The organism is Lacrimispora sphenoides JCM 1415 (assembly GCF_900105615.1).
GTDB classification, from domain to species: Bacteria; Bacillota; Clostridia; order Lachnospirales; family Lachnospiraceae; genus Lacrimispora; species Lacrimispora sphenoides.
Map to the genome: position 1 here is coordinate 2,018,271 of NZ_LT630003.1, position 115,343 is coordinate 2,133,613.

Here is a 115,343-nt window from a genome sequence, read left to right on the forward strand (position 1 = left end):
ACAACACATTGCTGTGCCTCATAAAGAGGTTTCAGCGTATAGTAAAGGCGGTCCTCATCCACTGCGGACATGTTAAGGCTCCCTATCGCCTCTACCCTGCATATTCCATGGGTTCCGAATACTACTAGATCATTTACCTGAAACATAATTATTCCTCCTGCCTGAATGCCAACACTTTGATACATAAGTTACGATTTCTATATCTTAAGTCTAACACTTTAAAAATTTTTTGTCAGTGTTTTTTATTTATTTAAATATTTTCGTGAAATTTAGCCAGAGAACACCTTGCTATTACTTGTGGAAATTGTATAAAAATAATTAGAAAACGCCCCAAAATTCAGACATTTGTAAGTGTGCTGCTTTTGGAGCGTTGAAAGAATATTTTATTATCCTGAAATAACTTACTGTTTCTGCGCTGCCAGCTTAACAGCTGCACTGGCACCCACACGGCTGCATCCAGCTTCAATGAAAGCCCTTAAATCCTCAAGGGTTCTGACCCCGCCGGCCGCTTTTATCTTTACATCGGGACCGATGTGCTTTTTAAATAACTCTATATCTTCAAGAGTCGCACCCCCGGTACCGAATCCGGTGGAAGTCTTAATATAGTCAGCTCCGGCTTCCGTAACTGCCTTGCACATAGCGATCTTCTCTTCCTCTGTAAGATAACAGGCCTCGATGATGACCTTTAAGATGTTTTCGCCGGTTGCTCTTTTCAGTTCTGCGATTTCCTTTTCTACCTTGTCGTAGTCTCCATTTTTCACATCGCTGATATTTACTACCATATCCACCTCAGAAGCTCCGTCTTCAATGGCTTTTTTTGTCTCAAGGACCTTTGATTCTGTCACACTGTAGCCCAGAGGAAATCCGACCACGGTACAGATATTAAGGCCTGGAAATTGTTCATGTACCCGGCTGATATAGCATGGTGGGATGCACACGGAAGCGGTTTTATATTCCACAGCTTCCTTACAAAGCTCCTCAATGTCCTCCCAAGTAGCAAACGCCTTTAACTGTGTGTGGTCTACGTAGCTTAACATTTCTAAATCTGTCATTATTTTTTCCTACCTTTCTATTCTTTCAGGCGTTTTACGCCTTCTTTGGTAACGCTGGCATAAATTAAGGGTTCTGCCTCCGGCTTTTGACTGCTTATGGAGACTGCCTTTAAAAATTCCTCTTCTGAAGCCGCAAACAGATCATCCTTTGAGGCATAAAGCACGGCAATGGTCTCTCCCTCTTCCACCTTCTGGCCTACCTTTTTCTTAAGGGCGATTCCAGCCGTATAATCAATCACGCTTTCCTTCGTAACTCTGCCGGCTCCTAAAAGCGAAGATGCAATCCCGCACTGCTCTGTATTCATATGGGTGATATAGCCGTTCTCTAAGGCTTTCACTTCCCTTTCAAAGGCTGCTCTGGCAAAAAGTGAAGTGTCTCTGATCACCGAAGAGTCTCCTCCCTGAGCTTCCACCATGGCAATAAGCCGTGCCAAAGCACTTCCGTCGGCAATGGCTCCTTCTGCCATAGCCCGGCATTCTTCCATTCTCCCTTTTCCTGCCAGATAGAGCATACCGGCAGCCAGGCTTAAGCAAACTGTCCTTAAATCCTCAGGCCCTCTTCCATGAAGAGTTTCCACTGCTTCAATGACTTCCAGGCTGTTGCCGATCAGACTTCCTAAAGGAATGTCCATATTCGTTATGAGAGCCATGGTTCTCTTTCCTGCGTGCTCCCCGATCGCTACCATCTTCTCCGCCAGTGTGATGGAGTCTTCCAGGGTCTTCATAAATGCTCCGCTGCCTGTCTTCACATCCAGAAGAATACAGTCATTCCCTGCTGCCAGTTTTTTGCTCATAATGGAAGCGGCAATTAAGGGAATGCTGTCCACGGTTGCAGTCACATCCCGAAGAGCATAGAGTTTTTTATCCGCTGGAGCCAGATTTCCGGACTGCCCAATAACGGAAAGACCGGCGGTATTGACCACTTGAAAAAACTCTTCCTCCGTCAGGACAGTACGCATTCCCGGTATGGATTCCATTTTATCAACGGTTCCTCCGGTATGGCCCAGACCGCGGCCTGACATCTTCGCAACCTTGACCCCGCAGGCGGCCACAATTGGCGCTACCACCAGAGTCGTCTTATCCCCCACTCCTCCGGTGGAGTGCTTATCTACTTTCACTCCCTGGATGGGCGATAAGTCCACCATATCACCGGAATGAGCCACCGCATCCGTGAGAATGGCTGTTTCTTCATCGCTCATTCCCTTAAAATAAATGGCCATCAGCATGGCAGACATCTGATAATCCGGGATATCCCCTTTTACGTAGTCGTTGATCATAAAGCGGATCTCTTCCTCCGTCAAAGGTTCCCCGTTCCGCTTTTTTGCAATTACATCATACATTCTCATGACACTCAAAAACCTCCCTTATACTTATCCGTCCCGCTTTTTACCTTCCTTTTTCGGGCATTCAGGATTTCAAATTCTTTTTTGTAAACCCTAAAGGGAGCAGTTCTTTTAAGGTATAGACGGAAAACTCCTCTCCCGCGCCCAGAATAATCTTAAATTCATCAGGATCACAGAATTCGGCCATTACCTGCCTGCAAACCCCGCAGGGAGCACATAGTTCTCCCTTTTCACCCCTTTTATTCCCCACAATGGCTATTGCATCAAATTCCGCGACTCCCTCTGAGACTGCTTTAAAAAACGCAGTACGCTCTGCACAGTTCGTGGGCGTAAAGGATGCATTTTCAATGTTGCAGCCACGGTAGACCGTACCGTTCTTTGCCAGCAGGGCCGCTCCAACGCAAAAATCAGAATAAGGTACATAAGCCATTTTCTGAGCTTCGTAAGCCTCTGCCACCAGCATGTTTTTTGTCCTCTCATCCAGTTTCAAAGACACACCTCCTATTATTCTCCGGCTTATTCATTCCAGCAGTTACGAAAAGGGATTGCTCTGCAATCCCTTTGCCGGTTCATCAAATCTTTTCAAATCGTTCTACGTCAGTTACAAATATGGTAGCTCCGCCAAGTTCCACTGTCATCGGCATCATCATATATCCGGCTGATACAGACGCGATATTTGGCGCCGGAACATTGCAGGTAATTTTTTGGCGTTTTCCGCAGGTATCTTTAATCAGAGTGATGACTTCCTCTACCTGTCCGTCATCCGTACCGATCATTAATGTAGAGTTTCCTTTCTTTAAGAAACCACCTGTTGTGGCAAGTTTTGTCACGCTGAACTGGTGTTCATTCAGCACATCAGTCACCCTGTTTCCATCATCTGAGCTGACGATTGCGTAAATAATCTTCATATCTACCACCTCGCTGTCTTATTTGGCAAAACTTTATTCATTTGATTCCTCTATTATAAATCATAATCAGGAAAAATAAAACAGTAAAATGGAAAATAATTATCATTTCTTTGTTAAAAATTGATATCTCTCATTTTATCAAGCAGCTTTCGGTATATTCGCTCCCTCATCCATGGCTCATTTACTGCCTTTAAGCATTCTTCCACACCGAACCAGCCCACTGCGCTGTTTTCATCCTCTTTCTTATGAAGGACCTCCCTGTCATCCGCTTCCAGAAGATAGGTCACATTTAAGTGAAGGTGAGAGGAAACATAAACTCCCCTCTTCTCATGACCGTCCACCGTCAGCACCTCAAGGGAAAAGATGTCCTCTGTGACCGGTCTTACCATCCTAATCCCGGTTTCCTCCATGGCTTCCCGGACCGCTACTTGCAGCAGATCCATTTCCCCATCTACATGGCCTCCGGTCCATGCCCAGGAATCATAGATGTTATGATAGGCCATAAGAACCTTATCACAGGACTGATTCACCACCCAAGCTGACGCCGACATATGGGCGCCTAAACTTTCACGGGAAAATATGGCTTCTCCTGACGCGAGATATTGAAGCAGCAACTGCTTATCCCTTTCTTCCTGCTCGTTATATGGTAAAAAGTCTTCTACTGTTTTCCTGAATTTCTCTTTGCAGTCCATGTCCTTCGTTCCTCCATCTTCCTGTGTTTTTAAGTCATACTCTACCATCTGGCGGATATATTTTTAATAGAATAAATTGAAATGAGGGTATTATATGGATTTATCAGCTCTTGTTTTTGCCGACAAAGATCCCTGGCCTCCCATAGAGATCATATCTCAAAATAAAGCGTATGCCGCCGCTATGCTTTCCAACATAGGCGATTGCAATTCCGAAATGTCTGCAATCAGCCTTTATATTTACAACAGCATGATTACGAGAAACTTCTTCTTTGATATAGCAGAATGTTTCCATAAAATCAGCATTGTTGAAATGCATCATCTTAATACCTTTGGCGAACTGTCCATCATGTTGGGCGCTGACCCCAGGCTTTGGAGCTATCAAAGCGGACGATTAAGGTATTGGACCCCCGCCTGCAACCGCTATCCCACCCGGATCGGCCCCTTGGTTGCCAACGCTTTGGAAAGTGAACTGGAAGCTATCCGGAAATACCAGTTCCAGGCCCAATGGATCGACGATTGCCGAATCAAGTCAATTTTAAACAGGATCATTGCAGATGAGCTTTGTCACGTAAAGATCTTCCGGCTCATCCTGGCTGAACTTGACGACGACTTTGCCATCCCCCATCCATTCCAGGCATAGGCAGCATTTCACCTGATTACTTACGCCGCTTTACGATTTCATATAAGAATAACCCGGTACAGCCTGCCAAATAGCAGGCAATGTCCTTAAGATCAAAGGTTGAACCAATCATGATCCTTGCAATCTTATAATCGCTAAGGCCAAGAAGCTTTGCTAAATGAAAATACTGCCCTACCTCCGTCAATGCGGCGAAAACAAATATGTACAATGGGAGCAGTTTTACTTCTTTTGCCACAAATGACCTGATAAAGCAGTAAATCAGAACCACAACCAACATGTCACCTACATATGGTCTGATGAATTTATCATTTACGAAAACAGCTATTAGTACTTCAATAATGAAGACTACGATAAAGGCGCATAGGTACTTCATGTTTAATCTGAATCTCACGATACACTCCTTTTTTATCAGAATTAAGGCAGCATAGCCCAAAGCTTTTCTGCCAGATAACCTCCGGCATTCAACTGTATTGCTGCGATTTATCTCTCCGTGGAGCAATATTGAAATAAATATAAAATAAGGCAAGGGCTATACCTGCCGCTGCAGCAGCCGCAGTGCCGGGAATTACGTATGTTACTAAAATGATGTTCAAAAACAGCAATAGCAGAAAATAACATATAATCCGTTTTATGATGATTATGTTTAATCCCCCCAATAAACTTAAGCTATATTACATTATTTTACCATGCGTATGCAATGTCGTCAAATTAACACAAGATTCTATTTATCCCGCTTAATCCTGTCATTGTACTTCAGGTTGGAGGCAGAATAAATATGTCAAAAAGAGCCGGACGTTTTTAGCGTCCGGCTCATCCTGGCCTGGCTTGACGGCGGCCTTTTAAGGCCTCAGGATCACTCCGTTCTGATCTCAAGTCCCTCCTGATATCCCTTTTCCATCTTATGCCTTGCCTTTCTGTTTTCCACGGTATCAAAGATTATGGAAAAATCATAATCCTCCGGGTAAAGCTCTTCTGCAGCTACCAGAAGCTTTACCCTTTTCTGGTTGACCCAGATTTTCTTATCCGGCATCTGAACCTGCAGTACCCCTTTATCATTTACGGGTCTGCATACAATTCCCTTTTTCTTATCGGGATAAACAAACACACTGTCTCCGATGGTGAACTTTTTTTCCATAATATTTTTATTCACCGCCGTCTTTTTCAGTTTTTCTATTTTAGGCCCGTTTAAGTTTAAATGTCCAGCACTCTCTTTTAAGGTACCCGGCTCTTCTTCCCGTAAGGCCTCCTGCTCTCCGTAAGCGTATCTTCTGGCTCTTCTTATCATAGAATCCGGCATTCCCAGCCGTTTGGCTATATAAAGAGCGCAGCTTTCCCCGGCCTCCCCGATCTCCATACGGTAAAGCGGCCTAAGGGTTTCCTTATCAAAAGCCATTCGTGCGTTGGTGATACCTTCCGCCTCCTTGGCGTATGTCTTTACCTCTGGGTAATGGGTGGTTGCCAGAAAAAGGCATCCGTTGCTTCTTAACTCTTCCAGTATGGCAATGGCGATCCCCATTCCTTCCGCCGGGTCTGTTCCTGATCCCAGCTCATCCAGGATGACCAGGCTCTCCGGGCCGGCTTCCTTCAGGATCGTCATTACATTGGTAATATGGGCGGAAAAGGTGGATAGGTTTTCCGTAATGTTCTGACCGTCTCCGATATCACACAGCACCTGACTGTTCATACAAAGATCAGCCTCATCACAGGGCAGGTGAAGGCCGCATTGCGCCATAAGGGAGAACAGCCCCACCGTCTTGATTGATACGGTTTTTCCTCCTGTATTTGGCCCTGTGATTACGATTCCCCGTTCTTTTTCTCCCAGTTCAAAGTTTAAAGGCACCACGGTTTCCGGGCTCATGAATGGATGACGGCCGTTTACGATTTTTATGGTCCGATCCGTATTAATGTCTGGACTGGTGCCGGCCATGGAGGCGCTTAAGCTTCCCTTTGCAAACAGGAAATCCAGTTTCTCAAGAAGGCGTTTATCCCCTTCCAGAACCTCTAAATTTTCTTCCACTGATGCAGTAAGCATATACAGGATCCTTCTTGCCTCATTTTCCTCTTCAATCCTTAAAAGCTCCAGTTCCCCGTCAAGCTCCGCAATAGCTGCCGGTTCAATAAAAAGGGTGGATCCGGTTGCTGACTGGTCAATGACACTGCCGGGAACCCCTGATCTGTAATCTTTTTTTACAGGGAGGCAAAGTCTGCCGTTTCTTAAGGTCACATAAGAATCGGAAAAATATTTTTTATTTCCCCTTAAAATGGCCTCTGCTTTTGACCGAAGCTTTTCTTCCAATCTGGCCACATCCTGGCGGATGTTTTTTAGATGTTTGCTGGCACTGTCCTCAACTTTGCCGTTTCTGACGCTTTCATAAATCTCCCTTGCCAGATCCTCCAATGGGTTTAAGTCCTGCTCATAATAAGGCAGGCCAATTTCCAGGTATTTACAACGGTTTAAAAAGTCCTTAAACCGCTTTACTGCGGTGAGCATTCCCCCTGTCTGTTCCAGTTCTTCCGCGGACAGGCAGCCGCCCTGCCGTGCCGTATTCATGATCTCTTTCAGACCATTCATGCTGACTGCGGGGGGAAGCCCCATCCGGTCTATAATGGTCCTGGCCTCCGTCGTATCGCGAAGGCTTTTTTTTACCTCGCCTTCCTTCAGGCATGGGGTCAAATCCCTTATTTTCTCTTTCGCAGCTTCCGTGTGTGCAAATTTTTCTAGTTTTTCTAATATAAGATTAAATTCTAAAATCTGAAATGTGTGATTCATGTAATTCTCCTCGTTCCTTCTGTCTTTCCAATTGGTTTCCTGAGGTTCATGGAGCAAAGGACAGGCGGTACCATTCGCCAGATGAATATGCAGGCATATACATTTAGCTCATTGTTCGCGCAAAAAAAGCCTGTAAGACCACAAACCGACGTCTTACAGGCTTTCAACCTTATTCTGTCTGCTTTGTATCTCATGGGCAAAACAGGTACACGAAATAAAGGAAAGACTTATGGCCTTCCTGAACCGATTCCTGTTTTTCATATTAAACTGCCTTATGCTCCATGATTATATACAATTAACAAACACACACATCCTATCTTTTATACTTCCATCACTATACCACGGAAAGAAAATCCGGTCAATCTTTTTTTCTTTTCCCTATTGACATGGCGATATGCATTGCTTATAATGTACTTGTTCAATAAGTACACTACGCAACACTAAGGAGACCTACTGTGGAGATTATAATCAGCAGTAATACAAATAAGCCCATATATGAACAGATCACTTCGCAAATAAAAGCACTGATTATGAGCGGAGAGCTGCAGACCGGAGATCCTATTCCATCCATGCGGGCATTGGCTAAATCCATTCATGTCAGCGTCATTACCGTACAAAAAGCCTATGAAGATTTACAACGGGACGGCTTCATTGAAACTACCGTTGGGCGAGGCAGTTTTGTATCGGCACAAAACAAAGATTTCTTTCAGGAAGAGCAACAGCGAAAAGCTGAGGAACATCTGCAGGAGGCTGCCGATATTGCCCGTACCAGCGGCATATCACTGGGCAAACTGATAGAAATTTTAACCATGTTTTACCAGGAGGAGGAGTAAAAATGGAACCAATTTTGCAAGTTGAAAATCTGACGAAACAATATCCTGATTTTAAATTGGATCATGTATCATTTTCCATTCCCAAAGGTGCTATTATGGGATTGATCGGTGAGAACGGCGCTGGTAAAAGTACCACGATCAATGTAATCCTGGATCTTATCCAAAAGGACGAAGGGGTGGTTAAGTTTTGGGGGCAGGAACTTTCTTCCGATCCCAGAAACATCAAAGAAAACATAGGAGTCGTGTTTGACGGCATCAATTTCTATGAAACCCTTACACCGGCCAAAATAGGCAGAATATCTGCTTCTGCCTATAAGCAGTGGGATGAAACCTCCTACGAAAACTATTTAAAAAAATTACAGCTCCCTCCCCGCAAAGAGATCAAAGCATTTTCCAGGGGAATGAAAATGAAGCTTAGCATTGCTGTTGCGCTTTCCCATAAACCGAAGCTTCTGATTCTGGATGAAGCAACCGGTGGGCTTGACCCGGTCATGCGTGACGATATGCTGGATTTGTTTTTGGACTTCGTACAGGATGAGAACCATTCGATTCTGATGTCGTCCCATATTTCTACGGATTTGGAAAAGGTGGCGGATTATATCACTTTTATTCATAAAGGGAAGGCCCTGTTCTGCAAAGAAAAGGATGAATTGCGCTACCAGTATGGTATTATCCGATGTAAAACAGATCAGTTCGATGCTATTGATCGATCTGAGATCCTTGCTTACCGGAAACGTGACTATCAATGGGATGTGCTGGTGGCAGACAAGGAAAAGGCCCGCCGTACGTACAAAACGGCAGTTGTGGATGATGCCACTATTGACGATATCCTTCTTCTCTATGTAAAGGGAGACCAGATAAAATGAAAAGTTTGATTTTAAAAGATTTATATAACATCGGTCACAATGCCAAATCCATGATTTTTATACTGCTGGTTTTAGCTTTCGCTCTTATTCCTTCCTCCGGAGTAGAGGGTTATATAATCATGAGCGGCATTTTATGCAGCATGATGATTATCACGACATTCAGCTTTGATGATCAATCCAAATGGCTGAAATACGCGATGGTTATGCCGGTTACTAAAAAGGATATCGTAATCAGCAAATTTATTGTTCTTCTGATCTTCTCAGGCATTGGCGCTGTTACCGGACTGATAATTGGAGCAATAGGCGGCACCATAGCGCATAAGGGTATTTTCAGCAGCGTAAATAACATGCTTTCTCTGCTGTTTACCGGTGCTGTAAGCCTGGTGCTTTCAGAAATTGCAGGAAGCATGTCAATTCCTCTTCTGTTTAAATTCGGCGCAGAAAAGGCCCGTATGTTAATGCTTGTTTCCTGTTTGATTCCTGCTTCCATCTTCTTTGGCATCTATAAGCTATTTACCTTGCTGGGTGTTACTTTTACAGATCAAATTATATTTATCCTTCTGTGCTGCTCACCGTTTCTTGCACTGGTCTGGAACTTTTTGATGTATAAGATCAGCTATGCACTCTTTACGAGGAAGGAACTTTTGTAATAGCCGGCGGGAGTGCCAGTGGTTTGCCATTTAACAAAGCGTCCGACAGATGATCCCCGGTATACACAAGCTTTAAGGAAAAGAAAGGAATATCCGTGAGTAACAGCTCAAAGAAAATACGGTCTCCTTCCCAAAGAGACAGCCCGCCTATTTCATCCCTGGGGATCCATTTAAGTTCTCCTTCCGCACACTCGGTCAGGGTCCCTTCGTATCCGTCAGCGGTGTATAAAAACATGTATTCATCCGGATACGTATCTGATACAAAGGTTATAATGGCTCTAAGTAAGTAGGAAGTCAGGGATAATCCGGTCTCTTCCTTTACCTCTCGTAAAAGACATTCCTCCGGACTCTCTCCTTCCTCCAAATGGCCTCCTACTCCCAGCCACTTGTCCTGGTTCATATCGTCCTTCTTTTTAATCCGGTGCAGCATTAAATAGCTTTCTTCCTGCTGGATATAACAAAGTGTTGTTAAATTTTTATGCCCCATTTTTTCTCCTCCATAGTTAAGCTTTTTCCTAAAGCTATTCTTCTTTTCCATGCCCCTTTTAGACGCTGGTTCCCAGTTCTCCATATTCTTCTGTGAGATACTCCAGGAATTGCCTGCTGGCAACAGGGAGTATCTTCTTATCCTTAAAACAACGCCAATGGTTCTGGCTAATGGCGGTTCCGTTTCTCTAACCAAATTTTTATAATCCGCGCGGTTTAATATAAGTTCTGATAAAATCCCAACTCCCAGTCCTTTTTCGATCATGGCCATGATCGTATAATCATCATGGACGATATACTGGATATTGGGCTTGATCCCATGCTCACGAAAACTTTCCATAGGTTCACTTAGGCTTCCTTCTTCCAGGAGAATGAACGGTTCTGATGCCAGTTCCTCCAATAAGATCTTCTTATGTTCTGCCAGGGGATGGGAAAGGGGAAGAACGGCCAGCATGGGATCTTTCTTTAACGGAATGGTCTTGAGCTCCGGATCTCCCACTGCCTGGGGATTGATGAGGCCAAAATCCACGCTTCCATCCTTAACCAACTGCTCAATGGCCGTATAATCCCCCTGGTAGAGTTCAAAGCTGACCAACGGGTATTTCTCCTTAAACGTCTTAATTAATCCCGGCAGCCAATGACAGGATACACTGGCAAAGGTGCCGATCCGGATGGTGGCATTCTGGATCCCTTCCATTTCTTTTCGCTTCTCTGTCAGTTCCCTGTAAGCATGGTATATATTTTTTATGTAAGGTAAAAGTTCTGCTCCATCGGGTGTCAATACCACGCCTTTTTTAGAACGGATAAACAGTACCGTACCCAGTTCCTCCTCTAATGACTGCACCATCTGGCTGACGGCAGACTGAGTATATCCAAGTTCTTCGGAGGCCCTGGTAAATCCTCCTGTTTCCACAATCTTCATAACTGCCCGGTACCGCTTCACATCCACCAGCTCCTTATCATCAGTTTTTCTAATGTTTTCATTATAAACATTTGTTTTACTGATGTAAAGGTTCATGATATATTTTTATAGCATAAGAAGGATGGTCACACATTATGAGGAGGAATATTATGAATACCAGAAGAGAACAGCTAAAATCCGGAATAAAGGATGGAATCCCCATCTGCCTTGGTTACTTTGCCGTCTCCTTTACGTTCGGAATTATGGCCATAAATTATGGGCTATCGCCTTGGCAGTCCATTGCAATCTCCCTTACCAGCCTGACATCAGCAGGACAATTTGCCGGTCTGGGCATCATCACGGCAGGTGCTCCCTTTGCTGAAATGGCCATTGCCCAGCTGGTCATTAATCTGCGCTATAGTCTCATGTCCTGCTCCCTATCCCAAAAGCTTGATAAAACAACCCCATTTTATCACCGTCTGCTGATTGGTTACGGGATAACGGATGAAATCTTCGGCGTTTCCGTGTGCAGGCCGGGTCCGTTAAACCCCTGGTATTGCTACGGCCTGTTTCTGCTGGCCGTTCCTGGCTGGACCCTGGGAACCGCAGCAGGGGCGTTCTTGGGCCAGCTTCTTCCTGAAAGGGCTTTAAGTGCTTTGGGGGTAGCCCTATATGGAATGTTTCTGGCAATTATCATCCCCCCTGCAAAGAAAGATCGGATTCTGGCGGGAGTAACCGTCGTTTCCATGATCTTTAGTCTTTTGTTTTTCTTAATTCCGGCACTTCACAGGGTTTCTTCCGGACTAAGACTGATCATTCTGACGGTTTTGATCGCGGGAGCTGCTGCTGTTTTATTCCCGGTACCGGACACTATGGAGGTTTCCCATGAATAACCGAATCTATCTTTACATATTGGTCATGGCCGCAGTTACCTATTTTATCCGCGTCCTTCCCCTGACCCTGATCCGGCAGGAAATAAGGACAACCTTCATCCGGTCTTTCCTTTACTATGTCCCCTATGTGACATTGTCGGTAATGACCTTTCCTGCCATTCTTACGGCCACCAAAAGCATATGGTCCGGTATTGCTGCTCTTTTGGCAGCCGCCATACTGGCTTATAAGGAAAAAAGCCTGTTCCAGGTTTCTTTAGCTGCCTGCATGGTTGTTTTTGTAATGGAATTCTTCCTGTGAGTAGTTTTTCCATACAAATTCCATGGTACCTCTTCCATTCTTTTAATTAAAGGTATAAAACAATGACTCATTCATATATATAATCGGAGGGATAATATGAGTTACTGTTGCGATGTACTATTTATTTCTGCATTGGCCTGTCAAATAGCAGATTGTTTAAATGATGATGAATTAACACTTTTGGCTGCAGACACGCTATTGTTAAGTGATGCATTAAATGCAATCGCGGTCCGCCGGTCAATCTGTAATTCATCTGCAAACGATAAAAGTTCATCTAATACCACCTCTTCCGATCAGGTTAATAATACAGATGATAAATCTTAACTCATCCTTTCATTAGTTCCGCTTTTCCACTCCTTATATAAATCCTGCGATCTGCATACAAAAAGAACGTCCTTTTAAGGGCGTTCTCTAACGATTTATTGTATGATTTCGTCTATCGGACATTCGCAGCCCGCGGCCTTACTTAACGAGGTCAAAAGGAATTTATCGAATGGGCTTGCCTATATTTTTGTCTATTCGCCATTGAGGGGCCGTATCATCATTACCCCAGTATTCGTCCAGAACTTTTATTCTGTCTTCCAGCATCTCAAAAAATGAAGTCACATGAAAAGAACTCTCTTTTGACCATACATGAGCAGCCGTAATAATAATATTTCCTATATGTTCTATTCGTTCAACTTCGCCGTTCCAACTTCCAGGATAATCACAGTTAGCTCTCAAAAATTCACTGACATTAAATAGTTCATTTGTATTATGCCAACGAATACAGGCGTCTTCGTGAAAATACTTTATTAGATCCTCTTCGTTCTGGGCAGCAATATGCTTCCAATACTGGATTATAAATTGATTTACGTCCATTCATATTACTCCTTTTCAGTTTATCTTCACTTTAAAGCTCAATGATCTATAATATAAATTTTAAGATTTTTATCGTTGCCTCAGTTTCTTCTTGATTCGCCTGCCTCTCCCAAAAAACGACAAATAAAAGTTCAATACACTGCATCATGAGCAAAAGTGATTCTTTCTCAACTTCTTCTAACACAGTAATGCTTTCATATCCGAGAAGAAACTGACTGATAAATGTAAGCCACTTATCCTTTATTGCTATGAGGTCCTTCTGTCCTAATAATTGCCCCAAAAGGAAATAAGCGATATCAAATAAACGAGCATCCTGTTTGCCCAGGTCAAAATCCAGTACACCGGTCAATGTCGTTCCCTCAAACAGCAAGTTGCCGTAATGTAGGTCTCGGTGAATCTGCTGCTTTGGCAGACTGGGATAAATGCTGCACAGGGATTCTATTGGCTTAGACCATTCTTCTTGTGTCAGTAAACTGCTTTTGGAAAGTCCATTGCGAATCCAGCCCCGCAGCTCTTCATCAAACAGTTGATTAACTGTCTGCTTATCGGTTATTTTCGCAAGTGCGCAGTGGATCTTTGCAATAATAATGCCGGTCTGATAAGCAATTTCTGCATAGTCCTGCTGAAATACCTCTCTTACATGACTACCGCCTAGTTTTTCCATCAACAGATAACAGCCTTCTTGCGTCACCATATAATCTCTGCCATCCTTTAACGGCAGAATATGCGATACAGGAACCCCATCTGCACGTAATGCTGCTGAAAGCCTTACATTACTCTGTGCATTGTCTTCTGTTTTCACAAGTTTTAATATATACTTTCCCGCTACGTCCCAGGTTGTTGGAGTCGCAGCAACAGGCTCTCCTTGAATACCCCAATATGTTTTGATATCTAATAGCATAAATATACTCCTTCTTCTGCTCAACTTAAGTCTAAAACTTTTTCAAAAAGCAAACTATCAGCCCAACCATCACTTTTCAAAATATACTGGTTATACTTTCCGATAAAATGAAAACCGTTTTTAATTAAAACAATTTGAGAGCCTATATTTTGAGGAGAGGTTCCAGCTTCAATTCTATGTAGCTTATGCATCAAGTACGCTTGCTTCATAACTAGCTTTACAGCTGCAGTTGCAAATCCTTTCCCTTGATTTTTTTCACCGATCCGGTACCCCAATTCTGCTTTATTTAAAGGTTCTTTTATAACATCAGTGAGGTTAACTCTGCCAATAACCTCACCCTGCGTATTCATTACCAGATACATATAGTGAATATCTTTATCTTGTTCACCTACTAAACTTTCTATTATTTCTTGAAACGAATCTCGATTATAATACGAGTCACTTCGAGACAAACCAATCGTATTAAAATAGGAACGGTTTTCTATTTCAAATTTAAAAAGGCTGTCTGCATCATCCAAAGACAATCGCTTAATAGAAATCTTATCCACGGTATTTTTCCTCCAATTATATAATTACTATCAGCCAACTTATTCATTATTAATATTAAGTTTTATTATACAAAATAAATACGTATAAATCTATTTATTTCATTATATCAGAGTTTAATATAAAAATATAGTAATGCGTTATTATCGCGCTATTATTGCGTTATCATTGTCTTATTATCAAATACCGCAAACTATAATGTACTTTGTATACAGCCTGAAGAACGCCCTGTTAAGGGCGTCCTTACTTAACTAAATCATTTTACTATTCCTCATAAGAGATAATAGGAATCCCTTCTTCTATATGTTCAAAAATCGTTTTTGCTAAATATAATGGAGCATTTACACATCCATGGGTACCATTTCTTTTGTATATCTCACCTCCAAAGGAACGCCTCCAGCTCGCATCATGAACTCCTATATTCCCGTAAAAAGGCATCCAGTACTTCACATCCGCCGCATAACCCGGACCTGTTAAGACCGTATCTCTTTGCTTGTAGTTAAGCATATAGGCTCCTACTACAGTTGAATATCCTCTGTTAGGATTCCCTGTTACCACTGGGCCATGGATAATTAACTTCCCATCTTTATAAAACCATATATGCTGCCTGGTTATGTTGATTTCTACGTAGGTATTGCCTATCTCATTCTCATCTCGGGACAAAGCTTTTTGTGTATAAACTGGTTCCTTGGTAAGTATCAGCCCATGGCTTATATTTTTCAGCAGTTCCTTAGTTTCTGCGTCCTGATTAATTTTCCAACCATAAAGTCCACCTTTTACTTCTACTACCTTCCCAACCGATGACCGGAAATTTCTTGTAATTCCGACAGTGTCATATTTTTTGCTCAATTCTTTCACATACTTCGCAACAGAGGTCTTGTTTATTTCCACATCCAAATTATCATCTACATTTAACCATTTATGTATTATGTTCCCATCTAGTATTTCCTTTTTGGTACCAAACGTAAAGGTAATGCTGGTTGATACGTACTTATTTAAAATATCTCTGGTTTTATGAGTTTTGTCTGAAGTTAAGATATATTGGGGATTTTCATAACAAAGTTTTTCATTTAAATCTAATTTAGTCTCTCCCATTAAAATTCCCGACTGAATCGCTTTCACTAAATTATCTTTCCTTATTTTATTACCATACACTTCTTCCACCAGTTCATAGGAACCGTCAGTATATTTAAAACCAACATTTTGCGGTTGTATCAGGTTGTTATTTAAACAATTTAATTCACTTATTTTATTTTCAAGAGCTTCTTTATTATATGTAAATAAATCCTTCGAATATAGTTTTTGATCTTTAAATAATGAAACGATCCATTTTAGAGAGTTCTGCTTACGGAGAAGATTTGTAATATTATCTTCTCCTCTATATTCCAATCCAACCTCCTGCCCGGTTATGTTTTCGATTTCCCCATTTCTTTCTATAAGTTGCAGCTTATAGTCCTTTACGTAGTTCCTCATTATCCGATCCACATCATCATTCGCTTTTAACGAAACATTTACTCCATTTATTACTGTGGAAATATAGAAATGATTTGTAAAATATAATGATACTAGTAAATATATCAGTATAACTGAAGCAATAACAATGATTGTATTTCCTATAATTCCTCTTTTGGATAGTGCTTTCATCTTCTCATTCCACATATTATACCTCTCATCAAAAATACACATGCACTATACTTCAGCATAATATTCACTTTATAATATGTATGCATTTCCAATTTTATAGCTTAAATATTCATATGTGAATATCATATACCTCTTGACGGTTATTGGTAACGTAAAAGGGTGCTGCAGAACAATGAATTTGCTCTGCAGCACCCCTGTAAAATATGATATTTTAGTCATGGCTTGTACATTCCGGAAAGTACTGAAACGCTCCAACAAATGTCGTCCTACAAGCCACACAATTATCCGGTTAGTCTTATATATTCATCGGATAGACTTTACCGATGGGGACTGTAAACATAAATCCTCCCCCCGTACCTGATATGCCGTCAACTGCTTCCTGAACGACTGCTACCGCTTTATCTACTAAACTTTCGTTTTCAAGAACAGTAAAAATTGTTTTACTATAAGGATGAGAATCACTTAGAAGCATATGTAAGGCGCTGAAAAGTGGGGCGCTTCTATACTCATTATTCACAATGGCGCTACCCATTCCCTGGCTGTCCAATATGGTTGCACCACTAATTCCTTCCCTTACAAATCCGGATAAAATATCATCCAGACTGTCAACTGTGTTTAAAACAATAAACAAAACATACATAATTCCACCCCTGATTTTAATATTTTATACTTATTTTAATCATATGACTGAGAAACATGAACAACATTATTCTTCTTCTGATTATGTTTTTCTTCTTTCTTCTCCAATTGATCAATTTCACCAGCTTTTTGTATCGCCAGCTTCGCAAATACAGGACCTGTTACTTCATAAATCAATACACTAAACATGATAATGGTACCAATCGCAACGGCATATTCCGGTAATTGCTGACGCACCAGCACAAGAAGTCCAATGGATATACCACCTTGAGGGAGTAATCCCAAACCGAGGTATTTCGTAATATTAGGATCGGCTTTCACAGTTTTCGCACCGATCCATGCACCCAGCATTTTTCCACCGGCCCTTGCAATTACATAAGCGACCCCCACAATTCCTACACTGACTAAAATACTTAAATCCAGGCTGGCACCTGCTAATGTGAAAAATAAAATATAGACTGGTGATGCAAAATCATTGATCGAGTCAAAAACTCTCTTCGACTTTTTGAATGTATTTACCACAGTAGTTCCCATCATAATACACGTTAATAAAGGTGATAATCTTAAACTAATGGATATTCCTGTTGCGATCCCAATTGCCATGAGCGACGCTGCCTGAAGCTCGTCACGGCCACTTGATTTCTTCGCAAAAATAGTAAGAATAAACCCTAGTACCAGACCAAGTAAAATAGAGCCTCCTATCTCAATAATCAGACCATTAAACATTTGTACTATGGAAAAATCCTGTTGACCTGTCGATAGTGTTGCTAAAGACATGGCAATTCCAAAAGCTATTATTCCAAACACATCATCTAATGCAACTACAGGTAATATTGTTTTTGTTAATGGGCCATGAGCATTATACTGCCTTATTACTAATAAAGTTGCGGCCGGCGCCGTTGCAGCTGACATCGATGCAATTACAATGCTAAAGGCAAAAGGCTGATTTAGTAAATAGTACATGACAGTAAAAACAATAACAACGGCTCCAACAACCTCTGCCAAAGTAATGATTACAATGGATTTCCCTAATTTCAGCATATCTTTAATGACAAATTCATTACCTATACTAAAGGCAATCACTGCCAAGGCCAATTCATTAATTACAGAAAATGATTCCATATCACTTGAACTAATAAATTGTAAAAAAGAGGGTCCTAAAAACAATCCTGCTACCAGATAACCGGATACATTGGGAAGCTTAAAGACTCTGGCTGCTTTCCCGCCTATAATTCCAACAAATATTACAATACTGATTTTCAATAGAAAATTCAATTTTGTTCCTCCACATCATAATATTAAACCTTATGACATACGTTTAACGCTTTTTGTATATATCAATACCTTATTACTGTGAGACCTCCTTGTAGGTATATTTTTGCACATCAAAAAAGCGGATAAACTAACTCATATTGAGCTTCGTCATTCGCTTGGTATACTCCTATGGGATTAGCTGACGGATTAGGGCTCCCAAGTTGCCCCTCTTAAAACTAAGATTCACCCCTGAGATTGGTTCCCCCACTATCAGAAAGATATTCGGAGTTGTTTCATTAACCTTAACATGGATAAGTGAAATAGTCAAATTTGACTAACCTCTTAGCTGAAAGCGGAGTGCGAATATCCGATTGACTGGCAGCGCTCGGACTGGGTGGAATAGTCAAAACGATCACTTTAACTAGTATCTGAAGAATGTTATATGTGGAACTGAATATTTGATTGCCTTTTTATCAACTTCAATCTATACTAACTATACTAAATATAAAACAGCCGTGACGCAAGCAAGCCGTGATCAGATTTGAAACCACATGGGTTGATTTTAATGATAGAATAAATCAGGGGGCCATATGAAAAATATAGTCAAATTTTTAATTGTTTTTACAACATACACAATAGTATTTATTCTTGCGAATGGTATGATGCCATTCTCACAGGCATTTAAGGAAGCTAGCGCACGGACGGCGGCGGGACCTCTGGATTTACTGTATGTAGTTATTAGCTGCCTGTGGTTTAGCTCTACCATCTGCTACACCGTTTACCATACTAAGTGGAAAGGCGTCAAACTGGCCCTCGGCGTAATTACCGTAATTAGCCTGGTTCATCCTGTTTTGACTCAGGTTGAAACATTGTTCTTTGGGAGCGCATTTACCGTTATCTCCAAAAGTGATATTCTGCTGATTATGCTGGCAGGCATTTTGCCACTATTAGCCTCCGTCCCATTGGCTGTTAAAATGTGGAGTAAAGAAAAATCGAGGGAATCCGTTTATGATTCCCCTATTAATGTGACTAAGCTCGCGATAAGTATTGTTCTGGTCGGTTTTGTCTATATGATCGTATACTTTGTTTTCGGCTATTTTGTCGCATGGAAATCGGAAGCCGTGAGGATATTTTACTCCGGTGATTCGCAGGACATAGGCTTTGGGGCTAAGCTATTAGAAAACTGGAGAGAGAATCCAGCCATCTACCCATTACAGTTTATGAGAGGTATACTGTTCGGGATAGCCGCTTCACCTCTGCTTTATATGGGGCGGAACCGTCGGAGAGAGTTTATTATCAGTATCTGCCTGTTATACCTGTGTACCGCTATTGTACTCATTATTCCAAACTTTCTTTTCCCTGATACGGTCAGATGGGCTCATTTTATAGAAATGTTTTTATCTATGCTGCTTTTTGGAGTGATGACAGGTTTAATAATGTCCCGTGCATCACAAAGAGAATGATCTTTACGTCATATTAATTGTAGGGATTCATGATATTCTTATACAAGGAGAACACAATATGGACAATTTTAATGATAATCGTGCTTTTATGAAAAGTGGATTTGATCTTCCTGAACGTGAATTTATATCCGATCAAGAGCGTGGTATGCCGCCACCATGTGCTGCGAAAGCAATCGATGACAAATTAAAAATCATTGAACTGCCGGCAGTAAATATAAAAACTGTTAAGTACAATGATTTATACACTTGCTTTAATAATCGTAGAAGTAGGCGAAATTATAAAGATACACCAATTACATTAGAAGAGTTGTCATTTTTATTATGGTCAACTCAAGGTGTGCAGAAAGTTATACCTGCATATAAAAATACTGGTCATATTACCCTGCGCCCAGTACCTTCTGCAGGTGGCAGGCATTCCAGCGAGACATATCTTGCAGTTAATAATGTAGCAGGTTTAGATAAAGGCATTTATATTTATATGCCTTTAGAGCATAAGCTGGCTTTATGTCATTATGTTGATAATTTGACAGATAAGCTTATCTATGCTTATGGTGGTGAGGGTTACTATTGTGAAGCCAAGTGGTTTGGACGGGCACCGGTTGTATTTTTATGGTCCTGTATCCCATATCGTGGCGAATGGCGATACCATTGTGAAGCTCACCGACTAATGTTGTTGGATATTGGTCATATATGTCAAAATTTATATCTGGCATGTGAAGGAGTTGGGTGCGGCACTTGTGCAATTGCCGGGTATGTACAGGAGGCGTTTGATGAATTGCTTGGATTAGATGGTAAAAATGAATATGTCGTTTACCTTGCTGCCGTGGGGAAAGTAAAATAATAGAAAACCTTCATCCTACCAGGGCTTATGCACCAAAATGAAAACACCCATCGTAAATCCGACAGGCGTTTCAAACTAGGGAGGGTTCTCTATGAATAATTAACTATGAATTATGTCGTAAGTTGCATTAATCTTATATTACTAAGATATAAAGCTTTGACATGTCCTGTGATTGTTTTACGAATATTATTTAATTTTATGGCAATTATAATTGTGACCCATCTCGTGTCTAAGCCTGAGTAACCTACCTTTTCGTTGCTTGGGCTTTTTCCCCCTAAGTACTCTGGTACCCTTCGAATCCGGGCACAAACGGCAGATCACTTGGAAACACTCTAGGCTTCGTTTTTATAACTGTCATCAATACCGTATACATCACTTTTAGAGTCAAATACCGGCCTCGATATGGTAAATCCCAATGTCATAAATACTGCCATTGCAAATACATACAGTACAGATACCTTAGCAAGCGTGGTTGCTGCTTTTATCATTATCTTTATCATCCTATCTTCCTTTCTCAGGCATTTGGATAAGCCTCTATTAATATTTTCACTTAGCATACCCGGCGAGAGATAATACAATTCATTTGTACCATATTACCCCCGGTCCTGCCAGTCAGGAAGGAACACCTCTTTAGAGATTGTATATGATGATTTTCCAGTTAATCGTATTTCAACAAATGATTTTCCGTCAAGAATCCCTTTTCAATAGAATTCTAAGGGGCAAGGCAAGATGTTTTCCATCATGTTTCCTCTCACTCATATTGCCATCCTTTCAGACCAGATGGTTCTATGAAAACAAGTATAGCACTAACTTCGACATGGATGTAAGTTACTCATTGAAACTAGAAGTTACTTCTTTATTTTTGTGCGCCCCGCTTCAACAGGTTTTTCGAACATATGTTTGATTTTTATTTCTGATTATGTTATACTGATTTTACGAAAAGACACTAAGGAGTAATTGCAATGGAAAAACAATTAAAAAATGATGAATGTTTTATTTTTATTGAAACCGGATTAAATGCTCTAGAAAAAATAGGCTGGTATGGCGAAACCAAATTTATATGTCCTGTATGTGGGTATGATAATGCCAACGCTAAAAGGATTAAAACACCTAATAAAGTTCGTAATAAGTCTACTTGGTTATATTGTGAAGAATGCGGAATGCTCGTCCATGGATAAAGTATTAGAGGTAAAGACATCTATATCTCTACCTCTTTTTTTGTAAAGTAAACACTTATAAATTGCAAAAACTATCATTCCAGTTTTTAATCACTTGTACCATGTACCATTTTCATCGATAAAGAATCCGTTGATAATTGTGTTGACTGCCATAGCCCCATCGCTATTAAAATAATACCAGTTTTTATTTATCTGTTTCCAGCCTGATTGCATGGCTCCGGAAGAATCTGTATAATACCACTTATTATTATAGTGGATCCAGCCAGTTGCCATAGAACCATTGGTATAGAAATAATACCAGTTTCCATTTATCTGTCTCCAGCCAGTATGCATGGCGCCCTCCACTCCTATATCTAATGAAGAATTCAAATAATACCAGTTATTACCGGAAACAATCCAGCCTGTCACCATGGCTCCTTCTACACCAGTAGCCGCCGAAGGATTTAGGTAGTACCACCTATTATTGGACATTACCCAGCCAGTTGCCATAGAACCATTGGTATTGAAATAATACCAGTTTCCATTTATCTGTCTCCAGCCAGTATGCATGGCGCCCTCCACTCCTATATCTAATGAAGGATTCAAATAATACCAGTTATTACCGGAAACAATCCAGCCTGTCACCATGGCTCCTTCTACACCAGTAGCCGCCGAAGGATTTAGGTAGTACCACCTATTATTGGACATTACCCAGCCAGTTGCCATGGAACCATTGGTATTGAAATAATACCAGTTTCCATTTATCTGTCTCCAGCCAGTATGCATAGCTCCCTCCACTCCTATATCTAATGAAGGGTTTAAATAATACCAGTTATTACCGGAAACAATCCAGCCTGTCACCATGGCTCCATTACTATTAAAATAATACCAGTGATCGTTGCTTTGCTTCCATCCAACAACCATCATTCCACTGCTGTTAAACAAATACCATTTGTTATTTATATTTGCCCAGGATTTTTGATACGTACCATCAGGGTACTTATAATACCAGGTAGTCCCATCCCTAATCCACCCAACTTCCGAATTTGAATTCCAGGAACCTTCCTGGCCACTTCCATCAGACACGTTTTCTTCCGTAAGATATGCTTCATCAGATTCTGTCCATTCACTTTTCTTTCCATATTTATTTTCTGTTTCCGTACCTGGAACAGTTCTGACTTTAAAAATATAACTGCCTGCTTTTGTCATGTAAGGATAAAAATCATAAGAAGTTTTTTTCAAACACTCAACCTTTTTTATGATTGTATTTCCGCGATATAAATAGACATCATATGCTCCGGAACTGTATTCTCCTTCGCTCCATTCGGCATCTCCGATTCCTGAATCCCCCCAGTAAGCACTTTCTGGTGAATTATAGGTTCCTTTTAAAGGATTAAACGTAAATGTCACATATAAGGTATCTGCCCTGGAACGGCTGGATGTTACATAGTCCCCTCCCTTTATGGACACATTACCAGAATTATATCCTCCTTTAAACGCATATTCATCAGAATCTATAGCCCGTAAGGTTACTTTCATCTTCGGCTTTGAACCAATCATCATTTCCTTATTATCAGAAGTTATCCAATTTAAATCCGTAACTTCATACCTGTTATTATTGCTGCAGACATAATTTCCTGATTTCTCCGTTGTTTTAAAGGAAACTTCTGATGGTAACGTCTTTCCTTCTTCCAAATCCTCCAGTCCTACATAAATAGTCACTGATGATATAGTTTTCGATGAAGCAGCCAGGGATTCAAGTGGGAGACTAATCCAGAGTACTGTTATTACAGAAGCCCAGGCCACCAACCTCTTAATGTACTTCATAAAAACTCACCTACTTTTTCTTATTAAATAAATAATATTATTACAGCTAAATCAAAGGTGTACTTCTTGGCCTCCGTTACGGCAAATATCAAAAGTGGTACCCCACTTATGATAGGAGCTGTATGGCGGTTAAAATTAGCCCTTTCAAAATGTTCAGATTTAACGGACGCCAAATTTTGTGCCACGCCTGATGGTGCCATCACTGTTCCATTCTGTGTAGACGTATGGGCCACTGTCAGTGGTTCCATTTTCAGTAAAGTTATGTGTGACACCATTGTAGGTGTAGGGACCTGTTATCAATTTCAAGGTATTGGAATCAAAGTAGTAGATATTGTCATTAATTTTCATAATCCCGCCCTGAAGTTCACCGGTGTCAGCTGTGTAATACCATGTGTTATCCCTTTGAATCCACCCGGTACGCATAAGCTGGTCATCACCAAAGAAGAACCAATGATTTTTGTAGTTGACCCAGTTGTTCGTACAGTAATCTCCAGATCCCCATTGGTACTTTACCCCCTGCGGGGTGCTCACAAATCCTGCAGCAAATGATGACATAGCACTTCCAATGGCTAATGCTACAGATAAAGTTGTAACCGCTAAATACTTTTTTCTCATAGATCTTGACCTCCTTATAAATGTATAGGTTATTATAAATTTAGTTAAAGTATATAGTCTGGAGCATTTTCAAGTCAATGAAGTTTAGGTATTTGTAAAAACAAGTAAACTATTTGTAAAAATTTGACAGTAAAAATTTTAAATCTTAAGAAGTCTGTAATTATAATAATATGATTAATTATTGTAGCAGCAGAGATAACAATTTTCATTAAAAGCAAATAATAGGATTATAGGTAAATCCCTATTCCTTGTATAGATATTGAAAACTCATACAGGAAATTTCTATTGAAGAAAAAATCCTAACTTGGCATTTTCGTCATGTGGGGTATTTCATAAAAGATTAAAAGATAGAGTTTACACAACATGGACATTTGAATTTAGAATGGAAATAGAAAAAATCAAAATTTTATAGTGTTTGTTGCATTATACTGGTAAATAAAATAATAATATGTCGCTACACAGGTTATAACTTAGTACACCTCCTGCAATTAACGAAAATGGATTGCAGAAGGTGTTATCGATTGTACTATTTATTGCACATCTTGATCTTTTTTTCGTCGGCATTCATGTCTTCGTCATCATCGATTACAGCCTCACTAGATTCGTTCCTTATCTCTTCAATGGATTTGTGAACACTCTCCAACTTCTGACTAGTGTTATCGTCGAGCTCCAGAGACCGGCCCTTAAGCTCTGTCACCTTTTTAGATTTGGCTTCAATATTGCCGTTGCCTCTGGATATTTCAGCCTCCAGAACCCGGATGGTTCCATCCAGATGCTTTTTCTCCTGGTGGATTGTCTCCGCCTGCTCTTGGTTGGCAGAAAGAGCGGATATGCCGTTTAGCTGGTCTGCCTGGGCTTCTTCCTTTGTCTTTGGCTTATCGTAGATCCTGCCATCAGAATCCTCATCCTCCGTTTCTTCTGCCTGCCTTGCCTGAAGTTGAGAAATCTGATCGTCGATTTCCTTTAGCCGCTTTTCGTATTCTTCCAGCTGTGCTTTTACATCAGTTCCGTTTTCTTGAGATGAGTCCATAAGGGACTTTTTCTGTTCCTGTAAGAATTCCTTCTGCTTCATCAGCAGCTCTAGCATACTCTGGTTTTTGCCAGCAGGAGAAATGACGGTGATATCCCGGTTCTCATCGTCTTTCTTTTTTCCAAACAAGACCTCTGTCTGGTTAGCGGCGGAACGGTTGATGGCATTGATACTTTGGGAAGGCATCTGCCCGTTCAATTTTCCAATATACATAAGATATCCCCTTTTCTTGTTACTTTTCATTGCTATTTTGGATATCGGCAAAAAAAGTGATTATATAAGGTTAGACATGAAAAAGCAGCCCTTATACCATTCATTCACAGTTTTTTCACAAGACGTACAAAATTTATTTACAACTTCTACAAACTTTTTTCATATCTGTCTTATATAATAAAAATAGTAACAAGAGGAACTCCAAACTTGTTAAAATTAAAACTTTTTTTCATAACTGGCCGGTGAAAGTCACATTTCACCGGCTCCTCCCTTTTATGGGGCAAATATTTCCCAGTTGCAAAGAAACTCTTTCTATTATAGAATAGGGAAGGTGCCCATGGCATATGCAAACTTGGAGGATATTATTACATGAAGAAAAATGCAATCGTAGGACAATCCGGCGGACCCACCGCTGTGATCAACGCAAGCCTTTATGGCGTCATCAAAGAAGGAATGGCCCAGGCCGAAATCGGAAGGGTTTACGGAATGCTCAATGGCATAGAAGGCTTCATGTCCGGCAATTATATGGATTTAACAGGTGACCTGACTGAAGAAGAGCTGGAGCTTTTAAAATTAACACCAGCTGCTTATTTAGGTTCCTGCCGCTATAAACTTCCTGATGATCTGTCTTCTCCCTTTTATCCGGCTCTTTTTGAGAAATTCCGAGCTATGGATATCGGATATTTCTTCTATATTGGCGGTAATGATTCCATGGATACGGTAAGTAAGCTTTCCCGCTACGCCGCCCATCATGGAAGCCCTATCCGTTTCATTGGAATTCCCAAAACCATTGACAACGACTTGATTTTAACGGATCATACTCCCGGCTACGGCAGTGCTGCCAAATATGTGGCTGATACTGTCCGTGAAATCGTTCTGGACTCTTCTGTTTACCAGCAAAAGTCCGTCACCATCATAGAACTTATGGGCCGTCATGCAGGCTGGCTTACTGCTGCCAGTGCGTTGGCCAGAAAATTTGATGGCGATAATCCCTTGCTTATCTATCTTCCTGAAACGGATTTTGAATTTGAACGGTTCGCATCGGATGTAAAAGCGGCCCTTAACAATCACAATTCCGTTATTATCTGCATCTCAGAAGGACTCTCTGATTCCCAGGGCAAATTTATCTGCGAATACGCAGATGAAGTCCGTTTGGACACCTTCGGTCATAAAATGCTGACCGGAAGCGGTAAAATGCTGGAGAATTTTGTACGTGAACGTTTTGGTGTAAAGGTCCGTTCCATTGAACTGAATGTTAACCAGCGCTGCAGCGGCATGCTTGCTTCTGCAACTGACATAGAGGAATCCGTGCAGGCGGGTTCAGAAGGAGTAAAGGCCGCGTTAAAAGGTATTACCGGAAGAATGGTTGCCTTTCACCGCAAAGGAAATTCCCCTTATTCCATGGAATGCATCACCGTTGATGTCAACGAAGTATGCAATCAGGAAAAGCTGTTCCCCGTCCAGTGGATCTGCGGCAATGGCACGGATATCTCCCCAGAATTTCTGGAATATGCCATACCGCTGATCCAGGGTGAGCCTCAAAGAAAGATGGAAAGCGGCAGACCCGTGTACCTGTACCGGAGATAATCATGGTATGCTTTTCCGGATCTTAAAATCCGCTCATTCATACGGCTCAAGAAAAGCGCCATGATCCTTTAAAAGATTCTGAAGCTGTGCTACGTCGATTGCGGCAACACCAATTCCCTGTTTTGCCGCAATCGCTGCCGCAGTACCGGCCCCTTCACTGATTGCCATCAGTATGGGCGTTACGCGGACCGCTGCACAGGCTTCATGAGTCGCACTGATGCATCGCCCGACGACCAGAAGGTTATCCAGTTCATTTGTATACAAACAACGGTATGGAATGGAGTACCAGCTGCCTTTCTTTAAATAATGATGCTCCATTGTTCCTCCATCAGGGGAATGGATATCGATGGGATATCCGCCCATGGCAATGGCATCTTCAAACATTTTGTTCTGTAATAAGTCAGATGCGGTCAACAGATAAGCACCGTTTATCTTGCGGCTTTCCCGGACGCCGATATGCGGCCCTGTGGTAACGATAACTGCATTTTCAAATCCAGGAATATATTTTCTCATAAAAGCAACTATGGCATGTGCCTGCTTTCTGCCCTCTATCTCCGCTTCCGTTAAATCAAAAGAATCCAAAGCGCTTTTTTTAATGATCCGGGACATGTTAAGGATATATTCTCCAGGATTGTTGGTTTCAAAGCAAAGCACCATATCTCTGTCAATTGGGAATTCCCCTTTTTCCTTTGCCTTACTGATAACAGAATACGCCCCCTGCATACCGCTTCTTGGAATCAGCTGCAGACGTTCGAATGGAATGGTCTCAAGCATATCATCAGAGTTCTTCTTTATGTATTCCATCATCTTATCCCGGTCCACATTGCATACCTTGACATTCATTGTCATTGGCTGAGCCAGATGATCCTCCTCCCTGCCGTAAACACTTCCGATTCCTGCATGGGTGGCCAGGTCTGCATCTGCTGATGCATCTATGAACACGGAGGCGGATACGTCAAAGAAGCCCTGTTTTGCATACAGGCGTACCTTTTGGATCTTTCGGTCCTCCCATTCACAGCCTGTATAGACGGTATGATAGAGCAGGTCAGCTCCGGCCTCCTTCACCATGGTCTCAAGAATTAGTTTCATACCTTCTGCATCAAACGGGGTCACGGAACTGGCATACCCCACAAAATCCTCCATATGGCCTGGAGAAAAGCCTTCTCTTACCATACGCGCCACAATTTCCTCAGCAATCCCCTGCACGACTTGCGTACTTCCTGCATGGAATGTCATCTGGGGACCCGTTCCTGCCATTGTAAGCATACCGCCCAGATATCCGTTCTGCTCTACCAAGAGAGTCCTGGCTCCGGATCTGGCACTGGCGATTGCAGCTACTGTACCGGCAGGCCCTCCTCCAATAATGACCACATCATAGGTTAAGTTCTGTTTCATTTCTCTCCTCCTTTATCAGCTGATCATAGCGGCAGGCAAAGGCATGAGCCCCGATTTCCGATAACGCCCGGATTCCGGTCCTTCCGATTTTCAGACTACCAATCCTTAGCATTGGCACCAGATATTCTTTACTCGTAAATCCCAGTTCACTCCATTCAAGAAAATGATAATATTCATGGCTTAAAATCAGATTCATGGCTTCCGCCATCTCCATTTTGTTTTCTATTGCCCAAAGTGAAATGGATTTCAAGTAAAGATGGATCCTCTTCTGTCCGGTCAGATAATCACTGAAATATCTCTGGTTTCCCACAACATAATCGGCATCAACTTTCTCACAGGTTAAGCCGCTTTCTGTTACAATTCTAAAAAAGTCTTTTTCTCCATTGTAACGCACAAAAATCATTTCTGCTGCGGCTTCTCCCTTTTGCCACGCACGGTCTGTGATCCTTTTTCTGTCCTCAGACCGGATTTTATGATAACAGCTGTCACGGCTTAATTCATCCTGTGCCAATTCCTTCCCCGGAAACGGCATGGAACCTGTATTCAAAATCCAATCACCACCTTATCTGCTTTTATCCTTCTGTCCGGCCGGTTGCAATGATCAGGATTTTTTCATCATTGCCAAAACCTGTCAGTTCTGCATTTCCCAGTGCACAAATTTGCGCTTTGCTCTGGAGTCCGGATAAATCAATGACTCGTTTCCCTGATACCAGATAAATATTGGGCAGATTGGCACCGCCATCATTAAACACCGTCAGTTCTTCCAAATACCATTCGATTTTTGTTTCCCAGTCCGCAATCTTCACTTCTGAAACCAGAGCATTGCTTTTCTGAAGGCGGATCACGCCTTCTTCATCAATCAGACGCAGGGGCGTTGTTTTCTTTTTCAACAATCCCAGAAATTTCTTTTCCAGTCTCTGGGACTGCACGGCATACATCACTCCGTTTTGAGCGGTTATAGATAATTCTCCCGGATTCCCATCCATATTTTCGGCACAAATCTTAAGGAGCTCATCAACCGTCAGTTTTGTATTGCCCAGGACCTTACTTCTCATTTCCGTGGCACCTACAGCAATTGCCCTTAATAGATTTTTTTGCGTATCCACTTCTACATGGACCTCAATGGTCCCCGGCGCAGCGCCGCTCTGGATTGCTTTCTGTTCTACTTCCCTGCGAATGCTTAATATATCTTCCTGGGAAGGACTTGACACCGTCCGCTCCACCATATCCCGTACCATGGCAAGAGCGACACCAATGGTGGAAATTACCGCTGCATTGCCTGCGATCCGGTATTTATGCTTCATGGTCTTTGCAAGATGGGGAACCACACTGGCTGCTCCGCCTCCGCCTCCCACAAACACGGTCTGGTCCGGACGCATTTTATAGTCTTTAATAAGCTGTTCTGCAACCTTTGCATTTTTGGCTGCTGCGAATGCCATGGCCTTTTCTGCCGCTTCTTCCACGGTACAGCCCATTTGATCTGCCAACGGCTTCCAGGCTTTCCTTGCTGCTTCCACATTCCCATAGGAATAGTCTTCCGGCCTGACGTAACCAGCTATATTAGCAGCTCCCGCCATGGTGAGGGTCACCCGTACTCCATTGTCACATTCAATAACCGCATATTCCGGATCAGAAGGTACGGGTCTGACCGTCATAAGCCTTGGATTTTTAATAAGGTCGGCATCAGTATAAACTTCATAATCCAGACCGGCAATATGAGCACTTCGCGGCCCCATGTTAACGGCCTTGCCATCCTTTATCTGTACCATGCTTCCCCCGCCAATGCCCACGGTTCTGACATCAAGACTGCTTAAATAGGTTTTATGTCCTCCTACTTCTGCATATTGGATCATAACCTTGCCATCCTTTACGCAGGATATATCCGTGGAAGTACCGCCGACTTCAAAAAATAGACCATCCGTCAGCTTTTCATACATCAGAGCGCCGGCAACACCGGCTGCCGGTCCCGAGAGTATTGTCATAATCGGCCGGTTTCTTACCTCGTCTACTGTCATAACGCCGCCATCACAGCGCATAACCATCAGAGGGTTTTTGATTCCAGCCTCTATGATGCTCGTTTCCGTCATGGTTGCAGCCTCAAGCATCTTAGGCATAATGCTGGCATTTACCACGGCCGTCCTGGTTCTTATTTTCAGGCCGTATAATTTTGATATTTCATTGGTAGCCGTACCCGGGATATTCATCTCCTTGCATTTTTCCAGTGCCAGATTCTCATGATACGGATCATCCACACTGAAAGCCTCTGCAGCCACAATGCTGGATGTGCCTCGTTCCCTTAAGGAGCGGATGGCGTCCACGATCCTGCTTCCCAGACTGCCCTTATCCGAAGTGTCCACGTATTCGTTCTGACTTTCCAAAAATTTACCGGCTGCCAGTTCTATATTGCTGATGTTGGTATCCGACCTGCTTTTTGCCCCTTGCAAACCGCTTCCCAGCGTTACAATACCAACCGGAGCCACATCTCCTTCCAGAAGTGCATTGGTAGCCTGAGTCGTACCGTGAGCGATAAAAACAACGTCATCCGGATTAATATGACAATCCTCCATAATGCGCTGCAGCGCCTGAACAATTCCTTCTGCCACTCCCTGCCTGGAATTGTGGGTAGTAGGAGTTTTTACCACTCCTATTAATTCAAAAGTTTCATTATCAATGGCAGCGGCATCCGTAAAGGTGCCGCCCACATCAATCCCGATGCGTACTTTCATAAATTCAATTCTCCTGTCGATTGCTTAAAAGTATATGAATGCCGAGATTATCACACCGATCACGGAAATCGTCCAAAGATAGGGCAATAGTTTTTTGGTAATCGTATTAACATCCACCTCGGCAAAATTGGCTGTCCAGACGTTTTGTGTATTGGTGGGGTCCCCACAGCCCTGAATCCTTTCTGCGGAAAGAAAAGCTCCCATAACAGCCTGCGGATTCAGTGTCCCAAGACCGATCACCAAAGCTGCAATTCCGGAACCGAGTCCAAACAGATTCATAGGACCTCTGTATAAGGATAATGGTGCCAGAATGGAGAAAAAGATTATGTATCCGACTTTTGAAGTTGGGATCACGGCAAGTAAAAATGGGTTCAGCACTTCCTTTACCATGGCGTGAGTCACTGCAAGATATAAGATTCCAATGCCCACCATCAAGATGATTGCAGGCGCTGCATCTGTAATTCCGTCATAACAGGTTTTTACAAGAAGATTCATTGCTTTGGAAAAGCTTTTGGATGTAAACAGCAGAATCCAGAATATGCCTGCCAAAAAAGAAGGAACAACAGGCACCTTTAAAAACGCTACCAGAATGATGGGAACAAGTGGTGTGACCATAGCAAGCCCACCGGCTGTTCCTCTTAACTGCTTTGTCTGGATCTGATCTGAAACAGGAGCGGAAAAAGCAAATTTTACTCCATTCTTTTTGAACTCCACAAAAATCAGGATTATAGTCGCGATCAGCGTTACCGCCAGCATATAGACTTCAAACCCCTTAATTTTCTCAATTTCCAATCCGAATATGCTGGAAAATGATGTCCAGTTTGCAATATTAAAACTGAGTCCCACTGCAAATGCCATCAAAAAGATGCTGGCAGCGCTGATAGCCGGTACACCCACGGAAATCAATATGGGCAGAACAATGGTTCCCACCATAATAACAGAACCCAATCCATTTAAAGTAGTGAACAAAAGTGCAACTGCCGTTACCATGATCAAGGTAACAATTAACGGCCTGTCACCGCCCAGCTCTGCACTTTTTTTGATGATATTTTCGGTCACTCCAGTCTTATTCATCAGCTGTCCCAGCCATGCACCGAAGATAACTGCCATAATCGCAGATCCCATTCTGACAGTACCGGCTTCTAAAACAGTGGAAAGCCAGCCAATCTGAGCCCCTTCCCCATTAACTCCCACTGCCGGAACTCCTGCAATCACGCAGATGACAACAGCCAGAAAAGGCAGAGCCAACAAAGTAGGCAGTTTTTTTGCCATCATAAATGCTGCAATAACAAGAAAAGCAATGATGATACATGTTCCCTGTAACATACGAAATCCTCCATTTTTCAATTAGATGGTGTTTATAATCTATCTACCGCATTCCGGAACTGACCGGTTACTTCTTTTACCTGTTCTGCAGACGGTTCCTTTCCCATAACAATGGCTCCGATCATGACCGCTTTGCAGCCGGCTTCATAAAGATGCTTTACTTCCTCCGGGCATATCTTCTTCTGGGTAGGGATCAAAGTCGGCTTCCCTGCTTTAGCAGATATATGGGAATACCGTAAAATATCGGCGTAATTGAGGGGTGCCCCGTAGCGTGCTCCCGGCTGAATGCTGCATTCCAGGATATCTATGCCGGACTGCCGGACTGCTTCCAGTGTATTCTGATCATATGTATCATCAATGGCAGCCATTTTTGTCAACACCCGGCTCTCCATCATATGACACGGCAGATGGTGAATGTAGGAAGAAAAGAACCGAAGCCCCATTTGTTCCACTTCCAACCTTTCTTCCCTTGTAATAAATGCATCTTCTCCTCCGGGCACAAGTCCGACCGGCACATCTTTGCATAGTGCAATCAAATCTTTCAGGAACAGCCGGTTCTCCTCATAAGTTCCGAATGTATGGCCGCTTGCACGATGCCATACATTTGCATGAACTTTAATTGCCTGAGCCCCTCCTTCCAATGCAGCCCTGGCTAGCTCCAGATTATTTTCCGGCAGGCTGACCACCAGGGTAAATTTGTTTTCATTTACCAATTCTTTAAAATCCATTGACTTCTCCTTTCTGAAATGCGGGCATCCGGCGGCCGTCCGGACGGTTACATTTCACAAATTACTTTTTTCAGTACTCTCTTACCTAAATCTGTTTCCATATGGTTAATCACAGGCTTTATTGCCTTGACTTCAACAGCGTGCTTTAATAAATGACTTTTCTTTAACTGTCCGCTTACACATTCCGCCAGACGGTCTCCCTCATCCACCCTGCCTGACAGATATACGTTTTCGATGGGAAACATCATGCAGATCATCTGCAGTATATTAACAATTCCTTCAGAAAGTTTGTCTGCGGTCATTTTTTTACCGGCATGTTCGACGAAGGGGGTCATATCCGCTTTCTTTCCCTCCGTCATATCAAGAAACGTTCCATTGGAGGTTATGGAAACAAAGATTTTTTTCCCAATCTCAATGTGTGCACTGTTCGGACTCTCTTCTTTTTTCATGATTTGCCGGAAGGAATAAACCTGAGAATATTCTTCCATGACAGGCACTTTAAACTGGGTTTTCACCGCCTCACAGAATGATATGCTGGCCGAAGATAATGAGGTGGAATACATAACATTAAAATCACTTGGACTCATATCTTCCTGGAACAAAAGCCCGATTCCTGCCAGTTTCCCATTGCAAAAATTCTCCGCATCCTCCCTTATGCAAAGGGCGACCTTTTCAAGCAGTTCATTGCCGGTAATGTAATAATCGGATATCAGAACGCTATGTTTTTTTTCCAGCGCCAGATCTAAAAAATGTAAAACGGCTCTTCTCCAGCCGATTTCCAAAATTGCGATATATCCTTTGCTGTTATTGACCGATAATTCAATTCTTTTTCTGCCGCCTGTGGATGTGGCTACACCATTTTCCACGATCCAGCCTTTTTCTATTAATTCCGATGTCAGAGATGAAACCGTACTCGGCGAAAGCCCTATGATCTCGGATAATTCTGTACGGGAAACCGTTTCCTTTTCTAAAATTACATTCATGATCAATCGCAAATTTTCCCGTTTCATGTCCTGTAAACCGCTTTTTTTCATATTTGTACAACGCCTTCCTTCTTTTTTCGGTCTCCGAAATAAGTTCTGTTTTAAAAATATATCAATTGTAACAAATTGTCAATCGAATCTTACCTATCTCTTTTATTTTAAGCAAAGTGCACGAATTTGTATTTTCAAATTTGTCAAAATCCTCCAATACTTTGTGGCCATCAGCCGAATTTCATCTTTTCAAAATGTTTTCTATATTTATATCTTTTTGTGCATTTTTTGACAACATGCTTCATATATTCTATATAAGGCCTATTTCTATTTTCATAGCACTTATGGGAGAAAGTGAAAATGAACGGAGAAACTTTTTTAGACCGCATTCCTTGCGGCATACTGAAGCTTAAAATTGATGAAGATCTTACCATTCTTTACTCCAATCAGGCGATTAAAGCATTATTTCAAGAGCCTGCTTCGCTTCAGGACATGGTGTGTGAATCAGAATATCCGGAGCTGCTGGCGGAAATTCACAGCCACCTGACAGGCGAAGCCGCCCGTTTTGAACTGGAATTCAAAGCAAAAATACAAAAAAACTGCATCTGGTGTTCCTTACAATTGAATTATATCCCTGAGGAGGAACTATTGTACTGTGCAATCTCCGATATCACATGTATGAAAAAATTCCAGGAACACTTACGGATCCGTGAAGAACAATACCGGCTGGCAAGCCGGCATTCCGGCTGCCTTGTAAGCATCTATGACATCCCTTCCAGAACCCTTTCCCCCTCGCCTGAATTTTCCAGAACTTTCCCTTTTCCCTACACCCAGCCGCTCTCCCCAGAATTCCTTATCGAAAACGGCATTGTGCACAAGGAAAGCGTCACCGATTTTCTGGAATTTTATGATAACATGGAAAAGGGGATACCCGAGGGAAAATGCATCACACGCTTAAAAATATGTTCCGGAGATTATCATTGGTTTTCTTCGCAATACTCACTGGTGTGTACTGAGGAGCAAAAACCTCTCAGGGGAATCATATCCTACCAGGATATTACGGATCAATATGAAAAAGAACTGGCTTATCAAAAGTGGATGGAATACATGCGTGAACAGAAAAAGGACTGTATCGGCTATTACGAATATAATTTAAAATTCGATTTATTTGAAGAAATCATTGGAGAAATGACTCAGACCATGCCGGATTATGTTTCTAATTCTTTTTCCAGCATTATGACCTACATAGCAGAGAATCACATTTTTGAAGAAGACCGGGAGATGTTTCTAAAATTCTTCAATAAAAATCAATTGCTCTACCACTACTATCGGGGGAACCGGTCCTTACGGCTGGAACACCGGCGTATACGCCCTGATTCCACCGTCTACTGGGGGCTTGGCATGGTGCAGATTGTTTCCGATCCTTATACCGATACGATCAAGGCATTTATTCTTATTAAGGATATTGATGCATCCAAACGGGAGGCCTTAAATCTTCAGGAGCTTTCCAAACAGGATTCCCTGACCGGTTTGCTAAACAGAGCAACTGCCATACATGCAATCCGCAATACATTAAAAAACAGCCAGGGGCATCACATCCTTATTATGCTGGATATTGACCGTTTCAAGCAACTGAATGATAATTACGGCCATCAGTTTGGGGATAAGGCCCTCCACCGTGCCGCTTCAAGACTTAAATCCGCTTTAAGGCGTGATGACATCTTCGGACGGCTGGGAGGCGATGAGTTCATCATATTATTAAAAGATGTGGCTTACAGCATGGATTTGTACGCTCGTCTGGAAAATTTATGCAGTCTCATTGGCAGCGCTCTGGAACCGGAAGCACATATTTCCGGCAGTCTGGGAACAGCCGCCTATCCGGAAGATGGAACTATATTTGAGGAATTATATGAAAAGGCCGACATTGCTCTTTATCACGCAAAGAAACACGGCCGCAGCCAGTATGCGGTTTATGAACCTGGCATGAGCATGGCAAAATTATAAACAAGGTGCTGCAGATCAAAATTATTGATCTAGCAGCACCCTTTTTTAACCTCATCAAATAAGCATCAAAGTGGATTGTGAATATCTGATCCTTCGGCTTCTGACCTGATCATGCAAAAAATGTCCTGTGGAATTCTCCACAGGACATTAAGTATAGCTATGCAGAAGAAGGGACTTGAACCCTCAAGGTATTGCTACCACACGGACCTGAACCGTGCGCGTCTGCCAATTCCGCCACTTCTGCGTTTCAATTGTTCGAATTGGTAATTCAATTCGTACAATTATAATACTATACTTTCAGCAAATAATCAAGTACTTTTTTATTTTCTTTTTGACAAAGAATATTCCAATGAAAATGGCAGTTCTTAATATTCCCTGGTTTTGATAACTGTCTCCGCATCCGACTGATCATACACCTTTTCTTCTGTTATAATCCGAAGAGGCATTTCCTTTCCTGCAATCATGTCCCGGATCGCCTTCATAAGCGGGGGACCTAAAAGCGGACTGCATTCCACCGCGCAGTTCAGCTTGCCGTCTATCATTGCCTGAAACGCTTCTTTCGTCGCATCCACGGAAACAATCGTTATATCCTGCCCCGGCTTCAATCCATGTGCCTCCAATGCTTTAATCGCTCCAAGGGCCATATCGTCGTTGTGGGAATAGATAATATCCACATCCCAGGTGTGACTTTTTATGTATTCCTCAACGACCTGTTTTCCTCCTTCGAAAGTAAAATCACCATAATCCGTATATACAATCTGATACTGGGGATTCTCCTCTAATATTTCGAAAAACCCCTTCTTTCTCTCTTCCGTAGGCGTCGCGCCTTCACTTCCCTGAAGCTCCAATATATGAACAATCCCATGCTCCGGTTTTACATGTTCCTTTAGCCAGCGCATGGCTCTTCGCCCTTCCTCTAAAAAATCAGCACCAATATACGTGATCGTTAAATCATCTCCCGCCTCAATTCTGCGGTCGGACATTACTACAGGAATATTGGCTTCCTTTGCCTCTTTCAGTACCGCATCCCATCCGGTCTCGACCACCGGAGAAACTACGATTACATCTACCTTCTCCTTAATAAACCTCCGGATCGCTTCAATCTGCTTTTTTTGAGACTGGTCTGCGCTGTCAAAAAGAAGTTCCATATTAAACTCCCTGGCTGCTTCCTGAATCGAGCGGGTATTGGCAAGCCTCCACTGGCTCTCCTGTCCCACCTGGGAATATCCTACGGTAATTCTCCTGCCATCGTCGATACTTTCTCTGTCAAGAGCAGCCAGATACTCACCGGCATTTTTAGGATAGATCGTATGACTTCTTAATATAACCTGCTTGGGAACACCACTCTCCTTCCGAAGAATATTAATGGCATATTGCACAGCCTCTTTCCCACCTGTAGGGCAGGAAATCGTTGCTGCAAGCTTTCCTTTTCTCACCAGATCTACCCCTTCGTTCTCTCCGGTAAAGCCGTCGCACCCGATGACCTTTATCTTCTCGGCAAGGTTCCTGTCTTTTAGTGCCTCGTATGCACCAAAGGCTACTGAATCATTGTTGGAAAATATCAGGGAAACACCTTTTAGTTCCGCCTGCATGGCAAAAACTGCATCATAGGCCGGATCCTTCATATCATTTTTTAAATCACAGACAGTCTTTTCTATATCAGGATAATCCCTGATCACAGAATCAAATCCATCGCTTCGCTCCTCGCTCTGAAGGGAACCGGCCGTAGCACGAAGTTCCAGAATCTTCCCCTTTCCGTTTTCAAGCAGCTGGGCAGCACATTCTCCGCCTTGCTTCCCGATTAAATTATTGTCCGGACCGATAAACAGATTATAATCAAAGCCTTCCACGCTTCGGTCCATAACAATCACAGGAACTCCCTCCTGATACACATCTCCGACTTTCTTTGTCAGACGGCTGGAATCACAGGGAGAAATGATTAATAGGTCAATGCCAAAATCCAGAAGCCTGTCAACATCCTTTTCCTGCTTCTCCACGCTGGAGGTGGCGTCTGCCGTTACAATCCTGATATTGGGATACTTTCCCGCTTCCTCCTGGATCTCATTTATCAGGGCAACCCGCCATGCTTCCCGCATGTTTGCCTGAGAAACACCGATCACATACTCCACATCACTTTTATAAACCGTCTGGGTAATTGCCCCGTTATAAATACGGTATCCCAAAAACACAAATACCGATACCAGTAATACCATTAGTAATTTCGTTCTTTTTTCCATTTTATCCTTTTTCAAGATCATTCTGAACTTCTTTCGGAATCCGTATGACAATACGCGTCCCCTGCCCCTCTTTGCTTTCCACCAATACCTGAAACTGCTCTCCGTACCGGATGCGCAGCCTCTCCTTAATATAAAACAAACCAAAGCTTCTGTTTCTGCCGGCTTCTCCCGGTTCATTTAGCAATCTGGATAATTCCCAGACCTTTTCTTCTTCCATACCCTTTCCGTCATCCCAGACTTCCAGGCTCACCCAATCATCTTCCATTCGTCCGGTGATCTTTAAATGCCCGTCTCCGTTTTTCATCTTAACCCCATGGTAAATGGAGTTTTCCACCAGCGGCTGCAGGATCATTTTCGGCAAAATCACTTCCATGCAGTCTTCTTCTGCCTGAATTTCATACTGTACCTTAGGCCCGTAACGAATTTTCTGTATGTAGAGATAATTGGAAATATATCGGATTTCTTCTTCAATGGTAATATAGTCTTTGCCCTTGCTTAAGCTGATTCGAAAAACATTGGTAAGAGCATCCACAAGATGAACAATGTCATATGCAGAATGCTCCCTGGCCATCCAGCCTATGGTGTCCAGAGTATTGTATAAGAAATGCGGCTTAAACTGTTCCTGAACTGCCTTTAGCTGTGCTTTCCGTTTGTTCTCCTGTTCTTTATAAACCTCCTCCATCAGTTCTTGTATTCGCTCAAGCATCTGATTGAACCGGCGGCCAAGTTCACTGACCTCATCCAGATAATTGCCTTCAAACCGAACGGATAAATTTCCTTTTTCCGTCTCCTTCATTAAGTTGCGGAGCCTGACAATCGGTTTTGTAACCGTTTCTGAAATTTTTACCGCTACAATAAATACCGTGAGAATTGTCAAGACCAAAACCCAGCCAAACATAATCAGCATGGTATTGATTCCGCCCATGATTTCACGGTAGGATGAGACACTGACAGTTTTCCAGCCGGTATAGGCGGATTTCTGATAGCTGATCTGATACTTTTCCCCATTGGTAACCGCGGTTACAGGCTCTTCTTCATTCCAAAGCCATTCCGGGCGGATGCGGTAGACAATTTTATTGGTAGGCGCATATACTAAATGATTCTGCTCATCCAGGACGAATACAAATCCATTTTCACCGATGTTCGCATCCTGGATGGCAGAGGAAATAATTTCATGCTTTACATCAAACAGCAATACGCCCACTCTCTCCCCTGTCTCCGGGTCTATAACAGCTTTCATTACCGAAAATACATCATCAATGCTGTATGCGGCCTCCGTAACAATATTCCTTCCGGTAACATTGCTGATGATCTGCATTTCACCTGGAGATGCCGCTGCTTTTTCATACCAGACTTCCTTGATAAACGGGTCCCGGGAGATTCTGGACATCCCGGTTCCCACATACATATCATGCTCCGTAGCAAATAAGATGCCCGCAATTTCATCATGAGTTTCCGCCACTGTCTCAAAGCTGTTTTTCAGCGCTGCTTCATACTCGTTCCAGCGGTCATCCTCAGCGGATGGGATCTTATTCAGATGCATTGGCTCAATAATCTTGATCAGCATATTCGCAGTCTTTTCAATACTGCTTATGTAGATATCCGTTGTATGCTGAACCTGACCTACCAGCAGAGACGTATGCTGGGTCACATTACGCTCCGCCTCTCTGGTTGAGCTGATAATCCCCAATAGCCCCACAAAGCAAAAAGGAATGAGCGCAATAAAAATATGAGAATTGATCATTTTATCACGAATTTTCATATCCATGAATCTTTTCTTCCAATATTTCATTGCTCTCACTCCTATTTTCATAACATATCCCAGCTTCATCCAGTATACCGAAGTTAACGGACTCTTACAACAGCATTATGCGTTATTATTCGTTCTTCCCTTTTGATTTTTCTGTGCGGATCGCAATGATTCTCTGGATTACGATAAAGAAACAAAGAAGCGCCGCAATGGTAACTTTCGTCCACCAGGTATTTAAATTCTGATAGGTAACGATTGTCTGGATAATCCCCTCTATCATGACTCCGACTACCGTACCCGCTACAGTTCCTACGCCTCCGGTCAGCAGGGTCCCGCCGATTACAGCGGATGAAAGTGCATCCAGTTCAAGACCCAGATTTTGGAGCCCGAATCCAGCCAGAGTATAAAAACTGAACACGATTCCTCCGAGAGCGGCGCAAAAGCTGCTGATTCCGTATGCCGCAATTTTCGTTCTTGCAACATTTAATCCCATGAGGCTTGCGGACGTTTCGCCGCCTCCCAGTGCGTATAAACACCTGCCAAACTTTGTATATCTCAGGGTATAGACTGCAGCCGCAAAAACAATCAAAAGGATAAATACATAGTAATAAATTTTCCCGTTCCACGCTTTTGCTTCTCCCATGTGAACCGCCACCTTACCAAGAGCCATGGTCTTAAAAAACGGATCACTGATGGGAATGGAGCGTTCACTGATTACAACGCAAAGCCCCCGCATTAAAAACTGGCCTGCCAAAGTCACAATGAACGGCTGAAGCTTAAAATAATGAATCAAAGCCCCTTGGGTACAGCCTACGATGATTCCCGCAAGAAGCATCAGAAGGATCACCAGAAATGACGGAACTCCCCGTTCCAGCAGGTACGCAGAGCCTACACCGGTAAATGCAATGGTAGAGGCAATGGAGATATCGATCCCTCCGCTTATTAGCACAAAGGTAGCTCCGATTGCCGCTATCATTAAGTATGCGTTGTCATTAAAGAGGTTTAAAAAGGTTGATAAAGATAAAAAGTTATTGTACTTTACAGAACCAAACAGAAACATCAGGACAAACAGCACAACGGTGATAACCAGTGAAATATTATTGATCTGAACCTTTTTACTTTTTCCCGTCTGCTCCATCAGTTACCAACCACCTTTCTGTTTATCATTTTGCACTTAATGACCAGATCCTTAAACTGCTTTGACTGCGACAGACAGATGATAATAATCAACAATGCCTTTAACACACGGATATAAGCCGCCGGAACTCCCAGTGCCAGTACTGTTGTTGTGATGCTCTGTACGATCAATGCTCCTATGACGCTGGCTGGAATGGAAAAACGCCCGCCCATTAAGTTGGTTCCTCCTATTGCTACGGCAAGAATGGCATCCATTTCAATCCCCAGCCCCGCATTGTTGCAGTCCGCACCTTTAATCCCAGCACTTTCAATTAAACCGGCCACCGCAGCAAAGGCTCCGGAAATTGTATAGATTGCCAGCAGCATCCGGTCAACCTTAATGCCCACGTACTTTGAGGCAGTCGGATTGCAGCCCACGGATTCCAAAAACAGGCCAAAGGCTGTTCTTCCTGTAAATAGTACCAGAAAACCCACCAGAAAAAGTACAATAAACAAGGGGAAAGGCATACCGAGAATATAGCCTCCATTGATAAAATAATAGGCTTCCGAAGTAATCGTAACGATTTTTCCCCTGGTAATCAGCTGTGCGATTCCCCTGCCCGCCACCATTAAAATCATGGTGGCTACAATTGGCTGAATCTTTATTTTAGCCACTAAAAAGCCATTCCAGATGCCGCTGACCGTTCCTGCAAGGATCGCGATAATAATCGCTGCGGCAACATTGCCATGGAATGACGGAAAAATATTCCCGTTTACAATGCTGCAGGCAATGGCTCCGCTGATCGCCATAATAGAGCCTACGGAAATATCGGTTCCGCCCGTTGCCAGTATCATAGTCATGCCGCCAGCCAGTATCATGAGCTTGCTCCCATTTCTTACAATATCAATAATACGTCCGTATAAGTGCCCATCCACAATGGAAAGTGTAAAAAATTCTCCCTTGCTTACAATACCGTTAAAGAGCAGAATTATCATAAAAATGATGAGGGGGCGGAAATACTGTTTTCCTGTCAAACGATTCCAGATTTCTCTCATGACACTTCACCTCCGGCCATAATGTGCATAATTGCTTCTTCCGATATTTCTTTTCCGTTTAGCTCACCTACCTGCTTCATATCACGAAGCACAATCATCCTGGTGCAGCAGCGGAGCATCTCATCAATCTCCGATGATATGAAGAGCACCGCCATCCCTCTTCCTGCAAGATCCATGACTATTTTCTGTATCTCCGCCTTGGTCCCGATATCGATTCCCCTGGTCGGTTCATCAAGCATCAGAAATTCCGGATCCGTGGCAAGCCATCTGGCAAGTATTACTTTTTGCTGGTTTCCTCCGCTTAAATTCTTAATTAACTGCTCTGTGCCCGGTGTTTTGATCTGAAGCTTTTCAATATACTCCTTCGAAAGCTCCTCCGCTTCTTTCCTTGAAATCTTATGGAAGATCCCCCGTTTCACCTGAAGGGCAAGAATGATATTTTCCCAGATGGAAAGCTCTCCGATAATTCCCTCTGTCTTCCGGTTTTCCGGGCAAAAAGCGATTCCGTGTCGAATTGCGTCTAAGGGAGAATGGAGGTGAGCCATCTCATTTTTCACCTTTACTTCTCCTTCGCTTACGGGATCTATTCCGAATAAAACCTTGGCTGTCTCCGAACGCCCGGAGCCTAAGAGCCCGGAAAAGCCCAGAACCTCTCCCATTTTTACTTGAAGCTCAAACCCCTTAACCGTTCCGGGGCTGCTGACATTGACCAGTTCTATAAAAGTTTCCTTTTCCTGCCCCTCTGCTTCCTCCGGCCGTTTTGCATTCATGGCTTCCTTAAGCCCTGCATAGTCCTTGCCTATCATTTTTCCCACCAGTTCTACTCTTGGCAGCTCTTTCGTCAGATAGGTTCCCACATATTTTCCGTTTCGAAGTACGGTGATTCTGTCAGTGACTTCATACACCTGATCCAGAAAATGTGTAACAAAAACAATTCCCATGCCCTCTTCGCGGAGCTTTCTCATAATTTGAAACAGCTTATCGACCTCAGCGGAAGAAAGGCTGCTGGTGGGCTCATCCAAGATCAGAACCTTGGCATCAATATCGCTGGCCCTTGCAATGGCCACCATCTGCTGGATCGCTACAGAGTAATGATCCAGATTTTTCGTAACATTTATATGTAAATCAAATTTATCCAGCAGTTCATTGGCGTCGGCATTGATTTTTCTCCAATTGATGGTTCCAAACCGGTTTCTCGGTTCCCGCCCAATATAAATATTTTCCGCCACGGAAAGATTGGGGCAAAGATTGACTTCCTGGTATACCGTTGAAATTCCTTCGTTTTGCGCTTCCTGTGTGGATCTGGGATTGATCTGTCTTCCTTCTAACTCAATGACTCCACGGTCTTTTGCTTCCACTCCGGTCAGCACTTTAATGAGCGTTGATTTTCCCGCACCGTTTTCCCCCAGCAAGGCATGTATTTCCCCCCGATTTAAATCAAACTGCACATCAGCCAAAGCAATAACTGCTTTCCCAAATGCCTTGGATATATTTCTCGCTGTCAAAAGCTGATTCCCAGCACTCATGGCGTTTCCTCCTCGCTTTCCAATTAAGAGGGTATTTCCTCTGATATGAAAAGGGTTGCTGCAAAAATAAAGATGTACTTTTGCAACAACCCCGCGGTTTAATATTTGCGGTCCGGAAGTACCTTAGCTGCCATATCAGCAGTAAATACGCCATCTACCGATTTCACCCATTTATCAACAGACTGGCCTGCCTTCAGCTTTGCTGCTGTTTCAAATAAAAGCGGCCCAAGCAGTGGATTACATTCTACGGTACAGTTTGCCTCCCCGGCTGCCATTGCTTCAAAGATTCCGCGGACACCGTCGATGGAAACGATCTTAATGTCTTCGCCCGGCTTTAATCCTGCCTCTTTGATTGCCTCGATTGCTCCAAGGGCCATGTCGTCGTTGTGCGCATAAACGCCCTTGATATCCTTATTGGATTTAAGGAAAGACTCCATAACTTCTTTTCCCTGGGCTCTGGTGAAATCACCGGTCTGGGAAGCTACGATCTCAATCCCCGGATAGCTTGCCTTGATTTCATCATCAAACCCGGTTTTGCGGTCCGTTGCTGCGGAAGCGCCTACCGTTCCTTCCAGCTCAACAATTTTTCCATTTTCTCCGAGCAGCTTTGCCATTTCCTTTGCGGCCATCTTGCCTTCTTCAATGAAGTCAGAGCCGATAAAGGTTGCGTATAAATCTTCCCCTACATCCGCTCTCCGGTCCAGAAGAATAATCGGAATCCCCGCTTCTTTCGCCTCAGCAAATACCTGATCCCATCCGGTTTCCACAACCGGTGCAAGACCGATGACATCGACCCCCTGCTCAATGAAGTTCTTGATTGCTTTAATCTGATTTTCCTGCTTCTGCTGTGCATCTGCAAAAAGAAGCTCCACCTTATCGCCGTTTTCAGACGCATAGGTCTGAATGGAAAGGGTTTCTGCGTCACGCCAGCCGGATTCCTGACCGATCTGGGCAAATCCGACTACCAGCTTTTCTCCTGATGCGTCGGGAGTTTTGGCCGTGGTTTCCTCTGCCTTTGCTGTGGTCTCAGCCTGTGCGGCCGTCGTCTGGGGTGCCGCTGTGGTTGCGGTCGAACTGCTAGCTCCGCTGCTGCAGGCGGCTAAGGAAACCGCTGCCATGGAAGCACACAGCAACACGCTTAAAAATCTTTTTTTCATTTTGATGATCCTCCTTTTTTTGTTTTAACGATACGTTTATTATGCCGGAAGGAGGAGGGAAAGTCTTTGCAATAATTTGAGTAAAAGGTATAAAATCATTGCATGGCGGAGGCATGGTTATCATTTCTAATTAGCCTCCGGTATTCCGCAGGGCTGACCCCTAGGTTCTTTTTAAACACATTGCTGAAATAATGCTGGTTTGCATACCCGGTAAGCTCCGCAATTTCGTAAATTTTCAATTCGCCGTTATGTAAAAGTTCTATTGCTTTTCGGATCCTGACACTGGTTAAATAATCGATAAAGGTAACTCCCATCTCTTTGCGGAACATCCTGCTTAAATGAGGAACAGAAAGATTCACATGATCCGCCGCATCCTGAAAGGAAAAATCCTCCCGTGAGTAGTTGTCCTCGATATAGAACTTCACATCCTTAATCACAGAGGAACCGGTCTCCAGTTCCTTCAACCGGCTGACAGCCGTTTCATAGGTTTCAGCTAAAGCTCCGTAATCATCTCCGTTCCCCTGTATTACTACACTGCGTACCGGCAAACGGGATTCCAGCATTTTACAATAGGTTTCTGATTGCTCCTCTGCAATTTCCGGGGCCGCCGTTTTTGAGATCACCACCAGATTTCCGTGCCTGTCCTGGCAGCTGTTTGGGTTCACAAGCCCCTGAAACATTTCATTTGCAATATTCTCAGCTACAAAAAACAGCAGATCTTCATTCCAGGTGCTTTTTACGTCTTCCATCTTCTGATATTCCAGGGAAACAACTGTAATTGTAAACGGCTCCGGAAGCAGCAGATTTAAATACTGGGAACGTTCCATGATTTCTTCTCTTGTATAATGCCCTTCCAAAGCCCTCTGCAAAAAGTCAGAGGCAAGATAAGTGCGGTTTTGTGCCAGCATACTCTTCGCCCAATCAAGATATTTATCTTCACTTGCCTCTCTCTGCAATCTCTCACGTACCCGCTGCATCATCTCATCAAAAGGCCCTTCCATCAGAGGTTTGAGAAGATACTCAAAGACCCCCAGCTTCAGCGCTTCTCTGGCATATTCAAACCGGTCATAACCAGTGATGATCACTTCCACTGCCCTGGGATTAATTTCCTTTAAGCTTTTAATGAATTGAAGTCCATTAAGAAATGGCATGTTAATATCTACAAAATAAACATCCGGTGAAATGTCTTTTGCAAGTTCTAACGCCATCACTCCATCCTCTGCTTCTGCTGCCAACTCAAAATCACTGTATTGCCTCAAAAAACTGATAATCCCCCGGCGAATGATATACTCATCATCCGCTACCAGTACTTTATAACCCATAGGAACTCCTCCTGAATTTTATTTGAATCCTATTATAGCATATTTTTTTCTTTTGTAACTGCGTTTCTATATATAAGGAGTGTCAGGGGTTCATATACATGACCAAAGACGGTCTCCATGTAGTTTCCTGGTTTTCCATTGGGAGTAAGACTTCCCTATCATATATTTTCCCTTAATCTATTTTTTTGTTTTTAACACCAAAAACCGGGGTCTTTATACCAGTACCCCGGCTCGAATAACTTAATATGATCCAATGATATATACAGCCCTTTGCATAAACCAAGGGGCGAATGGAAAAGGCGATAAGGAATATTTTTTATCCATTCCCTTACCGCCTTTTCATTTTTATTTTATTTTTTTAATGCCTAATTGACATAAAACAAACGCAAAGAATGAAACCAAGGATAATAACAGATAAACGTTCCAGGATACACTGGTGTCGCCTGTTTTTGGTAAACCGTTTATTTCACCTATTTCGTTTATTTCACCTATTTCGTTAACATCGTTTGTTTCACTGTTTCCTTTCGGTATTGACTGGTCATCTACAACAATTTCCTCGATGGCCTCTTCGTTGACACTGTTTCCAGATATAACACCAGGTCCACCGGTATTGTTACTGCTTCCTCCAGGTCCACGGGAACTGCTGCTACTTCCACTCCCGCTACTACTTCCGCCTCCACTACTTCCGCCGGTTCCGCTGGAATTGCCACCGCTTCCACTTCCGCCGCTACTTCCGCCGCCGGTTTCACTTCCGCCTCCGGTTTCACTATCTCCACCAGTTTCGTTTCCTCCACCGGTTTCACTTCCTCCGCCAGTTTCGTTTTCTCCACCAGTTTCACTACCTCCACCAGTTTCGTTTCCTCCACCGTTTTCGCTTCCTCCGCCAGTTTCGTTTCCTCCGCCGTTTTCGCTTCCTCCGCCGTTTTCGCTTCCTCCGCCGGTTTCGTTTCCTCCGCCGGTTTCGTTTCCTCCTCCAGTTTCGTTTCCTCCGCCGGTTGCGCTTCCGCCTCCGGATTCACTTCCGCCTCCGGTTTCACTACCTCCGCCGGTTTCGCTTCCGCCTCCGGTTTCACTTCCTCCTCCGGTTTCACTACCTCCGCCGGTTTCGCTTCCTCCGCCGGTTTCATCACCTCCACCAGTTTCGTTTCCTCCCCCGTTTTCGCTTCCTCCGCCGGTTTCGTTTCCTCCGCCGGTTTCGTTTCCTCCGCCAGTTTCGTTTCCTCCGCCAGTTTCACTTTCTCCACCAGTTTCGCTTCCTCCTACGGTTTCGTTTCCTCCACCAGTTTCGTTTCCTCCACCGGTTTCACTTCCTCCGCCAGTTTCGCTTCCGCCTCCGGTTTCACTTCCTCCACCAGTTTCGTTTCCTCCACCAGTTTCACTTCCTCCACCAGTTTCGCTTCCGCCTCCGGTTTCACTTCCTCCGCCAGTTTCGCTTCCGCCTCCGGTTTCACTTCCTCCACCAGTTTCGCTTCCTCCACCAGTTTCGCTTCCGCCTCCGGTTTCACTTCCTCCGCCAGTTTCGCTTCCGCCTCCGGTTTCACTTCCTCCACCAGTTTCGTTTCCTCCACCGTTTTCGCTTCCGCCTCCGGTTTCGCTTCCACCTCCGGTTTCACTTCCTCCTCCGGTTTCGCTTCCGCCTCCGGTTTCCGTTCCTCCGCCAGTTTCGTTTCCTCCACCGGTTTCACTTCCTCCTCCGGTTTCACTTCCGCCTCCGGTTTCCGTTCCTCCGCCAGTTTCGTTTCCTCCTCCGGTTTCACTTCCTCCTCCGGTTTCCGTTCCTCCGCCAGTTTCAGGTTCCCCACCGGTTTCGTTGCCTCCTTCAGTTTCAGTTTCCTGCCAATCGGGAATACCATTCGGCTCATCTTTATTGCCATTGCCGTTAATATCGTTTTTATCTTTTATATCCAGCGAATAAACGAGTACTAATTTCCCATCTGGTGTGGGATCTTCCTCTATGTCCACAGGATAGGTAAAGGAAATTTCCCTGCCTTCCAACTGATAGGGCGAAAGGCCGCCTTTATTATCCCATTCATCATTAGTCAAAATATCGTCAAACACGTAGTTTTCTGCATGATATGTCTGGGTTTTAGGCGCAATATAAATGCCTGCCGAACCGACTTTTTCATATAAGGTAGCTATTTCTATATTCTCTCGCTCACTGACAGGCTGAGGATCCCCAACGGTGCCGTCATAAAGGCTATAGAATACTTTAACCGTTGAATAAGGCTGCTGATAGTCTGGGATCCCATCCGGATCAGTTCCCGGAATCGCCCCACGGTTGTCAACAGCATAATAAAGCGTGTGCGTTCCCAAACCATTCTCAGTATCGCTCATTGTCAGTGTCCAATCAGAAATTGCTGCATTAACCGGTAACTGATTCAGAGTATATTCCCTGTCAAAGATATAATGATCTTCTCCGCTTCCTAATTGTATTTCCTGTGCAATTGAATAGATGTAATCATTGTTCTTCGGACCTGAAACAGGGAATGGGCCCCCAATTTCGGCCGGGATGCTGCTGACAGATGTGCCATCCCAGATTTCGTATAAAACGCTGCCACTTGTCAAAGCAGCTTTTGCCCGTAGTTCCAATACATTCATGTTTTTTAACGCATTAGTGCCTGACAGATTGAAAACATCACCATGACCCTGAGAATAGTTTATAATTTCAGCATTTGCTCCAGATCTTAGAGTTGCTGAGTATTGTGCTCCATCCAACACCCACTGGTAAGGGGCATCCGGGGAGGTTACGTAGTTGTTTTCAAGGGCCACCTGATTTCCTGGATTGATATTCCCTGTTATAGACACATCATTTTCGGGTAAAGACACCCAGGAGCGAATCCCATTTGTTTTTATGTTCAAACTTGCATTGCTGGAGCTCTTGATTACATAAGAGTTTGAGTCGCTCTTGCTATTGAACAATACAACATTTTGGGGATTTGTAAATGAAATGCTGGGGTTGCTGTCCCGCAAGGTAATCAGGGATTCTGCTTGCGAATTATTCTTGGCAATAAGGTTTACTTCGGCACCATCTGCAATGCTGATAGTGTTTGCACTTACCATCGAGTTGTTGGCATTGGCAGCTGAATCAGCATAATCCACAACATATGTCCACTTTGCCCCTTCACCGACACGAATTGAGTCCGCCGTAAAATAGGCAGGAAGATTGCTTACATCATTTGTATTAAACTTTTTATCAGCTTTGATATCGAAGACAACACTTGCCTGATCCCCAATTATAAGGCTGCCAAGCTTGTAGTAATCGGTAATAAATCCATTGCCGCCGCCTACTTGGTGATATTCAAACACAGCATTTTCTCCAACGATAAACGGAGTGGAGTAGGCGGATGTATAGGTACCAATTAAACCGGTTGTATATGTAGATTGCTTTGTTTTTCCCGCCTCATCCTTAATGATAAGAGAAGCGCCGTCTGCTACCTTCACGTAGCTGTCCCCATACCAGTAAATATAGAAGATCGGATCAATATCACCGAGAACACCCCCGCCGTCTGCCGGAGAGTCCTGTTTGGCGATGGTATTATTTCCTTCAAATGTAATAAAATTTGCGGCAATGGTTTCAGAAGCGTGGGTATCCTGCCACAAAGCACCATAAGACGCAGAGCCAGATGACGGCAAACTTCCTCCATATCCATCTGAATCTACTCCGCTACCTCCTGATCCATTGCGGTAACTCATCGTTATGTCGCAGTCTCTAAATAATACCTGCGGTTTATAAACCGGATATATAGCAATATCGCCCATACCCGGTCCTTTGTAAGTAACATGATCAAAGGTAATCTGTACATCATTCATGACATTACCGGCAGGAAAATAACAGCCAACCTCACTACTGCCATACCATGTAATATCTTTCATCGTAAATGAATTTACCTTGCTCGCGTTGGGAAAATAAAAATTGCCATTTTCGACAATCGTATGAGGCCACTTAAATATAATCTTATATTGGTTCTGGCCATCGATTACGAAGCTGCCGTTACCACCGGCATTTGCTTTATTTCCAACCAAAATCCCTTGCGGTTGTCCAGAAAAACCCGGCTGAGCCGTACTTTGATAATTACTGTTCCAATTGCCCTGCGAATTTGTCATTCCATACTCTATAACAACATCTTCGGCAAGCGTAATTTTCCAGGCATTATTACTGTTAACTGCCTGAATAAAGTCTTTGGCAGTGCTTACCGTAACCTCCCCAGTCTCCTCTGCAAATATCCTTATCGGGAACATCGCGCAGAGCAAAACCATCACCAAAAGCAAGCTGATTATTTTGCTGCTTTTACGGTGTTTCATTGTTTGCATATGTTTTCCTCCTATTTTTTGATCCCCTTTTATTACTGGATTTAAAGGGCATCCTGTTCTTATTAGTCCCAACTGCTTTTCCTGCGAAAGATGAAGGTCCTAACTCTTTTCAAAATTGTTAAACTTTAAAGCTTTTTATTTAGGGCCAATATCCCTACTGTATAATACATCTTTAGAGTTATAACAGGTACATATAACGCCCCATAACATCCGTAATATTACAAAATTTAATAGGCGTTTTTTATCAAAATGTATTCACTCACGGAACTCTGCACAGTCTTTATGATACCGCCTTTTTTTGTTGCATGATCTTTATTAAAGAAGTCGTAAACCCTACTTAATTTCTTTACTTCTTCTCCATCTGCTGTATATGCGCCCCGTTAAGCTACAAAATAATAATCTGAATTGCATAATTTATTGTTATAAGAAATTTTTCCGAAGCCTCCTTTCCAAAAAGTATTAATATAATTAAACTTTACCTTGGAAGTATAGTATAAAAAACTGCATTTATTAAACCCATGTAATGAATTAGGGTTTTGGTGTATTAAATTTCCCACCAATGGAAGAAAGTACTATTCCCTCTCATACAGGTACAAAAAAGTCATCCGATTGTAAATAATCTAAAATCCCTATTGACTCTTACATTGTGGTATACTCTATACTGTAGTTGAGCTCAAAAAAACACATATATGTGAGGAAATAAAAATGCTGAAAATAGGTGATTTTTCAAAATTATCAAGGATTAGTATACGTATGCTTCGGCATTACGATGAGATCGGCCTGTTAGTGCCTAAAACCACGGATAGTTATACCGGCTATCGTTACTATGGGGAGGATCAACTGCCGATTGCAGGCAGAATCATAGCCCTCAAGGATATGGGGTTTGGCCTTGTTCCAATTGGGGAAATCCTAAAGAACTACGAGAATCCTCAGGCATTAGCTGATTTTCTGGCAGTGAAGCAGGCTGAGGTTCAGGCGGAAGCCGAAGAAACAGGCCGCCGTTTACTGCTCCTTGACACAGCCATCAAACGGCTGAGAAAGGATGAGACCGCTATGAATTACAACGTTACATTAAAAAATCTACCGGAGCGCTATGTTGCCAGTGTACGAAAGGTGATTCCCGCATACGATCAGGAAGGAATCCTGTGGCACCTTATGATGACAGAAACAGCTCCGCTGCAGCTTCAGCAAGCTGACAATTGCTACAGCCTAGCAATCTTCCATGACGAGGGATATAAGGATCGCGACGTGGATGTAGAAATTCAAATCACGGTAAAAGGGTGCTATCAAGATACTGAACACGTTGTGTTTAAAACCATGCATGCGGTGGAGATTGCTTCAGCAACCTATAAGGGCAGCTACGAGCAGCTCACCACGGTAAACCATGCGGTGGCAAATTGGGTAAATGACAATGGTTATGAATTTAATGGAGCTATGTTCTGCATCTATCATGTAAGCCCTGCTCAAACTCAGAACCCTGATGAATTAGTAACCGAGGTTTGCTATCCTGTTAAAAAGAAATAATGATTGCAGCAACAAAAAACCGTTTGCGATTTGCATACGGTTTTTTGCTGGCCACAAGTCTGGGCCTAATTCCAGTCTTATCTCTTCCCAGAGAAAAACAGTAAATCGATTTTTCATGCTTGAGGAAATTCTGATGGGTTGACCTCCTCAATGTTATGTTTCATTCACATTTTCATATATAAGATCGCAAATTCGAGTTCCGCTTAGCATTTCAATCGTTTTAGTCTGGATAGATTTAAAAATTCGGTGCACCAGACATGACGGTGTAGCATTTCTGCTGCAGTATCCATCCTCTTCCAGACATTGATTGATGCATATACTTCCCTCCATCGCCTCAACAATATCGTATAATGTTATGTCTGCAGCATCTTTTGCCAAACGGTATCCTCCCTTTGGGCCTTGTACAGACTCTATGAACCCTAACCGCTTGATTTTTGAGGCAATCTTATTGAAATAGTTATAGGTCATACCTAATTGCGCTGCTACTTCTTTCGCTGTTGTCACTTGAACACCCTGCTGAGCCATATAAAGGATGATCCGAATCGCATAGTCCGTAGTAATCTTTAATCTCATCGTATTTACTCCAAAATCGAAATTTCGTAATACCAATACTTTACTTTGCGAGTATAATTTGAAACTTGGTTTTTCTGGAAATACATGTACTCAATATTAGTTTTTATGTATTGAATTTAACAGTTATAAAATAAAAACCATTGATATATCCTTCCCACCATCAACCGGTAATTGAGAACAACAAAAAAGGAATTAAGAGCATAATAAATGCTAATTTGAGTTAAAAATGTTATTTTATATTTAATCTTTGCTCCATTTATATAATACAAATTGGAGCAAATGTTACTTGTTGGACTAATTTCTTCCACCGAACAGAGGTTTTTCTTATGAAAGGAGGTAACCGATGTCATTTTTATTTCGGCTTGTCGCAGTATGCCTTTTTACCGTTTACAGTGTATCTTTTCTTCTTTATCATAGAAGGAATTTTTTGATGAAGCGGAATCACTTGATATTCTTTCTGGTTTCTGCAGTCATCAATTTCAGCTTCAGTGCCGCTTGGGGATTGGCCATATCCTCACATTATGGAGCTTTGGCCCTCTTAGTGATCGTTCTGCTGGAATTAAAAGTATTGTATCAAATGAATCCGATGCAGCTTCTTTTTGAGAGCGGCTATTTTGTCGCAGTTTTATACTGGGGAAGAGGAATTGTATTGCCGGTCTTTGCTCTGATACTGAACCGTAATGTGCAGTGGGTAAGGCAAGACAAGTTTTATTACTCCATTGCATGGATTCTCTCCTTATGCGTGATACTCGTTTACAATATGCTTTTTCGCCATTTCATCGCTCCAAAAGCGAAGGTTCAAACGTTCTACCGCAGCAATGAACATATCCGTTTTGTGGCTGTTTTTCAAGTTTGCCTTCTGGGATATCTGTTGTTTATCAACCTGGGGCGGTATTATGGGGCGGATTTACCCTGGTATAACATGGCCTGCATCATCTCCTGTATCATCTGTTTTGCTGCACAGGGATTGATCGTCAACCGGGGAATCAGAACCAGTTCCCTTTTGAAATATGAATTACATACAGAATTACAGCAACAGCAGCTCGAGAGACAATTGCGGCATTATAAAGCGTGTCAGAAATATACCGAGAGCTTTCGGGCTTTCAAACAGGATTACAATTATATGATAACCTCTGTAAAATCTCTGTTATCCATCGGTGAATATCAGAAAGCGATAAGCTTGCTCGATACCATTTACGAGATAAATCACAAGCAAGTTCCGGTTCAACATTCCTATTCAAATAATATCCTCCTTGATGCTCTCCTGCAGGATACCGCAGATCGATGCGAGGAGCAATCCACCCAATTTTCAGCCAATGTCTATCTTCCCATCGGTCATAATATTTCTGAAACCGATATTGTCCGTATGTTTACAAATCTGTTCAATAATGCAGCAGAGGCTTGTGCAAAAGTCACCTCTGATTCTGAGAGATTTATTGCCATCACAAGCAGATATGTTTCACACAATGGCTGGCTGAAAATCGAAACAGCAAATTCATTTCATGGCAAAGTACTCATCCGTAATGGAATCCCTGAATCAACAAAGCCTAATCGGGATTTTCATGGCCTTGGTTTATCAATCATTGATGAAACGGCAACCAAATTAGGTGGTATAATGGTTATAGATGTAGATCAGAAGAAAATGATATTTAGGACAACGCTATTATTGCCTGTTAACATACAACGATGGAATAAAAAGGAAACCCATTTCTGCCCGTCTTCCCCTGCGTAAAGCATGATTGCCGGAAAATTGCGCCAGAACCATTCTCTCAAATGCTGCTGTCACAAACTACCAGTTCATATGAGCCGTTTAAATACTTAGAGTCCACATCTTGTGGATCAATAAAAAGAGCTCATTCAGAAAGCCAAATTTAAGGCAGTTGAACAAGCTCAATTGGGGAAAGCGATGTAATGATGAATTCGGACTTATTTATCCGTTTACCAACCGGACAAATTACCAGAATTAATATCTATAATTGTATTAACTATCATACACCAAATATAATCCATATTATTTTCTAACTCCCTAATTGCGTTTTAAATGTATCAAAATTGCGTTTTACTGTAAAATTGGGTTTTTTAATAAATCTATAATGAAAAAAAGCCAGGGATTATCATTAAATCCTCGACTTTAAATTATCATTATTTATTTTTTATGGCGCTGCTTTTAAGCGCTATTTTATGATTATTTTTTACGGGTAAAAAAATACCATAGTGAATCCAAAAAAATTAATGTCCTGCGGTTTTCTCCACAGGACATTCTAATCAAATTTAAATTATAATGCGGGAGATGGGACTTGAACCCACACGATCATACAACCACAAGATCCTTAGTCTTGCCTGTCTGCCAATTCCAGCACTCCCGCATGTCATATAAATATTGAATACCATACAGCTATGACAATCTGTATAGTTTCATGCAGAAGAAGGGACTTGAACCCTCAAGGTATTGCTACCACACGGACCTGAACCGTGCGCGTCTGCCAATTCCGCCACTTCTGCATTTCGTTATTATCTGTCGTAACAACAATAGCTATTATAGTATACATGCTCTTATATGTCAACAACATTTCTCCAAATTTTTCAAATATTTTTTTTGTATATATTTTTTAAAAAATATTGACAATTTCACTTTTAAGTGCTAAGATAGTGTTCGTTGTGCGGGAGTGCTGGAATTGGCAGACAGGCAAGACTAAGGATCTTGTGGGTGTATGCTCGTGTGGGTTCAAGTCCCATCTCCCGCATTTTTTATTATTTATATTTTTCCTATTGACATATTTCACTATTCGGGTATAATAAATCATGTATTCCTCGATAGCTCAGTCGGTAGAGCAAACGGCTGTTAACCGTTGGGTCGTAGGTTCAAGTCCTACTCGGGGAGTTTTTTATTGCCAGGAAATAAAAGGCACATGTGATTATAAAACGAAAAAGCGCAGGCATCTTTGTCTGCGCTTTTTCGCTATCCATTTATATATATGCTTTAGCCCCAAGGATAAAATCTCGGGGCTAATTTATCGATAAGATTTTATACTATTCGCTTTTCACCTGTAGGCAATCATATTACTAAGTGTACATAACCGTCCTAAAAGATGGCATACAAACGCCTGTTGCAGCGCCACATTCCAAATCAGAAACCCTCAGCCTCCTGGAGCACTTTTCTTACTCTACATTCATTTCATTAGCAGTCATCATCACCGCGCCAGCGGGAAGCGCTGTTGCAGCCATCCCGAAAACCTGCGCAGTAAGCTTCTCTTCTTTCCTTTTCACATTCATCTCTCTCAGTTTCGCAACAAGATCTATTTTCACATCCGCAGTTAATGTTGCAACTACGCCTGCAGTTATTATTACAGCCGCCCCAAAAACAGCCCATATTTGCACCTCTTTTTATTATTTTTATATTTTATTATATGGGCCCATTAGAAAAGATGTGAATGCTGCAAAAGACGACTTTGACAACGGCATTCACTCAATTATGATATTTATATGTATTTATTCTAACCCATTTTATAATGGGAAAGAAATGATAAATTGATGATTCTATATTAACTTTTGTGAGCCCGGAATACCGGGAGCCCCGCCTTTATCAATGACTATTCTTCATTTTCTTCATTTTCTTCATTTTCTTCATATTCTATATTTTTCATATTTTTCATATACTTCAAAATCTTCGCGATCTCTATTTCGCCGGTTGCATTTTTTGCATCCGTCTTTTAAAACTCTCCAGTAAACTTCTTTAATTGCTTTTCTGATCCATTCGTCATGATCGCGGTCACAATCACGATCATAGTCACGTTTACAATCGCGTTCACGGCCATGGCCTCTTTCACGGTCACGGTCACATTCACGCTCACGTTTGCATTCGCATTCACATTCACGTTTGCAATCGCTTTCACGTTTATGTTTGCATTCGCATTCACGTTCACGTTTGTATTTCTTAATACATCTGCATTTACAATCAAAACTACTCATATATCTTTACTCCCATATTGCTGTGTTACAATATATTATATGGGACACATAGACAAGATGTGTTAACGCTGAATTTGTGTATAACCACAGGTCTCAGTCCTGCAATAATTTGCATATTTATGTCGTATTTTCAGACATTAACACACAATCCACAATTGTTTCCACATTATTGTGGATAAGTGTCGTTTTAAGTATTCAATCGGATATTCGTAATCCGCTTCGTTATTTGATGAGATTAAAAAAAGCCCCGCAAACACATGGTTTACGGGGTCGACTGCTTCAAGCCTCCCTTTCAAATAAATGTAACCTCAGAGAGTAATTTTTTTGCCTTTTCTGCCCCTGCGCTGCTGGTGTGTATACTGTCCTATGGGGACAATGACACAGGGGATTTGCCAGCTTAAACGAATCAAAATCAGCTAAATAGCAATTTAAATCCAGACGAGCCACTAAAATTGATGGAGGTTACATTAATTTCACACTGGTGGCTAATGCTTGGACCGATATAAACATACCCCTTATCAATAAATTAAATAGTATCAAATATGTGCAGGTCGCTCCCTATGCAAAAAACACACCAAAAATATTTGCTCCGGTTGTCACAGCAATTAACACAAATTCTATTAGGGTAGCTGTCTATAATCAAGAATCTATCTCGGTAACCATAGGGCTTTGGATTCTTGCATATGGAAAATGATCATTTAATTACAAATAGCAAAGTATAGCGTTCAATTTCTAGGTAGCGGTTTAGTAATACTGTCTTTTAAATGAGGTGGTATTTCATAAGATGCTAGATGCTCATAATTTTGCAATGTGACGGTGCCATTTGCATCAACAGTATAGGTGAGTCTATCATATCCAACAGGATTATGAGCACCTATTTGAGGAAACACACCAATTCTTACAGTTAGGTAATTTGAACTTGTGATATCAATAATTTCATTTTCGTAATTGTAGACCTCTAACTCAGTATTAAAATACTGACGATAATATTTGTTAATCGCAGAGGTTATACAAGGATCAAATAAGGATAAAATTAGTTCATCTTTTAAATTGTTTCTTGATAGGTTATTCAATTTAAAATGTTCCTCATTATAATTAGAATTAATAGTATATATTATTATAATTTGTTTTTATTACATAATGAATTTTTTTTGCTAAGTTCTAAATGTGCTTGTATATTGCGCGTATATCATACGTATATTGCGCATATATTACGAATCAAAATTCACTCGTTTTTAAGAGCTCGCGGCATCAAAAAAACCCCGTAAACACGAGGTTTCCGAGGTTTGAATATTCGATTAAGCCACTTTGGACTTAGCCAGTTCTGCTAATTTTGCGAAGCCTTCTGCATCATTCACTGCCATGTCAGCCAGAACTTTTCTGTTTAAATCAACTCCAGCTAACTTTAAGCCGTGCATAAATACGCTGTAAGATACACCGTTAATACGCGCTGCAGCATTGATACGAGCAATCCATAACTGTCTGAACTGTCTCTTTCTCTCTTTTCTGCCTGCATAGGAGCTTGTTAATGCTCTCATGACTGACTGCTTTGCTATTCTATACTGTTTGGAACGAGCGCCTCTGTAGCCTTTAGCCATCTTTAACACTCTGTTATGTTTTTTCTTAGCGTTCATACCGCCTTTAATTCTTGCCATCGGTTTTTCCTCCTTCTTAACTTAAGATCCTATAAATATGGTAAAATCTTCTTCATTACTTTTGCATTTGTTGCATCGGTAACGATATCTTTTCTAAGATTTCTTTTTCTCTTAGTTGATTTCTTAGTTAAGATGTGAGATTTGTAAGCTTTATTTCTTACAAGCTTTCCCGTTCCTGTAACTTTAAAGCGTTTAGCAGCTGATTTACTGGTTTTTAATTTAGGCATTGTATTTTCCTCCTTGATAAGTTCTACTGGCGTTTTGCATTCAAAAATATAACCATGCTTCTTCCTTCCACCTTAGGCGGCTTGTCAATAACAGCGATATCTGCTAACTTCTCAGCGAAGTCGTCCAGAATATACCTTGACTTTGACATATGCGCCATCTCACGACCTCTGAAACGTAAGGTTACCTTAACTTTATCTCCCTTTTCGAGGAACTTCCTTGCGGCGCTCATCTTCGTGTTTAAATCGTTGGTGTCAATGTTAGGAGATAAACGAACTTCCTTTACTTCGATTACCTTCTGTTTCTTTTTAGCTTCTTTTTCTTTCCTTGCCAGTTCATAACGATATTTACCATAGTCGATAATCTTACAAACCGGTGGTTTTGCAGTCGGAGCAATCTTAACCAAATCCAGTTCTGCTTCCTTTGCCATCTGCAAAGCATCCCTGGTAGACATGATTCCCAATTTTTCTCCGTTTTCACCAATCAACAGAACTTCCTTATCTCTGATCTGTTCATTAATCATTAAATCGCTAATTGTCGTGCACCTCCATTATATAGTGTGTGTTGGCTGGAATCCACATTGCTTGCCCTTAGGCATAAAAAAAAGTAGATAGACAGACGCTATCCACCACCAAAGTCTCTACACAGTAAACCTATGTACAAAAGGCTATGAACCAGGGACACTTACTCGTGCCGTGGTGAGGCGGATACCTACTTTCCTGTTTGCTGTTTTCACAACTTTCATAATAATACTATATATTTGTCTTTCTGTCAACATATTTTTTAAAACACTATCCTTTTTTTCCTTTTTAGGTTTATCTTGCAACTTTCTATCGGGAGAGCTACAATGGTAGTATGCAATAAAATAAACGAATCAGGAGGCGCTTTTTATGTGGTTTGCTTTCGCTCTTCTTTCCTCTGTTTTTGCCGCATTCACTTCTATTTTGGCTAAAATGGGAATCGAAGGAGTCAATTCCAATCTGGCTACGGCCATCCGGACAGTTGTTGTGGTACTTATGGCCTGGCTGATCGTTTTTCTCACAGGTGCCCAGACCGGTCTCTCTGAAATAAGCAGGAAAAGCTGGATCTTTCTCATCCTGTCCGGCATTGCTACCGGCCTCTCATGGATTTGCTATTACAAGGCCCTTCAAATCGGAGAGGCTTCCAAGGTAGTTCCCGTAGATAAGCTAAGCATCGTTCTCACTGTGATCCTGGCATTTCTTATTCTCCATGAACAATTCACTATGAAAAAGCTCATAGGCATCCTTTTGATTACGGCAGGAACCTTTGTTATGATCTTATGATCCGTTCGGCTATTTAAATAAGATGCGTCAGGAATTTTCTCCCGGCGCATCTTTTTTTAATGTTTATTTGGTTTTAAAGGTGGAGCATTCGGTATGCTCTGCTGCATTCGCACCGTCCCCTGCGATTCCAATATGCTCCGCAGAACAGTGGCGGCCTTCATTGTAAACGCAGTTGACAGCTTCGCAGTCCACTTCCAGACGGCTTTCCGGAGTCTTGAATAAGTTATGGAAAGAACCGTCCTTATTCTCATCAAAGCTTCCACAGCAGGTATCATAGCTGTCCTTTGCCTGGGATCCTTCTACAATAATGGCGGACTTACAGCAATAATTATCTGAATTATGAAGACAGCTTGTTACATTACAATCTAATTTTGTCATGGCCTATTTCCTCCTGGCATTCTTACCTAAGATAATGTTTCAGGATTATTATGCACGCAGCGGAAGGAAAATATTCTCACGAATATTTTCCTTCTTTTCCTTAAGCCATGATAGATCTTATTTTGTTTCTTCTGTTATATTTACCTTTTTGATTTCCTTTGTACGGATCTCGCGGCAGATATCATCAATGAAATCGGAAAGCGGACGCTGTCCCTCATCGCCGTTAAAACGGCTGCGGACAGATACGACACCTTCTTCCTCCTCTTTCTGGCCTACCACCAGCATATATGGAAGCTTTGACAGACGCGCCTCACGGATCTTGTATCCGATCTTTTCCGCACGCTCATCAACCGTTGCCAGAACGCCGTTATCCTTTAACTGAGCCGCAACTTTTTCTGCGTAATCATGGTATTTTTCAGAGATCGGAAGAACGCGAACCTGCTCAGGACATAACCATGTGGGGAATGCTCCCTCGTATTTTTCAATCAGCCAGGCCAGGGTTCTTTCATAGCAGCCCATGGAAGTTCTGTGGATGATATAAGGACGTTTATTTGTTCCATCCTTATCCACGAAGCTCATATCAAAGCGGTCTGCTAAGAACATATCCAGCTGAATGGTAATCATGGTATCTTCCTTACCATATACGTTCTTTGCCTGAATATCCAGCTTAGGTCCGTAGAATGCCGCTTCTCCGGCAGCTTCCGTATATTCGATTCCAATGTGGTCAAGGATCTTGCGCATCATGCCTTCCACTTCATCCCACATCTCCGGTGTGCCCATATAATGATCCGCATTATTTGGATCCCATTTGGACATTTGATACGTTACATCGCCTTCCAGGCCAAGTGTTGTGAGACAGTATTTTGCCAGATCTACACAGCCCTTAAATTCCTCTTCAATCTGATCAGGACGTACGATTAAGTGACCTTCAGAAATAGTAAACTGGCGTACACGGGTCAAGCCATGCATCTCGCCGGAATCCTCGTTGCGGAACAGAGTAGAGGTTTCGCCGTATCTGCAAGGCAGATCACGGTAGGATTTCTGGCTCTGTTTGTAAACATAGTACTGGAATGGGCAGGTCATTGGACGGAGAGCAAATACCTCATCATCTGTTTCCTCATTCCCCAGTACAAACATTCCTTCCTTATAGTGATCCCAGTGGTCGGAAATGACATATAAATCCTTCTTTGCCATGAGAGGGGTTTTTGTTCTCATATAGCCCCGCTTCTCTTCCTCATCCTCGATCCATCTCTGTAAGGTCTGGACAATCTTTGCACCCTTGGGCATTAATAAAGGAAGTCCCTGGCCGATTACATCAACTGTTGCGAAAATCTCCATGTCACGGCCCAGCTTGTTATGATCCCGGTTTTTAATGTTTGCCAGATATTCCAGGTATTCATTTAACTCTTCCTTCTTAGCAAAAGCAGTTCCGTATACACGAGTCAGCATAGCGTTTTTCTCGCTGCCTCTCCAGTATGCTCCGGAGGAAGAAGTGAGCTTAAATGCCTTGACGGATTTGGTGCTCATAAGGTGTGGTCCTGCGCAAAGGTCCGTAAACTCGCCCTGACGATAGAAGGAAATTTCTGAATCCTCAGGAAGGTCCTGAATCAGTTCTACCTTATAAGGTTCGCCCTTTTCCTCCATAAATTTAACAGCTTCTTCTCTTGGAAGGGTAAAACGCTCGATTTTTGCACCTTCCTTTATGATTTTCTTCATCTCACCTTCGATTTTGTCAAGATCTTCTCTTGAAAAAGAAGGGATATCAAAATCATAATAGAATCCATTTTCAATGGACGGTCCGATTGCAAGCTTTGCCTGGGGATACAGCCTTTTAACAGCCTGTGCCAGGATATGGCTTGCTGTATGACGGTAAGCAGAAAGACCTGCAGGATCGCTGACCGTAAGAATGCTTAAACTGCAGTCCCCATCAACCTCGGTCCTCAAATCCACAACCTTTCCATCCACCTCGCCGGCGCAGGCATTTCTAGCCAGGCCTTCGCTTATATCGGAAGCGATGTCAATCACTGACATTGCATGTTCATATTCCTTGACTGAGCCGTCTTTTAACGTAATCTTCATTTGCCATCAATCTCCTTTACATAATGTTAAATGTTTTGTTTATCAAAAGTGGATTAGCGAGTAAGCATATCCGTTCGGTGAATCGCTTGTGAAACTAAAAAAAGCCCCTTTCTGTATGCTTCCATACAGAAAGGGACGACTCTATTCAAAGAAATCGCGGTTCCACCCTTACTTGAGTGAACAAATTACACGTTCAAACCACTTCGTATGATGATAACGGAATCACCGTTCCCCATTGCGGGACGCTCCAAGCTGGTCTTCTCATATCATTCCCGTAAGACGCTTTCACCAAACGCGCCTCTCTCTGGCCTTTCCTGATATGATACTGGTCTTGTCAATGCTTTTTCTATATTGCTTTATAGCTTTAGATTATAACACGGTTGTGCCGTTTGTCAAGCGTCATAAAAAAATTTTTTATAAAAGAATGATTAAAGCTGCCGTAATTGCAGCTATGCTGATGACAATTGACAGGGAATTGATTGCGCTTGCTGTCTCAATATCTCCGTTTAATGCACCGGTAAAAGCAGGCGCCACTGATGACACAGGGCCAAGAGACACGATCACCAGTGCCCGGCGTACATCAAGTCCAAAGGGTGCCAGAAAATAAAACCCAACTGCCATTAAAACCGCAATAATATACCTTACTCCTAATATCCTGAGAATGTGGCTCATCTTTTCCTTTTCCATACGGATCTCAAAACCAATGCCAAGCATTAAAAGTGCAAGAAACGCATTGGCTCCCCCTGCGGTATCCGCAATGGTGACCAAAACAGAAGGCAGCTTTATATTAAGTATTCTTAAAGCAGTCATTATGACATACGCATCAAAAGGAGCCGAGGAAAAAAGATTAAGCACAGCCTTTTTCAAGGAAGGCTTTTCCTCCTCTCCGATCACCATACTGGCCAGGGTGTAAGTCATTCCGGTACACATAACAGCATTCCCGGCATCAAACAGGCTTGTGGCTGCAAATCCAACCGGACTCAAAAAGCTCTGTACAAAGGGCATGGTAAAATTTCCCACATTATAACCAGACATGTTGATCATTGCAAAAGCCCTTGCGTCCTTTGTTCTTCGGGCATACATCACATACCCGGCGGCAACCGTCACACAATTGCACAAAAATCCGATTACACATACAAAAAGAATAGAGTAATCCATGGTGATCCTGCTGAAATTGGAAACAATGGCTGCAGGAAGGGTAATCTTGATCACGATCCTGGAAATCAGGTAAAAATCCTTTGCCTGAAAAAAACCTGCCCGTTTGAGCAGGTATCCCATAATAATAATTGATACAAATGAAACTGCTTTTAACAGTACCGCTGTCATATCCGACTCCCTTAATCTTTCTGTATTCCTCAAAACTTCCGGCGGCGCTATAGGATCAGCTCCGCCGGATAAACTCTGTAAATTTATTTTACTTCCACGGACCAGCCCTCTGGCCCTTCAATCATGCCCAGCTGGATGCCGGTAATGGCATCATAAAGTTTCTGGGTCAGTTCTCCGATCTTACCGCCTCCCACAGACATTCTCTCTTCCTCAAACCGAAGCTCACCAACCGGGGATATAACGGCTGCCGTTCCTGTACCAAAGCATTCTTCCATTGCACCGGATCTTGCCGCCGCAACCACCTCGTCAACCGAAACCTTCCGTTCTTCAACAGCCACTCCCCATTTTTTACACAGGGCAATGACGGAATCCCTGGTAACGCCCGGGAGAATGCTTCCGTTTAGCTCCGGGGTGATGACCACGCCGTTGATCTTAAAGAAGATGTTCATGGCACCTACTTCTTCGATGTATTTCCGGTAAACGCCGTCAAGCCATAACACCTGGGAATAGCCTTCATCATGAGCCTTTACCTGAGAAGCAAGGGAAGCAACGTAATTCCCCCCTGTCTTAGCTTCACCGATGCCGCCCTTTACCGCTCTCACATATTCATCCTCGATCCATATCTTGACCGGATCAAGGCCACTGGCATAATAAGCTCCAACAGGCGATAAGATGATCATGAACTTATAGGTGTTGGAAGGCCTGACCCCTAAAAATGGGTCGGTAGCAATTACAAAGGGCCTGATATAAAGGGAGGTTCCCGGTTTTGTAGGGATCCAATCCTGATCTACGTCTACAACTGTCTTTAACCCTTCTAAAAACAGATCTTCCGGAATCTCCGGTATGCAAAGCCTTCGGTTGCTTCTGTTGGCACGCTCGATATTCTTATCAGGACGGAACAGCAAGACCCTGCCGTCTTCTGTCTTGTATGCCTTTAAGCCCTCGAACATCTCCTGTCCGTAATGGAATACCATGGAAGAAGGGTCCAGCTCCAGCTTATGATAAGGCACGATCCTGGGATCATACCAGCCCTTTCCCTCTTCATAGTCCACCTCAAACATATGATCCGTAAATATGGTTCCAAATGTCAACGGGTTATCATTGCCTGGTTTTTCTTTCGGGCAAGTTGTTTTTTCGATTCTGATTGTCTGCATTGATACTCTTCCTTTCCCTTACCGGCATATCTGTCAGTTATTGTAATTTATCTATCATTATCTTCCAAAAAGGGTTGGCTGTCAAGAATCTTAGGCTTTATTTACTAAACCGAAATGGAATCAAAACCATAACTTTGAGTTATATGGCGGGGAAGTTCCATTCTCACCGTCTTCATCGGGTTTACTGTCTGGCAGATGACAAGGTCCCCGGTCATGGTAAGCAGCATGCCGGCTTCCTCATAATCCATCCCAACCTTTTCCTTCATAAACTCATACATCTGCCTGGAAGCCGCCCGCCAGGCCTCCTCCACCTGTTCCCTGGATGCAAGGGTGATAAGCTTATCCTCTGTTTCGATCATTGGATAGGAAACGCAGTTTTTATTTCTCACTACGCTCACCCGGACGATAGCCCGTCCTTCTATTTCCAGACCGCAGTCCTCCACTTCGCCGTCTCCCATGACAGCATGAAAATCTCCCATGGACAAAAGAGCTCCCTCCGCAAATACAGGCAGATATAAGGATGCTCCCTTTTTGATCTGAGTGCAATCCATATTTCCGCCATGGTCCATGGGGGTGATGGTGGATACTCCCTCGCCTGCCGGTGCCACTCCGATGACGCCGATCATGGGTTTTACCGGGATTTTGACCCGTTCATTGAAATAGGCATATCCTCCCTTTACAGGCACCCGCCTTAATACTTTCCGGGGAAATTCCTCCTTTTCGCTTCCGCTGCCAGGCCCTAGCATGACAATACCCACAGGGCCCATTTCAATATCCAGAATATCAATCTTAAGCATATCTCCCGGCATCGCTCCCTCAATATAGAGAGGCCCTGTAGCCGGATTCCCTGGCTTTCTTATGACATTTTCAAAGGTAGCCTCTTCCGGAAGAAACTGGTTTGTAAAGCAGTCGTAGGTCTCAAAGGCCACGATTTCTCCTGCCATGATCCTGCCGCAGGGCGGATTCTCCTTTGCAAGAACATTTGTAATATAATCCCTGGTTATGGTTTTCATACTTTTCTCCTTTTACTGTTTTCTTTTTTCACTAAGCTCCGGCCATATGGTCACCAGCATGGTTATAAAGCAGGCTCCTCCTCCGATGAGATTGGAAACCGGCTCCGCCATAAAGACCCCTGCCACCCCGTTTCCAAGCAACCCCGGTAGGATGAGGATCAGAGGAATCACGATCACCACCTTGCGGAAGATGGAGAAAAATACCGCTTTTCTTGCTTTTCCCAGTGCCACAAACACAGACTGGCCGGCAAACTGCAGGGACATGAAAAAGAAGCCGAAGTAATAGATCCGCATCGCCGGTACACCTGCCTTTATCAGTGCTTCTTCCTGATTGAAAATTCGGATAAAAAACTCCGTAAAGCCATGGACCAGCCCCCACATGACTGTGGTATATGAGATGGAAACTACTGATGTAAAAATAATTGCCCGTTTTACCCGGTCATATTTTTCTGCCCCGTAATTAAAGCCCATGACCGGCTGCGCACCATTGGTAATTCCGCTTACAGGCATGGAGATTACCTCCCGGACCGAATTGATGACGGTCATAACTCCCACATACAAATCGCCGCCATAGTGCTGTAAGGAAGCATTATACATGATCTGTACCAGGCTGTTGGTAATGGACATGGTAAAGCCTGACATTCCAAGGGCAATGATATTTTTCACCCTGTGTTTTCTCAATCGAAAGCAGGAGGTCCTAAGCTTTAAAATCGCTTTCTTTCCTGTCAGGAATTTAACAATCCAGAGAGCAGAAAGAAACTGAGACAATATGGTGGCAAGGGCCGCGCCTCTTACCCCCATATCCAGAACAAAAATAAATATGGGGTCTAAAATAATATTGGCAACCGCTCCCAAAAGAACCGTTACCATCCCTATCGTTCCAAATCCCTGAGAGTTGATAAAGCTGTTCATCCCAAGGCCAATCATAACGAAAACATTGCCAAGCAGGTAAATGCTGATGTATTGATCCGCATACGGATAAGTAAGATCGCTGGCACCGAACAAATACAGCATGGGCTTTTTTAAAATCAGACCCAAAACGGTAAGCCCCAGACCAAAAGCCACCAGGAGGACAAAGGAATTACCCATGATCTTTTCCGCTTCTTTATCATTACCCCGCCCCCTCTCAATGGAGCACAAAGGCGCACCGCCCATGCCGAATAAATTGGCAAAGGCTATGACAATGGAAATGATGGGAAGACACAGGCCAAGTCCTGTTAATGCCATGGTCGCATTTTCCGGAAGCCTTCCTATGTAAATTCTGTCTACGATATTGTAAAGCACATTGATCAGCTGAGCCAATGTCATGGGGACGGCCAGCCCTAATATGTTTTCCACTACGTTTCCTTTTGAAAAATCATTCTTTGTATCTGTCATTTATACAGTCCTTCTTATGATTCTCATTATTTTGCATGGATTCTCTCCTGTTTATTAATCATATCATCTTCCCCGTATTTTTGCATCCGTTTTTCCCCATAAACTTTCCTGATTGTTGGATCCAATGGGTTTTATACCTGAAAAAACAGGAAGGCATTCCAAAGATCATAAATCTTTGAGATACCCTCCTGTGGAACGTGTATTACATAAGGGAACGATACAGTTTAATGATATCTTCCAAACTGGCTTCCCTGGGATTTCCCGGAGCGCATGCATCTGCCGCTGCGGATTCTGCCAGGAACTGCACATCCTCTTCTTTTACAATCTGTGTTAAATCAGCCGGTATCCCTACATCTACAGACAGTTTTTTGACCGAATCAACCGCTGCCTTGCGGTATTCTTCTTCCGTCATGCTCTCAGTTCCTTCCACGCCCATTGCCCTTGCAATGTCACGGTACTTCTCACCGGTTGTTTCGGCGTTGAATTCCATGATGGTAGGAAGCAGAATGGCGTTTGCCACCCCATGAGGCGTGTCATAAACAGCGCCAAGTGCATGTGCCATGGAATGCACGATACCAAGTCCGCAGTTTGAAAATCCCATACCTGTAATGTACTGGCCCAATGCCATGCCTTCCCGGCCTTCGGCGGTATTGTCCACGGCTCCTCTTAAGCTTTTTCCTATTAATTCAACTGCCTTTAAATTGAACATATCTGTGATGGGATTGGCACCCTTTGTAATATAACCTTCGATTGCATGGGTCAAGGCGTCCATGCCTGTAGCGGCAGTCAGGCCCTTTGGCATGCTGGCCATCATGTCCGGATCAACGATGGCAACAATGGGAATATCATGTGGATCCACACAGACAAATTTGCGTTTCTTTTCCACATCAGTGATCACGTAGTTGATGGTAACTTCCGCTGCCGTACCTGCTGTGGTGGGAACCGCGATAATCGGTACGCTTGGTTTTTTAGTGGGAGCCACTCCTTCTAAGCTTCTTACATCTTCGTATTCCGGATTTGCAATGATGATGCCGATGGCTTTAGCCGTATCCATGGAAGAGCCGCCGCCGACCGCTATGATATAATCCGCTCCTGACGTTTTAAATGCCTCCACCCCTGTCTGGACATTTTCGATGGTCGGGTTTGGCTTGATATCTGAATAGATCTCATACTCCATTTCGTTTTCTTCCAGGATCTTTGTGATCTTTGAGGTTACGTTAAACTTAATTAAGTCGGGATCTGATGCAAGAAATGCCTTTTGAAATCCTCTTCTTTTTACCTCGCCCGGAATCTCTAAAATTGCACCGGAGCCGTGATATGATGTTTCGTTTAATACAATCCTGTTTGCCATGATAACCTCTCCTTCTCCTTAATAATTTGACATGTTATTATGTTATTATTTTAACAACATGTAGGCAAAAAATAAAGTTACAATCCGTATACTTTGTAACAATTGTTACAAAAGATACAAACTGTAACTTTTCCTTTATGGCAATCATGACTAAATCAGGCCTACTTCTGAAAATACCGTTTCCAGCTTAGGCGGCATGGCTTCTGTCAGACTTTCCGCCATCTCGGACGGAGTCTGCTTCATGCCCGAAAGGACCCATTTCACCGTCATGTATACGGAACCTCTGCAATACATCTCAAGAAGAAACTGGATTTCTTCCGAAAGCATCTCCTGTCTCTTCCTGGTGATAAGTTCCGTATAAAATCCCATGATCAGTTCAAAATCATGTTCTTTTAAAGAGTTATAATCGTCAGAACGGAACGCCTCCGTAAAGAATACCTTTTCCTTCTTGATAAATTCGAATTTTTCCTTCAGGCTCTGACGTACGGTTTTATCCACCCCGATCTGGGCAAAGGATTCCAGCACCAGCTTGTCAAAATACCAGTTGATCAAATCGTACTTATCTTTAAAATTACGGTAAAAGGTTTGTCTGGTCATCCCACACCCGTCCACAATGTTCTGTACCGTAATTTTATCCACGGGTTTGGTTTTCATGCAATCCTTTATGGAATCGGCCAGACGGTATTTTGTTTTTTCGCTTTTGTTTGGATTGTCAATCATGTTCCGCTCCTGTCCTGTTCATTCTATTTCCTCTATTTTACCATAGGTTCCCAGGTTTGTGAACACTCTCATACTCGGATAGTATCCTGACTTGCCAATTAAAGCTTTGTAATGTCCATGGTATACACAGGTCCTCCATACGTATAGTAACTCCTTAAATCCACCTCATGAAAGACTCCGTCAAGCTTAACCACAGCCGGAATATCCCGTTCTATATATTCCAGGCTCAAGCGGTTTTTGATGCAGTAATTTTCCAGGACAGAGAAAAATTCTTCTTTAGTGCCTGGCTTTTCATTTAAATCAATGACAAGGGTACGTCCTCCCTTTGCTTTATTCAGTTCATTGGCAGTATGCTTTGCATAAAGGTAATTTAACGCCCATCTCCCCACAAGCACCACAGCATCCGATAAGATCATGTATCTTAAATAATCCGGAAGAAATGCAGCAAGAAACAATAAGAGAACTAATAAAATATCAAACCAGTACATAAAAGCCATGCCCCGCAGCCAGCTTAAATCCATTTCAGGCAGCTGTTTTAAGAGCTGGAACAGGCAGCCTGCCGCAAGATGAATGAGAAAAAACAGGCCCAGGCGGTCCATGACGATCTCCAGCCCCTGTCTGCCGGAGAAAAGCCAAAGTCCCATGAAAGCACCTACAAATAAAATCATCCCCAAATCGGCTCCGGAAAACAGAATTTCCCAAAAAAGCTCTCTTTTTCCCTCGTTCCTATTCATAATGCCTCACCTCCAAAATCCTGTCTTTTACCTCTTTTAAATATTTCCTGGAAATATAAGTCACCTGGGAATTTATCATAGAGACCTTCATAAGCCCATTGAGCATAGGAGTATAGGTCCTTACCTTATCTATATTTATGATCACAGACTTGGATATCCGGATAAAATTAGACGGAAGAAGCCGCTCCAGTTCGTAAAGTCTCCTATTTGTCTCATAGGTTTCCTCTTTCGTATGGACCACCTGCTTTTCCTTCACCGTTTCAATCAAATAAATTTCTGTGCTCGGAACCCGGCAGATCTTTTCTTCCCTCTGGCACAAGAGCGTTACCGACCGGAACAAGTCCTGTTCTAAATATTCTGCAAGACGGTCCACCGCCTCATCCCGCTCATGGATGTACAACTCCGCAGATTCTTCCGCATCATGGCTGACTGTTTTAATATTGACCTTCATACTGCTTCCTCCTGACTGCCATTTCATCATATCATATTAGAACCGGTTTTTACAGGGATTATGGGTAAGTGGCCGGTTTTAAACGGTAAGAAGCTAAAACAGGGTATTTTGCCGCCGCCTTTACGGCGGACTGCAAAATACCCTGTTTTTATTCCCACAATACAAGCTTTCCCATATCAAGGGATTCCTGCACTTTAATGATCCTCTGATTGGATGACCCTTTAAACCGCAGCTTTAAATCCTTTTTTTCCACTTCAAACTTTCCGTCTACCATGACATCCAGACAGTCTAAGATCCGCCTTGTCTCTGGAAGCTTTCCAGTCATGTCTCCCAGAATATCCTTTTCAAAATCATAACCGGTGTAGCACCAGATCGTCTTTTCCGGAAAACGCTCCTTTACTTTCTCTATCAAAGACAGGATGCCCTTCTGATTTTTGGGATCCATGGGCTCTCCCCCCAGTAGGCTTAAGCCTGCAATATAGGGATGGTCTAAATATTCCAGTATCTTTGAGCCGGTTTCCGGACCATATTCCTGGCCGTAATGGAAATCCCAGGCTTCGGAATTAAAACACTCCTTGCAGCGGTGATTGCATCCGCTGACAAACAACGACACCCTGACCCCCGGGCCGTTCGCTACATCCGTAGGCTTTATGGTTGCATAATTCATGGCACACCTCCTATAGATGAAGAACCCTGGATTTGATCTCTTTTGTCTTTCCGGTGTTCCAGAAATTCTCTCCCAGATAACCGCAGGTTCTTCTGGTCACATTCATCCGCTTCTTATCTTTGTTATGGCACTGAGGGCATTCCCAATCCATATCTTCATTGATGATGATCTCACCGTCAAAACCGCATTCCTGGCAATAATCTGATTTGGTGTTAAACTCTGCGTACTGGATGTTATCGTAAATGAATTTCACCACTTCTTCCATTGCTTCCAGATTGTTCTGCATATTGGGAACCTCCACATAGGAAATGGCCCCGCCGGAGGAAATATTCTGGAACTGGCTTTCAAAGGTGAATTTGCTGAATGCATCAATGGATTCCCGCACATCAACGTGATAGGAGTTGGTGTAATAACCTTTGTCCGTCACATCAGGTATGTTTCCGAACCGCTCCCGGTCAATTTTGGCAAACCGGTAGCAGAGAGATTCCGCTGGTGTCCCGTATAAGCCGAAGCCAAGGCCGGTCTGCTTTTTCCACTGGTCTACAACCTTCCGCATATAATTCATGACGCGAAGAGCAAACTCTTCTCCTACCGGATCTGTCTGGCTAACCCCCTTCATAAGCTTTGTCGTCTCATAAAGGCCGATGTATCCCAAAGATATGGTAGAATAGCCATTTTGAAGGAGCTGGTCGATCGTTTCACCTTTTTTAAGCCTTGCAATGGCACCGTACTGCCAGTGAATCGGACTTACATCGGAAAGTGTGCCTTCCAGGGACTTATGTCTGCACATCAGAGCCTCATAGCATAGATCCAGACGTTCATCCAAAATCTTCCAGAACGTATCTTCGTCACCCTTTGCCTGAATACCGATCTGCGGCAGGTTAAGGCTTACCACTCCCTGATTAAATCTTCCCTCAAACTTGTAATTGCCATTCTCATCCTTCCATGTAGACAGGAAGCTCCGGCAGCCCATGCAGCTGAATACATTCCCTTCGTAATTTTCCCGCATTTTCTTAGCAGAAATATAATCCGGGTACATGCGTTTAGAAGAGCATTTCACCGCCAGCTTCGTTATGTAATCATATCTTCCGCCCTTTAAGCAGTTACTCTCATCTAAAACATAGATCAGTTTAGGAAATGCAGGAGTGACATATACGCCTGCTTCGTTCTTGATCCCCTCAAGCCGCTGGCGGAGGACCTCCTCCACGATCATGGCATTTTCCTTTAAGTATTCATCGTTATCATCAAGGCATAGGAACAGGGTTACAAAGGGTGCCTGTCCGTTGGTTGTCATTAAGGTGTTGATCTGGTACTGAATGGTCTGGACTCCGGATTTTAACTCATCTCTCAGACGGATGGCAGCCATCTTTTCCACCATCTCAGGAGAAATCGTATCCCCGAATTCTACACGGATCTGCTTATGGAATTTATCATTGCTTTTTCTTAAATATTTTCCCAAATGACGGATATCTACGGACTGGCCGCCGTACTGGTTACTGGCAACAGCCGCTATGATCTGGGTCATGACCGTACACGCCACCTGAAAACTCTTAGGACTCTCGATCATTTTTTCATTCATCACGGTACCGTTATCCAGCATATCACCGATATTGATCAGACAGCAGTTAAAAATCGGCTGTACGAAATAATCCGCATCGTGGAAGTGAATGGAGCCCTGGTCATGGGCAAGTGAAATCCTCTCCGGAAGCAGCATTCTTCTGGTTAAGTCTCTGGACACCTCTCCTGCGATGTAATCTCTCTGAGTCGATGCCAGAATGGTATTCTTGTTGGAATTTTCTTCTGCCAGTTCCTTGTTCTCATTTTTAATCAGCTTTAAGATAGACTCATCGGTTGTGTTTGCCTTCCGAAGCAGAGCCCTCTGGTAACGGTAAATGATGTATTTTTTGGAAAGCGTATATTTGTTCTTATTTACCAGACTGCTCTCGATCATGTCCTGAATTGCTTCCACACTGATCACGCCTTCGTTATCTCTCTCCACATGATCCAGTATTGTATCAATCATTTCTTCTCCGGCCCGCTCAGAAGCTTCCACCTCTGCATTGGCTTTCCGAATGGCTGTAATGATTTTTTCTCTGTCATATTCCACAATTCTGCCGTCACGTTTTTGAACTTTAATCATCCCTGTCACCTTAACCTCTTCTATATTTTGTATCTCTAAGTTTTGAATCACTACATATAGTGCCTATCTCATTATACACCACAACCAAAAAAAGTAAAGGGAATTTTTTCTTGTTTATCGTATGAAATTTGTCCTTGGGATTTCTTCCCAGGCGGGAAGGCTGATTCCTGCGGCCTTTCCTACCTCAAGACATTTTAAAAGCCATGCCATATTTTTTCCGAGAGCTCTCATGGTGTGAAGCCCTTCCAAATCCTGCTCCACCTCCTGAGGTGTAAATCCGTGAACCATGTTCCAGTAAGTGGAAGAAACCACCGGCATCTGGGCAATGGTAAAATATTTGTTTAAAACATCAAGAGAAGCGGTGGTTCCTGCTCTCCGGGCGGACACAACAGCTGCTCCAGGCTTAAAGGCAAAATCCCTTCCTGCATAAAACAAACGGTCCAGGAAGGAAAGCACGGTGCCGTTGGGAGAAGCATAATGAACAGGGGAACCTACGATCAGCCCATCCGCTGTTTCCATTTTATCAAGCACCTGATTAACCAAATCATAAGTAAATACGCATCTTCCTGTTTCTGAACACTTCTGACAGGCAATACATCCATGGACAGACTGGCTCCCTACGTGAAGGATCTCTGTCACAATGCCTTCCTCATTCAAGGCCCATTCCACCTCAAGGAGGGCACGGTTGGTACAGCCTCTCTCATGAGGGCTCCCATTTAACATTAGTACTTTCATCACTTATCCATCCTTTCATTCAATTAACTATATATCCAAAAGCCCCAATAAATCCTCTTTGGTCAGATTACTTAAGGACACGGTTCCCTCTGTAATAATCTGTTCCGCCAAATCTTTTTTGGATTCCTGAAGCTTTAAAATATTTTCCTCAATCGTCCCCTTTGTGATCAGCTTGAATACGCTCACCTGTTTCTCCTGGCCGATCCGGTGGGCCCGGTCCGTGGCCTGGTTCTGAGCTGCCACATTCCACCATGGATCAAAGTGTATGACCACATCCGCCGCAGTCAGGTTAAGTCCAGTACCGCCTGCCTTTAAGGAAATCAGGAATAAGGGGATCTCATCGTCTTTAAAGGAATTTACCATATGGAGCCTATCTTCTTTCGGAGTTGCTCCGGTCAGCATATAGAATGGAACCGCCTCTTTTTTCAGTCTTTGACCGATCACATCAAGCATAGAGGTAAACTGGGAAAAGAGCAGGATCTTGTGCCCGCCTTCTACCCCGTTCCGAACCAGGTCAATGCAGGTTTCCAGCTTTGCAGATGCGCCTCTGTAATTCTCATAGCACAAATGAGGATCACAGCAGATCTGACGGAGTCTTGTAAGCGCCGAAAGGATCTGGATATTATCCCTTCCCGAACTGCCATCTAAATTTTCAAGCTCCTGCTTTAAGCGGAATGCGTTTGCCGCATACAGCTCTTTTTGCTCTTTGTCAAAAGCGGAATAAACAATGGTTTCCAGCTTGTCCGGCAATTCTTTCAGCACATCTTTCTTAAGCCGCCTTAAAAGGAAGGGGCCGATCAGGCGGTGAAGGCTCTCCAGCGCCGGCCGTTCCTGTTCCCTGACAATGGGAATTTCATATTCTTTTTTAAATTTACGATAAGAAAAGAGAAATCCCGGCATCAGGAAATCAAAAATGCTCCATAGCTCTGATAAACGGTTTTCAATGGGAGTACCGGTTAAAGCAAACCGGTTTCCTGCATCAATGCTTTTTACCGCTTTTGCACTCTGAGTGGATGCATTTTTGATGTATTGGGCCTCATCAATGACCTGAAACCGGAAGAACTTATCCTTATAAAAATCAATATCCCGTTTTAATAAGTCATAGGATGTGATCAGCACATCTTCCTCATCCGTATGCATTAAAAGCTCTTCCCGCTCCCCTGCCTGGCCGGTGATCGTAGTAACTTTAAGAGAAGGAGCAAAAATGTGAAATTCATTCTCCCAGTTGTATACCAAGGATGCAGGGCAGACGATAAGGGAAGTTGTATGTTCCTTTTTACCTGCTTCATCAAGGAGCAGGGCTATGATCTGGATGGTCTTTCCAAGTCCCATATCATCGGCAAGGATTCCGCCAAAGCCATAGCTGTCCAACGTCTTAAGCCAGCGGTATCCCGTCTTTTGATATCCTCTCAGCACATGGCGCAGAGGCTGGGGGACCTCAAAATCACTGTCCTCCACAGACTTCATTCCCCGAACCACCGCCTTATAGAGCTGGTCCCGGTAAAGGGTAATGCCGTTTCCTTCTTTTAAAATGCTGTCCAGATAAAGCGCCCTGTATTTAGGCAGGCGGAACGACTTGCCCAGCTTGTCAGGGTCAGCAGATAAGCCCTCAATCAGCTTTGCAACCGTCATAAGCCCGTTGTCGTCAAGATTTATAAACTCCCCGCTTTTTAAGCGGTAATACTTCTTTTTCTGGCTATATACTTCCAAAAGCCTGCTTAAGTCCTCTCCTGACAGCCCTGCCGTATCCACATCCAGTTCCAGCCAGTTCCCTACACTCCGGACTCCGATGGATACCTTGGGAGGAGGAAGAACTTTTAACTTTTTAAAGGATTCGGAAAAATAGACTTCTCCCAACGCCATGAACTCACTCATCCCTGAAGTAAGTAACCGGTATACCGCTTCCTCATCATCCCGAATGGCCGGATATTCCGATTCATATTCCTTATATTTAAAGTAGCGGGTTATCAGGCGGCTGATGCGGAACTCTCCCGGCACATCCCGGCAAACGGTGCGGGGCAGGCGCTCATCTTCCACCGGCTGGAAGGAATAGTCCCCATAGGAAAGGGTCGGCTTTAAAATCAGCCCGCCCTGCCCATCGGAATCAAAATCAAACCTCGCCTTTAACTCCTCCGGTTTATAAGCTTCCAGATCCAGTTCTTTGGAATCTATGGTGCAGTAGGCAGCAATCCTTTTTAAAACCCGTTCATAAAAAAGAGGCATATCCTTGTCATTGATTTCCGTTTCATAGGTAGGTTTAAATCCTTCCATCATCTGCCCCAGAAACACGGAGAGGGCCTCACTGCAGGGCTGGTCACAGCAGTATAAGTATTTCATATCTGCAAGATATAAGCGGTGTTCCCCCTCAAAGGTCAAAAGCTCCCGGTCAACGGACACCAAAACTCCATCCCGTCCCTGACGCTTTACCGTAACCTTTAAGTTGGGATTGCGGTCAACGATCATCAGCTGCCGCTTCTGCCCCTTGTAATCCTCAAATTCCAGGGTCTCTCCCATCATGATTCCAAAAAAACGGTCCCGGTTTGCGCGGCTTAAATTTAAAAACCGCAGAACTGGTTTTGTGGAAAAGGAACTTTTCTGAAACTGTTCATAATGCTCACAATATGCATTTACAATCTCCAGCACAAATTCCAGAAGGGGGCGGCTCTCCTTCGCAAAGGCAGAAGGGCTGTGATGAAACGCAAGATTTTTGCCGTATTCCACATAGGTGCCGTTTTCTACCGCATTTGCAAATGCAGCCAGATCCTTCACCATGTAGAGCCGGTCCTTCCCAAGCTTAAATTCCAGCTTCACTTCTCTTCGGCTGATGAGGAGGGATAGGGAAAGTTTCACCTGTTCCTCTTCTCCCTCGCTCATGATCCGGGATACCTCCCGGTTGGTATATTCCCGGATCATGGCTCTTGCCTGCTGGGAAGTGAGTACAGGCCTTCCAGGGTTTGAGTCCAGCTCTTTATACACCTCAAACAGAGCTTTGCAGTGAGGACACATCCCGCGGTAAGAATTTCCCTGGGCACAAGAACAAGAGTAGTCAAAAACCTGACTACCCTTGATATGCAAATTTGCCTTATATTCCTTTCCCTGATCCTCCACCAGGGCACTGACACCTGATTCACCCTTCCAGAAGGTATTTGTCGTCAAGTGTGATACTCTCATAGTTCCTCACATCCGTTCACCATTACATTCGTTCCGGCGCTTCGATTCCCAGTACGCCAATGCATGCATTTAATACATCCTTGGTCAGCCTGATAAAACGGATCCAGGATGCCTGCCGTTTTTTATCCTCTTCGGATATGATCTTGGTATCATGGTAAAAACGGTTAAATGCATTGGCAAGTTCATAAATGTACTGGCATATTTTATGGGGCGCAAGCTCCGTAAAGCCTGTTTCCATGATTTCATTATATCTGGAAAGCTGGAGCATCAAGTCTTTTTCTGCCTCTGATGCAGCTGCAAGAATCTGCTCCTCACCCTGGTATTTAACCTCAAGGTCCTGGTATTTTGCCAGAATGGACTTAATTCTTACGATCGTATAAAGGATGTAAGGACCGGTATTTCCCTCAAAGGATACGAAACGGTCCATATCAAATACGTAATCCTTGGATGCCTGATTAGACAGATCCCCATACTTTAAGGCTGCCATTCCCACGATCTTTGATGTTTCCTCTGCCTCTTTCTCAGAAACAGTACGGTTCTCCATGATCTTTTCATAAGCTGCCTGGCTGATGTCAGAAATCAGTGTTTCCAGACGCATAACTCCGCCGTCCCTTGTCTTAAATGGCTTACCGTCTTTTCCGTTCATGGTTCCAAAGCAAAGATGAGACATCTTCTTATCCTGTGATACAAAGCCTGCCTTTTTCGCCACGCGGAACACCTGGACAAAATGCAGTTCCTGACGTTTATCCGTAATATAGATATACCAGTCAGGCTTTATATCTTTCTCACGTTCAATGATGGTTCCAAGATCAGAAGTAGAATAAAGGGCTGCACCGTCAGATTTTCTTACAATACAGGGAGGAAGTTCTTTGGTATCCCTCTCTTCTCCAATATCCACAACAAGGGCTCCCTGGCTTTCATAAGCAAGGCCCTTATCTTCCAGCTCCTTTATTAAACCGGCAATATAGGGTTCCGCATCGCTTTCCCCTTTCCATAAATCAAAGGAAACATTGAGATTTCCGTAATTTTTCTTTAAATCAGAAACAGATACTTCTATAATATGACGCCAGATGGCACGGTAAGGTTTAAAACCGTTTTGCAGCTTCAAAGTGGCATCATGAGCTCTGGTGCTGAATTCCTCATCGGATTTGGCTTTTGAACTGGCCGCAGGGTATATCTCTTCCAACTCACTGATGGTAAAGGGTGCTTCCTTTGGATACTCTCCTTCATAGGACTCGTCAAAATAAGGCAGCTCCGGTTTTCTGTCCTTAAGCTCCTCAATGATCAGTCCCATCTGAAGGCCCCAGTCTCCCAGGTGAACGTCTCCAATGACATGATGTCCAAGGAAACGGCCCATTCTCTTAATACTCTCCCCGATAATCGCGGAACGAAGATGACCTACGTGCAGAGGCTTTGCAACATTGGCACCGCCGTAATCCACCACAATTGTCATGGGGTTTTCTGTTCTTTCACAGCCGCATTGTTCTTCGTCAGCCATGCCGTTCATATAGTCTGCCAGATAATCTGAATTGAGCTTTAAATTGATAAATCCCGGCATCACTGCATCCACCGCAGCAAATACATGACTGGCGACAAGCTTTTCTACCACTTCCGAAGCTATATCAAACGGTTTCTTTTTATAAGCCTTGGCTGCTGCCATGGCTCCGTTACACTGGTATTCGCAAAGGTCCGGACGATTAGATAAGGTTACCTTTGCATAAGCCTCATCATATCCGCAGTTCGCAAATGCTGCCTTCATCTCTGCTGTAATCAAATCAAGAATCTTCTTCATCAGTTCCTGGTCTCCTTTTTCTATTCCAGATATTTCTACGCTAAATATTAATTATATTACAAGTGACCTTAAAAATCAAATTCTTTTCCCTTTTCTTTTCCAAAACCGTACTGCTCCATGATCTTCAGCCACATGGACAGGAATAGGTGATCCGGTAATAAAATAAGCGCCTTTTTAAGTTATGAGGATCGCACAATCCTTATCTTACCCAAAAAGGTGCTTTCTTTTATTATTTTATCATATTTACCTTCTATGCTTGCAATATTCTCTTATTGCATTTCCCCGTATTTAAATATTTTCCCGTATGATTCTGCATGGATTGCCATATGCAATCTGATGATCAGGTATATCTTTTGCGAATACCTTTAAAATACAAAAACAACGCAGGAATATTAGAACGGACCTTTCTACGTTGTTTTCCCAATATCATACATAATTAATAAAAGGACCTTGCAGATCGCCCGGTCCTTTTCCTTTTATACTCTGGACAGGTATTCACCTGTACGTGTATCAATCTTAATCTTGTCACCCTGATCTACAAATAAGGGAACATATACTACTGCACCGGTCTCAACCGTAGCTGGCTTGGTAGCTCCCTGAGCGGTATCACCCTTGAATCCCGGCTCTGTATCTGTAATAACCAACTCCACGAATAACGGAGGCTCTACGGAGTATACCTTACCATTATAAGAACATACCTTAACCGTCTCATTCTCTTTTACAAACTTTAACGCATCACCGATTATATCTGGAGATAACGCCATCTGCTCATAGGTATTCGTATCCATAAAGTTATGAAGATCTCCATCAGCATACAGATACTGCATGTCAAATCTATCGATTCTTGCCTGTGGGAACTTCTCTGTCGGGCGGAATGTGCGCTCGTTAATGCCGCCGTTTACCACATCTTTAATCTTAGTTCTTACGAATGCAGCACCCTTTCCAGGTTTTACATGCTGGAACTCCATAATCTGATAAACAGTACCCTCGATCTCCAATGTGATACCGTTTCTAAAATCACCCGCTGATATCATAAATGATATTCCTCCTTGAATTTCTCTTCTTAACCTTTTATATTCTATACTATAACAAATACATTTTCAACAGTTTTTTACAAATATCTCCCTTTTCTTGAATCGGAGCAATTATTTTCCTGTTAAATAATCCATTGCAAGAGCATATCCCTTAAGCCCCAGACCAACTACTTGTCCGGTACAAACAGGCGCCGTCACTGATGTATGGCGGAACTCCTCTCTCTTATGGACATTTGATATATGGACTTCAACCTTGGGAATCTCTACGGAACCCAGGGCATCTCTAACGGCATAGCTGTAATGGGTAAACGCTCCGGGATTAATGATGATCCCTTCTGTTCCATTGTGATATGCCTCCTGAATTTTATCGATGATTCCACCTTCATAATTACTCTGAAAGACTTCCAGCTCATGACCTTCTCTCTGCGCTTTTTCTTCCAGCATGGATACCAGCGCATGATAATCCTCTGTTCCGTATATTCCCTTTTCGCGGATTCCTAAAAAGTTTAGATTCGGCCCGTTTAATACAAGAATTTTCATATCCTTTTACCACCTTTTCTCATGCTTTCCTAGCAAAGCATCTCCAGTTTGTCCCGGATCAGCCGGCTTGTCCGAATCGTCTCATCCGTATTATAACCTGTCAGGCTGTCTTTTACCCGTCAGAAATGTTCTTTCACCTGACACAATTCACTTTTTTCTTTTCTTATCTCTGTGATAAAAATACAGCACAACTGCTTCTAAATATCTCTTTAAAACAATTTGGATTTCTTCTTTTGGATGAATCGGCCTGACCAGAATGCTGTAGATTCCGGCTCTTTTGGCTCCATAAACATCGGTAAAAAGCTGATCCCCCACAAAAACCGTATGTTTCGCATCCGTTTTCATGAACTCCATCGCTTTTTGATAGCCTTTTCTCCAGGGCTTGTTTCCTTTATAAATATAATGAGGGCTGCCCGCAGCCCTGGCAAAGGAAGCCACTCTCGGCTCTTTGTTGTTGGAAAGGAGGCAGGATTCCATCCCAAGGTTTTGCAGATGTAAAAACAATTTCTTAGCTCTTTCATCTGCGGGCGCACCATGAGGCACCAGAGTATTGTCAATATCAAAAATCACGCCTCTGATCCCATTCTTATATAATTCTTCGAAGGATATGTCATATGCTGATGCCGCATCTTTATCCGGATAAAATACTTTAAACATATATCTCCTACTTCTTCAATAGTTTTCCTATTTCTTCCATAAACGTACTCACGTCTTTAAATTCCCTGTATACGGAAGCAAAGCGCACATAAGCAACCTCATCCACTTCCTGCAGCTTTTTCATGACAAGTTCTCCGATCACCGTGCTTTCCACTTCTTTTTCTTCACGGTTGAAAACCTGGGTTTCTATTTCGTCTACCATGGAATCAATCTGCTGGGATGATACCGGCCGTTTATGGCAGGAATGAAGAATTCCTGATTCTATTTTTGAACGGTCATAAACTTCTCTGGAATTATCCTTCTTAATAACCATGAGGGGCATGGTCTCAAGCTTTTCATAGGTGGTAAATCTCTTTCCGCATTTCTCGCATTGTCTGCGGCGTCTGATTGAGCTGTTGTCGTCTGCTGGTCTGGAATCAATGACCTTGGTGTCTGCTTCATTGCAAAATGGACATTTCACGTTTCTGGTCCTCCTGTCTACGGACTGTAATTTTAGTGTCACGAATCGAACTTCGTTTTATATATCATAGCTTACAATCCAAAGAACCGCAAGCCCATCCTCCTTATATCCCGCATCTTTCCGTTGCCTTTTCCAAATCCACATTTACAAGGATGATGTCCGGGCCCACCTGCCTTATGTCACAGAAAGGAATGACAAACTCCTTTTCCCTGACTAAAAAGCCGCAAAAGCACCCTGGTCCTGGTACAATTATGGCTAAAAGGCATCCTGTTTCCATATCAAAATCCACATCACCAACATAACCGAGGCGTCTGCAGTCACAGATATTAATTACCTCTTTTTGTTTTAGTTCACAAATTCGCATAGGATACACCTCCTTAGTATATTCTATGCGCATACCTCATGCATGACACGGCCCTACCACTGATTTTCCTGGTTCCACATGGATTCAAAGGAAATTTCCTCACCTCTTCCGGGGTTGTTCCGAGAAAGCCTTTCCTTAAGATCAAAATAAAATTCTGTCATAGTAGCTTGAATATAAGGGATGATCCAGAGTAAGCCAATACCCATGGAAGAGTATCCCAGGACTACCATACCGATGAAGCTTATGAAAAGGTAAAAATAGCCTCCCTTATTACCCTTCATCATAGCTGCACTTTCCTTAAGGCTCTCAATTACCCTTAAATCCGGAGATTCGATGAGAAGGTACATGGACTGGGATAAATACAGCATTGTTATGATATTTCCAATTAGCAGAAGCAGGTACGTTAGTACCAGCAGTACTATCATGACAGATATAAAATCAGTGATGACAGCTACAATGAGTACAACAAAGTACGGTATCCCCCAGGCAAATCCAATGAAAAGATTTATAAAGTAAAGTCCTAAAAACCTATGGGGCTTGTTCTGAAAAGCAAAGAGTAAATCAGACAGTTTGGTGGCACGGCCATTGCATATATCCATATAAATCTTAAGTACTCCTGGTTTTAAAAGACCGTATACAGAGAGAATGATCAGGAGTGAGATATAAACCCCTGCCTTCAGGATCACATTTCCTGCAGATACGCTGCCGCCATAAAAAAAAGGATCTCTTACCAGTCCCATAGAAAAGGACGTTAAAATATACACCAGGGTTATAGCCAGAAGAATGGCGTATTCTATAAACTGGATGCCGATACACAAGCCGTATCTGCCTTTCAACGACCGTTTTGCACGGCTTTTAAGTTCTGATGATGAAGTTTTCATGAAAACACACCTCCCAGCCCCAGGCCACTCATCGCCGCAGTTCCCACAAATACGATAAGAACCAATACAACAAGCACAATGGCAATGGATGAAGTAATAAGGCCTGCCTTTGCATAACCTTCAAACCTGTCTTCTGTCCTGGAAAGCAGGGCAAACAGAATTCCAAGGCTTCCGAAAATCAATCCTCCGTAACAGCAGCAGGAGGTTATAATACCAAGAATCCCCATGACCAGAGAGGCAAGGGCCATGTTGCTATGTACCGGATTCTCTGGCTGTTTATATACGGCACCACGATCCCAATCCTGGTTTTCCTGCCAGGAACCATCTTGATTATCCTGATCCATTTCTATCATCTCCCTTTCTGTCATTATATATAACTTATTTGAACTTGTATGGCAAGTGAAGATAAAAGGACTGCTTTTCAGCCTGTTCATCTGATCTTGCGAAGCAAGTGAGGATAAAAAGCGCATGCTTTTTGCGCCGTCCATCCGATAATCGAAAGGGCTTTTACTTTCGATCATATGGCAATTATACAATATTTTCCATTATCTGTAAAATTAATATTTTATTTGACGATAAACCTGCGAATGAAATCCTGTAATAACAGCCGCTGATAAGGAGCTTTATCATTCAATAAAAAGAACATTCTCCGGCGGATATCCGTTAAAGAATGTTCTTTTCTCCTGCTAAAAAAACTCTATCCCTCTGCGTTCACCGAAGCAATCCCTCTTCCTTAAGAATCTGCTCAAGCCGTCTGGTCTCTCCCTCCGTGGACTCCTGCATGGGCCGGGCGCAAATGGACTTCATGGGTACCCCGCAAAGCACCATGGCCTTTTTTATAATAGGTATAAATTGTTCTCCCACATCATATACCGCCATAAGCCGGTCGATCTTCATCTGGTATTCCTGCAGCAGCCGGAAATCCTCCCTCTTAGCCGCCTTAGCAAGAGCAGAGGCTGTCTCCGGCGTAAAATTGGATAACCCGGCGATGCAGCCGTCTCCTCCGCTTATCACATTATGGGAAAAGAATTCATCAAATCCCGAATAAATCAGAAATTCAGGAAATTCTCTCTTTACAGTCTGAATCAAAGCTCTGGTATGCCCCATGACATCTACGGTGTCCTTAATCCCTACAATATTCTTTCTCCTGCGGGCCAGTTCAAGAACCACCTGAGGCTTTAAGTCATAACCGGTTCTGGCAGGGAAATTATATAGCAGCAGCGGGCCTTCTATCCTTCCGGCCAGTGTATCATAAAAGTCCAGAACAGCGCTGTCCGGCAGGTTAAAGTAATAGGGAGAGATGACCATAACTCCATCCGCCCCCTGCTCCAGGGCATAGCGGGACAGCTCTGCACATTCTTCGAAAACAGTACCGCCGGTCCCTACATAAACCGTTACCCGATGATCCACGTAAGCCAGGGCCTCCCGGATCATCCGTTTCTTCTCTTCCAGCGAAATGGCAAAGAACTCCCCGATACTTCCAAGAATCAGAATTCCATCCATTCCTCCTGCTATGAGATGGTCATATATCTGCCTATTGGCCTCCATATCCACATGAAAGTCACTTGTAAATGCCGTTACTGCCGGTGTTATATATTTTGCATTCATCTAAACTGCCATCCTCCCTTTCTCCTTGAGTACGGTACGCATCATACGGGCCCGGATATCTCTTCCCGCACCCCATCGTCCCCTAGCCTTCATATCCTGCTCCTTCCATGGCTGAAAGGGCATCCCTGGTGTATCTTGCCAATATCCCTTTCCGCTTCGGTCTGGGAATGATCCCCTCTTTTTTCCGTTCTTCAAGCACCTTCTCAATCTCCTTAAGCGTCCGTTCCTCCCCCTGGATTCCTGTCAGATTCAGGGTCCTGTCCTTCACACTGTAGGAAATGATGTCGCCGTCTCTCACAAAGGCAAGAGGCCCTCCTGCTGCTGCTTCCGGAGACACATGACCGATAGCAGGTCCTCTTGTGGCTCCTGAAAACCTGCCATCCGTTACCAGGGCCACACTTCCATTGAGCTCATGATCACAGACAATTGCCTCAGTCGTCATGAGCATTTCCGGCATGCCGCTGCCCCTTGGTCCTTCATAGCGGATCACAATGATATCACCTTTGCGGATCTCCTTTTTCACCACTGACTGGTAAGCATCCTCCTCACAGTCAAAGACTCGTGCCCTTCCTTTATGCTCCCACATCTCCCTGATACATGCAGCATATTTAATGACTGCTCCCTCGGGTGCCAGATTCCCCCTCATAACAGCGATGGAGCCCTTTTCAACGGCTTCACTGACCGGGAAGATAACCTGTTCCCGCTTCAGTCCGTAATTGCCCAGATAACCTGCATAACGCTCGTAAAAGCCGTCCTTCTCCAAATCTTCCAGATTTTCTCCCAGCGTCCTGCCTGAGACTGTCATTACATCAAGATGCAGCAGATCCCTTAGTTCCCGTTCCACCATGGGAATTCCGCCTGCGAACCAGAAGGCTTCTGTCAGATGCTGACCGCTGGGGGTGATATTTCCGATGTGAGGGATCCGGTGATTGATCTCGTCAAATTTTTCCGGTGCCATAAGGAGCCCAAGCTCTCTTGCCAGGGAAGTGAGATGAATGACTCCATTGGTAGACCCTCCGATTGCACTATGGATCATGATGGCATTCTCAAATGCTTCCTTTGTCATGATCTGGCTTGGACGGATATCCTTCTCCGCCAGCTTCATTATGGTCTGGCCTGCCCTGCGCGCCCATGCCAGGATATCCCGCATGGTGGCCGGAATTAACGCAGAGCCTGGCAGCGCCATGCCCAGGGCTTCCGCCATGCATTGCATGGTACTGGCCGTTCCCAGAAATGTACATGCGCCGGCGGAGGGGCAGCCCGTCAGCTTATAATCCCTAATTTCCTGCGGAGTAATAGCCCCTTCCCGCTTCTGGCGCAGGGATATGTCTCCTGCCACCAGGGAAGTCGTCATCCCCGGCCCGTTCCTCATGCTCCCCCCAGGTATAAATATGGAAGGAATGTCAAGCCGGGCCGCTGCTTTTAATTGGGCGGGTATGGATTTGTCACAGGATGACGCAAGTACCATCCCGTCCCATGGATACACGGAACCGTGGAGTTCTATCATATCGCAGATAGCCTCTCTGGAGGCCAGTATGTAATTCATTCCGTTATGTCCCTGGGCGCAGCCGTCGCAGATATCCGTAGTATGATACCCGGCAGGATGCCCGCCTTTTTCAAACACACCGTATTTTACCTGTTCCATGAGCCCCGAAAGATGCACGCTGCCCGGATGGCTATCCCCATAGGCATCCTCAAGCAAAATCTGAGGTTTCTTTATATCTTCCTCATCCCAGCCGCTTCCCATCTGCAGGGCGTCAAACTGAGCCCACAGCTCCCGCTGGGGCGCGCTTTTCTGCTTCATATTCATTTATATTACCTCTCCGCTTTCTCTCCATACGCTTTTATATCCTTAGCTTCTACCCATGTCACATCAATTAAGTATTCCTTCTCAAGGTCTCTCCCCTCCACTGCATCCGCCAGTTTGTCCACCAAAGTCCTGCCTATCACCTGACAGTTCTGGTCCACGATGCCTGTAATCAGGCCCTCATCCACACCGGCTGCCAGAGTAGGGGAATAATCGAATCCATAGTGGTACAGAGTTCCCTGCAGGTTCTGGAATTTGATAGCTTCCATGGTCCCTGTAATGACAGACTCTGTTCCCAGAGTGAACACTGCCTTTAAGTCAGGATAGGATAGGATCTGTGTCTCCAATTGCTCTTTTGCCCTGGATACGCTTAGGTCGTTTATAATCCAGGTACACCAGGTAAACTGGGCGGCATCCTGATCCATCGACTGGCTAAAACCGTCCTTAAGCCCCTTGTAACGCTCGGTCATATTCTGAGCGGAACCACTGTAGGTAACGGCCGTCAGCCTCCCTCCGGTAATTCCCCGGGCTTTTAAGTCTTCGGCCCCCCGTCTTCCCAGTTCCATTCCTGCTTCATAATTATTGGTTCCGATATATGCCAGCCGGTTGCTGTAAGTCCTGATGTCCGTATCATAGGTGACTACTTTGACTCCGGCAGCCATTGCCTCCGCCGCTTTTATATCAAACATCTCCGGTTCTAAAGCTGCCATGGCAATGCCGTCTGCTTTCTGATCGATGGCCTCCTGGACCATCTCAATCAGCTTCTGGGGCCGTGAGGAATCTCCAGGCAGCCCTGCTTTTACGATCAGAGTACACCCCCGCTCTCTGGCCTGATCCTGCGCACTTTGTATCAACGGCTTCCAATAAGGTCCTTCTTCATTCAATGCAATCAGATACAGAGTCTTCCCTTCCTTCCGTTCAAAAGCGGCGGTGGACTGCCTCCCGCAACCGGACACAAAAAGGCATACCGCCATTCCGATTACCCAAATTTTAAACATTCTCATGCCGATTCTTCCCTCTTCTTCCGAAAATAGTCCATCACAATAGCCGCCAGAATCATAAGCCCTGTAACTGCCTGCTGCCCATAAGTATTTAAACCGGCCGCATTCATACCGTTTTTAAACACTTCTATAATAAGCAGCCCCAGAACCGCTCGCGCGATGCCTCCTGCCCCTCCTTCAAACCGGATCCCGCCGATAATCACAGCGGCGATGGCATATGCTTCCAGCCCCATAGCTTCACTGGATGCGCCCACATTCAAGTAGGACATAAGGATGATTCCCGCAATCCCCGCAAAGGCCCCTTCAATAAAATAGACCTTGAGAAGGTGCCGTTTTACCTGGATGCCGGCCAGACTACTGGCCTTCTTACTGGAGCCTACGGCATAGCAGTACCGGCCGAATATGGTACATTTCATAATAAGAACAACTGCCACAGCCAGGATCAGGAAGATAAGAAAATTGGTATAGAGGATATTGCCCAGCAGATGGGTGTTTGAAATGTGGTAGAACCAGCCTGGCAGACCGCTGATCAGAATACCCCCTGTGAACATCTGGGTCAGCCCCCGGATCATATAATTGCTTCCTACGGTCACTATAAACGGCTTAAGCTCAAACCGTGTGATCAGAAACCCGTTGAGAAGTCCCCAGGCACCGCCGCAGAGGATGCCAAGAGCCAGGCATACTGCCGGATGCATTCCCCGCACCGCCAGATACGCAGCTGTCGTCCCTGCGCAGGCCATAATGGCTCCGCAGGATAAATCAATTCCGCCGGAGATCATAAGCATTGCCACTCCCAGCGTTGCAATCCCCAAAATTGGCATGGAGCGCAGGAAGCTGGCAAGGTTCCCTCTGGTGGCAAATACCGGCAACATATAAGAGAACACAGCCACCAGGAAGAGTAAAAGCCCAATCATCCAGTATTCTGACATTTTTTCTTTCCAGACTATCTTTTTCCTCATCCCAAGTTCTCTCCTCTTTCCGCTATTCCCGGCTGCCTATTTGCATATTTTCACATCCAATTTTAACAGAATCATGGATATTTATCAATGCAGCATATGTTTCAGAAGATTCAGATAAGGCTGGTTCTTCACACAGTTTTCCAGCTTAAAGCCTCCGGCAATGCGCTCTAAGTCATCCTCACTGTATCCGGCAAAACGCCTGGCATAAGCCGGCTGCAGCATTGCACCCGCATAGCCGTTAAGTACACCGTAATTCATCACAAACGCATTGGAAGCTTTGTCAATCCTGGTTTCTCCCATCACCTCCAGGATATAATCGGCAAGCGCGCGGGATTTCTTTCTGCCCTCCGCCACCCCTGCATAATCTGCAACGAAATTCTCAGCTCCCAGAATGCGTTTTTGTTCCTGGACCGGCTGGATGATCTTCATATATTCGCTCTCCGGATCTAAGAATACCCATCCCATAATCCCGGGGTCCTTATAGGTCCAGGTGGTCCAGTGGACTCCATACGTGTTGTAAATATCCAGCTGATCCTCCATAGAAGCCAGTCGGTATGGAAGCTCCTCCGGAAAACCATGATACTGGGAACCGAACTCCCCTACCCACAAGGGTACATGGTGCTTCAAGGCAAACTGTGTCCCCTGGTGATTAAGGAATTCAGTCCTCTGCTTATTCTTATCCCAGTACACCCCGCCATAATATCCCGGGTACGTTCCCGGCCCATATCCCGGCGGTATATAGTTGTGGCTGCTGTACACCAGATTATCCTCAAAAGGCTTCTCCAGCCCTTCAAAATTCCTGGAATAATTATCCCCCTCCAGAAACAGGATGTGCTTTTTATCAATTTTTCGGACCGCATCTGCTATCTCCCGGTACAGTTTGTTGATTGCCTTCCAGTCCGACTGATAGAACTCATAAAAGTCATAGGCATGTTCGCCGGTGGGCGTTCCTGTGGATGGCTCATTCATCAGATCGTAGCCCGCTACCGCATTTCTGTCCCTGTATCTTTGTGCAATAGCCTCCCAGAGTGCGATGATCCGTTCCTGAAAATGGCGGAAGCTCCAGAGAAGAGCCGCGCCCCGCTCGTTATCACTGTGCCAGTGACAGTTCTGCCAGCCGGACAAGGCATGCATATCCAGGATTACGTAGACACCCTGGCGTTCACAGGCATCCAGTACGGCATCCAGCCGTTTAAATCCCTCTTCCTTATATACAAAGGGATTTTGGTCATCCTCAAAATGCCGGTAACTCAAAGGAATGCGGATGCAGTTGGCTCCGGTTTCCCGGATCAGCCGGATATCCTCCTCAGCCAGGAAGTTATCGAGGATGGTCTCAAAAAACAATTCTGCCTTGCCTGCACCAATGGCTTTGGCCATCTCCCTCTTCATCCCGCTCTCAGTACCCGGATATCCGTTGATAAAATCCTCCATGTTCATCCAGCCGCCCACGCAGGTACCGCGAAGGTACACAGGATTACCCGATTCATCCACGATTTTACCATTTCTTACCTGTAATAAGTCCATTTTATCTCTCCTTCTTCAGCTTTCTATCACACAGTCCCTTAAAGCTCCACCCGGGCTCTTAAGGGTTCGGAGCCCATAAGCAGACAGCTCCTGCCATCAGGCTGGCTGCCGCCTGCATAAATATCGTACCGATGCCCATCCAAGCGACGCTCCCCGTCCTGGTCCACCACACAGAAAGCCAGACCCGAAAGACAGAAGCTTACCTCTCTCTCCTGTCCCTTTGCAAGACTCACCCTTGCAAAAGCACACAGGGAATGATTCCTCACTGCAAGGGAAGAATCCAGGTTCTTCACATATACCTGAACCACTTCCTCACCATCTGCCGGTCCTTCGTTCCTGACCTTCACAGATACGGACACGCTGCCGTCACCTGCGGGGACGCACTCTAAATCCCTGTACCGGAAGCTGGTATAGGAAAGGCCGAATCCAAAGGGATAAAGGGCTTCTTCTTTCATATACCGGTAGGTCCGGTTTTTCATGCTGTAGTCCTCATAGGGAGGGATTTCCTCCTCAGACCGATAGAAGGTGACTGGAAGCCTGCCTGATGGGCTGGTCTCCCCAAAGAGGACTCTTGCTACGGCCGTTCCGCCTTCGGCACCGGGATACCACGCCTGCAGGATTGCTTTTATGCTTTCCGCCTGGTCCAGCCACGCCAGGTCCATGGCGCTTCCAGACATATTTATTACCACCAGCGGTATGCCAGTCTCTATGAGTGCTGTCAGCAGGCGGCGCTGGGATTCAGGAAGTGCCAGAGAGGGCTTATCCGCCATACTGACCGCCTCATCAAAACGGTTACCAAGATCCTGCTGTTCCCCCTCATACCTCTCATCCAGTCCCACACATACAATGGCCAGCCCTGCCTTAAGGGCTGCAGTCACCGCCTCGCTTATGCGGTCTCCCGGCAGTGCCAGCCGTTCTACACGGTCCTTCATGGTATGGCATCCTTCTGAGTAAAAGATTCTGGCATCCTCATCAAGAAGATTCTCTATCCCGTCCAGTACTGTCACATACCGGGGCGCTGTGCCGTGGTAATTGGCGATGAGCGGCCAGCGGCTGTCTGCATTGGGCCCGATGACAGCCACCTTCTTAAGTTTCCTGTCAAGAGGAAGAAACCCGTCATTCTTTAAGAGGACCATGGATTTTTCCGCCGCATGGATGGCCAGTTCTCTGTGTTTTTTGCATCCCACCATCTCATACGGAATCTGGTTGTAGGGACAGTCCTCATCAAAAAGCCCCAGACGCATCCTGGTGCGCATCGCATGCACCGCTGCCTCTGTAATCTCCTCCTCTGTCACCAGGCCCTGCTCATAGGAACTTAAAATATGCAGGTAAGTATTTCCGCAGTTGATATCGCAGCCATTTCTCAGTGCCATGGCTGCGGACTGAGCGGCGGTATCCGTCACATGATGGTTTTCATGGAAATCCTTGATGGCCCAGCAATCAGACACAAAATACCCGTCAAACTTCCACTTCTCTTTCAGAATATCCTGTATCAGAGTTTTGCTGCCACAGCATGGCTCTCCGTTGGTCCTGTTATACGCACCCATGACCCCTTCCACCCTACCTTCGGTGACGCAGGCCTCAAAGGCAGGCAGATAGGTCTCCCACAGATCCTTTCTGCTGACTCTGGCATCAAAGGTATGGCGCTGTTCCTCCGGTCCGCTGTGTACCGCAAAGTGTTTGGCACAGGCTGCTGCCAGTAAGTATTCGCCCTCTCCCTGGATTCCCTGTATGAATCCCACGCCCAGTCTGCCGGAAAGGTATGGATCTTCTCCATACGTCTCATGGCCCCTTCCCCATCTGGGATCACGGAAGATATTCACATTAGGAGACCATAGGGTCAGTCCTTTATAGATATCCCGGTCCTCCAGGGCCGAATAGGCATTGTACTTTGCCCTAGCTTCCATGCCCGCCGCAGTGCCGATCTCCTTCATCATCTCCTCGTCAAACATGGCCGCCATGCCGATAGCCTGGGGAAACATGGTTGCCGTCCCCGCCCTGGCCACGCCATGAAGCGATTCATTCCACCAGTGGTATCTGGGGATCCCCAGCCTTTTGACTGCCGGGGCATCAAATCTTAGCTGGGAGGCCTTCTCTTCCAGGGTCATCTGACCGACTAACTCCCTCGCCCTCTTTTCAAAATCCATATTTAATCCTCTCCTCTCTTACGATCTGTCCCTTGATATCTGTCCCTAAAGATTTGTCCCTTCCGGGCTCACTCAGCCTTTTACCGCTCCCTGGGTCAATCCGTTCACCACCTTTTCCTGCGCAAAGAAGTACAAAAGGATGACCGGAAGCGATCCGATCAGGATAGCGGTAAGCACTGCCGGTATATTGACAGACTGCATGCCGTAGAATTCCCGGATCCCTAAGGGCAGGGTCTTCTTTCCCGTACTGTTGATCAGCACATTGGCATTAATGAATTCATTCCAGATGTTCAAAAATGTATACACTACGATAGTGGAAATAGCCGGACCTGACAGCGGAAGTATGATATTCTTAAAGGTTCCCACAATGCTGCAGCCGTCAATGATGGCCGCTTCCTCCAGCTCCTTTGGTATCTCCCGGAAAAACTGAGTCAGTATGAAAACGGCAATGGGAATGTTATAACTGACATAAGGACCCACCAGGCCGGTTAAGGTATCTGTCAGGCCAATGCTGCTTAAAAGCGTGAATGTGGGGATCAGAGTCGTATGTACCGGGATCATCATTCCCGCGATAATGGCAAAGTAAAGCAGATTCCTTCCTCTATATTTAAGCCTTGCAAAGGTAAAGGAGATCATGGATGATACGACCACAATGATGAAAACACTGACTCCTGACACCACAACGCTGTTTAAGAAGTAACGGAGAAAATCCGGTTTTAAGACCAACTGGTAATTTCCGAAAAACGGCTCTTTGGGAAGTCTCCAGATATTAGTTAAGTATTCCCCCATGCCTTTAAAGCTGTTGATAACCAGAAACACAAAGGGAAATCCAGTAATCAGTGCAATAACGATGCTGATCGCATAGAGAATGGCATTCTTTATTTTTCTTTTTAGCAACACGCCCATATTATGCCCCCTCCTTATCTCTAGTAATGTAAAGGAACATGCATGCAATGGCAAAACATAGAATAAACATGCTGGCAGCAATGGCGCTGGCATATCCCATACGGAATTCCGTAAACCCTTTCTTGTACATGTAGGTGGCCATCAGCTCTGTCGCCCTGTTGGGCGCGCCGCCCATCATGACATAGAATAGGTCAAAGTATTTTAAAGACCCCACCAGCTGCAGGACTGCCGCCGAGCGCAGGGTCGGTACAAGAAGCGGGAGGGTAATTTTCCAGAAACACTGCTTCCCATTAGCCCCGTCGATCCTGGCCGCCTCATAAATGTCCGTCGGGATATTGGTAAGTCCCGCCTTTAATATAATCATATAAAAGGGAATGAACTGCCAGCATATGACGAACAGAATGGAAGGCATGGATGATCTTCCCTCCAGAAAAGCAATGCTTTTTAACCCCAGCTTCTGCATGAGACTGGCTATCAGGCCAAAATAGGGATCGTAAAACAGAATCCACATGATGCCGGTAGCAACCGTGGACAGCAGCATCGGCATAAAAAACACCGTACGGAAAAACCTTGTTCCCTTAAGCTCCTGATTGATCAGAAGGGCTAGGAGCAGGGCTCCGGGGAGCTGGATAGCCACGGAGACAATGACCAGGATTACGTTATTCCCCATGGCATTCCAGAACAGGGAATCCCCGAACAGCTCGATGTAATTCCCAAATCCTGCAAAGGTCCTGTTGGCGCTGATCCCCTTCCAGTCCATAAAGCTGTAGATGAATGTCCTGACGATTCCCACTACGTTAAATGTACCGTAAAACAGCAGGGCCGGAAGCACGAACAGCGTTATGATTCCTATATGTTTATTTTGTTTACTCATATAATCACTCCTTCTCACAGAGAACGATCCGGAATGAGGGCGTTGCAACATGCATTCTGCCATGCAACACCCTCTCCTTCCATGTCATGTATTATTTCTTAACCAGCTCCTTCTGTGCCAGTGCTTCCATGTCAGCGGCCGCCTGCTCTGGCGTGGTGGTGAGTCCAAAGAGGTCATAAGTAGTCTGCTTATGTAAGTTTCCAAGCTCTGTTGGCAGGAACTGATCGTAGAAGTTCTGCATATAAGATGCATGAACCAGAAGCTCCTCCATCTGCTGCAGCTTGCTGTCCTTGATTTCCACACCCTTTATTCCGGTAAGAATGCCAGCAGTATCAGACATGTCCTGGGCATACTCCTGGTCTGTCAGGACTTTTACCAGTTCCATCGCTTCTTTGGGATTTTTGCAGGAAGCAGAGATGGAATATCCGTTGCCTCCTCCTAAGATCTCGTCTGCCTTCCCTTTACCCCCTTCTATTACAGGGTAGTTGAACAACCCAAGATTATTCTCGTAGAAATCCGGTTTTTCAGACTTACAGTTGGATACGAAACTATTGGTCTGTACAATGTGAGCTGCCTGACCGCTGTAAAACAGCATTCTGGATCCGCCGGTATCATAGTTGATACCATTAAGGCCTTCGGGGTAATACCCTTTCTTCACCCAATCCTGGATCCTCTGTCCTGCTTTAATAAAGCTCTCATCCTCAAACGTAGCATTGCCGGTACGGTTATAGGCATCAAGGAACGTCTGGGAGCCTCCCTCTCTAAGGGACAGCCATATAAAGGTAAGCGCACCCGGCCACTGGCTGGAATTGCCCTCGGCAAAGGGAATGATGCCATGTTCCTTAATAATCTCACAATTGGCCTCAAGCTCTTCCACCGTCTCGGGAACCTTAAGTCCCAGATCCTTATAAATCTCGGTATTATAGTACACAGGGGCCGCGCCTGCCCGGAAGGGCACTGCCCAGTATTTCCCCTCAAGTTCGAAAAGAGACAAGGCCGATTCGTGGTAAATATCAGAGATTTTTCTCACATCCTCGTCAATATCAAGCACCTTTCCCTCTTCCACAAAGGACTGGAGCCAGCCGCCGCCCCAGGAGATGAATATATCCGGCTCCTGTCCGGCTGCCATGGCAGTGGTAAGCTTGGTCTTATAAGGGTCGTTCTCCATGGGCACCTGTTCTACCTTCACATTGGGATGGCTGGCCTCAAATCTCTCAATACAACGTTTCACTACCTCCTGCCGTTTGGCGTCATTTTCAATATGCCACAGCGTAAGGGTGATATTCTCCCCAGTCTTTGCCTCCCCTCCCTGGCTCTCCGCTCCCCCAGCGGATACCTTTGAAGCCGTCGTTCCACCCGCTGCTGCGCCGCTTTGGGAAGTTCCGCTGCATCCTGCAAGGGCTCCTGCTGCCATAGCTGCTGCCAATACACATGCAAGAATCTTTTTGTTCATACTCCTTCTCCTTTCTCGATCAACCTGTTCACAGGTGTCTGATGGAACTTATCATAAGATTCTTTTAGGCTTTTTTCAATGCACCGTTTTTTAGAATATGTGTAATATTTCTATTTTTGTATATTTACAGCATATTTTTTATGCATTTTTACTAGTACCTCCATTTACACTACCATTTTGGTATGCTATATTAAGAGAACAAAAATCATGTTCTCATAATCATATTTACGGCGGAAAAAACATCCGCTTTTATCAGAAGTTAAAATGCAACTTCTGATAAGCTATAATAATGACAAATTGATAAGAGAAAGAAGGGGTCCTGTGATAAGTGAAAGAATGAAGGTGCTCATAGCCGACGATGAATTCCTGATCTGCGAGCTGATTAAAAAGATGATTCTATGGGATGAGCTGCAGTTGGAATTTGCTGGCTGCGCCCACAACGGTCAGGAGCTGTTTGGGCAGATTCAGGAAATACGCCCTGCCATCGTGATTACGGACATCAGCATGCCTGTTATGGACGGCATTGAGCTGATCCGCCAGACACGATATCTAAATATTCCCTGCCGCTTCATCATCGTAAGCGGCTATAAACAGTTTGAATACGCTCACAATGCCTTAAAATATTCGGTAGATGACTACATTTTAAAACCCATCAATGAAAACGAACTGAACCAGGCCCTTAAGAAAATCATGGAAGAATTGAATAGCCATCAGACCCAGGCTGCAGGTGATGCTTTGCCTTCCCTCCACACAGAACATCCCGGGAGATCCTTTTTCTTAAAGCGTATTATATGGGAAATCCAGGACCCAGCTGTCCCGCTGGAGCAGGTCATCGGGGAATATGGCATAGACTTTAAACCCGGACTGTTCTGTATCCTCTGCCTTAAGCTTGACTTTGTCAACCAGAGTGCCGATAACCTGGACAATATCGGCTCCTTAAACAAAAAGCTGATCTCCATGTTCCACGAGGAATTTGAAGGCTTCTGCTTCCAGGTCCTTTCCTGTATGGAGGGCAGCGCTATCTATCTCGGCATCAATTATCCCCGGCAGGCGGCCGGATCTTTTTTTAGCCATCTCCAGGAATTTTACCAGAAGGCCTGTAACCTTCTGGACCTGTTTGCCGGACTTAAGATTACCGTGGGTGTCGGCGATTCCTATGATAAGATCTCCTCCTTCGGACAGTCCAATAAGGACGCCATAGATGCTGCCTATTACCGCATACTGTCAGGCTGCGGCCAGATCCTGTACTGGAAGAAGCTGCCTCCGGTCCCGTATCTTACAGAGGTGGAAAAAAGCTTATATTTACAGCAGTTCAAAAAAGCCATTGAATCCGTAAACATCACGGATTTCATGGCAACATTAAATCAGTTGTTTTTCAGGCCAAAGAACCTTTTTCCACTGTTTGACATCATAGACATGCTGGGGGAGATATGCCGGTTGCTTGTACGCATGGACTTATCTTTGGACCAGGAAGAGGTGCCACTTGACTACTTATCCGGCCAGATCCACTACGCCATAGAAAACGCATTGTCATTGGATGCCTTAAAGTCTGCCATATCGGAACCTGTGTCCTACATATTTGAAAATATCCACAAGGCGGTCCAGGCTCAGAACACCCGCCCCATCCGCATGGTTCTCAAATACATTGAAGAACATTACACAGACCCAATCCGGCTGGAGGATGCAGCGCTTTTAGTAACCTTAAATCCTGCCTACCTTTCCAATATCTTTAAAAAGGAGACCGGCGAGAATTTCGTAGACTATTTAAATTCATACCGGATCGGTCAGGCCAGGGAGCTCCTAAAGGACTCTAATCTGTCCATCAATGAGATTGCATATTCCACAGGCTTTCAGGATGCCCGTTATTTCAGTAAGCTTTTTAAAAAATACGTAGGCATCACACCGAAGGATTACCGAAAAATATACAGTTGACATGCAAAGGGAAAGAAAGACTATGAAGCTCTTATCAGAAAAGAAATTACAAAAGCTCTTAGAGGAGCACAGCCAGAAGGCCGTCCGGGATAATGCGCGTTACTATGAAAATGAAATCTTAAAGAAGCAGACCGAACTCCTTACCCTGCAAAATCAGATAAACCCGCACTTTCTGTATAATGCCCTGGAATGCATCCGTGCACAGGCCGTACTAAGCGACATGGGGGAGATAGCGGATATCACCTACGCCCTGTCAAACTTCTTCCGATACAGCATCAGCACAAAAAGCGACTTTGCCACTTTGAACGATGAAGTAAATGTAATCAACAATTATATGAAGATCCAGCAATACCGCTTCCGCGACAGATTCTGTCTGAACGTGGATCTGCCGGATTCCTGGAGCAGCATCATGGATGCGGTGATTCCAAAGCTCACCCTGCAGCCCATTGTGGAAAACAGCATCGTACATGCTTTTACGGAATCCGCAGACAACGGGGTTATTACCATAGAAATTATCCCTGCCAAAAAGCATATTAACATCCGCATATCCGATAACGGAAAAGGGATCGATTCCAATACCCTTAAGATGTTAAATCATTCCCTGGAGCAGGAGTACTATGTCTCACCCAATCACGGCAAAAGGGGCACCGGCATTGCCCTGTGGAACGTTAACCGGCGGCTGAAGCTGGTCTTCGGAGACACCTACGGACTCCATGTATCCAGCACGCCTGCCCTGGGAACCGATGTGGAGATTCACATCCCCTATATCTCCGTGAATTCCGATGACTTTTCCCAAACCGGAGGAAATACCTATGCCTGATGAACTATACCGGATACAGGATCTTATATCCTCTGGCGGAACGCCATCTGATCCTGTCGTTAAATTCCATACAGGAGTATGCCGGCAGAGACAATGAGTAAGCTGGCGGCATTTCGTTTAACCAGCACTTTAAACAAAAAAGACCGATATGGTGCTGCTTCATGCATTCTCCATAACGGCCTTTTATTTATTTCATAAGGAAGTTCCTGTTTAGAAAGAAGGAACTACCGCACCTTCGTAGGTGTCTTCGATAAACTTTTTAACGGTATCGCTTGTTAAAGCCTCAACAAGAGCTTTGGTCTTCTCGCTGCTTTCCTCACCTGAACGAACCGCAATAATATTACTGTAAAGGGTTGCTGCTACAGACTTTGCATCTTCCACAGCAAGAGCATCGGATACCTTTAAGCCTGCCTCAATGGCGTAGTTTCCATTGATAACAGCCACATCCACGTCGCCTAAAGAACGGGGAAGCTGAGCAGCTTCCACTTCAACGATCTTAAAATTCTTATCGTTCTTTACAATATCATTCTTGGTTGCATCCAGCTCAACGCCTTCTTTTAATCCGATCAGACCCTGGTCTGCCAGTAAAAGAAGAGCTCTAGCTTCGTTGGAAACATCATTTGGGACTGCGATCTGGGCTCCGTCAGCAAGCTTATCAATAGAATCTGTCTTTCCTGCGTAAATGCCGAAGGGTTCATAATGAATGGCTGCCGCACTTACAAGATCGGTTCCTTTCTGCTCATTGAACTGATCCAGGTATGGCTTGTGCTGGAAATAGTTGGCATCTAAGTCCCCGGATTCAAGAGCCATGTTTGGCTGCACGTAATCCGTATATTCCTTGACTACCAGCTCATAGCCTTTTTCTTTTAAAATATCCTTTGCAGCATTTAAAATCTCTGCATGAGGAGCCGGAGTTGCTCCAACAATGATCTTCTCCAGCTGACCGGTCGTTTCAGCTGCCGTTGATTCTTCTGCTTTTGTTTCCTCTGATGATGCAGCCTGGGTTGCTGCAGGTGTTGCGGGCGCTTCCTTACTTCCTGCACATGCTGTCAGCGCTGCTGCTGCAACCAGTGCAGCCGAAAATACATAAAGTGACTTTTTCATAATTGTTCCTCCTTGAATTTTTTTATGGTAACGCCTGAGGCAGTTACTATTTAACCCGTTTGTCGCTTTTTTTGGATAATTTCATTCCGGTTTCCTGAATGATCTGGACGATGATCACAAGGATCGCGACTGTTACAAACATCATCTGTGTCTGATAACGGTAATATCCATATCGAATCGCAATATCACCAAGACCGCCGCCGCCTACAAATCCGGCCATAGCGGAATAGGATAATATGGTTGTTACGGAAAGTGCTGCTCCTACCAGGAGGGAAGGCTTTGCCTCCGGGAGGAGAACCTTACATATAATTTGAAACGTAGAGGCACCCATGGATTTCGCCGCTTCTATCACACCGCTGTCCACTTCCTTAAATGAAGACTCCACCACTCTTGCAACATATGGTGCTGCCGCTATTACTAAAGGCGGAATCACGGCCTTTGGTCCCAGAAGCGTTCCAACAATCATTTTTGTAACGGGTATTACCATAATAAGCAAAATAATAAAGGGTATGGAGCGGAACAAATTGATAACAAGTCCCAAAACCTGCTGGAGCCAGGGGATTGGATGGATTCCATCTTTATCTGTAACAATTAGTATAATACCCAGAGGGATACCGATAAGATAAGAAAAAACGGAAGATGTCAGCGTCATAAACAAAGACTCTCCTATACCGGTAATAAGCATTTGTATCGTTGTCGCATCAAAGGTCATGTTTCTTCACCTCCTCATGTGTAATCCCTGCTGTTTTTAAATAACTAAGCACCCGGTTCTGGTCAACTTCATTATCCGGAAGCTGAATGACCATCTGTCCCATAGCGGTTCCGTTAATATCTCTGGTTTCGGCATGCATAATGTTCACCGGTACCTTACAGGCTAATATCATATTGGCGAGGACCGGCTCAAAGGAAGACCGTCCGTCAAAGGAAATCCGGACTCTTCTGGAGCCGCCGAAACGGCTGACTTGTTCCGCCGCTTCCCCTAATATAAGCTGTCTGCCGATTTTTGATTTTGGCTCAGAGAATATTTCCTTTACGCTTCCCACTTCTGCAATATGGCTCTGGTCAATAATCGCTACCCGGTCACAGATTGCTTCTATTACTGACATCTCATGGGTGATAACAACCACAGTTACTCCCATGGACTTGTTAATATCTTTTAAAAGTCCAAGTATGGACTTTGTAGTGTTTGGATCCAACGCACTTGTGGCTTCATCGCAAAGGAGAACCTTTGGATTGGTTGCCAGGGCTCTTGCTATGGCTACCCTTTGCTTCTGCCCACCTGAGAGCTGAGACGGATAAGCCTTGGCCCGGTCCTTAAGACCCACGATTTCCAAAAGCTCCATGGCTCTTTTTAACCCTTCCTTTTTGGGTGCCTTGGCGATTTCCAGCGGAAAGCACACATTCTGAAGAACGTTCCTTTGAGCCAGCAGGTTGAACTGCTGAAAAATCATGCCCATGGACTGTCTGGCCAGTCTCTGCTCCTGCGGCCGCATGGCGGTCAGGCTCTTGTTTTCAAAAAGTACATCTCCTGATGTCGGTATTTCTAAATAATTGATACAGCGGACCAAAGTACTTTTTCCGGCTCCGCTTAAACCGATAATTCCAAATATCTCTCCCTGTTCTATGGACAGGTTGATATCGTCTAGGGCCTTAATCGGGCCGCCTGTGGTACGAAACTCTTTTCCCAGTCCCACCAGCTGAATAATAGGTTCTGCTGACTGCATTTGTCTATTTCCTTTCATTATTATTGCCCATCTTTCTGAGCATAATGGAATTTCTGTAGGGTGTTTTTTAAGGTACAAAAAGGCCGCAAGCCCTGCACAGACTTGCGACCTAAAATTTCCGCGTATTGCTGCTCTCAGCGAATTCCAATCACAATCCATACAAATGAAACGATTATCGTATTTTTATGCACTCTGATACACGACACATCATCATACACATGCCGTTCATCTTGTTCATATTCATCTGCATGGCTCTCCACTGGTTCATGGCAGCTACTCCTCCCACTGATTCCTATAGGCAAACTAGGAATTACTTTATGAGGCGTATTTTACGCTCTCTTCCTGTTTTTGTCAATACATATTTTAAAATTTGAAATAAAAACCTAATTTTATGAACATAAGTCTACAATCACCTGCGCGAATATCTTTGCGCTTACAATCAGTTCGTCAATGACTGCATACTCATCAGCTCCATGCATCCGGTTATCTGTCCCCGGCATGGAAGCGCCGAAGGCAACGCCGTTCTTTAATTCATGGACATAGGTACCGCCGCCCATGGATACACACTCTCCCTTGCGGCCCGTATAGCTTTCATAAGCACTGAGCAGGGTCTTTACAAATTCCGAATTTCCATCCACATGATGAGGAGGCTTCATGGAATCATTGTGAAGGGTAAAGCCCTTTTCCGCCATGTTTCTTCTTACCACTAAAAGGACATTCTCCTCAGTCGCACAGACCGGACACCGGCTGTCAAAGGTACCCTCTAAACCGGATTCTGTCACCTTTAAGAGACTGAATGCCAGAGTCAGGCTGCCGGAAAGCTCATCTTCCATTTTTATTCCCAAAGCATCTCCTGAAGTATCCCCATGAGGGATCAGCTCCAGAAGGCGGCGGATCATGATCATCTGTTCGCATTCGGCCAGAGGAAGCTCTGTTAAGAATAAAAGAAGTCCGGTCAGGGCGTTATTACCCTCTTCAGGAAGAGAGGCATGAGCACTTTTACCGATTGCAGTTATGATGGCTGTATCTTCATCCAATTTCAGTTCAAAGCGGATTCCCGTCCTTTTTTCACACTCTGCCGCTGCATGTTCAAGAACTTTTGCATCGAGGCCTGTCACAACTGCACTGGCCTTTCCAGGAACCACGTTTACTTTGGTTCCGGCCTCTACGCTCACCAGTTTTGGAAGCTGGTCAGAAGCTGCCCATTCTGCGGTGAAATGGCCGTTTAAGCCACCCTTTTCCGTATTCACAACCGGGAAGGAGCCGTCAGGCGAAAAGGTCATCGGTGCTTCCTTTTCTATGGCATAATAATGGGCGATATCTGAGCTTCCGCACTCTTCGTCTGTTCCCAGAATCAGCCGAACATTTTTATTAAGGGGTATATTCAACTCTTTTACAGCTCTCATGGCATAAAGAGCTGCAACAGCCGGGCCCTTATCATCTGCGGTTCCCCTGCCGAATAGTTTATCTCCCTTTACTACAGGCTCAAAAGGCTCTGTCTCCTTCCAGCCTTCTCCTGCAGGCACCACATCAAGATGGGCCAGGATATCAAGCTGGCTCTCCTTGTCGTTTAAATCTGCCGTTCCAACATAATTATCATAATTGGTAATGGAGAAACCATAGGATTCCGCAATATCCAGCGCTTCATTCAAAGCTTCAAACGCTCCCGGTCCATAGGGCATCCCTTCCCTGTAGGGCATCTTTTCACTGTTAATGCGGCACAGCGTACAGATGTCTTCTATCATTTCCTGCTTATGTGACTCTATATATTCTTCTATTTCTTTCCTATACATGATCCACGCCCCTTTTTTTTATTTCATCATAGATGCCAGCACGTCATTTACTGCTTTGCCGTCTGCTTTGCCTTTTACCTTGGGCATCAGGGTCTTCATGATCCTTCCTTTGTCTGCTCCAGTAGGAGCTTCAATTCCAAGTTCCTCAAGAACAGACTGGATGATCTCCCTGATCTGCTCCTCTCCCATATCCTCCGGAGCAAATTCCTTATAAACGGTAATACGAAACGCCGCTTCTTCCCGGATATCCGTCCTGTCTTCAGGCGCAAGATCATGAGTTTCCTGATTCTGTTTGATTTCCTTCTTTACAACTGTATTGGCCTCATCTTCCGTAATAGGGGTATGATCCTTCTTATCGATTTCAAAATTTTTAAGAGCAGAAAGAAGCATGGATAAAGCATCTTTTCGCTGTTTTTCCTTTGCCTTCATTGCCTCTACCATGGCTGCCCTTACTTCATCAATCTTACTCATTGTCTGCTGCCTCCTTATATTTTATGATTACTAAACCGTTACCAGCTTTCCTGCATCTAAATATGCGAACGACTCACAAAACGTTTTTCTTAGTTGTGGCCGAATTCAGAAAGCTTTAGTCCCGGGTTACGCTCCAATACCATGCCAACGCTCCAGCTGTTGACAAATAAAAGAAGAGGATTGTCTTTTAGATCCTTGATCCGTTTCATATCGGACGTCCCCTGAATCTTGGCTACATCAATTTCTTCTTTGTTCACGATCCAGCGGATATATTCATATGGAAGCTTTTCAAGCCTTACTTCCACGTTGTACTCATTTTCCAGACGATAGGTCAAAACCTCAAACTGCAGTTCTCCCACGACTCCCACGATGATCTCTTCCATTCCGGTATTAAACTCCTGGAAGATCTGAATGGCACCTTCCTGTGCAATCTGGTTTACGCCTTTGATGAACTGCTTTCTTTTCATGGTATCCATCTGCCGCACTCTTGCGAAATGCTCTGGTGCAAAGGTAGGAATCCCTTCATATTCAAATTTTTCATTGGATTTGCAAAGGGTATCTCCGATGGAAAAAATGCCCGGATCAAAGACACCGATAATATCACCTGCATAGGCCTCTTCCACGATCTTCCTGTCCTGGGCCATAATCTGCTGCGGCTGGGACAAACGCATCTTTTTGCCGCCCTGCACATGATGTACTTCCATGCCTGCATCAAACTTGCCGGAGACGATCCGCATGAATGCAACACGGTCTCTGTGAGCCTTATTCATGTTGGCCTGGATCTTGAATACAAAAGCGGAAAAATCCTCTTCAAACGGGTCCACAACTCCTGTAGTCGTCAGTCTTGGCAGCGGAGAAGTTGTCATATGAAGAAAGTGCTGCAGGAATGTCTCTACCCCGAAGTTTGTGAGAGCAGAACCGAAAAATACAGGAGATAAGTCTCCCCTGCCGACCCGGTCCATATCCAGTTCATCACTGGCGCCGTCAAGCAGCTCGATATCCTCCATAAGCTGCTGGTGAAAGCTTTCTCCGATCATTGCATCCACCTGGGCATCCCCCAGCTGGACTTCTGTAGCCTCCACTTCCTTCTGGCCGTTCGTATTCGCCCGGAATGTGGTTATAGTTTCTTTAAAGCGGTCATAAACCCCTTTAAATTCTCTTCCGCAGCCTATGGGCCAGTTGACAGGACAGGTCCGGATTCCAAGCACTTCCTCGATCTCATCCATCAGTTCAAATGGATCTCTTGCTTCCCGGTCCATCTTATTCACAAATGTAAAAATGGGGATATGGCGCATAACGCAGACTTTAAACAGCTTGATGGTCTGAGCCTCCACACCTTTGGAACCGTCAATGACCATGACAGCGGAATCGGCCGCCATAAGGGTACGATAGGTATCCTCAGAGAAATCCTGGTGACCTGGTGTGTCCAGAATGTTGATGCAGAATCCGTCGTAATTAAACTGTAACACAGAGGAGGTGACGGAAATACCTCTCTCTTTTTCAATCTCCATCCAGTCGGAAACGGCATGCTTGGCGCCTTTTCTTCCTTTTACGGTACCAGCCAGATTAATGGCTCCTCCATAAAGCAGAAATTTCTCCGTCAAGGTCGTCTTTCCCGCATCCGGATGGGAAATAATAGCAAATGTTCTTCTCTTTTTAATTTCTTCCGCTATATTCACAAAAATAGTTCCTCCAAAATTCACGTCTAGATCTCGTCTATTGTAGTATGATTCTAACCATAAGTCAAGATTCTATCTACCATAGTTAAGAGGATATTCGCAATCCGCTCCGCTGCTTGCTCACAGCGTGCCCCGCTCTACCGGGCATAACCGAATAGCAGCTATCGCTGCCTGATTCGGTTAAAAATTAGAAAGCCAGGTTTTTGCAAGAGAAATCCAGCTCTGGCAGGAAGGTTCTAAGAGGGACTCGTTGGAGCCTGCGGTTTCTTCGCTGGCCAGAGACAGGCCATGACAGCCCGCAGGATAAACATGAAGTTCAAAATTCACGCCATGCCTTCTCATGGCAGAAGCCAGGAGCAGACTGTTTTCAAGGGGCACAGCAGCATCGGTATACGTATGCCAAAGGAAAGCTTTCGGAGTCTTTTCCGTAACAAAGTTCTCTAAGGAAACCGCCTCTGTATCTTCCTTTGCCGCATTCTCTCCCAAAAGACTTAAGATAGAACCGGCATGCTTAAACTCCCCGCTTGTGATCACAGGGTAATTTAAAATCAGCCCGTCCGGACGGATCTCCTCCGGAGTCCGATCTATGGGTTCCCACACAAAATCCCTGTCCCAGAAAACCCCAAGGCTGCAGGCCAAATGCCCGGCGGCAGAAAAACCGCATGGAATGATTTTATTGGTGTCAACCTTCCACTCTGCTGCGTGCTGCCGGATGACAGCTACCGCTTCCGCAAGCTCCCTTAAGGAAGTGGGGAAACGATTGGGGTCCACGCTGTAATCCAAGACAAAGGCATGGCAGCCCATGGACATAAACTGCAAGGCTATGGGCTCACTCTCCCGATCCGACCGCCGGCTGTATCCGCCTCCCGGGAGCACAATAACAGCAGGGCGAAGCTTATCCGGGTTAACGCTTATGCTGTCCAGTAAATAACCAGTCAAACACACAGGGCCGGTCAACTGCCCTGGTACAGCGATTTGTCTTTTCTCAATTCTCATAATTCCTACTCCTTCTTTCCCTCATTCTGACGGGTAAATATCTCATCCAGAATGTGATGCGCTACTTCATCTTTTGTCATGGTCTTAAGTGGCCGCTCTTTTTCCCTGGTTATGATGGTAACTACGTTGGTATCTGTTCCAAAGCCGGCGCCTTCCACTTTTAAGTTGTTGGCAACAATCATGTCTATCTTTTTTTTATCAAGCTTTACTCTTGAATTTTCCATCATATTCTGGGTCTCCATGGAAAAGCCGCAAAGAAACTGTCCCTTTCTACGGTGCTCTCCCAACCATTTAAGGATATCGTCCGTCCGTTCCAGTTCTATAACCATTTCTCCCTCTTTTTTCTTTGTTTTTTCCGTCCCCACATGCTTTGGACGGTAATCCGCCACAGCGGCGGCCTTAATGATAGCATCCTGAGATTCCGCTTCTGCCGTAACCGCATCAAACATTTCTTTTGCGCTGCCAACCTCTATTAAGTGTACAAACCTGGGCTTTGGCGTATCCGTTATCCCGCTCACAAGCGTCACATCCGCCCCTCTTAAGGAGGCAGCCTTTGCCACTGCATAGCCCATTTTCCCTGTGGAATGGTTTGTGATAAACCGGACCGGATCAATGGATTCCCTGGTAGGACCGGCCGTTACCAGAATCTTCTTTCCTGCCAGGTCTTTTTCAAAGCACACCTCTTTTTCAATGAAATCAAAGAGCACCTCAGGATCCGGCATCTTTCCTGCCCCAATATCTCCGCAGGCCAGGTACCCGAAATCAGGTTTGATTACTTCCATGCCATAGGACTCGCAAATCCTTAAATTATCCTGAACAATTGGATTCTCATACATATTGGTGTTCATGGCAGGAGAAATGATCTTCTTGCATCTGCATGCCAAAACAGTGGTTGTCAGCATGTCATCCGCCATCCCATGAGCCAGCTTTGCGATCACATTGGCACTGGCCGGTGCAATCATTACAACGTCGGCAAGCTTGGCAATGGATACATGCTCTACGTTGAACTGAAAATTGCGGTCAAAAGTATCCACCAGGCATTTATTGCCTGTCAATGTTTCAAACGTAATGGGATTAATAAAATTCGTTGCATTTTGGGACATTAAGACATGTACGTTGCAGCCCTTTTTAACCAGCATACTGGCAAGTCCGGCTATCTTATAGGCCGCAATACTTCCTGTTACACCCAAAATGATATTTTTTCCTTTCAGCATAAGTGCCTCCCGTTGTTTTTCGTCTTAAAATATGATACTCTACAGTATAGCACAAGAAAAAAAAGTTGGAAAGGAGTTCCCTTTATGATTTTGGCCATAGATATGGGAAACAGCAATATTGTCATAGGCGGCATCGACAATACCGGCATTTACTTTGTAGAGCGAGTTACCACCAATCACGGAAAAACCGAGCTGGAATATGCGGTTAATATAAAAGATATTATGGAAATTCATAACATGCCCCTCTCATCCATCGAAGGGGCAATCCTGTCTTCGGTTGTTCCTCCTCTTACGGATGTGGTCGTGTGCGCTGTTAAAAAAATAACAGGCAAGACACCCATGGTGGTCGGCTCCGGAATGAAGACCGGACTCAACATCAAGATGGACAACCCTAAGACCGTTGGCAGCGATTTGATCGTCAATGCGGTAGCTGCTTTAAAGGAATATCAGGCTCCCATCATTATCGTTGACATGGGAACTGCCACTACCATGTCCGTCATTGACCGGGATGGAAACTATTCCGGCGGAATTATATTCCCCGGCCTCAGAGTCTCCCTGGATTCCTTAAGCAGCCGGGCCGCCCAGCTCCCTTACATCGGTTTAAACAAACCGACCAGGGTGATCGGCAAAAATACCATTGACTGCATGAAAAACGGAATCCTTTACGGCAATGCCGCCATGATCGACGGTGTCATCGACCGTATGGAGGAAGAATTAGGGACTTTGGCAAGCCTTGTGGCGACCGGAGGTCTGGCTTCCTCTGTCGTCCCGCTTTGTTATCATAAAATTCATTATGACGAGGCTCTGCTATTAAAGGGATTGCTGGTTCTATATGAAAAAAATAAGCAGGATTAATAATGCCCTAAAAACTGGAAAATAATTTTGATCCGGCTATCGTATAAAAGCCCTCGATTGAGTACATCATTTCTGTATGAGAATAATGAATGATGCGGAGGGAAAGATATGTCTGGATACAAAGTAGAGATTTGTGGTGTCAATACTTCCAAACTTCCTCTTCTTAATAACGAAGAGAAGGAAGTTCTGTTCAAACGGATTCTTGATGGAGATAAAAAAGCCAGAGAAGATTACATCAAGGGAAACTTAAGACTGGTTCTCAGTGTCATACAACGTTTTTCAGGCAGCAATGAAAACGTTGACGACTTATTTCAGATCGGTTGCATCGGTTTAATCAAAGCCATTGATAATTTCGATATTACGCAGAACGTCCGGTTCTCCACCTATGCGGTGCCAATGATTCTGGGCGAAGTACGGCGTTACCTTCGGGATAATAATTCTATCCGCGTCAGCCGGTCCCTGCGTGATACCGCTTACAAGGCAATCTATGCCAAAGAAAATTTAATGAAGAAAAACTTAAAGGAACCTACCCTGATGGAAATCGCCGATGAGATCGGAGTCAGCAAAGAAGACATCACCTATGCTCTTGATGCCATTCAAAGCCCGGTCAGCCTTTATGAGCCGGTCTATTCTGACGGCGGTGATCCTCTATTTGTCATGGACCAGATCAGTGACAAAAAAAACTTAGAGGAAAACTGGGTAGAGGACATCTCCTTAAACGAGGCCATGAGACGCCTTCCCGAGAGGGAGCGCCATATCATTGACATGCGCTTTTTTGAAGGAAAGACACAGACCGAGGTTGCTGAAGAAATCCATATCAGTCAGGCACAGGTAAGCCGTCTGGAAAAAAATGCATTAAAGACAATGAAGAATTACCTTTCTTAGGTAACGGCTTCCTAATAAATACAAGCCCACCTTTCCGCTTAGGAAGGCAGGCTTTTACATATACCGGAGAGATTTCTCCCTCCCTTATGACAGCTTATCAAAAAAGCTTTCTGATATCCCCTCATTTACTTTGTCTTAAAAATCTATCTTACATTCTCCCTATTCTTTTGACCATAATATGCATTGGTCCCATGCTTTCTTAAATAATGCTTATCCTGCAGTTCCTGCGGTGCCGGGATGACATCCGGATTGATCTGTTCACACCGGAAAGCCATTTTGGCTACCTCTTCTAAAACCACTGCATGATGCACAGCCTCTTTGGGATCCTTCCCCCAGGTAAAAGGACCGTGGTTTTTACAGAGGCAGGCCGGTACAGCCATATACTCTTTGTCCTTAAAATAGTCTGCAATCAGAAGTCCCGTGTTTTTTTCATACCCTTCCTCGATCTCTTCCTTTGTCAGGCAGCGAAGGCAGGGAACTTCTCCGTATATATAATCCGCATGGGTAGTGCCATAGCAGGGAATCCCCCGCCCGGACTGGGCCCAGCTGGTTGCCCAGGAAGAATGGGTGTGCACGATTCCGCCGATCTTTGGGAATGCCTTATAAAGTTCCAGATGAGTGGCAGTATCAGAGGAAGGGTTATATTTTCCTTCCACCTTTCTGCCCTCTAAATCCATAACCACCATATCTTCCGGCTTAAGCTGGTTATAATCCACACCGCTGGGCTTAATGACAAACATGCCTCTTTCTCGGTCTATGGCGCTGATATTGCCCCAGGTAAAGGTGACAAGACCGTACTTAGGCAGTTCCATATTGGCTTCGTAAGCAAGCTTCTTTAAGTCTTCTAACATGTTTCTCCTCCTATGGTGTAAGTGTATACATGGCGATTTCATCGGTACCATGATTGGTGGATATGATGATCTCTTTTCCATTATTTGTATACTTGTATACGTTAGCAGGACCGCAATTTCGGTCTATGATCTGTACTTCATAGGATTTCTGCAAGGGATTATAGGTAAATGCCAGAAGATTGCGTCCTCCCTGCCGGTGTCCGATGACCAGGGCCGGTCTGCCGCACAGCAGCCCTCCGAAAATGGCATGGTTGAACTCAGCCGGCTGATCATAAACATAGACCTCCCTGTATTGCCCGTCTGTTTTTTTCCAGATGCTGATTTTATCCCCGTGAAATGGGGAAATCGTGGCTAATTCTTTCTCTCCGTCCTCATCAAAATCCACCAGTACCGCATCACTTGCCGCCTCGTTTATCAGCTGGCGGATTTCCCATTCCCCAGAGGGCTGCTCCGGCGGAATGAACTGGTATACGCCGCTGTCAGAGGATATAATGCTGGTCTGAAGGCCACCATCTTCCACCTTATAATAGCCGTGGTTTTTCAGCATGCCATCCTTAATCACCTTCAATGGAAGCGGATGCTCATCGTTAAATCCGCTTAAGTCTTCAGGCAGGACCGCCCCATATACCTTTCCCGGCGAGGACCAGTCATCTTTAAATTCATGGCCTGACTTTAAGGTACATGCAATCAAATAGTTGATGCCGTTCCGTTCCACAATATGAAACCGGTGGACAAAGGGCAAATTCACTAAAGTCTTTACCTCCCAGCCATTTTGTTCATCAGGGGTCACTATGACAATTTTTGCTTCTTTGGAATCATTGGGAGAATAGAATTTTTGAGTTGCCAGAAACTGTCCGTCCGTACCAGGAACCTGTACCATGGTCATTACACCGCCAGGCTCTGTCCAAATGGTATCTTCTAAATTGCCTTCTGCATCAAACAACAGACAGCGGTCGACTTTTTCCGCCGCAACCAGGATGTGATCGGTCCCTTTGTAACGAAGCGGGGCTATGGAATAGCATTTCGTTAAATTTCCCATCACCTTTTTTTCAATCTTCATTTATTTACTCCCTTTCATTCCTGCTCCTTTAATATTCCGGACATTTTAAGATTTGCCGCAACCAGATCTTCCTTCCAGGAGGAATTTCCCGTGTACCAGAATTCCGCTACATAGATCCTCACTCCGAGCTTCCATGCAGTCTCAATGGCCTTTTTAAAGTCTACATGGCCCTCGCCGTAAGGAACCTCACGGAATATGCCTGGTTTCGTCTCTTTTAAATGCATGGCGGCAAGCCGCCCGCTTCCAAGCTTTAAATCCTCCAATACGTCCGTTCCATTGGTAAACGCGGCATTTGTTATATTCCCGATATCAGGATAAACATTTAAGTAGACAGAGGAAACCTGCTTCACATATTTCATGGCTTTTTCCACTGTATTCATGAATCCGGTCTCCATGGTTTCAAATGCAAGTACCACACCGGCGGATGCAGCCATTTCGGCAGCTTTTTTTAGGTTGTCAGTAAAATACCGCCTCGTTTCTTCATCCGATTTTTCATAGTACACATCGTATCCGGCCAGTTGGATGATCCTGATTCCCAGATCCGATGCCAGTTCTATGGCTTTGCTCATGATTTCTATACTTTTTTTCTTGACTTCCGGGTCATGGCTTCCCAGGGGATACTTCCGGTGTCCGCTTAAACACATGGTACCAATGGGAATACCTGCATCCTTTGTCAGTTTTATCAGTTCCAGACGTTCCTTTTCTGTCATTTCCAGACGTTCCAGCTTCTCCTCAGTTTCGTCTATACTCATTTCCAGGAAATCAAAACCGGCGCTCTTTGCGGCTTCCAGTTTTTCTTTCCAGCTTAATTCAGCCGGCATTGACTTTTCATACAACCCAAGTGTATAGGTTTTCATTAAAAACCTCCTTTTTTCACCTGGTGGATCTGCACTCCAGCCTCCTTAAATTCTTTTAAAATTTCTTCAGGCGCCTTTTCATCCGTAATCAAATGCTGAACTTTGCCTATGCTGCAGCTTGAAAAGCTGCTGTTCTTTCCTATCTTTGTATGATCGGCCAGGATATACAGCTCGCTTCTTGTGTGTTCGATCATTAATTCGTTTAAACACACCTCATTCATGATCTCGGTCGTCATCCCGGACATAACGGAAATACCGGAACACCCCATAAATGCCTTTTTGGCATAGATGTTTTGAAGGTTCCTGACCGCAAGATCTCCTACCATGGCTTCTTTCGGGTAGCGAAGCTCGCCGCCGGTGAGAATAATATTTACACCGGCTCCATGTTCACTGTTAATCGCTTTTCCATTGTTGGTTATGACCGTCACATTCCTGCTCTTGATATATTCCAGTATCTGCAGGGCAGTGCTGCTGGTGTTAATAAACAGCGTGTCATTATCATCTACCAACGTTGCAGCATAGCTGGCAATCAGCCGTCTGTAAAGTAATATTTCATTTGCCTGCGCAGGGCCCTTTTCAATGGGAATGGCGCCGCCATGACAGCGTTTTAAAAGCTTCCTGTCTTCCAGATACTGCAGATCTCTTCGAACTGTTATCACAGAAATCCCGCATTGTTCTGCCAAGCTGTTCACGGATACCTTGGGACTGTTTCTTACGATATCCAATATATGCTCTCTTCGCTCCTCCACAAGGGCGTATTCTCTTTTCATAGGCTCACCTGCACTTTTATCAATATTTGATTACTGTTACGATCCACCGTTTATTGGATACCGTCTGCCAGGAAAAAACACCGGCAGACGAAAATTATATACATTAACCTTCCTGAATGATTCCCTGTTCTTTTAATTTGGTTTCAATCTCCGGAGCAGACATCACATTCTTAAGTCCAACGATCTTAATGCCTTTTTTCTCAGCATCTGCAAACATATCTTTAAAGTTCTGTGCACAAACCACTACATCGTACTGGGGAGCGGATCCTTTTCCTTCTGAAAGAGCGCAATGATGTACCTTTGTCGCTTTGATATTATGCTTCTTTAACACTTTCTCCAAGGTCATCTGTGCCATCAGGCTTGAGCCTGCCCCATTTGCGCAACATACCAAAAAGCTTAAATTTTTACCTGCCACGAGAAAACCCTCCTTAATCTCATTTACTATTTATTTGCCTTCATTTCTTTATACGCTTCATAATCCTCTGTCATAAGGAAATAACCTTTTTTATCCTTCCAATACTGGATCTGCGGAATGGCAAGGAGTGCAACCAGCACGATTCCAATACCAATGTAGCTTAAATATTTCATGACTACGGTAAATACCGGCCATATGACCGCCCAGTCCCACATTCCCAAGTATCCGCCATAGGCTGCCATGCCTACCCAGCCTGCAATAAATGCAGATCCGAATACCTGGCATAATCCGGAGAAGAAGGGAAGAATCAGGGCTGCCTTAAATCCGCCCTTTTCATTTGCAAAAACACCGATGGTGGCGTTATCAAAGAAAACAGGAACGAAACCGCATATAACAAGCACCGGACTCTTTAACAGAATCAGCGCAACAATAGCCAGAATCTGTCCGACAAAGCCTGATAAGAATCCCAGGGTCACGGCATTGGCCGCACCAAATCCAAAGATTACGGCACAGTCCACTCCCGGTACAGACCCAGGGAGAATTCTGTCTGCAATTCCCTGGAACGAAGCTGTCAGCTCCGCCACAAAGGTACGCACACCTAATTGCAGAATTGCCAGATACACCGCAAAATATAAACAGGTTTGAAGGACATAGAAGAACATGCTGGCTCCCTCTTTCATAAACTCTCCTTCAACCAGATAATCCCGGCCAAGGATACAGAGGATCGCTCCGAAGAAGATAACCATTAAGATGGAAGTACAGACCATATTGTCATTAAAGATGGACATAAAACCTGGCAGCTCAATATCTTCAATCTTCCTGATTTCTTTTCCATTGTTTTTCTTGCTTTCTTTTCCAAAGAGCTTGCCTGCAAGATAGTAGCTGAGTGCAACACCGAACATCTGCTGATGAGCCAGACAGAAGCCGGCACCGTCCGTATCCTCCTGGCACGGCTTGATTGTCAGGTTTGACCCTACAGCCCAGTAGGCTCCTAAAAGAAGGGCCATTACCACAAGCATGGCAACTCTTCCGTTTAACAGGAACGGACAGGCAAACATGATCAGCCAGTATGCGGTAGCAGCCTGCTGGACCTGTACATTTCCGGTGGTAAACAGTGCACGGAGCTTGGTATATTTAGAAAAACGCACAAGAAGAATGTTGACGATAAAGGCGATGAACAACAGAATCATCGCATCACCAAATCCTTTTCCAAACACTTCCTCAACGCCGGCTGTAACAGCATTCTGGCCAAAATACGGATCAATTACCATGGCATTCATCTGGAACCTGTCTTTTAAGCCTACCAATACCGGCCGGAAGTTGTTTACCAGTCCGCCGGAACCAACCATTAAGATCAAATAACCCACGATCGCTTTCAAAGTCCCAGCAAGTATATCATACCACGGTTTTCTCAGCAAGATGTAACCAATCATAACGATCAGACCAATCATAAATGCCGGCTGCTGCAATACGTTTGTGGCAAAAAAAGTCCATACCTTCAATAAAATATCCATTGCATTACCCCCTTCTCCCTAATCCAAATATCGTTCCTGTATTCTCAGTAAATCTTCTGAATCTTTGGCTTTTTTCAGTTCGGCGATCACTTCCTCATTGCCCAGCAGCTCCGATAACCGGCTCATATTATTTAAATGCTGATCCGGATTACAGGAGGCCAGGGTAAAGAAAAGCTGTGCATCCTTTTCCGGGTCCTCTGCATCAAAGCTGACCGGCTTTTCCAGTTTCATGAAGGCGATCGTAGTCTTATGCACGCCTTCTGCCCCCTCCTGGGAATGAGGCATTGCAATGTCCGGTAAAATGATGATATAAGGGCCGTATTTTTTAATACAGGCAATGATCTCTTCCTTATAATTCTCTTCGACTGTCCCGTCCTCTTCCAGACATTCACAGCTCATCCGGACTGCATCCTCCCAGTCCTTTGCTTCTCTGGCAAACTTATAATGTTTCTTCTCCACAAAATCTCTCAGCATGGTTTCTCCTTTTTCCTGATTACAAAAGTGAACGGAACGGAATATTCTGAGGTGCTTCAAAGCAATCCTCAAAGCCTCTTTCATGATGATAAGCCAGCTTGTCCTTGTCTCTGGGATAAACGTATTTTCCGCCTACTTCCCAGAAGAACGGGTGAAACTTATAAGCCAGCCGATCCTTCTTCATATGATAGAGTACCCTGATTTCATTCACGTCTGCCATGAAATTGGTCCATACATCATAATGAATGGGGATTACCACCTTACATCTTAAAGCTTCAGCCATGCGGAGGATATCACAGGAGGTCATCTTATCTGCCATTCCTACCGGATTTTCTCCATAAGAACCAAAAGCAACATCAATGTCATAATCCTTTCCGTGTTTTGCAAAGTAAATGGAGTAATGGGAATCGCCGCTGTGATAAATATTTCCGCCAGGCGTTTTGATCAGATAATTTACCGCCTTTTCATCCATATCCATGGGACACTTTCCCATCAGCTCCTCCCGGTCCGGGCCGGTGGAATCCGTTGTTACAAGGCAGGTCCTGTCAAAGGAATCCAGTGCCACTATTTCAATATCCTTTATCCTGATGCTGTCTCCGGGCACTACTGTAATACACCGGTCCGCAGGAACCCCCCATTTCTGCCACAGCTCAACGGATTTCTTAGGGCCGATAAAAGGAACCGGAATTTCTTTTCCATTCTCATCTACGGTTGTTATATTGCTTTGGATCACATGGGCAGCATATTCCGGGCTCATATGATCCTGGTGGTAATGGGTTGCCAGAACTGCATCTACATGCTTAACAGCAAACGGATCGAGTACAAAAGGAACTGCCCT

106 protein-coding genes, 5 tRNA genes and 1 riboswitch (2 of these 112 cut by a window edge) are annotated in these 115,343 nt (G+C 44.1%); of the genes, 21 read left to right on the forward strand and 90 right to left on the reverse strand.

Annotated features, from left to right (window positions below; translation table 11 throughout):
* The 6 genes from BMX69_RS09020 to BMX69_RS09045 all read right to left on the reverse strand — a co-directional run.
* Nucleotides 1–146, reverse strand: partial view of a CarD family transcriptional regulator gene (locus tag BMX69_RS09020; protein WP_100042170.1) — the 5' portion only. It extends 361 nt beyond the left edge of the window; the window shows 146 of its 507 coding nt (coding positions 1–146); its start codon is at nucleotides 144–146; its stop codon lies off the left edge, out of view.
* A gap of 255 nt (nucleotides 147–401) precedes the next feature.
* Nucleotides 402–1,052: a deoxyribose-phosphate aldolase gene (deoC, locus tag BMX69_RS09025; RefSeq protein ID WP_054790951.1), complete on the reverse strand. Its 651-nt coding sequence runs from the start codon at nucleotides 1,050–1,052 to the stop codon at nucleotides 402–404.
* Between the two features lie 17 nt (nucleotides 1,053–1,069).
* Nucleotides 1,070–2,398 (reverse strand): pyrimidine-nucleoside phosphorylase, encoded by a 1,329-nt coding sequence (locus tag BMX69_RS09030; protein ID WP_100042171.1) that lies wholly within the window; start codon nucleotides 2,396–2,398, stop codon nucleotides 1,070–1,072.
* 61 nt (nucleotides 2,399–2,459) lie between these two features.
* On the reverse strand, nucleotides 2,460–2,879 hold the full coding sequence (locus BMX69_RS09035) for a cytidine deaminase (RefSeq protein WP_330387727.1): 420 nt from the start codon (nucleotides 2,877–2,879) through the stop codon (nucleotides 2,460–2,462).
* A gap of 88 nt (nucleotides 2,880–2,967) precedes the next feature.
* Nucleotides 2,968–3,303, reverse strand: coding sequence for a cyclic-di-AMP receptor (locus tag BMX69_RS09040; protein WP_013271785.1), 336 nt, complete (start codon nucleotides 3,301–3,303; stop codon nucleotides 2,968–2,970).
* 113 nt (nucleotides 3,304–3,416) lie between these two features.
* The gene (locus BMX69_RS09045; protein ID WP_100042172.1) at nucleotides 3,417–3,995 is read right to left on the reverse strand and encodes an NUDIX hydrolase; all 579 of its coding nucleotides are present in this window, start codon (nucleotides 3,993–3,995) and stop codon (nucleotides 3,417–3,419) included.
* Nucleotides 3,996–4,089: 94 nt separating this feature from the next.
* Here BMX69_RS09045 and BMX69_RS09050 point away from each other — a divergent pair, with 94 nt between their 5' ends.
* On the forward strand, nucleotides 4,090–4,635 hold the full coding sequence (locus BMX69_RS09050) for a ferritin-like domain-containing protein (protein WP_054790950.1): 546 nt from the start codon (nucleotides 4,090–4,092) through the stop codon (nucleotides 4,633–4,635).
* A 16-nt stretch (nucleotides 4,636–4,651) separates the two neighbouring features.
* Here the strand turns inward: BMX69_RS09050 and BMX69_RS09055 are convergent, their stop codons facing one another.
* Nucleotides 4,652–5,026: a ribosomal maturation YjgA family protein gene (locus BMX69_RS09055; RefSeq protein WP_025233384.1), complete on the reverse strand. Its 375-nt coding sequence runs from the start codon at nucleotides 5,024–5,026 to the stop codon at nucleotides 4,652–4,654.
* A 462-nt stretch (nucleotides 5,027–5,488) separates the two neighbouring features.
* Nucleotides 5,489–7,405, reverse strand: coding sequence for an endonuclease MutS2 (locus tag BMX69_RS09060; RefSeq protein ID WP_054790949.1), 1,917 nt, complete (start codon nucleotides 7,403–7,405; stop codon nucleotides 5,489–5,491).
* A 455-nt stretch (nucleotides 7,406–7,860) separates the two neighbouring features.
* Here BMX69_RS09060 and BMX69_RS09070 point away from each other — a divergent pair, with 455 nt between their 5' ends.
* From BMX69_RS09070 to BMX69_RS09080, 3 genes are read left to right on the forward strand one after another with little or no spacing between them, the layout of a single operon-like run.
* Entirely contained in the window at nucleotides 7,861–8,238 is a 378-nt protein-coding gene (locus BMX69_RS09070) for a GntR family transcriptional regulator (RefSeq protein WP_054790947.1), read from the forward strand.
* 2 nt (nucleotides 8,239–8,240) lie between these two features.
* Complete coding sequence (locus BMX69_RS09075) at nucleotides 8,241–9,104, forward strand: ABC transporter ATP-binding protein (protein ID WP_100042173.1); 864 nt, start codon at nucleotides 8,241–8,243, stop codon at nucleotides 9,102–9,104.
* A complete protein-coding gene (locus BMX69_RS09080; RefSeq protein ID WP_054790946.1) occupies nucleotides 9,101–9,754 on the forward strand; it encodes an ABC-2 transporter permease in 654 nt (217 codons plus the stop codon). The genes BMX69_RS09075 and BMX69_RS09080 overlap by 4 nt, the downstream gene beginning before the upstream one ends.
* Here BMX69_RS09080 and BMX69_RS24905 read toward each other — a convergent pair.
* Nucleotides 9,732–11,258, reverse strand: coding sequence for a LysR substrate-binding domain-containing protein (locus BMX69_RS24905; protein ID WP_278280720.1), 1,527 nt, complete (start codon nucleotides 11,256–11,258; stop codon nucleotides 9,732–9,734). The genes BMX69_RS09080 and BMX69_RS24905 overlap by 23 nt on opposite strands.
* Before the next feature lie 53 nt (nucleotides 11,259–11,311).
* Between BMX69_RS24905 and BMX69_RS09095 the strand changes: the two genes are divergently transcribed.
* The 3 genes from BMX69_RS09095 to BMX69_RS09105 all read left to right on the forward strand — a co-directional run bounded on the left by BMX69_RS09095 (nucleotide 11,312) and on the right by BMX69_RS09105 (nucleotide 12,656).
* Nucleotides 11,312–12,034 (forward strand): AzlC family ABC transporter permease, encoded by a 723-nt coding sequence (locus tag BMX69_RS09095; RefSeq protein WP_100042174.1) that lies wholly within the window; start codon nucleotides 11,312–11,314, stop codon nucleotides 12,032–12,034.
* Nucleotides 12,027–12,332 carry an AzlD domain-containing protein gene (locus BMX69_RS09100; protein WP_054790944.1) on the forward strand — a complete coding sequence of 102 codons (306 nt, stop codon included), beginning with the start codon at nucleotides 12,027–12,029 and terminating at the stop codon, nucleotides 12,330–12,332. The genes BMX69_RS09095 and BMX69_RS09100 overlap by 8 nt, the downstream gene beginning before the upstream one ends.
* Nucleotides 12,333–12,428: 96 nt before the next feature.
* Nucleotides 12,429–12,656 (forward strand): DUF6774 domain-containing protein, encoded by a 228-nt coding sequence (locus tag BMX69_RS09105; protein ID WP_100042175.1) that lies wholly within the window; start codon nucleotides 12,429–12,431, stop codon nucleotides 12,654–12,656.
* Nucleotides 12,657–12,818: 162 nt separating this feature from the next.
* Here BMX69_RS09105 and BMX69_RS09110 read toward each other — a convergent pair whose 3' ends face one another.
* From BMX69_RS09110 to BMX69_RS09135, 6 genes are all read right to left on the reverse strand, one after another.
* Nucleotides 12,819–13,193: a hypothetical protein gene (locus tag BMX69_RS09110; protein ID WP_100042176.1), complete on the reverse strand. Its 375-nt coding sequence runs from the start codon at nucleotides 13,191–13,193 to the stop codon at nucleotides 12,819–12,821.
* A 46-nt stretch (nucleotides 13,194–13,239) separates the two neighbouring features.
* Complete coding sequence (locus tag BMX69_RS09115; protein WP_054790943.1) at nucleotides 13,240–14,094, reverse strand: phosphotransferase enzyme family protein; 855 nt, start codon at nucleotides 14,092–14,094, stop codon at nucleotides 13,240–13,242.
* Nucleotides 14,095–14,114: 20 nt separating this feature from the next.
* A complete protein-coding gene (locus tag BMX69_RS09120) occupies nucleotides 14,115–14,642 on the reverse strand; it encodes a GNAT family N-acetyltransferase (protein ID WP_100042177.1) in 528 nt (175 codons plus the stop codon).
* Nucleotides 14,643–14,904: 262 nt separating this feature from the next.
* Entirely contained in the window at nucleotides 14,905–16,299 is a 1,395-nt protein-coding gene (locus BMX69_RS09125; RefSeq protein WP_054790942.1) for a L,D-transpeptidase family protein, read from the reverse strand.
* A gap of 280 nt (nucleotides 16,300–16,579) precedes the next feature.
* The gene (locus BMX69_RS09130; RefSeq protein WP_054790941.1) at nucleotides 16,580–16,924 is read right to left on the reverse strand and encodes a hypothetical protein; all 345 of its coding nucleotides are present in this window, start codon (nucleotides 16,922–16,924) and stop codon (nucleotides 16,580–16,582) included.
* Between the two features lie 35 nt (nucleotides 16,925–16,959).
* Nucleotides 16,960–18,198, reverse strand: coding sequence for a cation:proton antiporter (locus BMX69_RS09135; protein ID WP_100042178.1), 1,239 nt, complete (start codon nucleotides 18,196–18,198; stop codon nucleotides 16,960–16,962).
* Nucleotides 18,199–18,345: 147 nt separating this feature from the next.
* Nucleotides 18,346–18,475: riboswitch (cyclic di-AMP (ydaO/yuaA leader) on the reverse strand.
* A 292-nt stretch (nucleotides 18,476–18,767) separates the two neighbouring features.
* Here BMX69_RS09135 and BMX69_RS09140 point away from each other — a divergent pair.
* Together BMX69_RS09140 and BMX69_RS09145 are read left to right on the forward strand one after the other, a co-directional pair.
* Nucleotides 18,768–19,640 carry a hypothetical protein gene (locus tag BMX69_RS09140; protein ID WP_100042179.1) on the forward strand — a complete coding sequence of 291 codons (873 nt, stop codon included), beginning with the start codon at nucleotides 18,768–18,770 and terminating at the stop codon, nucleotides 19,638–19,640.
* 58 nt (nucleotides 19,641–19,698) lie between these two features.
* Complete coding sequence (locus BMX69_RS09145; RefSeq protein WP_054790939.1) at nucleotides 19,699–20,481, forward strand: SagB/ThcOx family dehydrogenase; 783 nt, start codon at nucleotides 19,699–19,701, stop codon at nucleotides 20,479–20,481.
* 332 nt (nucleotides 20,482–20,813) lie between these two features.
* Here BMX69_RS09145 and BMX69_RS24080 read toward each other — a convergent pair whose 3' ends face one another.
* Nucleotides 20,814–20,981 (reverse strand): hypothetical protein, encoded by a 168-nt coding sequence (locus BMX69_RS24080; RefSeq protein ID WP_157724402.1) that lies wholly within the window; start codon nucleotides 20,979–20,981, stop codon nucleotides 20,814–20,816.
* Nucleotides 20,982–21,443: 462 nt separating this feature from the next.
* Between BMX69_RS24080 and BMX69_RS09150 the strand changes: the two genes are divergently transcribed.
* Nucleotides 21,444–21,659: a hypothetical protein gene (locus tag BMX69_RS09150; RefSeq protein ID WP_054790938.1), complete on the forward strand. Its 216-nt coding sequence runs from the start codon at nucleotides 21,444–21,446 to the stop codon at nucleotides 21,657–21,659.
* A 90-nt stretch (nucleotides 21,660–21,749) separates the two neighbouring features.
* Here the strand turns inward: BMX69_RS09150 and BMX69_RS09160 are convergent, their stop codons facing one another.
* The 3 genes from BMX69_RS09160 to BMX69_RS09170 form a co-directional block, all read right to left on the reverse strand.
* On the reverse strand, nucleotides 21,750–23,465 hold the full coding sequence (locus tag BMX69_RS09160; protein WP_115639889.1) for an N-acetylmuramoyl-L-alanine amidase family protein: 1,716 nt from the start codon (nucleotides 23,463–23,465) through the stop codon (nucleotides 21,750–21,752).
* 159 nt (nucleotides 23,466–23,624) lie between these two features.
* Entirely contained in the window at nucleotides 23,625–24,080 is a 456-nt protein-coding gene (locus BMX69_RS09165) for a hypothetical protein (protein ID WP_100042180.1), read from the reverse strand.
* A gap of 526 nt (nucleotides 24,081–24,606) precedes the next feature.
* Nucleotides 24,607–25,323: a hypothetical protein gene (locus BMX69_RS09170; protein ID WP_100042181.1), complete on the reverse strand. Its 717-nt coding sequence runs from the start codon at nucleotides 25,321–25,323 to the stop codon at nucleotides 24,607–24,609.
* 369 nt (nucleotides 25,324–25,692) lie between these two features.
* Here BMX69_RS09170 and BMX69_RS09175 point away from each other — a divergent pair, with 369 nt between their 5' ends.
* A complete protein-coding gene (locus tag BMX69_RS09175; RefSeq protein ID WP_054790933.1) occupies nucleotides 25,693–26,910 on the forward strand; it encodes a 6-phosphofructokinase in 1,218 nt (405 codons plus the stop codon).
* 33 nt (nucleotides 26,911–26,943) lie between these two features.
* Here the strand turns inward: BMX69_RS09175 and BMX69_RS09180 are convergent, their stop codons facing one another.
* The 6 genes from BMX69_RS09180 to BMX69_RS09205 are packed head-to-tail and all read right to left on the reverse strand — an operon-like array spanning nucleotide 26,944 to nucleotide 34,119.
* A complete protein-coding gene (locus BMX69_RS09180) occupies nucleotides 26,944–28,305 on the reverse strand; it encodes an FAD-dependent oxidoreductase (protein WP_054790932.1) in 1,362 nt (453 codons plus the stop codon).
* Complete coding sequence (locus BMX69_RS09185; protein WP_100042182.1) at nucleotides 28,283–28,852, reverse strand: hypothetical protein; 570 nt, start codon at nucleotides 28,850–28,852, stop codon at nucleotides 28,283–28,285. The genes BMX69_RS09180 and BMX69_RS09185 overlap by 23 nt, the downstream gene beginning before the upstream one ends.
* A gap of 25 nt (nucleotides 28,853–28,877) precedes the next feature.
* Nucleotides 28,878–31,031, reverse strand: a complete 2,154-nt coding sequence (locus BMX69_RS09190; protein WP_100042183.1) for a hydantoinase/oxoprolinase family protein — start codon at nucleotides 31,029–31,031, stop codon at nucleotides 28,878–28,880.
* Nucleotides 31,032–31,055: 24 nt separating this feature from the next.
* Nucleotides 31,056–32,357, reverse strand: a complete 1,302-nt coding sequence (locus tag BMX69_RS09195) for a C4-dicarboxylate ABC transporter (RefSeq protein WP_100042184.1) — start codon at nucleotides 32,355–32,357, stop codon at nucleotides 31,056–31,058.
* A 32-nt stretch (nucleotides 32,358–32,389) separates the two neighbouring features.
* Complete coding sequence (locus BMX69_RS09200; RefSeq protein WP_054790931.1) at nucleotides 32,390–33,085, reverse strand: hypothetical protein; 696 nt, start codon at nucleotides 33,083–33,085, stop codon at nucleotides 32,390–32,392.
* 47 nt (nucleotides 33,086–33,132) lie between these two features.
* Complete coding sequence (locus BMX69_RS09205; RefSeq protein ID WP_100042185.1) at nucleotides 33,133–34,119, reverse strand: winged helix-turn-helix transcriptional regulator; 987 nt, start codon at nucleotides 34,117–34,119, stop codon at nucleotides 33,133–33,135.
* A gap of 300 nt (nucleotides 34,120–34,419) precedes the next feature.
* Between BMX69_RS09205 and BMX69_RS09210 the strand changes: the two genes are divergently transcribed.
* On the forward strand, nucleotides 34,420–36,063 hold the full coding sequence (locus BMX69_RS09210) for a sensor domain-containing diguanylate cyclase (protein ID WP_100042186.1): 1,644 nt from the start codon (nucleotides 34,420–34,422) through the stop codon (nucleotides 36,061–36,063).
* 160 nt (nucleotides 36,064–36,223) lie between these two features.
* Here BMX69_RS09210 and BMX69_RS09215 read toward each other — a convergent pair.
* The 9 genes from BMX69_RS09215 to BMX69_RS09255 all read right to left on the reverse strand — a co-directional run bounded on the left by BMX69_RS09215 (nucleotide 36,224) and on the right by BMX69_RS09255 (nucleotide 50,538).
* Nucleotides 36,224–36,307 (reverse strand) — tRNA-Leu (locus BMX69_RS09215).
* Between the two features lie 121 nt (nucleotides 36,308–36,428).
* On the reverse strand, nucleotides 36,429–38,300 hold the full coding sequence (locus BMX69_RS09220; protein ID WP_100043806.1) for a substrate-binding domain-containing protein: 1,872 nt from the start codon (nucleotides 38,298–38,300) through the stop codon (nucleotides 36,429–36,431).
* A 1-nt stretch (nucleotide 38,301) separates the two neighbouring features.
* Nucleotides 38,302–40,092: a cache domain-containing sensor histidine kinase gene (locus BMX69_RS09225; RefSeq protein WP_100042187.1), complete on the reverse strand. Its 1,791-nt coding sequence runs from the start codon at nucleotides 40,090–40,092 to the stop codon at nucleotides 38,302–38,304.
* 85 nt (nucleotides 40,093–40,177) lie between these two features.
* Nucleotides 40,178–41,188 (reverse strand): ABC transporter permease subunit, encoded by a 1,011-nt coding sequence (locus BMX69_RS09230; RefSeq protein ID WP_054790925.1) that lies wholly within the window; start codon nucleotides 41,186–41,188, stop codon nucleotides 40,178–40,180.
* Nucleotides 41,188–42,222, reverse strand: a complete 1,035-nt coding sequence (locus tag BMX69_RS09235) for an ABC transporter permease (RefSeq protein ID WP_100042188.1) — start codon at nucleotides 42,220–42,222, stop codon at nucleotides 41,188–41,190. The genes BMX69_RS09230 and BMX69_RS09235 overlap by 1 nt, the downstream gene beginning before the upstream one ends.
* Nucleotides 42,219–43,748, reverse strand: coding sequence for a sugar ABC transporter ATP-binding protein (locus BMX69_RS09240; RefSeq protein WP_054790923.1), 1,530 nt, complete (start codon nucleotides 43,746–43,748; stop codon nucleotides 42,219–42,221). Before BMX69_RS09240 ends, BMX69_RS09235 begins: the two co-directional genes overlap by 4 nt.
* Nucleotides 43,749–43,846: 98 nt before the next feature.
* Nucleotides 43,847–44,905, reverse strand: coding sequence for an ABC transporter substrate-binding protein (locus BMX69_RS09245; protein WP_025233432.1), 1,059 nt, complete (start codon nucleotides 44,903–44,905; stop codon nucleotides 43,847–43,849).
* A gap of 95 nt (nucleotides 44,906–45,000) precedes the next feature.
* A complete protein-coding gene (locus tag BMX69_RS09250; protein ID WP_100042189.1) occupies nucleotides 45,001–46,227 on the reverse strand; it encodes a response regulator transcription factor in 1,227 nt (408 codons plus the stop codon).
* 345 nt (nucleotides 46,228–46,572) lie between these two features.
* Nucleotides 46,573–50,538: a pectate lyase-like adhesive domain-containing protein gene (locus BMX69_RS09255; RefSeq protein WP_100042190.1), complete on the reverse strand. Its 3,966-nt coding sequence runs from the start codon at nucleotides 50,536–50,538 to the stop codon at nucleotides 46,573–46,575.
* Nucleotides 50,539–51,243: 705 nt separating this feature from the next.
* Here BMX69_RS09255 and BMX69_RS09260 point away from each other — a divergent pair.
* The gene (locus BMX69_RS09260) at nucleotides 51,244–52,062 is read left to right on the forward strand and encodes a MerR family transcriptional regulator (RefSeq protein ID WP_054790014.1); all 819 of its coding nucleotides are present in this window, start codon (nucleotides 51,244–51,246) and stop codon (nucleotides 52,060–52,062) included.
* 153 nt (nucleotides 52,063–52,215) lie between these two features.
* Here BMX69_RS09260 and BMX69_RS09265 read toward each other — a convergent pair whose 3' ends face one another.
* Nucleotides 52,216–52,635, reverse strand: coding sequence for an RrF2 family transcriptional regulator (locus BMX69_RS09265; RefSeq protein ID WP_054790013.1), 420 nt, complete (start codon nucleotides 52,633–52,635; stop codon nucleotides 52,216–52,218).
* Nucleotides 52,636–52,978: 343 nt separating this feature from the next.
* On the opposite strand from BMX69_RS09265, the gene BMX69_RS09270 reads away from it, so the two are divergent.
* Nucleotides 52,979–54,367, forward strand: coding sequence for a sensor histidine kinase (locus BMX69_RS09270; protein ID WP_054790012.1), 1,389 nt, complete (start codon nucleotides 52,979–52,981; stop codon nucleotides 54,365–54,367).
* A 550-nt stretch (nucleotides 54,368–54,917) separates the two neighbouring features.
* Here the strand turns inward: BMX69_RS09270 and BMX69_RS09275 are convergent.
* Both BMX69_RS09275 and BMX69_RS09280 read right to left on the reverse strand, forming a co-directional pair.
* Nucleotides 54,918–55,001, reverse strand: a tRNA-Leu gene (locus BMX69_RS09275).
* 52 nt (nucleotides 55,002–55,053) lie between these two features.
* A tRNA-Leu gene (locus BMX69_RS09280) sits at nucleotides 55,054–55,137 on the reverse strand.
* Between the two features lie 158 nt (nucleotides 55,138–55,295).
* On the opposite strand from BMX69_RS09280, the gene BMX69_RS09285 reads away from it, so the two are divergent.
* A tRNA-Leu gene (locus BMX69_RS09285) sits at nucleotides 55,296–55,379 on the forward strand.
* A 64-nt stretch (nucleotides 55,380–55,443) separates the two neighbouring features.
* A tRNA-Asn gene (locus BMX69_RS09290) sits at nucleotides 55,444–55,516 on the forward strand.
* Nucleotides 55,517–55,794: 278 nt separating this feature from the next.
* Here the strand turns inward: BMX69_RS09290 and BMX69_RS24420 are convergent.
* The 6 genes from BMX69_RS24420 to infC form a co-directional block, all read right to left on the reverse strand.
* Nucleotides 55,795–56,013, reverse strand: a complete 219-nt coding sequence (locus BMX69_RS24420) for a hypothetical protein (protein WP_054790011.1) — start codon at nucleotides 56,011–56,013, stop codon at nucleotides 55,795–55,797.
* Between the two features lie 332 nt (nucleotides 56,014–56,345).
* On the reverse strand, nucleotides 56,346–56,558 hold the full coding sequence (locus tag BMX69_RS09300) for a hypothetical protein (protein ID WP_147297058.1): 213 nt from the start codon (nucleotides 56,556–56,558) through the stop codon (nucleotides 56,346–56,348).
* 771 nt (nucleotides 56,559–57,329) lie between these two features.
* Nucleotides 57,330–57,677, reverse strand: a complete 348-nt coding sequence (locus BMX69_RS09310) for a DUF3888 domain-containing protein (protein ID WP_054790008.1) — start codon at nucleotides 57,675–57,677, stop codon at nucleotides 57,330–57,332.
* Between the two features lie 225 nt (nucleotides 57,678–57,902).
* Entirely contained in the window at nucleotides 57,903–58,259 is a 357-nt protein-coding gene (gene rplT, locus BMX69_RS09315; RefSeq protein ID WP_100042192.1) for a 50S ribosomal protein L20, read from the reverse strand.
* Between the two features lie 29 nt (nucleotides 58,260–58,288).
* Nucleotides 58,289–58,486: a 50S ribosomal protein L35 gene (gene rpmI / locus BMX69_RS09320; RefSeq protein WP_013272956.1), complete on the reverse strand. Its 198-nt coding sequence runs from the start codon at nucleotides 58,484–58,486 to the stop codon at nucleotides 58,289–58,291.
* A 23-nt stretch (nucleotides 58,487–58,509) separates the two neighbouring features.
* Nucleotides 58,510–59,007 carry a translation initiation factor IF-3 gene (gene infC / locus BMX69_RS09325; protein WP_054790007.1) on the reverse strand — a complete coding sequence of 166 codons (498 nt, stop codon included), beginning with the start codon at nucleotides 59,005–59,007 and terminating at the stop codon, nucleotides 58,510–58,512.
* Nucleotides 59,008–59,374: 367 nt separating this feature from the next.
* Here infC and BMX69_RS09330 point away from each other — a divergent pair, with 367 nt between their 5' ends.
* Entirely contained in the window at nucleotides 59,375–59,788 is a 414-nt protein-coding gene (locus tag BMX69_RS09330) for an EamA family transporter (protein ID WP_054790006.1), read from the forward strand.
* A gap of 63 nt (nucleotides 59,789–59,851) precedes the next feature.
* Here BMX69_RS09330 and BMX69_RS09335 read toward each other — a convergent pair whose 3' ends face one another.
* The 31 genes from BMX69_RS09335 to BMX69_RS09485 form a co-directional block, all read right to left on the reverse strand.
* Complete coding sequence (locus BMX69_RS09335; protein ID WP_054790005.1) at nucleotides 59,852–60,166, reverse strand: DUF1540 domain-containing protein; 315 nt, start codon at nucleotides 60,164–60,166, stop codon at nucleotides 59,852–59,854.
* Between the two features lie 117 nt (nucleotides 60,167–60,283).
* On the reverse strand, nucleotides 60,284–62,245 hold the full coding sequence (gene thrS / locus BMX69_RS09340; RefSeq protein WP_054790004.1) for a threonine--tRNA ligase: 1,962 nt from the start codon (nucleotides 62,243–62,245) through the stop codon (nucleotides 60,284–60,286).
* Between the two features lie 414 nt (nucleotides 62,246–62,659).
* On the reverse strand, nucleotides 62,660–63,571 hold the full coding sequence (locus tag BMX69_RS09345; RefSeq protein ID WP_100042193.1) for an AEC family transporter: 912 nt from the start codon (nucleotides 63,569–63,571) through the stop codon (nucleotides 62,660–62,662).
* An 83-nt stretch (nucleotides 63,572–63,654) separates the two neighbouring features.
* The gene (locus BMX69_RS09350; protein ID WP_100042194.1) at nucleotides 63,655–64,725 is read right to left on the reverse strand and encodes a branched-chain amino acid aminotransferase; all 1,071 of its coding nucleotides are present in this window, start codon (nucleotides 64,723–64,725) and stop codon (nucleotides 63,655–63,657) included.
* Nucleotides 64,726–64,829: 104 nt separating this feature from the next.
* Entirely contained in the window at nucleotides 64,830–65,738 is a 909-nt protein-coding gene (locus BMX69_RS09355) for an acetamidase/formamidase family protein (RefSeq protein ID WP_054790003.1), read from the reverse strand.
* Nucleotides 65,739–65,750: 12 nt separating this feature from the next.
* On the reverse strand, nucleotides 65,751–67,115 hold the full coding sequence (locus BMX69_RS09360) for an MATE family efflux transporter (RefSeq protein ID WP_100042195.1): 1,365 nt from the start codon (nucleotides 67,113–67,115) through the stop codon (nucleotides 65,751–65,753).
* Between the two features lie 202 nt (nucleotides 67,116–67,317).
* Entirely contained in the window at nucleotides 67,318–68,466 is a 1,149-nt protein-coding gene (gene fucO, locus BMX69_RS09365) for a lactaldehyde reductase (protein ID WP_100042196.1), read from the reverse strand.
* A 150-nt stretch (nucleotides 68,467–68,616) separates the two neighbouring features.
* The gene (locus BMX69_RS09370) at nucleotides 68,617–69,186 is read right to left on the reverse strand and encodes a TetR/AcrR family transcriptional regulator C-terminal domain-containing protein (protein ID WP_174715209.1); all 570 of its coding nucleotides are present in this window, start codon (nucleotides 69,184–69,186) and stop codon (nucleotides 68,617–68,619) included.
* A gap of 98 nt (nucleotides 69,187–69,284) precedes the next feature.
* On the reverse strand, nucleotides 69,285–69,920 hold the full coding sequence (locus tag BMX69_RS09375) for a DUF4318 domain-containing protein (protein WP_100042197.1): 636 nt from the start codon (nucleotides 69,918–69,920) through the stop codon (nucleotides 69,285–69,287).
* Nucleotides 69,913–70,371, reverse strand: a complete 459-nt coding sequence (locus BMX69_RS09380) for a LytTR family DNA-binding domain-containing protein (protein WP_100042198.1) — start codon at nucleotides 70,369–70,371, stop codon at nucleotides 69,913–69,915. The genes BMX69_RS09375 and BMX69_RS09380 overlap by 8 nt, the downstream gene beginning before the upstream one ends.
* A gap of 148 nt (nucleotides 70,372–70,519) precedes the next feature.
* Nucleotides 70,520–71,038 (reverse strand): anaerobic ribonucleoside-triphosphate reductase activating protein, encoded by a 519-nt coding sequence (nrdG, locus tag BMX69_RS09385; protein WP_100042199.1) that lies wholly within the window; start codon nucleotides 71,036–71,038, stop codon nucleotides 70,520–70,522.
* 10 nt (nucleotides 71,039–71,048) lie between these two features.
* Nucleotides 71,049–73,178, reverse strand: coding sequence for an anaerobic ribonucleoside-triphosphate reductase (gene nrdD / locus BMX69_RS09390; RefSeq protein WP_100042200.1), 2,130 nt, complete (start codon nucleotides 73,176–73,178; stop codon nucleotides 71,049–71,051).
* A gap of 114 nt (nucleotides 73,179–73,292) precedes the next feature.
* Nucleotides 73,293–73,913: a flavodoxin family protein gene (locus tag BMX69_RS09395; protein WP_100042201.1), complete on the reverse strand. Its 621-nt coding sequence runs from the start codon at nucleotides 73,911–73,913 to the stop codon at nucleotides 73,293–73,295.
* A gap of 27 nt (nucleotides 73,914–73,940) precedes the next feature.
* Nucleotides 73,941–77,084, reverse strand: a complete 3,144-nt coding sequence (locus BMX69_RS09400) for a DEAD/DEAH box helicase (RefSeq protein WP_100042202.1) — start codon at nucleotides 77,082–77,084, stop codon at nucleotides 73,941–73,943.
* A gap of 22 nt (nucleotides 77,085–77,106) precedes the next feature.
* The gene (gene argS / locus BMX69_RS09405; RefSeq protein WP_054789999.1) at nucleotides 77,107–78,876 is read right to left on the reverse strand and encodes an arginine--tRNA ligase; all 1,770 of its coding nucleotides are present in this window, start codon (nucleotides 78,874–78,876) and stop codon (nucleotides 77,107–77,109) included.
* Nucleotides 78,877–79,352: 476 nt separating this feature from the next.
* A complete protein-coding gene (efp, locus tag BMX69_RS09410; protein ID WP_054789998.1) occupies nucleotides 79,353–79,910 on the reverse strand; it encodes an elongation factor P in 558 nt (185 codons plus the stop codon).
* Nucleotides 79,911–80,021: 111 nt separating this feature from the next.
* Nucleotides 80,022–80,450, reverse strand: coding sequence for a type II 3-dehydroquinate dehydratase (gene aroQ / locus BMX69_RS09415; protein WP_025233464.1), 429 nt, complete (start codon nucleotides 80,448–80,450; stop codon nucleotides 80,022–80,024).
* Nucleotides 80,451–80,597: 147 nt separating this feature from the next.
* Nucleotides 80,598–81,107 carry a YqeG family HAD IIIA-type phosphatase gene (locus BMX69_RS09420; RefSeq protein WP_100042203.1) on the reverse strand — a complete coding sequence of 170 codons (510 nt, stop codon included), beginning with the start codon at nucleotides 81,105–81,107 and terminating at the stop codon, nucleotides 80,598–80,600.
* Between the two features lie 7 nt (nucleotides 81,108–81,114).
* On the reverse strand, nucleotides 81,115–81,567 hold the full coding sequence (gene nrdR, locus BMX69_RS09425; protein WP_025233466.1) for a transcriptional regulator NrdR: 453 nt from the start codon (nucleotides 81,565–81,567) through the stop codon (nucleotides 81,115–81,117).
* Nucleotides 81,568–81,670: 103 nt separating this feature from the next.
* Nucleotides 81,671–81,931 carry a PRC-barrel domain-containing protein gene (locus tag BMX69_RS09430; protein WP_054789996.1) on the reverse strand — a complete coding sequence of 87 codons (261 nt, stop codon included), beginning with the start codon at nucleotides 81,929–81,931 and terminating at the stop codon, nucleotides 81,671–81,673.
* Between the two features lie 53 nt (nucleotides 81,932–81,984).
* A complete protein-coding gene (locus BMX69_RS09435; RefSeq protein WP_054789995.1) occupies nucleotides 81,985–82,812 on the reverse strand; it encodes a DUF975 family protein in 828 nt (275 codons plus the stop codon).
* A complete protein-coding gene (locus BMX69_RS09440) occupies nucleotides 82,809–83,156 on the reverse strand; it encodes a DUF4190 domain-containing protein (protein WP_147297059.1) in 348 nt (115 codons plus the stop codon). The genes BMX69_RS09435 and BMX69_RS09440 overlap by 4 nt, the downstream gene beginning before the upstream one ends.
* Before the next feature lie 367 nt (nucleotides 83,157–83,523).
* The gene (locus tag BMX69_RS09445) at nucleotides 83,524–84,420 is read right to left on the reverse strand and encodes a dihydrodipicolinate synthase family protein (RefSeq protein ID WP_100042204.1); all 897 of its coding nucleotides are present in this window, start codon (nucleotides 84,418–84,420) and stop codon (nucleotides 83,524–83,526) included.
* Nucleotides 84,421–84,502: 82 nt separating this feature from the next.
* Nucleotides 84,503–86,224 carry a dihydroxy-acid dehydratase gene (gene ilvD, locus BMX69_RS09450; protein WP_100043808.1) on the reverse strand — a complete coding sequence of 574 codons (1,722 nt, stop codon included), beginning with the start codon at nucleotides 86,222–86,224 and terminating at the stop codon, nucleotides 84,503–84,505.
* Between the two features lie 11 nt (nucleotides 86,225–86,235).
* Nucleotides 86,236–87,231 (reverse strand): sugar ABC transporter substrate-binding protein, encoded by a 996-nt coding sequence (locus BMX69_RS09455; RefSeq protein ID WP_054790025.1) that lies wholly within the window; start codon nucleotides 87,229–87,231, stop codon nucleotides 86,236–86,238.
* Nucleotides 87,228–88,187 carry an ABC transporter permease gene (locus BMX69_RS09460; protein ID WP_100042205.1) on the reverse strand — a complete coding sequence of 320 codons (960 nt, stop codon included), beginning with the start codon at nucleotides 88,185–88,187 and terminating at the stop codon, nucleotides 87,228–87,230. The genes BMX69_RS09455 and BMX69_RS09460 overlap by 4 nt, the downstream gene beginning before the upstream one ends.
* Before the next feature lie 84 nt (nucleotides 88,188–88,271).
* A complete protein-coding gene (locus tag BMX69_RS09465; protein ID WP_100042206.1) occupies nucleotides 88,272–89,711 on the reverse strand; it encodes a glycoside hydrolase family 5 protein in 1,440 nt (479 codons plus the stop codon).
* Between the two features lie 38 nt (nucleotides 89,712–89,749).
* Nucleotides 89,750–91,858 (reverse strand): glycoside hydrolase family 3 C-terminal domain-containing protein, encoded by a 2,109-nt coding sequence (locus tag BMX69_RS09470; RefSeq protein WP_100042207.1) that lies wholly within the window; start codon nucleotides 91,856–91,858, stop codon nucleotides 89,750–89,752.
* Between the two features lie 72 nt (nucleotides 91,859–91,930).
* Nucleotides 91,931–92,764, reverse strand: a complete 834-nt coding sequence (locus BMX69_RS09475; RefSeq protein ID WP_054789989.1) for a carbohydrate ABC transporter permease — start codon at nucleotides 92,762–92,764, stop codon at nucleotides 91,931–91,933.
* Nucleotide 92,765: 1 nt separating this feature from the next.
* On the reverse strand, nucleotides 92,766–93,638 hold the full coding sequence (locus tag BMX69_RS09480; RefSeq protein ID WP_100042208.1) for a carbohydrate ABC transporter permease: 873 nt from the start codon (nucleotides 93,636–93,638) through the stop codon (nucleotides 92,766–92,768).
* A 91-nt stretch (nucleotides 93,639–93,729) separates the two neighbouring features.
* Nucleotides 93,730–95,091 carry an extracellular solute-binding protein gene (locus tag BMX69_RS09485; protein ID WP_100042209.1) on the reverse strand — a complete coding sequence of 454 codons (1,362 nt, stop codon included), beginning with the start codon at nucleotides 95,089–95,091 and terminating at the stop codon, nucleotides 93,730–93,732.
* 321 nt (nucleotides 95,092–95,412) lie between these two features.
* Here BMX69_RS09485 and BMX69_RS09490 point away from each other — a divergent pair, with 321 nt between their 5' ends.
* Nucleotides 95,413–97,023, forward strand: coding sequence for a helix-turn-helix domain-containing protein (locus BMX69_RS09490; RefSeq protein ID WP_160117910.1), 1,611 nt, complete (start codon nucleotides 95,413–95,415; stop codon nucleotides 97,021–97,023).
* Nucleotides 97,024–97,045: 22 nt separating this feature from the next.
* Entirely contained in the window at nucleotides 97,046–97,843 is a 798-nt protein-coding gene (locus tag BMX69_RS09495) for a sensor histidine kinase (RefSeq protein ID WP_054789984.1), read from the forward strand.
* Nucleotides 97,844–98,053: 210 nt separating this feature from the next.
* Here the strand turns inward: BMX69_RS09495 and BMX69_RS09500 are convergent, their stop codons facing one another.
* The 8 genes from BMX69_RS09500 to coaBC all read right to left on the reverse strand — a co-directional run bounded on the left by BMX69_RS09500 (nucleotide 98,054) and on the right by coaBC (nucleotide 106,824).
* Nucleotides 98,054–98,947 carry a MetQ/NlpA family ABC transporter substrate-binding protein gene (locus tag BMX69_RS09500; protein WP_054789983.1) on the reverse strand — a complete coding sequence of 298 codons (894 nt, stop codon included), beginning with the start codon at nucleotides 98,945–98,947 and terminating at the stop codon, nucleotides 98,054–98,056.
* A gap of 46 nt (nucleotides 98,948–98,993) precedes the next feature.
* A complete protein-coding gene (locus BMX69_RS09505) occupies nucleotides 98,994–99,659 on the reverse strand; it encodes a methionine ABC transporter permease (RefSeq protein ID WP_025233491.1) in 666 nt (221 codons plus the stop codon).
* Nucleotides 99,649–100,671, reverse strand: coding sequence for a methionine ABC transporter ATP-binding protein (locus tag BMX69_RS09510; protein ID WP_025233492.1), 1,023 nt, complete (start codon nucleotides 100,669–100,671; stop codon nucleotides 99,649–99,651). The genes BMX69_RS09505 and BMX69_RS09510 overlap by 11 nt, the downstream gene beginning before the upstream one ends.
* 389 nt (nucleotides 100,672–101,060) lie before the next feature.
* Complete coding sequence (pepV, locus tag BMX69_RS09515; RefSeq protein WP_100042212.1) at nucleotides 101,061–102,464, reverse strand: dipeptidase PepV; 1,404 nt, start codon at nucleotides 102,462–102,464, stop codon at nucleotides 101,061–101,063.
* Nucleotides 102,465–102,482: 18 nt separating this feature from the next.
* Nucleotides 102,483–102,935, reverse strand: coding sequence for a GatB/YqeY domain-containing protein (locus BMX69_RS09520; RefSeq protein ID WP_054789982.1), 453 nt, complete (start codon nucleotides 102,933–102,935; stop codon nucleotides 102,483–102,485).
* A gap of 89 nt (nucleotides 102,936–103,024) precedes the next feature.
* Nucleotides 103,025–104,614, reverse strand: coding sequence for a peptide chain release factor 3 (locus tag BMX69_RS09525; protein WP_100042213.1), 1,590 nt, complete (start codon nucleotides 104,612–104,614; stop codon nucleotides 103,025–103,027).
* A gap of 180 nt (nucleotides 104,615–104,794) precedes the next feature.
* Nucleotides 104,795–105,610, reverse strand: coding sequence for an alpha/beta hydrolase (locus BMX69_RS09530; protein ID WP_100042214.1), 816 nt, complete (start codon nucleotides 105,608–105,610; stop codon nucleotides 104,795–104,797).
* Between the two features lie 5 nt (nucleotides 105,611–105,615).
* Complete coding sequence (gene coaBC, locus BMX69_RS09535) at nucleotides 105,616–106,824, reverse strand: bifunctional phosphopantothenoylcysteine decarboxylase/phosphopantothenate--cysteine ligase CoaBC (protein ID WP_100042215.1); 1,209 nt, start codon at nucleotides 106,822–106,824, stop codon at nucleotides 105,616–105,618.
* 84 nt (nucleotides 106,825–106,908) lie between these two features.
* Here coaBC and BMX69_RS09540 point away from each other — a divergent pair, with 84 nt between their 5' ends.
* Nucleotides 106,909–107,679 carry a type III pantothenate kinase gene (locus BMX69_RS09540; RefSeq protein WP_054789981.1) on the forward strand — a complete coding sequence of 257 codons (771 nt, stop codon included), beginning with the start codon at nucleotides 106,909–106,911 and terminating at the stop codon, nucleotides 107,677–107,679.
* Nucleotides 107,680–107,787: 108 nt separating this feature from the next.
* A complete protein-coding gene (sigG, locus tag BMX69_RS09545; RefSeq protein WP_025233499.1) occupies nucleotides 107,788–108,564 on the forward strand; it encodes an RNA polymerase sporulation sigma factor SigG in 777 nt (258 codons plus the stop codon).
* Between the two features lie 143 nt (nucleotides 108,565–108,707).
* Here the strand turns inward: sigG and BMX69_RS09550 are convergent, their stop codons facing one another.
* From BMX69_RS09550 to ulaG, 8 genes are all read right to left on the reverse strand, one after another.
* Nucleotides 108,708–109,415, reverse strand: coding sequence for an L-ribulose-5-phosphate 4-epimerase (locus BMX69_RS09550; protein WP_100042216.1), 708 nt, complete (start codon nucleotides 109,413–109,415; stop codon nucleotides 108,708–108,710).
* Between the two features lie 10 nt (nucleotides 109,416–109,425).
* The gene (locus BMX69_RS09555; RefSeq protein WP_100042217.1) at nucleotides 109,426–110,475 is read right to left on the reverse strand and encodes a hypothetical protein; all 1,050 of its coding nucleotides are present in this window, start codon (nucleotides 110,473–110,475) and stop codon (nucleotides 109,426–109,428) included.
* A 14-nt stretch (nucleotides 110,476–110,489) separates the two neighbouring features.
* Nucleotides 110,490–111,332, reverse strand: a complete 843-nt coding sequence (locus tag BMX69_RS09560; RefSeq protein WP_054790024.1) for an L-ribulose-5-phosphate 3-epimerase — start codon at nucleotides 111,330–111,332, stop codon at nucleotides 110,490–110,492.
* Nucleotides 111,332–112,102: a DeoR/GlpR family DNA-binding transcription regulator gene (locus tag BMX69_RS09565; protein ID WP_092250651.1), complete on the reverse strand. Its 771-nt coding sequence runs from the start codon at nucleotides 112,100–112,102 to the stop codon at nucleotides 111,332–111,334. The genes BMX69_RS09560 and BMX69_RS09565 overlap by 1 nt, the downstream gene beginning before the upstream one ends.
* Before the next feature lie 103 nt (nucleotides 112,103–112,205).
* Complete coding sequence (locus BMX69_RS09570; protein WP_025233504.1) at nucleotides 112,206–112,517, reverse strand: PTS sugar transporter subunit IIB; 312 nt, start codon at nucleotides 112,515–112,517, stop codon at nucleotides 112,206–112,208.
* A 26-nt stretch (nucleotides 112,518–112,543) separates the two neighbouring features.
* Nucleotides 112,544–114,031 carry a PTS ascorbate transporter subunit IIC gene (locus BMX69_RS09575; protein WP_100042218.1) on the reverse strand — a complete coding sequence of 496 codons (1,488 nt, stop codon included), beginning with the start codon at nucleotides 114,029–114,031 and terminating at the stop codon, nucleotides 112,544–112,546.
* Nucleotides 114,032–114,049: 18 nt separating this feature from the next.
* The gene (locus BMX69_RS09580; protein WP_025233506.1) at nucleotides 114,050–114,505 is read right to left on the reverse strand and encodes a PTS sugar transporter subunit IIA; all 456 of its coding nucleotides are present in this window, start codon (nucleotides 114,503–114,505) and stop codon (nucleotides 114,050–114,052) included.
* A gap of 19 nt (nucleotides 114,506–114,524) precedes the next feature.
* On the reverse strand, nucleotides 114,525–115,343 hold the 3' portion of the coding sequence (gene ulaG / locus BMX69_RS09585) for an L-ascorbate 6-phosphate lactonase (protein WP_100042219.1). It continues 285 nt past the right edge of the window; 819 of the gene's 1,104 nt are visible here — the last part of the coding sequence; its start codon lies beyond the right edge, outside the window; it ends in the stop codon at nucleotides 114,525–114,527.

Coding starts and splice junctions, on each gene's coding strand:
- BMX69_RS09200 (WP_054790931.1), bottom strand. CDS start 33,085: ATGGATTTTAAAGAATTGGTAAATGAAAACAAATTTACCCTGGTGGTC.
- BMX69_RS09375 (WP_100042197.1), bottom strand. CDS start 69,920: ATGAATAGGAACGAGGGAAAAAGAGAGCTTTTTTGGGAAATTCTGTTT.
- BMX69_RS09345 (WP_100042193.1), bottom strand. CDS start 63,571: ATGACAGCGGTACTGTTAAAAGCAGTTTCATTTGTATCAATTATTATT.
- BMX69_RS09150 (WP_054790938.1), top strand. CDS start 21,444: ATGGAAAAACAATTAAAAAATGATGAATGTTTTATTTTTATTGAAACC.
- BMX69_RS09125 (WP_054790942.1), bottom strand. CDS start 16,299: ATGTGGAATGAGAAGATGAAAGCACTATCCAAAAGAGGAATTATAGGA.
- pepV (WP_100042212.1), bottom strand. CDS start 102,464: ATGTATAGGAAAGAAATAGAAGAATATATAGAGTCACATAAGCAGGAA.
- BMX69_RS09095 (WP_100042174.1), top strand. CDS start 11,312: ATGAATACCAGAAGAGAACAGCTAAAATCCGGAATAAAGGATGGAATC.
- coaBC (WP_100042215.1), bottom strand. CDS start 106,824: ATGCTGAAAGGAAAAAATATCATTTTGGGTGTAACAGGAAGTATTGCG.
- ilvD (WP_100043808.1), bottom strand. CDS start 86,224: ATGAAGCAGAAAAGCGCGCCCCAGCGGGAGCTGTGGGCTCAGTTTGAC.
- BMX69_RS09550 (WP_100042216.1), bottom strand. CDS start 109,415: ATGTTAGAAGACTTAAAGAAGCTTGCTTACGAAGCCAATATGGAACTG.
- BMX69_RS09145 (WP_054790939.1), top strand. CDS start 19,699: ATGGACAATTTTAATGATAATCGTGCTTTTATGAAAAGTGGATTTGAT.
- BMX69_RS09445 (WP_100042204.1), bottom strand. CDS start 84,420: ATGAATGCAAAATATATAACACCGGCAGTAACGGCATTTACAAGTGAC.
- BMX69_RS09360 (WP_100042195.1), bottom strand. CDS start 67,115: ATGACAGATACAAAGAATGATTTTTCAAAAGGAAACGTAGTGGAAAAC.
- BMX69_RS09040 (WP_013271785.1), bottom strand. CDS start 3,303: ATGAAGATTATTTACGCAATCGTCAGCTCAGATGATGGAAACAGGGTG.
- BMX69_RS09160 (WP_115639889.1), bottom strand. CDS start 23,465: ATGAAGTACATTAAGAGGTTGGTGGCCTGGGCTTCTGTAATAACAGTA.
- BMX69_RS24080 (WP_157724402.1), bottom strand. CDS start 20,981: ATGATAAAGATAATGATAAAAGCAGCAACCACGCTTGCTAAGGTATCT.
- BMX69_RS09195 (WP_100042184.1), bottom strand. CDS start 32,357: ATGTTACAGGGAACATGTATCATCATTGCTTTTCTTGTTATTGCAGCA.
- BMX69_RS09495 (WP_054789984.1), top strand. CDS start 97,046: ATGAAGCTCTTATCAGAAAAGAAATTACAAAAGCTCTTAGAGGAGCAC.
- efp (WP_054789998.1), bottom strand. CDS start 79,910: ATGATATCAGCGGGTGATTTTAGAAACGGTATCACATTGGAGATCGAG.
- BMX69_RS09205 (WP_100042185.1), bottom strand. CDS start 34,119: ATGAAAAAAAGCGGTTTACAGGACATGAAACGGGAAAATTTGCGATTG.
- BMX69_RS09470 (WP_100042207.1), bottom strand. CDS start 91,858: ATGGATTTTGAAAAGAGGGCGAGGGAGTTAGTCGGTCAGATGACCCTG.
- BMX69_RS09235 (WP_100042188.1), bottom strand. CDS start 42,222: ATGAGAGAAATCTGGAATCGTTTGACAGGAAAACAGTATTTCCGCCCC.
- BMX69_RS09140 (WP_100042179.1), top strand. CDS start 18,768: ATGAAAAATATAGTCAAATTTTTAATTGTTTTTACAACATACACAATA.
- BMX69_RS24905 (WP_278280720.1), bottom strand. CDS start 11,258: ATGAACCTTTACATCAGTAAAACAAATGTTTATAATGAAAACATTAGA.
- infC (WP_054790007.1), bottom strand. CDS start 59,007: ATGATTAATGAACAGATCAGAGATAAGGAAGTTCTGTTGATTGGTGAA.
- BMX69_RS09050 (WP_054790950.1), top strand. CDS start 4,090: ATGGATTTATCAGCTCTTGTTTTTGCCGACAAAGATCCCTGGCCTCCC.
- BMX69_RS09225 (WP_100042187.1), bottom strand. CDS start 40,092: ATGAAATATTGGAAGAAAAGATTCATGGATATGAAAATTCGTGATAAA.
- BMX69_RS09480 (WP_100042208.1), bottom strand. CDS start 93,638: ATGAGTAAACAAAATAAACATATAGGAATCATAACGCTGTTCGTGCTT.
- BMX69_RS09370 (WP_174715209.1), bottom strand. CDS start 69,186: ATGATTGACAATCCAAACAAAAGCGAAAAAACAAAATACCGTCTGGCC.
- BMX69_RS09500 (WP_054789983.1), bottom strand. CDS start 98,947: ATGAAAAAGTCACTTTATGTATTTTCGGCTGCACTGGTTGCAGCAGCA.
- BMX69_RS09255 (WP_100042190.1), bottom strand. CDS start 50,538: ATGCAAACAATGAAACACCGTAAAAGCAGCAAAATAATCAGCTTGCTT.
- BMX69_RS09230 (WP_054790925.1), bottom strand. CDS start 41,188: ATGGAGCAGACGGGAAAAAGTAAAAAGGTTCAGATCAATAATATTTCA.
- BMX69_RS09510 (WP_025233492.1), bottom strand. CDS start 100,671: ATGCAGTCAGCAGAACCTATTATTCAGCTGGTGGGACTGGGAAAAGAG.
- BMX69_RS09330 (WP_054790006.1), top strand. CDS start 59,375: ATGTGGTTTGCTTTCGCTCTTCTTTCCTCTGTTTTTGCCGCATTCACT.
- BMX69_RS09265 (WP_054790013.1), bottom strand. CDS start 52,635: ATGAGATTAAAGATTACTACGGACTATGCGATTCGGATCATCCTTTAT.
- rpmI (WP_013272956.1), bottom strand. CDS start 58,486: ATGCCTAAATTAAAAACCAGTAAATCAGCTGCTAAACGCTTTAAAGTT.
- BMX69_RS09430 (WP_054789996.1), bottom strand. CDS start 81,931: ATGCGAATTTGTGAACTAAAACAAAAAGAGGTAATTAATATCTGTGAC.
- BMX69_RS09105 (WP_100042175.1), top strand. CDS start 12,429: ATGAGTTACTGTTGCGATGTACTATTTATTTCTGCATTGGCCTGTCAA.
- BMX69_RS09475 (WP_054789989.1), bottom strand. CDS start 92,764: ATGGGCGTGTTGCTAAAAAGAAAAATAAAGAATGCCATTCTCTATGCG.
- nrdG (WP_100042199.1), bottom strand. CDS start 71,038: ATGAATTATGCAACCATAAAGCCTACGGATGTAGCGAACGGCCCGGGG.
- BMX69_RS09400 (WP_100042202.1), bottom strand. CDS start 77,084: ATGAGAGTATCACACTTGACGACAAATACCTTCTGGAAGGGTGAATCA.
- BMX69_RS09380 (WP_100042198.1), bottom strand. CDS start 70,371: ATGAAGGTCAATATTAAAACAGTCAGCCATGATGCGGAAGAATCTGCG.
- BMX69_RS09045 (WP_100042172.1), bottom strand. CDS start 3,995: ATGGACTGCAAAGAGAAATTCAGGAAAACAGTAGAAGACTTTTTACCA.
- nrdD (WP_100042200.1), bottom strand. CDS start 73,178: ATGATTAAAGTTCAAAAACGTGACGGCAGAATTGTGGAATATGACAGA.
- BMX69_RS09460 (WP_100042205.1), bottom strand. CDS start 88,187: ATGAGGAAAAAGATAGTCTGGAAAGAAAAAATGTCAGAATACTGGATG.
- BMX69_RS09575 (WP_100042218.1), bottom strand. CDS start 114,031: ATGGATATTTTATTGAAGGTATGGACTTTTTTTGCCACAAACGTATTG.
- rplT (WP_100042192.1), bottom strand. CDS start 58,259: ATGGCAAGAATTAAAGGCGGTATGAACGCTAAGAAAAAACATAACAGA.
- BMX69_RS09435 (WP_054789995.1), bottom strand. CDS start 82,812: ATGAAAACTTCATCATCAGAACTTAAAAGCCGTGCAAAACGGTCGTTG.
- BMX69_RS09100 (WP_054790944.1), top strand. CDS start 12,027: ATGAATAACCGAATCTATCTTTACATATTGGTCATGGCCGCAGTTACC.
- BMX69_RS09190 (WP_100042183.1), bottom strand. CDS start 31,031: ATGAAAGTACGCATCGGGATTGATGTGGGCGGCACCTTTACGGATGCC.
- BMX69_RS09220 (WP_100043806.1), bottom strand. CDS start 38,300: ATGGAAAAAAGAACGAAATTACTAATGGTATTACTGGTATCGGTATTT.
- BMX69_RS09395 (WP_100042201.1), bottom strand. CDS start 73,913: ATGAAAGTACTAATGTTAAATGGGAGCCCTCATGAGAGAGGCTGTACC.
- BMX69_RS09080 (WP_054790946.1), top strand. CDS start 9,101: ATGAAAAGTTTGATTTTAAAAGATTTATATAACATCGGTCACAATGCC.
- BMX69_RS09440 (WP_147297059.1), bottom strand. CDS start 83,156: ATGGATCAGGATAATCAAGATGGTTCCTGGCAGGAAAACCAGGATTGG.
- argS (WP_054789999.1), bottom strand. CDS start 78,876: ATGAAGAAGATTCTTGATTTGATTACAGCAGAGATGAAGGCAGCATTT.
- BMX69_RS09110 (WP_100042176.1), bottom strand. CDS start 13,193: ATGGACGTAAATCAATTTATAATCCAGTATTGGAAGCATATTGCTGCC.
- BMX69_RS09505 (WP_025233491.1), bottom strand. CDS start 99,659: ATGACCTTTGATGCGACAACGATACAAATGCTTATTACCGGTATAGGA.
- BMX69_RS09115 (WP_054790943.1), bottom strand. CDS start 14,094: ATGCTATTAGATATCAAAACATATTGGGGTATTCAAGGAGAGCCTGTT.
- deoC (WP_054790951.1), bottom strand. CDS start 1,052: ATGACAGATTTAGAAATGTTAAGCTACGTAGACCACACACAGTTAAAG.
- BMX69_RS09355 (WP_054790003.1), bottom strand. CDS start 65,738: ATGAAAACCATAACCAGGGATTATATTACAAATGTTCTTGCAAAGGAG.
- BMX69_RS09030 (WP_100042171.1), bottom strand. CDS start 2,398: ATGAGAATGTATGATGTAATTGCAAAAAAGCGGAACGGGGAACCTTTG.
- BMX69_RS09270 (WP_054790012.1), top strand. CDS start 52,979: ATGTCATTTTTATTTCGGCTTGTCGCAGTATGCCTTTTTACCGTTTAC.
- aroQ (WP_025233464.1), bottom strand. CDS start 80,450: ATGAAAATTCTTGTATTAAACGGGCCGAATCTAAACTTTTTAGGAATC.
- BMX69_RS09465 (WP_100042206.1), bottom strand. CDS start 89,711: ATGGACTTATTACAGGTAAGAAATGGTAAAATCGTGGATGAATCGGGT.
- BMX69_RS09555 (WP_100042217.1), bottom strand. CDS start 110,475: ATGAAGATTGAAAAAAAGGTGATGGGAAATTTAACGAAATGCTATTCC.
- BMX69_RS09420 (WP_100042203.1), bottom strand. CDS start 81,107: ATGTTTAAAGTATTTTATCCGGATAAAGATGCGGCATCAGCATATGAC.
- BMX69_RS09180 (WP_054790932.1), bottom strand. CDS start 28,305: ATGAAACAGAACTTAACCTATGATGTGGTCATTATTGGAGGAGGGCCT.
- BMX69_RS09240 (WP_054790923.1), bottom strand. CDS start 43,748: ATGAGTGCTGGGAATCAGCTTTTGACAGCGAGAAATATATCCAAGGCA.
- BMX69_RS09350 (WP_100042194.1), bottom strand. CDS start 64,725: ATGCAGACAATCAGAATCGAAAAAACAACTTGCCCGAAAGAAAAACCA.
- BMX69_RS09250 (WP_100042189.1), bottom strand. CDS start 46,227: ATGGGTTATAAAGTACTGGTAGCGGATGATGAGTATATCATTCGCCGG.
- BMX69_RS09520 (WP_054789982.1), bottom strand. CDS start 102,935: ATGAGTAAGATTGATGAAGTAAGGGCAGCCATGGTAGAGGCAATGAAG.
- fucO (WP_100042196.1), bottom strand. CDS start 68,466: ATGGCAAACAGGATTGTATTAAACGAAACATCATATCACGGCTCCGGT.
- BMX69_RS09455 (WP_054790025.1), bottom strand. CDS start 87,231: ATGAGAATGTTTAAAATTTGGGTAATCGGAATGGCGGTATGCCTTTTT.
- thrS (WP_054790004.1), bottom strand. CDS start 62,245: ATGAAGATTACGTTAAAAGACGGCTCAGTCAAGGAATATGAACATGCA.
- BMX69_RS09175 (WP_054790933.1), top strand. CDS start 25,693: ATGAAGAAAAATGCAATCGTAGGACAATCCGGCGGACCCACCGCTGTG.
- BMX69_RS09540 (WP_054789981.1), top strand. CDS start 106,909: ATGATTTTGGCCATAGATATGGGAAACAGCAATATTGTCATAGGCGGC.
- BMX69_RS09565 (WP_092250651.1), bottom strand. CDS start 112,102: ATGAAAAGAGAATACGCCCTTGTGGAGGAGCGAAGAGAGCATATATTG.
- BMX69_RS09210 (WP_100042186.1), top strand. CDS start 34,420: ATGAACGGAGAAACTTTTTTAGACCGCATTCCTTGCGGCATACTGAAG.
- BMX69_RS09165 (WP_100042180.1), bottom strand. CDS start 24,080: ATGAGAAAAAAGTATTTAGCGGTTACAACTTTATCTGTAGCATTAGCC.
- BMX69_RS09060 (WP_054790949.1), bottom strand. CDS start 7,405: ATGAATCACACATTTCAGATTTTAGAATTTAATCTTATATTAGAAAAA.
- BMX69_RS09260 (WP_054790014.1), top strand. CDS start 51,244: ATGCTGAAAATAGGTGATTTTTCAAAATTATCAAGGATTAGTATACGT.
- BMX69_RS09075 (WP_100042173.1), top strand. CDS start 8,241: ATGGAACCAATTTTGCAAGTTGAAAATCTGACGAAACAATATCCTGAT.
- BMX69_RS09530 (WP_100042214.1), bottom strand. CDS start 105,610: ATGAGAATTGAGAAAAGACAAATCGCTGTACCAGGGCAGTTGACCGGC.
- BMX69_RS09130 (WP_054790941.1), bottom strand. CDS start 16,924: ATGTATGTTTTGTTTATTGTTTTAAACACAGTTGACAGTCTGGATGAT.
- sigG (WP_025233499.1), top strand. CDS start 107,788: ATGTCTGGATACAAAGTAGAGATTTGTGGTGTCAATACTTCCAAACTT.
- BMX69_RS09335 (WP_054790005.1), bottom strand. CDS start 60,166: ATGACAAAATTAGATTGTAATGTAACAAGCTGTCTTCATAATTCAGAT.
- BMX69_RS09560 (WP_054790024.1), bottom strand. CDS start 111,332: ATGAAAACCTATACACTTGGGTTGTATGAAAAGTCAATGCCGGCTGAA.
- BMX69_RS09485 (WP_100042209.1), bottom strand. CDS start 95,091: ATGAACAAAAAGATTCTTGCATGTGTATTGGCAGCAGCTATGGCAGCA.
- BMX69_RS09245 (WP_025233432.1), bottom strand. CDS start 44,905: ATGAAAAAAAGATTTTTAAGCGTGTTGCTGTGTGCTTCCATGGCAGCG.
- BMX69_RS09170 (WP_100042181.1), bottom strand. CDS start 25,323: ATGTATATTGGAAAATTGAACGGGCAGATGCCTTCCCAAAGTATCAAT.
- BMX69_RS09580 (WP_025233506.1), bottom strand. CDS start 114,505: ATGCTGAGAGATTTTGTGGAGAAGAAACATTATAAGTTTGCCAGAGAA.